Source organism: Leifsonia tongyongensis, from assembly GCF_010686705.1.
Taxonomy (GTDB): domain Bacteria; phylum Actinomycetota; class Actinomycetes; order Actinomycetales; family Microbacteriaceae; genus Diaminobutyricibacter; species Diaminobutyricibacter tongyongensis.
Window position 1 is genome coordinate 1 of the sequence record NZ_JAAGWY010000003.1, and the last position, 114,589, is coordinate 114,589.

General features: G+C 67.3%; 101 protein-coding genes, 3 tRNA genes, 1 other RNA gene and 1 riboswitch (1 of these 106 cut by a window edge). Of the genes, 68 read left to right on the forward strand and 37 right to left on the reverse strand.

Annotated elements, in window-relative coordinates; genetic code table 11:
• Window positions 1-127: 127 nt before the first annotated feature.
• Window positions 128-215 (reverse strand) — tRNA-Ser (locus tag G3T36_RS13485).
• 44 nt (window positions 216-259) lie between these two features.
• Entirely contained in the window at window positions 260-823 is a 564-nt protein-coding gene (locus tag G3T36_RS13490) for a hypothetical protein (RefSeq protein ID WP_163290351.1), read from the reverse strand.
• A gap of 66 nt (window positions 824-889) precedes the next feature.
• Between G3T36_RS13490 and ffs the strand changes: the two genes are divergently transcribed.
• The 22 genes from ffs to G3T36_RS13600 all read left to right on the forward strand — a co-directional run bounded on the left by ffs (window position 890) and on the right by G3T36_RS13600 (window position 27,983).
• Window positions 890-986: signal recognition particle sRNA small type (gene ffs / locus G3T36_RS13495), an RNA gene on the forward strand.
• A 51-nt stretch (window positions 987-1,037) separates the two neighbouring features.
• Window positions 1,038-3,146, forward strand: coding sequence for a phosphate acetyltransferase (pta, locus tag G3T36_RS13500; RefSeq protein WP_163290352.1), 2,109 nt, complete (start codon window positions 1,038-1,040; stop codon window positions 3,144-3,146).
• Complete coding sequence (locus tag G3T36_RS13505) at window positions 3,143-4,330, forward strand: acetate/propionate family kinase (protein ID WP_163290353.1); 1,188 nt, start codon at window positions 3,143-3,145, stop codon at window positions 4,328-4,330. Before pta ends, G3T36_RS13505 begins: the two co-directional genes overlap by 4 nt.
• Window positions 4,331-4,388: 58 nt before the next feature.
• Window positions 4,389-5,681 (forward strand): acyl-CoA thioesterase/BAAT N-terminal domain-containing protein, encoded by a 1,293-nt coding sequence (locus G3T36_RS13510; RefSeq protein ID WP_163290354.1) that lies wholly within the window; start codon window positions 4,389-4,391, stop codon window positions 5,679-5,681.
• The gene (locus G3T36_RS13515; RefSeq protein ID WP_163290355.1) at window positions 5,678-6,988 is read left to right on the forward strand and encodes an acyl-CoA thioesterase/BAAT N-terminal domain-containing protein; all 1,311 of its coding nucleotides are present in this window, start codon (window positions 5,678-5,680) and stop codon (window positions 6,986-6,988) included. Before G3T36_RS13510 ends, G3T36_RS13515 begins: the two co-directional genes overlap by 4 nt.
• On the forward strand, window positions 6,985-8,229 hold the full coding sequence (locus tag G3T36_RS13520; RefSeq protein WP_240148544.1) for an acyl-CoA thioesterase/bile acid-CoA:amino acid N-acyltransferase family protein: 1,245 nt from the start codon (window positions 6,985-6,987) through the stop codon (window positions 8,227-8,229). The genes G3T36_RS13515 and G3T36_RS13520 overlap by 4 nt, the downstream gene beginning before the upstream one ends.
• Window positions 8,230-8,316: 87 nt before the next feature.
• Window positions 8,317-10,701, forward strand: a complete 2,385-nt coding sequence (locus G3T36_RS13525) for a DNA polymerase III subunit gamma and tau (RefSeq protein WP_163290356.1) — start codon at window positions 8,317-8,319, stop codon at window positions 10,699-10,701.
• 3 nt (window positions 10,702-10,704) lie between these two features.
• Window positions 10,705-11,301 carry a recombination mediator RecR gene (recR, locus tag G3T36_RS13530; RefSeq protein WP_163290357.1) on the forward strand — a complete coding sequence of 199 codons (597 nt, stop codon included), beginning with the start codon at window positions 10,705-10,707 and terminating at the stop codon, window positions 11,299-11,301.
• A gap of 454 nt (window positions 11,302-11,755) precedes the next feature.
• Window positions 11,756-13,045, forward strand: a complete 1,290-nt coding sequence (locus tag G3T36_RS13535) for an aspartate kinase (protein WP_163290358.1) — start codon at window positions 11,756-11,758, stop codon at window positions 13,043-13,045.
• 70 nt (window positions 13,046-13,115) lie between these two features.
• Complete coding sequence (locus G3T36_RS13540; RefSeq protein ID WP_338031584.1) at window positions 13,116-14,189, forward strand: aspartate-semialdehyde dehydrogenase; 1,074 nt, start codon at window positions 13,116-13,118, stop codon at window positions 14,187-14,189.
• A 16-nt stretch (window positions 14,190-14,205) separates the two neighbouring features.
• Window positions 14,206-14,652, forward strand: coding sequence for a DUF1801 domain-containing protein (locus tag G3T36_RS13545; RefSeq protein ID WP_163290360.1), 447 nt, complete (start codon window positions 14,206-14,208; stop codon window positions 14,650-14,652).
• 42 nt (window positions 14,653-14,694) lie between these two features.
• Entirely contained in the window at window positions 14,695-16,170 is a 1,476-nt protein-coding gene (locus G3T36_RS13550; RefSeq protein ID WP_163290361.1) for a malate:quinone oxidoreductase, read from the forward strand.
• Window positions 16,171-16,317: 147 nt separating this feature from the next.
• On the forward strand, window positions 16,318-18,021 hold the full coding sequence (locus G3T36_RS13555) for an ABC-F family ATP-binding cassette domain-containing protein (RefSeq protein ID WP_240148545.1): 1,704 nt from the start codon (window positions 16,318-16,320) through the stop codon (window positions 18,019-18,021).
• Between the two features lie 31 nt (window positions 18,022-18,052).
• Window positions 18,053-19,111 carry an Rv2578c family radical SAM protein gene (locus tag G3T36_RS13560; protein ID WP_163290362.1) on the forward strand — a complete coding sequence of 353 codons (1,059 nt, stop codon included), beginning with the start codon at window positions 18,053-18,055 and terminating at the stop codon, window positions 19,109-19,111.
• A gap of 117 nt (window positions 19,112-19,228) precedes the next feature.
• Window positions 19,229-20,443: a sensor histidine kinase gene (locus tag G3T36_RS13565; RefSeq protein ID WP_163290709.1), complete on the forward strand. Its 1,215-nt coding sequence runs from the start codon at window positions 19,229-19,231 to the stop codon at window positions 20,441-20,443.
• On the forward strand, window positions 20,440-21,585 hold the full coding sequence (locus tag G3T36_RS13570) for a hypothetical protein (protein WP_163290363.1): 1,146 nt from the start codon (window positions 20,440-20,442) through the stop codon (window positions 21,583-21,585). Before G3T36_RS13565 ends, G3T36_RS13570 begins: the two co-directional genes overlap by 4 nt.
• Before the next feature lie 6 nt (window positions 21,586-21,591).
• Window positions 21,592-22,260, forward strand: coding sequence for a response regulator transcription factor (locus tag G3T36_RS13575; RefSeq protein WP_163290364.1), 669 nt, complete (start codon window positions 21,592-21,594; stop codon window positions 22,258-22,260).
• 31 nt (window positions 22,261-22,291) lie between these two features.
• Window positions 22,292-22,969, forward strand: coding sequence for a thymidine kinase (locus G3T36_RS13580; RefSeq protein WP_163290365.1), 678 nt, complete (start codon window positions 22,292-22,294; stop codon window positions 22,967-22,969).
• 16 nt (window positions 22,970-22,985) lie between these two features.
• Window positions 22,986-24,299: a UDP-glucose dehydrogenase family protein gene (locus G3T36_RS13585; protein WP_163290366.1), complete on the forward strand. Its 1,314-nt coding sequence runs from the start codon at window positions 22,986-22,988 to the stop codon at window positions 24,297-24,299.
• A gap of 97 nt (window positions 24,300-24,396) precedes the next feature.
• Window positions 24,397-26,184 (forward strand): DUF4012 domain-containing protein, encoded by a 1,788-nt coding sequence (locus G3T36_RS13590; protein WP_163290367.1) that lies wholly within the window; start codon window positions 24,397-24,399, stop codon window positions 26,182-26,184.
• Window positions 26,185-26,249: 65 nt separating this feature from the next.
• Complete coding sequence (locus G3T36_RS13595) at window positions 26,250-26,846, forward strand: hypothetical protein (protein WP_163290368.1); 597 nt, start codon at window positions 26,250-26,252, stop codon at window positions 26,844-26,846.
• Between the two features lie 78 nt (window positions 26,847-26,924).
• Window positions 26,925-27,983: an LLM class flavin-dependent oxidoreductase gene (locus G3T36_RS13600; protein WP_163290369.1), complete on the forward strand. Its 1,059-nt coding sequence runs from the start codon at window positions 26,925-26,927 to the stop codon at window positions 27,981-27,983.
• Window positions 27,984-28,040: 57 nt separating this feature from the next.
• Here the strand turns inward: G3T36_RS13600 and G3T36_RS13605 are convergent.
• The 3 genes from G3T36_RS13605 to G3T36_RS13615 form a co-directional block, all read right to left on the reverse strand.
• Window positions 28,041-28,114: transfer RNA gene (locus G3T36_RS13605), tRNA-Pro, on the reverse strand.
• 66 nt (window positions 28,115-28,180) lie between these two features.
• Entirely contained in the window at window positions 28,181-29,158 is a 978-nt protein-coding gene (locus tag G3T36_RS13610) for a metallophosphoesterase (protein ID WP_163290370.1), read from the reverse strand.
• Window positions 29,158-31,716 (reverse strand): transglycosylase domain-containing protein, encoded by a 2,559-nt coding sequence (locus tag G3T36_RS13615; RefSeq protein ID WP_163290371.1) that lies wholly within the window; start codon window positions 31,714-31,716, stop codon window positions 29,158-29,160. Before G3T36_RS13615 ends, G3T36_RS13610 begins: the two co-directional genes overlap by 1 nt.
• Window positions 31,717-31,784: 68 nt before the next feature.
• Here G3T36_RS13615 and sp36 point away from each other — a divergent pair, with 68 nt between their 5' ends.
• Window positions 31,785-31,958, forward strand: coding sequence for a Sp36 family protein (gene sp36, locus G3T36_RS13620; RefSeq protein ID WP_163290372.1), 174 nt, complete (start codon window positions 31,785-31,787; stop codon window positions 31,956-31,958).
• Entirely contained in the window at window positions 31,955-32,425 is a 471-nt protein-coding gene (locus tag G3T36_RS13625; RefSeq protein WP_163290373.1) for an Atu1372/SO_1960 family protein, read from the forward strand. Before sp36 ends, G3T36_RS13625 begins: the two co-directional genes overlap by 4 nt.
• Window positions 32,426-32,514: 89 nt before the next feature.
• Here G3T36_RS13625 and acs read toward each other — a convergent pair whose 3' ends face one another.
• Window positions 32,515-34,464: an acetate--CoA ligase gene (gene acs / locus G3T36_RS13630; RefSeq protein WP_163290374.1), complete on the reverse strand. Its 1,950-nt coding sequence runs from the start codon at window positions 34,462-34,464 to the stop codon at window positions 32,515-32,517.
• Between the two features lie 360 nt (window positions 34,465-34,824).
• Here acs and G3T36_RS13635 point away from each other — a divergent pair, with 360 nt between their 5' ends.
• From G3T36_RS13635 to G3T36_RS13685, 11 genes are all read left to right on the forward strand, one after another.
• A complete protein-coding gene (locus G3T36_RS13635; protein ID WP_163290375.1) occupies window positions 34,825-35,853 on the forward strand; it encodes a TadA family conjugal transfer-associated ATPase in 1,029 nt (342 codons plus the stop codon).
• The gene (locus tag G3T36_RS13640) at window positions 35,840-36,778 is read left to right on the forward strand and encodes a type II secretion system F family protein (RefSeq protein WP_163290376.1); all 939 of its coding nucleotides are present in this window, start codon (window positions 35,840-35,842) and stop codon (window positions 36,776-36,778) included. Before G3T36_RS13635 ends, G3T36_RS13640 begins: the two co-directional genes overlap by 14 nt.
• A 106-nt stretch (window positions 36,779-36,884) precedes the next feature.
• Window positions 36,885-37,073: a DUF4244 domain-containing protein gene (locus tag G3T36_RS13645; RefSeq protein ID WP_163290377.1), complete on the forward strand. Its 189-nt coding sequence runs from the start codon at window positions 36,885-36,887 to the stop codon at window positions 37,071-37,073.
• Complete coding sequence (locus G3T36_RS13650) at window positions 37,066-37,425, forward strand: TadE family type IV pilus minor pilin (protein WP_163290378.1); 360 nt, start codon at window positions 37,066-37,068, stop codon at window positions 37,423-37,425. Before G3T36_RS13645 ends, G3T36_RS13650 begins: the two co-directional genes overlap by 8 nt.
• Window position 37,426: 1 nt before the next feature.
• Window positions 37,427-38,008, forward strand: a complete 582-nt coding sequence (locus G3T36_RS19845) for an Rv3654c family TadE-like protein (RefSeq protein WP_338031585.1) — start codon at window positions 37,427-37,429, stop codon at window positions 38,006-38,008.
• A 224-nt stretch (window positions 38,009-38,232) separates the two neighbouring features.
• A complete protein-coding gene (gene topA, locus G3T36_RS13660; RefSeq protein WP_163290379.1) occupies window positions 38,233-41,037 on the forward strand; it encodes a type I DNA topoisomerase in 2,805 nt (934 codons plus the stop codon).
• Entirely contained in the window at window positions 41,034-41,666 is a 633-nt protein-coding gene (gene tmk, locus G3T36_RS13665; RefSeq protein ID WP_163290380.1) for a dTMP kinase, read from the forward strand. The genes topA and tmk overlap by 4 nt, the downstream gene beginning before the upstream one ends.
• A 52-nt stretch (window positions 41,667-41,718) precedes the next feature.
• Window positions 41,719-42,870 (forward strand): DNA polymerase III subunit delta', encoded by a 1,152-nt coding sequence (locus G3T36_RS13670; RefSeq protein ID WP_163290381.1) that lies wholly within the window; start codon window positions 41,719-41,721, stop codon window positions 42,868-42,870.
• Window positions 42,871-42,922: 52 nt separating this feature from the next.
• Window positions 42,923-44,443 (forward strand): alpha/beta hydrolase, encoded by a 1,521-nt coding sequence (locus G3T36_RS13675; protein ID WP_420811053.1) that lies wholly within the window; start codon window positions 42,923-42,925, stop codon window positions 44,441-44,443.
• Window positions 44,444-44,506: 63 nt separating this feature from the next.
• Window positions 44,507-45,187 carry a TetR family transcriptional regulator gene (locus tag G3T36_RS13680; protein ID WP_163290383.1) on the forward strand — a complete coding sequence of 227 codons (681 nt, stop codon included), beginning with the start codon at window positions 44,507-44,509 and terminating at the stop codon, window positions 45,185-45,187.
• A gap of 95 nt (window positions 45,188-45,282) precedes the next feature.
• A tRNA-Thr gene (locus tag G3T36_RS13685) sits at window positions 45,283-45,355 on the forward strand.
• Between the two features lie 49 nt (window positions 45,356-45,404).
• Here the strand turns inward: G3T36_RS13685 and G3T36_RS13690 are convergent.
• The 3 genes from G3T36_RS13690 to G3T36_RS13700 form a co-directional block, all read right to left on the reverse strand.
• A complete protein-coding gene (locus G3T36_RS13690) occupies window positions 45,405-47,003 on the reverse strand; it encodes a PQQ-binding-like beta-propeller repeat protein (protein WP_163290384.1) in 1,599 nt (532 codons plus the stop codon).
• Window positions 47,000-47,593: an RNA polymerase sigma factor gene (locus G3T36_RS13695; protein WP_163290385.1), complete on the reverse strand. Its 594-nt coding sequence runs from the start codon at window positions 47,591-47,593 to the stop codon at window positions 47,000-47,002. Before G3T36_RS13695 ends, G3T36_RS13690 begins: the two co-directional genes overlap by 4 nt.
• A 76-nt stretch (window positions 47,594-47,669) precedes the next feature.
• Window positions 47,670-48,380 (reverse strand): alpha/beta fold hydrolase, encoded by a 711-nt coding sequence (locus G3T36_RS13700; protein WP_163290386.1) that lies wholly within the window; start codon window positions 48,378-48,380, stop codon window positions 47,670-47,672.
• Between the two features lie 113 nt (window positions 48,381-48,493).
• Between G3T36_RS13700 and G3T36_RS13705 the strand changes: the two genes are divergently transcribed.
• The 9 genes from G3T36_RS13705 (at window position 48,494) to G3T36_RS13745 (ending at window position 57,708) form a co-directional block, all read left to right on the forward strand.
• Window positions 48,494-49,489: a Gfo/Idh/MocA family protein gene (locus G3T36_RS13705; RefSeq protein ID WP_163290387.1), complete on the forward strand. Its 996-nt coding sequence runs from the start codon at window positions 48,494-48,496 to the stop codon at window positions 49,487-49,489.
• A gap of 58 nt (window positions 49,490-49,547) precedes the next feature.
• Window positions 49,548-51,032 (forward strand): D-alanyl-D-alanine carboxypeptidase/D-alanyl-D-alanine-endopeptidase, encoded by a 1,485-nt coding sequence (locus G3T36_RS13710; protein WP_163290388.1) that lies wholly within the window; start codon window positions 49,548-49,550, stop codon window positions 51,030-51,032.
• A gap of 32 nt (window positions 51,033-51,064) precedes the next feature.
• The gene (locus G3T36_RS13715; RefSeq protein ID WP_163290389.1) at window positions 51,065-51,646 is read left to right on the forward strand and encodes an isochorismatase family protein; all 582 of its coding nucleotides are present in this window, start codon (window positions 51,065-51,067) and stop codon (window positions 51,644-51,646) included.
• 63 nt (window positions 51,647-51,709) lie between these two features.
• Window positions 51,710-53,920 carry an MMPL family transporter gene (locus tag G3T36_RS13720; protein ID WP_338031586.1) on the forward strand — a complete coding sequence of 737 codons (2,211 nt, stop codon included), beginning with the start codon at window positions 51,710-51,712 and terminating at the stop codon, window positions 53,918-53,920.
• 130 nt (window positions 53,921-54,050) lie between these two features.
• Window positions 54,051-55,082, forward strand: coding sequence for a thiamine pyrophosphate-dependent enzyme (locus tag G3T36_RS13725; protein ID WP_420811054.1), 1,032 nt, complete (start codon window positions 54,051-54,053; stop codon window positions 55,080-55,082).
• A 10-nt stretch (window positions 55,083-55,092) separates the two neighbouring features.
• Window positions 55,093-56,097: an alpha-ketoacid dehydrogenase subunit beta gene (locus G3T36_RS13730; RefSeq protein ID WP_163290711.1), complete on the forward strand. Its 1,005-nt coding sequence runs from the start codon at window positions 55,093-55,095 to the stop codon at window positions 56,095-56,097.
• Entirely contained in the window at window positions 56,090-56,413 is a 324-nt protein-coding gene (locus G3T36_RS13735; protein WP_163290390.1) for a biotin/lipoyl-containing protein, read from the forward strand. The genes G3T36_RS13730 and G3T36_RS13735 overlap by 8 nt, the downstream gene beginning before the upstream one ends.
• The gene (locus G3T36_RS13740; RefSeq protein WP_163290391.1) at window positions 56,413-57,180 is read left to right on the forward strand and encodes an alpha/beta fold hydrolase; all 768 of its coding nucleotides are present in this window, start codon (window positions 56,413-56,415) and stop codon (window positions 57,178-57,180) included. The genes G3T36_RS13735 and G3T36_RS13740 overlap by 1 nt, the downstream gene beginning before the upstream one ends.
• A gap of 63 nt (window positions 57,181-57,243) precedes the next feature.
• Window positions 57,244-57,708 carry an Lrp/AsnC family transcriptional regulator gene (locus G3T36_RS13745; protein ID WP_163290392.1) on the forward strand — a complete coding sequence of 155 codons (465 nt, stop codon included), beginning with the start codon at window positions 57,244-57,246 and terminating at the stop codon, window positions 57,706-57,708.
• 84 nt (window positions 57,709-57,792) lie between these two features.
• Here the strand turns inward: G3T36_RS13745 and hpaD are convergent, their stop codons facing one another.
• From hpaD to G3T36_RS13775, 6 genes are all read right to left on the reverse strand, one after another.
• The gene (gene hpaD, locus G3T36_RS13750; protein WP_163290393.1) at window positions 57,793-58,848 is read right to left on the reverse strand and encodes a 3,4-dihydroxyphenylacetate 2,3-dioxygenase; all 1,056 of its coding nucleotides are present in this window, start codon (window positions 58,846-58,848) and stop codon (window positions 57,793-57,795) included.
• A gap of 9 nt (window positions 58,849-58,857) precedes the next feature.
• Window positions 58,858-60,360, reverse strand: a complete 1,503-nt coding sequence (gene hpaE / locus G3T36_RS13755) for a 5-carboxymethyl-2-hydroxymuconate semialdehyde dehydrogenase (protein ID WP_163290394.1) — start codon at window positions 60,358-60,360, stop codon at window positions 58,858-58,860.
• On the reverse strand, window positions 60,357-61,307 hold the full coding sequence (gene dapA / locus G3T36_RS13760; RefSeq protein WP_163290395.1) for a 4-hydroxy-tetrahydrodipicolinate synthase: 951 nt from the start codon (window positions 61,305-61,307) through the stop codon (window positions 60,357-60,359). Before dapA ends, hpaE begins: the two co-directional genes overlap by 4 nt.
• The gene (locus G3T36_RS13765; RefSeq protein ID WP_163290396.1) at window positions 61,304-62,014 is read right to left on the reverse strand and encodes a GntR family transcriptional regulator; all 711 of its coding nucleotides are present in this window, start codon (window positions 62,012-62,014) and stop codon (window positions 61,304-61,306) included. Before G3T36_RS13765 ends, dapA begins: the two co-directional genes overlap by 4 nt.
• Window positions 62,011-63,510: a fumarylacetoacetate hydrolase family protein gene (locus tag G3T36_RS13770; RefSeq protein ID WP_163290397.1), complete on the reverse strand. Its 1,500-nt coding sequence runs from the start codon at window positions 63,508-63,510 to the stop codon at window positions 62,011-62,013. Before G3T36_RS13770 ends, G3T36_RS13765 begins: the two co-directional genes overlap by 4 nt.
• 113 nt (window positions 63,511-63,623) lie before the next feature.
• Window positions 63,624-64,325, reverse strand: a complete 702-nt coding sequence (locus tag G3T36_RS13775; protein ID WP_163290398.1) for an IclR family transcriptional regulator — start codon at window positions 64,323-64,325, stop codon at window positions 63,624-63,626.
• A gap of 87 nt (window positions 64,326-64,412) precedes the next feature.
• Between G3T36_RS13775 and G3T36_RS13780 the strand changes: the two genes are divergently transcribed.
• The 5 genes from G3T36_RS13780 to G3T36_RS13800 all read left to right on the forward strand — a co-directional run bounded on the left by G3T36_RS13780 (window position 64,413) and on the right by G3T36_RS13800 (window position 70,064).
• Window positions 64,413-64,967, forward strand: coding sequence for a flavin reductase family protein (locus G3T36_RS13780; protein WP_163290399.1), 555 nt, complete (start codon window positions 64,413-64,415; stop codon window positions 64,965-64,967).
• Window positions 64,968-65,009: 42 nt separating this feature from the next.
• Window positions 65,010-66,464: a 4-hydroxyphenylacetate 3-monooxygenase, oxygenase component gene (gene hpaB / locus G3T36_RS13785; protein WP_163290400.1), complete on the forward strand. Its 1,455-nt coding sequence runs from the start codon at window positions 65,010-65,012 to the stop codon at window positions 66,462-66,464.
• Window positions 66,465-66,566: 102 nt separating this feature from the next.
• Window positions 66,567-68,042 carry an NAD-dependent succinate-semialdehyde dehydrogenase gene (locus G3T36_RS13790; protein ID WP_163290401.1) on the forward strand — a complete coding sequence of 492 codons (1,476 nt, stop codon included), beginning with the start codon at window positions 66,567-66,569 and terminating at the stop codon, window positions 68,040-68,042.
• Window positions 68,043-68,088: 46 nt separating this feature from the next.
• Window positions 68,089-69,276, forward strand: coding sequence for a thiolase family protein (locus G3T36_RS13795; protein WP_163290402.1), 1,188 nt, complete (start codon window positions 68,089-68,091; stop codon window positions 69,274-69,276).
• A 26-nt stretch (window positions 69,277-69,302) separates the two neighbouring features.
• On the forward strand, window positions 69,303-70,064 hold the full coding sequence (locus tag G3T36_RS13800; RefSeq protein ID WP_163290403.1) for a 3-hydroxyacyl-CoA dehydrogenase: 762 nt from the start codon (window positions 69,303-69,305) through the stop codon (window positions 70,062-70,064).
• Between the two features lie 92 nt (window positions 70,065-70,156).
• Here G3T36_RS13800 and G3T36_RS13805 read toward each other — a convergent pair whose 3' ends face one another.
• Complete coding sequence (locus G3T36_RS13805; protein WP_163290404.1) at window positions 70,157-71,599, reverse strand: helix-turn-helix domain-containing protein; 1,443 nt, start codon at window positions 71,597-71,599, stop codon at window positions 70,157-70,159.
• 114 nt (window positions 71,600-71,713) lie between these two features.
• Here G3T36_RS13805 and G3T36_RS13810 point away from each other — a divergent pair, with 114 nt between their 5' ends.
• A complete protein-coding gene (locus G3T36_RS13810; RefSeq protein ID WP_163290405.1) occupies window positions 71,714-73,564 on the forward strand; it encodes a phosphoenolpyruvate carboxykinase (GTP) in 1,851 nt (616 codons plus the stop codon).
• 136 nt (window positions 73,565-73,700) lie between these two features.
• On the opposite strand, the gene G3T36_RS13815 is transcribed toward G3T36_RS13810, so the two are convergent.
• Complete coding sequence (locus G3T36_RS13815) at window positions 73,701-75,686, reverse strand: ABC transporter ATP-binding protein (RefSeq protein WP_163290406.1); 1,986 nt, start codon at window positions 75,684-75,686, stop codon at window positions 73,701-73,703.
• A 130-nt stretch (window positions 75,687-75,816) separates the two neighbouring features.
• Here G3T36_RS13815 and G3T36_RS13820 point away from each other — a divergent pair, with 130 nt between their 5' ends.
• From G3T36_RS13820 to G3T36_RS13835, 4 genes are read left to right on the forward strand one after another with little or no spacing between them, the layout of a single operon-like run.
• On the forward strand, window positions 75,817-76,488 hold the full coding sequence (locus G3T36_RS13820) for a GAP family protein (RefSeq protein ID WP_163290407.1): 672 nt from the start codon (window positions 75,817-75,819) through the stop codon (window positions 76,486-76,488).
• Window positions 76,489-76,544: 56 nt separating this feature from the next.
• Window positions 76,545-77,471: an ATP-binding cassette domain-containing protein gene (locus tag G3T36_RS13825; RefSeq protein WP_163290408.1), complete on the forward strand. Its 927-nt coding sequence runs from the start codon at window positions 76,545-76,547 to the stop codon at window positions 77,469-77,471.
• The gene (locus G3T36_RS13830) at window positions 77,468-78,313 is read left to right on the forward strand and encodes an ABC transporter permease (protein WP_163290409.1); all 846 of its coding nucleotides are present in this window, start codon (window positions 77,468-77,470) and stop codon (window positions 78,311-78,313) included. The genes G3T36_RS13825 and G3T36_RS13830 overlap by 4 nt, the downstream gene beginning before the upstream one ends.
• Window positions 78,314-78,360: 47 nt before the next feature.
• On the forward strand, window positions 78,361-79,140 hold the full coding sequence (locus G3T36_RS13835) for an ABC transporter permease (protein ID WP_163290713.1): 780 nt from the start codon (window positions 78,361-78,363) through the stop codon (window positions 79,138-79,140).
• A gap of 21 nt (window positions 79,141-79,161) precedes the next feature.
• Here G3T36_RS13835 and G3T36_RS13840 read toward each other — a convergent pair whose 3' ends face one another.
• The 8 genes from G3T36_RS13840 to G3T36_RS13875 form a co-directional block, all read right to left on the reverse strand.
• Window positions 79,162-79,449: a putative quinol monooxygenase gene (locus G3T36_RS13840; protein WP_163290410.1), complete on the reverse strand. Its 288-nt coding sequence runs from the start codon at window positions 79,447-79,449 to the stop codon at window positions 79,162-79,164.
• Entirely contained in the window at window positions 79,449-79,943 is a 495-nt protein-coding gene (locus tag G3T36_RS13845) for an SRPBCC domain-containing protein (RefSeq protein WP_163290411.1), read from the reverse strand. Before G3T36_RS13845 ends, G3T36_RS13840 begins: the two co-directional genes overlap by 1 nt.
• Window positions 79,940-80,311: an ArsR/SmtB family transcription factor gene (locus G3T36_RS13850; RefSeq protein ID WP_163290412.1), complete on the reverse strand. Its 372-nt coding sequence runs from the start codon at window positions 80,309-80,311 to the stop codon at window positions 79,940-79,942. Before G3T36_RS13850 ends, G3T36_RS13845 begins: the two co-directional genes overlap by 4 nt.
• Window positions 80,312-80,455: 144 nt before the next feature.
• Complete coding sequence (gene ribH / locus G3T36_RS13855; RefSeq protein ID WP_163290413.1) at window positions 80,456-80,935, reverse strand: 6,7-dimethyl-8-ribityllumazine synthase; 480 nt, start codon at window positions 80,933-80,935, stop codon at window positions 80,456-80,458.
• A complete protein-coding gene (gene ribA / locus G3T36_RS13860; protein WP_163290414.1) occupies window positions 80,932-82,218 on the reverse strand; it encodes a GTP cyclohydrolase II in 1,287 nt (428 codons plus the stop codon). Before ribA ends, ribH begins: the two co-directional genes overlap by 4 nt.
• Window positions 82,215-82,868, reverse strand: a complete 654-nt coding sequence (locus G3T36_RS13865) for a riboflavin synthase (protein WP_163290415.1) — start codon at window positions 82,866-82,868, stop codon at window positions 82,215-82,217. Before G3T36_RS13865 ends, ribA begins: the two co-directional genes overlap by 4 nt.
• A 2-nt stretch (window positions 82,869-82,870) precedes the next feature.
• Window positions 82,871-83,920, reverse strand: a complete 1,050-nt coding sequence (gene ribD, locus G3T36_RS13870) for a bifunctional diaminohydroxyphosphoribosylaminopyrimidine deaminase/5-amino-6-(5-phosphoribosylamino)uracil reductase RibD (protein ID WP_240148546.1) — start codon at window positions 83,918-83,920, stop codon at window positions 82,871-82,873.
• 89 nt (window positions 83,921-84,009) lie between these two features.
• Window positions 84,010-84,175: riboswitch (FMN riboswitch) on the reverse strand.
• 67 nt (window positions 84,176-84,242) lie between these two features.
• The gene (locus tag G3T36_RS13875) at window positions 84,243-85,223 is read right to left on the reverse strand and encodes a sugar-binding transcriptional regulator (protein ID WP_163290416.1); all 981 of its coding nucleotides are present in this window, start codon (window positions 85,221-85,223) and stop codon (window positions 84,243-84,245) included.
• 111 nt (window positions 85,224-85,334) lie between these two features.
• Between G3T36_RS13875 and G3T36_RS13880 the strand changes: the two genes are divergently transcribed.
• The 3 genes from G3T36_RS13880 to glpK all read left to right on the forward strand — a co-directional run bounded on the left by G3T36_RS13880 (window position 85,335) and on the right by glpK (window position 89,585).
• A complete protein-coding gene (locus G3T36_RS13880; RefSeq protein ID WP_163290417.1) occupies window positions 85,335-87,080 on the forward strand; it encodes an FAD-dependent oxidoreductase in 1,746 nt (581 codons plus the stop codon).
• Window positions 87,081-87,212: 132 nt separating this feature from the next.
• Complete coding sequence (locus G3T36_RS13885) at window positions 87,213-87,986, forward strand: aquaporin (RefSeq protein WP_163290418.1); 774 nt, start codon at window positions 87,213-87,215, stop codon at window positions 87,984-87,986.
• Window positions 87,987-88,070: 84 nt separating this feature from the next.
• On the forward strand, window positions 88,071-89,585 hold the full coding sequence (gene glpK, locus G3T36_RS13890; protein WP_163290419.1) for a glycerol kinase GlpK: 1,515 nt from the start codon (window positions 88,071-88,073) through the stop codon (window positions 89,583-89,585).
• A gap of 117 nt (window positions 89,586-89,702) precedes the next feature.
• Here glpK and G3T36_RS13895 read toward each other — a convergent pair whose 3' ends face one another.
• From G3T36_RS13895 to G3T36_RS13915, 5 genes are all read right to left on the reverse strand, one after another.
• Window positions 89,703-90,488 (reverse strand): HAD family hydrolase, encoded by a 786-nt coding sequence (locus G3T36_RS13895; RefSeq protein WP_163290420.1) that lies wholly within the window; start codon window positions 90,486-90,488, stop codon window positions 89,703-89,705.
• On the reverse strand, window positions 90,485-91,072 hold the full coding sequence (locus G3T36_RS13900) for a GNAT family N-acetyltransferase (protein ID WP_163290421.1): 588 nt from the start codon (window positions 91,070-91,072) through the stop codon (window positions 90,485-90,487). Before G3T36_RS13900 ends, G3T36_RS13895 begins: the two co-directional genes overlap by 4 nt.
• Window position 91,073: 1 nt before the next feature.
• Window positions 91,074-92,084: a tryptophan--tRNA ligase gene (gene trpS, locus G3T36_RS13905; RefSeq protein ID WP_163290422.1), complete on the reverse strand. Its 1,011-nt coding sequence runs from the start codon at window positions 92,082-92,084 to the stop codon at window positions 91,074-91,076.
• Between the two features lie 69 nt (window positions 92,085-92,153).
• Window positions 92,154-93,002 (reverse strand): exodeoxyribonuclease III, encoded by an 849-nt coding sequence (locus G3T36_RS13910; protein WP_163290423.1) that lies wholly within the window; start codon window positions 93,000-93,002, stop codon window positions 92,154-92,156.
• A 9-nt stretch (window positions 93,003-93,011) separates the two neighbouring features.
• Entirely contained in the window at window positions 93,012-94,253 is a 1,242-nt protein-coding gene (locus G3T36_RS13915; RefSeq protein ID WP_338031587.1) for a YihY/virulence factor BrkB family protein, read from the reverse strand.
• A gap of 118 nt (window positions 94,254-94,371) precedes the next feature.
• Here G3T36_RS13915 and ptsP point away from each other — a divergent pair, with 118 nt between their 5' ends.
• Window positions 94,372-96,021 (forward strand): phosphoenolpyruvate--protein phosphotransferase, encoded by a 1,650-nt coding sequence (gene ptsP, locus G3T36_RS13920; RefSeq protein WP_193571231.1) that lies wholly within the window; start codon window positions 94,372-94,374, stop codon window positions 96,019-96,021.
• 133 nt (window positions 96,022-96,154) lie between these two features.
• On the opposite strand, the gene G3T36_RS13925 is transcribed toward ptsP, so the two are convergent.
• The 6 genes from G3T36_RS13925 to G3T36_RS13950 form a co-directional block, all read right to left on the reverse strand.
• Complete coding sequence (locus tag G3T36_RS13925; protein ID WP_163290424.1) at window positions 96,155-96,916, reverse strand: succinate dehydrogenase iron-sulfur subunit; 762 nt, start codon at window positions 96,914-96,916, stop codon at window positions 96,155-96,157.
• The gene (sdhA, locus tag G3T36_RS13930; protein WP_163290425.1) at window positions 96,916-98,718 is read right to left on the reverse strand and encodes a succinate dehydrogenase flavoprotein subunit; all 1,803 of its coding nucleotides are present in this window, start codon (window positions 98,716-98,718) and stop codon (window positions 96,916-96,918) included. Before sdhA ends, G3T36_RS13925 begins: the two co-directional genes overlap by 1 nt.
• A 51-nt stretch (window positions 98,719-98,769) precedes the next feature.
• Entirely contained in the window at window positions 98,770-99,216 is a 447-nt protein-coding gene (locus G3T36_RS13935) for a succinate dehydrogenase hydrophobic membrane anchor subunit (protein ID WP_163290426.1), read from the reverse strand.
• Window positions 99,217-99,218: 2 nt separating this feature from the next.
• On the reverse strand, window positions 99,219-99,638 hold the full coding sequence (gene sdhC / locus G3T36_RS13940; protein WP_420811050.1) for a succinate dehydrogenase, cytochrome b556 subunit: 420 nt from the start codon (window positions 99,636-99,638) through the stop codon (window positions 99,219-99,221).
• Between the two features lie 148 nt (window positions 99,639-99,786).
• Window positions 99,787-100,926 carry a magnesium and cobalt transport protein CorA gene (locus G3T36_RS13945; protein ID WP_163290427.1) on the reverse strand — a complete coding sequence of 380 codons (1,140 nt, stop codon included), beginning with the start codon at window positions 100,924-100,926 and terminating at the stop codon, window positions 99,787-99,789.
• 69 nt (window positions 100,927-100,995) lie between these two features.
• Window positions 100,996-102,144: a glycosyltransferase family 4 protein gene (locus G3T36_RS13950; protein ID WP_163290428.1), complete on the reverse strand. Its 1,149-nt coding sequence runs from the start codon at window positions 102,142-102,144 to the stop codon at window positions 100,996-100,998.
• Between the two features lie 86 nt (window positions 102,145-102,230).
• Between G3T36_RS13950 and G3T36_RS13955 the strand changes: the two genes are divergently transcribed.
• The 7 genes from G3T36_RS13955 (at window position 102,231) to G3T36_RS13985 (ending at window position 110,637) form a co-directional block, all read left to right on the forward strand.
• Complete coding sequence (locus G3T36_RS13955; protein WP_163290429.1) at window positions 102,231-103,355, forward strand: mannose-1-phosphate guanylyltransferase; 1,125 nt, start codon at window positions 102,231-102,233, stop codon at window positions 103,353-103,355.
• A 171-nt stretch (window positions 103,356-103,526) separates the two neighbouring features.
• Window positions 103,527-104,609 (forward strand): BMP family lipoprotein, encoded by a 1,083-nt coding sequence (locus G3T36_RS13960; RefSeq protein WP_163290430.1) that lies wholly within the window; start codon window positions 103,527-103,529, stop codon window positions 104,607-104,609.
• Between the two features lie 206 nt (window positions 104,610-104,815).
• The gene (locus G3T36_RS13965; protein ID WP_163290431.1) at window positions 104,816-106,336 is read left to right on the forward strand and encodes an ABC transporter ATP-binding protein; all 1,521 of its coding nucleotides are present in this window, start codon (window positions 104,816-104,818) and stop codon (window positions 106,334-106,336) included.
• Window positions 106,333-107,598, forward strand: coding sequence for an ABC transporter permease (locus G3T36_RS13970; protein WP_163290432.1), 1,266 nt, complete (start codon window positions 106,333-106,335; stop codon window positions 107,596-107,598). Before G3T36_RS13965 ends, G3T36_RS13970 begins: the two co-directional genes overlap by 4 nt.
• Complete coding sequence (locus G3T36_RS13975) at window positions 107,595-108,881, forward strand: ABC transporter permease (RefSeq protein WP_163290433.1); 1,287 nt, start codon at window positions 107,595-107,597, stop codon at window positions 108,879-108,881. Before G3T36_RS13970 ends, G3T36_RS13975 begins: the two co-directional genes overlap by 4 nt.
• A gap of 8 nt (window positions 108,882-108,889) precedes the next feature.
• Window positions 108,890-109,297, forward strand: coding sequence for a cytidine deaminase (locus tag G3T36_RS13980; protein WP_163290434.1), 408 nt, complete (start codon window positions 108,890-108,892; stop codon window positions 109,295-109,297).
• Between the two features lie 23 nt (window positions 109,298-109,320).
• Entirely contained in the window at window positions 109,321-110,637 is a 1,317-nt protein-coding gene (locus G3T36_RS13985) for a thymidine phosphorylase (protein WP_163290435.1), read from the forward strand.
• A 55-nt stretch (window positions 110,638-110,692) separates the two neighbouring features.
• On the opposite strand, the gene G3T36_RS13990 is transcribed toward G3T36_RS13985, so the two are convergent.
• Complete coding sequence (locus G3T36_RS13990; RefSeq protein ID WP_163290436.1) at window positions 110,693-111,460, reverse strand: hypothetical protein; 768 nt, start codon at window positions 111,458-111,460, stop codon at window positions 110,693-110,695.
• 273 nt (window positions 111,461-111,733) lie between these two features.
• Between G3T36_RS13990 and G3T36_RS13995 the strand changes: the two genes are divergently transcribed.
• The 3 genes in view from G3T36_RS13995 to G3T36_RS14005 are tightly spaced (at most 45 nt apart) and all read left to right on the forward strand, a layout consistent with a single transcriptional unit that may run on beyond the window.
• Entirely contained in the window at window positions 111,734-112,921 is a 1,188-nt protein-coding gene (locus G3T36_RS13995; protein WP_163290437.1) for an adenosylhomocysteinase, read from the forward strand.
• Window positions 112,921-113,670 carry an IclR family transcriptional regulator gene (locus G3T36_RS14000; RefSeq protein WP_163290438.1) on the forward strand — a complete coding sequence of 250 codons (750 nt, stop codon included), beginning with the start codon at window positions 112,921-112,923 and terminating at the stop codon, window positions 113,668-113,670. Before G3T36_RS13995 ends, G3T36_RS14000 begins: the two co-directional genes overlap by 1 nt.
• 45 nt (window positions 113,671-113,715) lie before the next feature.
• Window positions 113,716-114,589, forward strand: the 5' portion of a protein-coding gene (locus G3T36_RS14005) for an adenosine deaminase (RefSeq protein WP_163290439.1). 245 nt of this gene lie beyond the right edge of the window; 874 of the gene's 1,119 nt are visible here — the first part of the coding sequence; its start codon is at window positions 113,716-113,718; the stop codon falls past the right edge of the window.

The following is a 114,589-nucleotide window of genomic DNA, read 5'->3' on the forward strand; positions in this document are numbered from 1 at the left end:
CCAACGACATCGACCCCACCCGCACCTACTGGCGCAACAACCAAAAAGCCCCCGGCCGATGGCCAGGGGCTTCCTAGATGAGACCTAAGTCGCGACTCAGGTGAGACCTATGTCCCGACTCATCACATGGCGGAGAATGGGGGATTCGAACCCCCGAGGGCTTGCACCCAACACGCTTTCCAAGCGTGCGCCATAGGCCACTAGGCGAATTCTCCTGGCTGGCGCATTCCCCGTATTCGAAGAACGGCCACGAAGCATCCTACCTGCTCAGACGGGTGCCTCGCGCCGCCTGCTCCCGCTGCAGTAACCAGAAGACCAGCGCGACGAGCCCGATCGCGACCATCGTGCCCAGCCAGGCGAACACGACGAGCAACCCCAGCCGGTCGGCGCGCTGCTCGGTCGGAATCAGTGACTGGGCGCCCATGACGACCTGATTTCCGCTCCTGACCTCGACAGTCGCGAACCGCAGGCCTGCCCTCGGCTGCCAGGTGACGTGATTCGATCCCTCGGATGCAGCTGCCGAGATGACGCCCGCCGGCGGCTCCGCGAGCCGGCCGTCCAGGTAGCCGTTGCCGGAGACCGGGTGCCCGCTCGCGTCGTACACCACGACGAACGGCGCGAGGCTCGCCGCGAGGTCGACGCGTGGAAGTCCGTCGACCGTCGAGCTGGAGCCCGTGGAAAGCTCACTTGCGACCTGCGTGGCCAGCTGGGCGCCCACCTGGTCGGCGGCCTGCCGGTCGAGCTGCTGGGCGACGACGTACACCGTTCCGAGCGCGGAGGTCGCGACGACCACACCGATGATCCAGGCTGCAAGGCGATCCATGCTGGGAAAACTACGCCTCCGGCGGTCGCGCGGCATCAGCCGCTCGGATGATTGGGTAAACTGGTCAACGGCTCCTCACGTGGCGCCATCCAGGCCAACTCCCCCAGGACGGAAACGTAGCAAGGGTAACCGGGCTCTGGCGGGTGCGTGAGGGGTCTTTTTCGTTTCTGTGGAGAACTCCCCAGCGCAGATCACCCGACGGTAGGTTGGAGAGGTGTCCCACTCCATCTACATCACCTCAGCTGAAGGACACACGGGCAAATCGACGGTCGCCCTCGGCGTCCTCGAGCTCCTCTCCCGCTCCGTCGGGCGGGTGGGAGTCTTCCGGCCGATAGCCCGCTCCACGGTCGAGAAGGACTACGTTCTCGAACTGCTTCTCGGGCGCGTGACCGCGCCGGTCGAGTACGAGGAGAGCATCGGGGTCACCTACGACGATGTGCACGCCGACCCGGACGCGGCACTGTCGACCATCGTCCAGCGCTTCCATGCCGTCGAAGCCCGGTGTGACGCGGTGGTGGTGCTGGGCTCCGACTTCACCGACGTGAGCAGCCCGACCGAACTCGGCTACAACGCGCGCATCGCGGCCAACCTCGGCGCTCCGGTGCTCCTCGTCCTCGGCGGCCGCATCGGCCAGGGTCTCGGCGAACGGCTCGGGCAGGCCGATCCGCGCCCGGCCGACGATCTTCGGCAGCTGGCCGAGATCGCACAGGCGGAACTGAAAGCAGAGCACGCGGCCCTCCTTGCCGTCATCGTGAACCGGGCGGATGCAGACCACGAACGCGAGATCACCGCGGCGGTTCGCGCGGCCGTTCCTGCGCAGACGATGGTCTGGGCGATCCCCGAAGACCCGTACCTCGTAGCCCCGAGCATGCGCTCCATCCTCGAAGCGATCGACGGCACACTTGTCTCGGGCGACGAAAAACTGCTCGCCCGCGAGGCGCTCGGAGTCGTCGTCGCCGGAATGTCGATGGTGAACGTCCTTCCGCGCCTGATCGAGGGTTCCGTCGTCGTCATTCCCGGCGACCGCGTCGAGACGCTCCTGGCGGTTCTCATGGCGAACGCCTCGGGTACCTTCCCGTCCGTCGCCGGAATCGTGCTGAACGGCGGGTTCGACCTTCCGGAACCGATCACGCGCCTCATCGATGGGCTCCGCTCGACGCTTCCGGTCGTCTCCACCGACCTGGGCACCTACGAGACGACGGTTCGCATCACGAGCGCGCGCGGTCGTCTGGCCGCCGATTCCCAGCGCAAATACGACACAGCTCTCGCGTTGTTCGAGCTGAGCGTCGATGGTCTCGAACTCCTGGAGCGACTCGATGTGAGCCGCTCGAACGTGGTCACACCGCTCATGTTCGAGTTCGACCTGCTCGAGCGTGCGCGAGCGGCGGACAAGCACATCGTCCTTCCCGAGGGTGACGACGACCGCATCCTCCGCGCAGCCGCGACCCTCCTGGCGCGCGGGGTCGCGAGGCTGACGATCCTCGGCGAGCCGTTCGAGGTGCGCTCGCGCGCGATCGGTCTCGGGCTCGACCTGTCCGGTGCCGACGTGCTCAGCCCGTTCGACGATGTGCTCCGCTTCCGGTTCGCCGAAGAGTACGCGCGGCTCCGGGCGCACAAGGGGATCACGATCGACCAGGCAGCCGACACCGTCACCGACGCGTCCTACTTCGGAACGATGATGGTGCACCTCGGTCTTGCCGACGGGATGGTCTCCGGCGCCGCCCACACGACGGCGCACACCATCAGGCCGGCCTTCGAGATCATCAAGACGCGTCCGGAGGTCTCGGTGGTGTCGAGTGTGTTCCTCATGGCGCTCGCCGACCGTGTTCTCGTCTACGGGGACTGCGCGGTCATCCCGGACCCGACCGCGGAACAGCTCGCGGACATCGCCATCTCCTCCTCCGAGACGGCGGCGCAGTTCGGTATCGAGCCACGGGTGGCCATGCTCTCGTACTCGACGGGCGAGTCCGGCACGGGGGCCGATGTCGACAAGGTCAGAGCGGCGACAGCGCTCGTCCGCGAACGCAACCCGCTCCTGCCCGTCGAGGGCCCGATCCAGTACGACGCGGCGGCGGATGCGGCGGTCGCGGCCTCCAAGATGCCCGGCTCCGAGGTGGCCGGCCGCGCGACGGTGTTCATCTTCCCCGACCTCAACACCGGCAACAACACCTACAAGGCGGTCCAGCGGAGCGCCGGGGCTGTAGCGATCGGCCCTGTCCTCCAGGGTCTCCGCAAGCCGATCAACGACCTCTCGCGCGGTGCGCTCGTCGACGACATCGTGAACACCGTGGCCATCACAGCTATTCAGGCGGAACTCGCATGAGCACCATCCTCGTCATCAACAGCGGGTCGTCGTCGTTCAAGTACCAGCTGATCGACATGGACACCGAGAACGCGATCGCGAGCGGCCTCGTCGAGCGGATCGGCGAATCCTCGGGACACACCACGCACCGTGGACCTTCGGGCACGAGCGAACGCACCCTGGAGATCCCGGACCACACGGCGGGATTCCGCGCCATGCTCGACGCCTTCGCACAGAGCGGCCCCAGCCTCGACGACGACCCGCCCATCGCGATCGGTCACCGTGTCGTGCACGGTGGCAAACGGTTCTTCGAACCCACCATCGTGACGCCGCTCGTCGAACTCAACATCGAAGACCTCTCCGACCTCGCGCCGCTGCACAACCCGGCGAACCTCGAAGGGATCCGCGCGGCCGAGAAGGCGTTCCCCGACGTTCCTCACGTCGCGGTCTTCGATACGGCGTTCCACCAGACGCTCGCCCCCGAGGCGTACACCTACGCGATCGACGCGGAGCTCGCCGAACGCCATCGCGTGAGGCGCTACGGCTTCCATGGGACGAGCCACAAGTACGTCTCCGAGGAGGCGGCACGATACCTCGGAAAGCCGCTCGCCGACCTGAAGCAGATCGTGCTCCACCTCGGCAACGGGGCGTCCGCCTGTGCAATCGACGGCGGACGATCGGTCGACACCTCGATGGGGATGACACCGCTGGAAGGGCTCGTCATGGGTTCGCGGTCGGGAGACATCGACCCGGCCGTGCTGATCCATCTCAGCCGCAGGGCCGGTCTCGACACCGACGGTCTCGACGAACTCCTCAACCGCCGCAGCGGCCTCGTAGGGCTGGCGGGTCGCGGTGACATGCGCGACGTGACGCGGGCCGCGGCCGGCGGTGACGCATCCGCCGAACGGGCGCTCGCGACCTACCTGCACCGGCTCAAGCACTACATCGGCGCCTACTTCGCCGTTCTCGGCGGCCTCGACGTCATCACCTTCACTGCCGGGGTGGGCGAGAACAGTGAAGTCGTCCGCGCCGGAGCGCTGGAAGGGCTGGGCGCGCTGGGCATCCGGCTCGATCCCGAACGGAATGCCGTACGCAGCCGCGATCCGCGGACGATCTCGGCCGACGACTCTGCGGTGACGGTGCTCGTGATCCCGACCGACGAGGAGCTCGAGATCGCGCGGCAGACGCAAGCCGCCATCGCCTGACCCGGCCGCACTTCCAGCGGCCTGCGCCTGCGCTCATACTGGGACCAGTGGTGTTCTGATGACGCGGCATGCACGAACAGCAGCAGTAGGACTGCTCCTCGCCGCCCTCGCGCTCGCAGGGTGTTCGGGGGAACCGCAACGCGCGCAGGTCGGTCCGCATTTCGTCACCGCGCCGCTCGTCTACCTCAGCACAGTGCTCTGGCCGCCGCCCCTCTCACTGGTCGGGCTGACGCCCGGGTCGCGCATCCAGCTCGAGGCCCGAGTCGACGCACCGGGCGGCCGCTGGGAATCGGATGCCACCTACACCGTGCCGAGCACCGGCATCATCGACCTCAATGCGGTTCGACCCCAGCTCGCACCGTTCGGGACACCCGACTCGGCGGGGCTCATCTGGTCGCTCCAGGGACCCGACCTCGCACCCGATGCCGCTGCGCGCTTGTGGACCGAGTCGACCGTCGGGGTGCACATCGCAGCCGTCGACGACGGTCGGGTGGTCGCATCCACCGTGCTCGAGCTCGCGGGGCTCGGGACGGTCATGACGCCGCTGGTCGTGCTGGCCGACGAGCTCGGTGGCACCCCGGCGAACCCGTCGACGGCTGAGGACGACTCGCCGGCGGGGCTGTTCTACGACCCGCGGGGCCCCTTCCACCCCCAGGCGCCCGCCGTGATCGTGTTCGACGACGACTCCACCGGGGCATCTGAACCCTACGTCGGGCCGCTGCTCGCACTCTTCGGGATCGGCGTGTTCGTGGTTCCGGTCGAGCGCGCCGCCGACCAGGTCCACGTCAGCTCGACCATCACTACTGGGAAGATCGGCGCGATCATCGGCTGGCTCCAGGGACGCTTCGACGTCGACCAGAAGCACATCTTCGTCTACGGTTCGTCGCAGTCGGAGCCGCTCGCACTCTGGACGGCCGCGCACTTCCGGTCCCACATCTACGGCGCGTTCGGGGCGGGCGGCGCCACCGCGCTCCTCTGCCGGTCGCCCGAGGGCGCCTCGACGATCTTCGATGCCTCGGGTCCGGTGCCGTGCGAACGCAACAGCCAGACCGTCTTCGACTCGAGCGTGGCCCCGCTGAGCGGCATCGCCGGCCCCGTGGTCCTCGCGTGCACCCGGTCGGACGAGGTCCTCCCGAGCGCCTGCGACTGGCAGGACGCCGCGATGCGGCTCCGCGGCAGGCACCCGGACGACGTGGACATCCGTGTTGACGGCGCGGCGCACGCGATCACCGTTCCGCCGGGTCTTCCGCTCGAACTGCCCCCGGCGCCGGCTGCACAGGCGACCGAACGGGCGAGGGTCGCGTTCTGGGAGGCTGTCGGCCGGACCCTCGTCAGGACGGCCAGATCGTGACCCGTCGACATGATCGACCACTGTACGCCACCGCGGCCGTCGCGTTCGCCGTCGTCTTCGCGACAACCGTTTCGGGATGCACGGCCGATGCCGGAACGCCGGGAACCCGCTTCGTCATCGGTCAGCTCAATGCGAGCGCCACCGACCCGGTCACCATGTCGATCGTCGGACTGCAGCCCGGACTCGACGTCACGGTGGAAGCGACGGTGACCGCGGCCGGGGAACAGTGGAGTTCGCGGGTGGTCTACCCGGTCTCGCCGAGCGGCTCGGTCGACCTCGCCGTGGCCCGACCATCGATGGCTCCTTATCCTGAGGCGGATGCGTCCGGTCTCCTCTGGTCACTCGAAGGACCGTCGCAGAGCCAGCCCCAGCTGGAACGCACCTGGGCCGACGGTGACCGCGATATCGTGCTCGCCGCAAGCGAGGGCGGCCACGTCGTTGCGACAGCCACGATCCATCGGCCGGGGCTCGCCGGATTCGCCACCGTCATGCCGGCTTTCGCCGGCGACGTCGTGCAGGGTGCGAAAGGCAAGCCGATGGGAGGCACGGCCTACGATCTCCGCCTCGGCACGTTCTACAGGCCGGTGACCCTGGTGGAGGGTCGCAAACCGGCGGTCATGCTGATCGACGGCGACGACGGGGGTGCATCCGCCCCGTTCATCGCAGGCCAGCTGGCCCGCGATGGTTTCCCGACCTTCGTGCTGCCCGCATTCGGGCCGGAAGGCCAGATCCCCGGATCGTCGGCCCTGTCGGTCGAAGCGTTCGACGCGGGCCTCGCCTGGCTGCGCGAACAGCCGAATATCGACCCCCAGCGCATCTTCACGTTCGGATCCTGGCGCGCGTCGGCTCTGGCACTCTGGCTCGCAGCGAATGAACCGCAGCGTGTCTACGGCACCATCGCCGTCTCCGGTGCAACAGCGCTCCTGTGCACCTCGGCCTCGGGCACCGCGATCATCACCCACGACGGTGTCGGTGTTCCGTGCGAAGACCCGAGCCGTACCATCGCCGACATGGCGCTCATCCGGCTGGATCGCATCCCCGGTCCTGTCCTGCTGGCCTGCGGCGAGTTCGACGAGGTGCTCGGAAATGCGTGTTCGTGGCTGGGCGCCGGGGTGAGCATCCGCGGGGCGCGTCCGGGTGACGAGTTCATCCGCGCGCCGGGCGCCGGGCATGCGATCGCCGTTCCGCCGATGCTCCCGGTCGGGCTCGCCGAACTGGATCCGGCGACAGCGCAGGCGACGGAACAGGCCCGTGTCGCCTTCTGGTCGGGAGTGGAGCTCATGCTGCAGGCGGCGAGCCGATCATGATGAGACGACTGCGGGCCGCGGTCGCGGCGGTCGCCCTGCTCGGGCTCTTCAGCGGGCTCGCGGCCTGTACGACGGGAGGTTCGTCCCCGCTCGGTGCGCATTTCATCGTCAGCAAGGATCCGAGCGCATCGTGGTGGCCGCTCGACATCTGGGTCGAGGGCCTTGTGCCCGGCCACCAGGTGACCGTCGCGGCGAGTGCGAACTCGAGCGGCCGATGGACGTCACGAGCGACCTACGGGATTCCGGCGGATGGAGTGGTCGACCTGGGGACCGCGATGCCTGAACTCGCGCCATTCAGCAAACCGGATGCAATGGGACTGTTCTGGTCGCTGGCGAGATCGGGTGCCGGCGCGGCCTCGACGAACAGCGAATGGGGTGACGGGACCGTGACGATCGACCTCACGGCCTCCGTAGATGGGCGCGTGGTCGCCCGCTACGCCGTTCATCGCATGGGTCTCGGGACCATCGTGGCTTCGCATGCTGTATTCGACAGCGGATTCCTGGGCGACTTCTTCTCGCCGACGGGCAACGCGATCGGGCTGCAACCCGCCGTTCTGGTTCTCGGCGGGGGCGACAACGGGATGCAGTCAGGAGTTCTGGCGGCGGCGCAGATCGCCGGTTTCGGCTTTCCGACGCTCGCGTTGTCCTCCTTCGGGTCGACCGGGGGAGTGCTGCAGTCGGGCACTCTGCACGCGGAGACTCTCGTCGCCGCGCTGGCGTGGCTTCGCCAGCAGCCGGGGGTCGACAAGGATCGCGTCTTCGTCTTCGGTGCCTCCCGCTCGGCGCCGCTCGCGCTGTGGGCCGCGGTGAATTATCCCTCGCTCGTGTTCGGTGCGTTCGCGCCCTCCGGGACGACCGGCGTCATCTGCACCTCGCCGGTGCCGGTTCCCGCGATCACCGTCGGAGGCGCCTGGGTGCCGTGCACGACGGGCACGAGTGTCGTGCGAGCCGCCGACGTGCTCCCGCTCCAGGAGATCCAGGGCCCCATTGTTCTCGCCTGCGCGGGCGAGGATGAGACCTTGCCGAACTCCTGCGACTGGATGACCGCCGGTGAACGGGCGCGGGGGAATCAGTTCGGGGACACGTTCCTCCGTGCATCCGGTTCGACCCATGCGCTCTACATCCCTCCGTACACGCCGCTGTACCTGCCCCCGTCGCCGACGGCGCAGGCGACCGAGAACGCGCGGGCAGCATTCTGGAGCGCCGTCGAGCGCACGCTGCACAGCGCGAGCCGCACGTGACGCGCAGCAGGTTCCGGATGCTCGGAGCGGGCTGCGCAAGCCTGTGGATGAGACTCTTCTGTCAGCGGCGCCAAGTAGCATAGGGGGGTGGTCACAGCCCTCTATCGCCGGTATCGGCCAGACACTTTCGCCGAGATGATCGGGCAGTCGCAGGTGACCGAGCCGCTCATGACCGCCCTCCGCACCAACCGGGTGAACCACGCGTACCTGTTCAGTGGCCCTCGCGGGTGCGGCAAGACGACGTCGGCGCGAATCCTGGCCCGCTGCCTGAACTGCGCGGAAGGCCCGACCGATACACCGTGCGGGGTGTGCGCGAGCTGCGTCGAACTCAGCCGCGACGGCGGCGGCTCGCTCGATGTCGTCGAGATCGATGCGGCCAGCCACAACGGTGTCGACGACGCGCGCGACATCCGTGAGCGCGCCATCTTCGCTCCGGCGCGCGACCGCTACAAGATCTTCATCCTGGACGAGGCGCACATGGTCACGCCCCAGGGGTTCAACGCGCTTCTCAAGATCGTCGAAGAACCGCCGGAGCACGTGAAATTCATCTTCGCGACGACCGAGCCCGAGAAGGTCATCGGCACCATCCGGTCGCGGACGCATCACTACCCGTTCCGGCTCGTTCCGCCCGCGCAGATGCTCGACTACGTGCAGAAGCTCTGCGACGCCGAGGGAGTGACCGTTGCGCCAGGGGTTCTGCCGCTCGTCGTCCGTGCCGGCGGCGGTTCACCGCGCGACACCCTGTCGCTGCTCGACCAGCTGATGGCCGGCTCAGAAGGCGCCACCGTCGAATACGAGCGTGCGGTGGCCCTGCTCGGGTACACCCACGCAGCGCTTCTCGACGATGTGGTCGATGCCATCGGCGTTCGCGACGCAGCAGGGGCGTTCGCCGCGGTCGATCGCGTGATCCAGACCGGCCAGGATCCTCGACGGTTCGTCGAAGACCTCCTCGAGCGCCTGCGCGACCTGATCGTCGTCGCCGCCACGAGCGCTGAGGGTGCCGCCGCCGTTCTCCGGGGAGTGCCGCAGGACGAGCTCGATCACATGGGCGTCCAGGCCACGAAATTCGGGGCCGCCGAGCTGTCGCGCTCCGCCGACATCGTCAATGCCGCCCTGACCGAGATGACCGGTGCGACGTCGCCGCGCCTGCACCTCGAACTGATGATCGCGCGCATCCTCGTCCCCTCCAGCGATGCGTCCGAGCGCGGTGCTCTCGCGCGGGTCGAGCGACTGGAGCGGCGTATCGGCGTCAGCGATGCGGTCGACGTACCCTCAGGGGCGGCGCCTTCGCCTGACGGTGCTGCTGCGATCCGGCAGGCTGCGCCGGCGCGGCCTGCTGCGGCGACACCTGCCGTGGCGACGTCTGTCGCGGGTGGGTCTCGCGGCCAGGAGCCTGCTGCTCCTTCTGTTTCTGCTGCGGCAGCGGCGCCCGCCGGTGCCCAGGCCGCCGCGGTTGCTCCGGTCGGCCCGGTCACGACCCAGCAGGTCAAGGACGCCTGGCCGCAGATCCTCGACGCCGTGCAGACCGCGAAACGCAGCGCGTGGATGGTCGTGTTCACGGCACAGGTGCGCTCCCTGAACGACGACGTGCTCTCGCTCTCCTTCCCGAGCGACAACGATGTGGCCAGTTTTCGCCAGCAGGGCGCGGGGCAGGGTGTCAGCGAGTATCTCCGCCAGGCGATCGTGGACATCCTCGGCATCCGCGTGAAGTTCATCGCGCGCGCTGACGGAGCGCCTGCGCCGGAGCCTGCGGCACCTGAGCCTGCGTCCGCGCCCGCTCCTGCTCCTGCTCCTGCTCCTGCTCCTGCTCCTGCTCCTGCTCCTGCTCCTGCTCCTGCTCCTGCTCCTGCCGCGAGTGTTCCGCCCGCTCCTGCTCCTCCCGCTGATGCTTTGGCCGCTTCCTCCGGGCCCGATTCCGCAACTCAAGCGGCTCAAAAGCCTGTATCGCAGAAGGCTGCGCCGCAGAAGCCTGTAGCGCAGAAGGCTGCGCCGCAGAAGCCTGTAGCGCAGGAGTCCGCGCCGCAGAAGTCTGTAGCGGAGAGGTCCGCGCCGCAGAATTCTGCGCCGCAGAAGCCTGCTGCGCAGAAGCCGCCGGTGCAGGCGTCCGCAGCCCTGACCACGAGCTGGGCGACCGTGGCGATTCCCGGCTCCGGGCCGGTCGCCGTCGCCGATGCATCACCGGTCGGCGTCGCCGTCGTCCCCGACGACGTGCCGTTCGACGATGTCGCACCGCCCGAGACAGAGCCGCCGTTCGAGCCGCCCGTGCCCGATGAGCCCGGGCAGGCGGCCGACGTCGCCCAGCCCACTCAGAGCCGGTCGGAGACCCTCGTCGAACGCTCTTCGACGGTCTCGCCTGGCCGGCCGGCGCCGAAATTCCAGGAACCGCAGCGCTACGGCGAATCCGTCGTTCGTGAGATCCTCGGCGCGAGCTTCATCGAAGAGCAGCCGGTACAGCCCGGCGGGGCGAGGTAGCACGTGTACGAAGGCATCGTCCAGGAACTGATCGACGAGCTCGGCCGCCTTCCCGGCATCGGGCCCAAGTCGGCACAGCGCATCGCGTTCCACATTCTGCAGACGGAGACCTTCGACGTCACCCGCCTCGCCGAAGTCTTGCTTGAGGTGCGCGACAAGGTGCGGTTCTGCGAGATCTGCGGCAACGTCTCCGAACAGGAGACCTGTTCGATCTGCCGTGACCCCCGACGCAACCCCGCGCTGATCTGCGTCGTCGAAGAGGCCAAAGACGTCGTGGCCATCGAACGCACCCGCGAATTCCGGGGTCTGTACCATGTGCTCGGCGGCGCGATCAGTCCGATCGACGGCGTCGGCCCTGACGACCTCCGTATCCGCCAGCTCATGCAGCGCCTCGCCGACACCACTGTGCAAGAGGTGATCATCGCCACCGATCCGAACCTCGAGGGCGAAGCGACGGCGACCTACCTCACCAGGTTGCTGAGCGCGCTCGAGATCCGTGTCACGCGTCTTGCATCCGGACTGCCTGTCGGCGGCGACCTCGAATACGCCGACGAGGTGACTCTCGGCCGCGCGTTCGAGGGGCGCCGCGTCGTCTCCTGACGAATTCTGCCGCTACCCATCGGTACAGGCGTGTGCTTGCAGGAATTCAGGAACTCCTGTGACAGCAGTGACGGGAGTGCACCTTTTCGGCCCCGATTCGCCCCATTGGTGCGCATCCGTCACACGGATTCCTGAATTCCTGGCCCACCCACCGGCGCGGGACCCGCGCACGGCGTTCACAAAACAGGAGTTCCTGTGACAGGAGTGGCGGAAGCGCAGCCGATCGGCCCGGATTCGCCACAGTGGTGCGCATCCGTCACATGAACTCCTGTTTTATGAACGCGGAGGCCTTACGAACGCGGAGGTCTTATGAACGCGGAGGTCTTACGAACGCGGAGGCGGGGCGCCTGCCGCTCCGCCGGCCGGCGCACGTCATATTCCTGAGGCGTCAATCGGTGGCCGATAGAATGGATGCTCCGGCGATGATCGCCCCATCCCACCCCCAGGAGTGTTCGTGGCCCTAATCGTGCAGAAGTACGGCGGATCGTCCGTCGCCGACGCCGAGAGCATCAAACGCGTGGCGAAGCGGATCGTCGAAACCCGTAAGGGCGGAAACGAGGTCGTCGTCGCCGTGTCGGCGATGGGCGACACCACCGACGAACTGCTCGACCTGGCGCACGACGTCACCCCGATCCCCGCACCGCGCGAGCTCGACATGCTGCTCACGGCCGGCGAGCGCATCTCGATGGCACTTCTCGCCATGGCCATCCGCAGCATGGGCTACGACGCACGCTCTTTCACGGGCAGCCAGGCCGGGATGATCACGGATGCTCAGCACGGCGCCGCCCGCATCGTCGACGTGACCCCGGGGCGCATCCGCGACGCCCTCGATGAGGGTGCGATCGCGATTGTCGCGGGCTTCCAGGGTTTCAACCGCGACACCAAGGACATCACCACCCTGGGTCGGGGCGGCTCCGACACCACCGCTGTGGCACTGGCCGCCGCCCTCAACGCCGAGATCTGCGAGATCTACACCGATGTCGACGGCGTATTCACCGCCGACCCCCGCGTCGTGCCGATGGCACGCAAGATCGACCGCATCACCAGCGAGGAGATGCTCGAACTGGCGGCTGCGGGGGCGAAGGTGCTCTACATCCGCGCGGTCGAGTACGCACGACGGCACGGCGTGACCCTTCACGTCCGGTCCTCGTTCAACAACAACGAAGGCACGCTCGTCCTACATGAGAATGCGGCCCGTGCCGCGAAGCAGGAAGACGGAAGCACTGTGGAAGAACCCATCATCGCCGGGGTCGCGACCGACCTGAGCGAAGCGAAGATCACTGTCGTCGGAGTGCCCGACGTTCCTGGCAAGGCAGCCCAGATCTTCAAGATCGTCGCCAAGACCGACGCGAACGTCGACATGATCGTGCAGAACGTCTCGGCGGCTTCGACCGGCCTCACCGACATCTCGTTCACTCTCCCGAAGTCGGAGGGCCAGCGTGTGCTGACCGCTCTCAAGGCGGAGCAGGGCGACGTCGGTTTCCAGAACCTCCAGTACGACGACCAGATCGGCAAGCTGGCGCTCGTCGGTGCCGGGATGCGCACCAATTCGGGCGTCTCGGCGAAACTGTTCGAGGCCCTCTACGAGGCGGGAATCAACATCGAGATGATTTCGACGAGCGAGATCCGGATCTCCGTCGTCACCCGAGCCGACAGTGTGAACGAGGCTGCGCGCGTGGTCCACCGTGCGTTCGGGCTCGATGGCGACGCCACGGCGATCGTCTATGCGGGCACGGGACGCTGAAGTAACGGGAATCATTCCTCTCAGCTCGAAGTTCTACCCTGACAACCCAGCAACCCGCGAAGGATCGATCGTGAGCGAATCCAGAGAATTCACCGTAGCCGTCGTCGGCGCAACCGGCCAGGTCGGCAGCGTGATGCGCCGTCTGCTCGAGGAGCGCGCGTTCCCAATCAAGCGCATCCGGTTCTTCGCGTCGGCACGGAGCGCGGGAACGACCCTTCCCTTCAAGGGCGAAGACGTCGTCGTCGAAGACGCCGCGACGGCCGACCCGAGCGGGATCGACATCGCACTGTTCTCAGCGGGTGCAACGGGGTCGAAGGCGCAGGCGCCGCGCTTCGCCGAAGCGGGTGCGATCGTCATCGACAACTCGAGCGGCTGGCGCATGGACCCCGAGGTGCCCCTCGTGGTCAGCGAAGTGAACCCCGAAGCCATCGCGGATGCGCACAAGGGCATCATCGCGAACCCGAACTGCACCACCATGGCCGCCATGCCCGTCTTGAAGGTGCTCCATGACGAGGCGGGTCTCGAGCGCCTCATCGTGAGCACGTACCAGGCCGTCTCCGGTTCGGGCCTTGCCGGTGCTGAGGAGCTCGCCGGGCAGATCCGCGCCGCGGTGCAGGACGAGAACCTTCTGCAACTGGTGCACGACGGTTCGGCCGTCGACCTCCCGGCACCCGTGAAGTACGTTCGTCCGATCGCGTTCGACGTCATCCCGCTGGCGGGTTCGATCGTCGACGACGGCCTCAACGAGACCGACGAAGAGAAGAAGCTCCGCAATGAGAGCCGCAAGATCCTGGGCCTGCCGGAGTTGCTGGTGAGCGGAACCTGCGTGCGGGTGCCGGTGTTCACCGGCCACTCCCTCTCGATCAATGCCGAGTTCTCGCGCCCACTGTCACCGGAGCGCGCGACCGAGCTTCTCACCTCCGCTCCCGGCGTGGTCGTGACCGACGTGCCGACGCCGCTGGAGGCCGCCGGCAAGGACCCGAGCTTCGTCGGACGCATCCGGCAGGATGAGGGCGTGCCCGGAGGCCGCGGCATTGCACTCTTCATCAGCAACGACAACCTCCGCAAGGGCGCAGCGCTGAACGCCGTGCAGATCGCCGAGCTGGTGGCCGCGCGCCTGGCGACGGAGTCCGTCCCCGCGTAGGCGCGCTCGAACCCTCATGGAAAGCGCAGCCGTGCCGCAGGAGGTCGAGGCCTACTTCGACGCCCTCGACAGCGACAGGCGCGCCGTCGTGCTGCCGGTCTTCGAGACGGTCCGTGCGGCGATGCCTGATGGTTACCGCCTGGGGATGCAGTGGCGGATGCCCGGATGGGTGGTGCCGCTTGAACGGTTTCCGGACACGTACAACAAGCAGCCACTCGCGTACGTCAGTCTTGCGGCACAGAAGAACTACAACTCGCTGTACCTCATGGCCATCTACAGCGACACCGAGGAGGATCGCCGGTTTCGTGCCGCCTGGGCCGACGGCGGGCGAAAGCTCGACATGGGCAAGAGCTGCCTCAGGTTCAGGACGCTGTCCGACGTCGATCTCGATGTGGTCGCCCAGACGGTCGCCGCGTTCCCGGTCGAACGGTTCCTGGCGATCTACGAGCGCATCCGGGGCTGACCGCCGTCCCGGGCCCCAGGAATGCCCCATTACACTTGACGGGTGAGTAATTCCCCCATCGACGTCGTCCTCATCGGTGGCGGCATCATGAGCGCAACGCTGGGCGCCCTCATCCAGCGTGTGCAGCCCGACTGGTCCATCCGCATCTACGAGAGTCTGGGCGAGGTCGCCCAGGAGAGTTCGAACCCGTGGAACAACGCCGGTACCGGTCACGCGGCCCTGTGCGAGCTGAACTACATGCCGGAGGCGCCGGACGGCAGCGTCGATGCGTCGAAGGCGATCAGCATCAACGAGCAGTTCCAGCTGAGCCGCCAGTTCTGGGCGAGCCTGGTGAAGGCGGGCGACCTGCCGGATCCGCGCGGGTTCATCAACTCCACTCCTCATATGACCTTCGTACGCGGGCGTGACAACGTTCGGTACCTGCGCCGCCGATATGAGGCGCTCAAAGACCAGCCGCTGTTCGCCGGCATGGAGTACTCCGAAGACCCGGCGGTGATCGCCGAGTGGACCCCGCTCCTCATGAAGAAGCGCTCGCAGAAGCAGCGCGTCGCCGCGACCCGCGTACCCGCCGGCACCGATGTCGATTTCGGCGCACTGACTCGTGCGCTCACCGAGAACCTCATGGCCCGCGGAGCCCAGGTCGCGCTGAATCACCGCGTTCGCAGCATCCGCCGCACGAAGGACGGCCTCTGGAAGCTTCGCGTACGCCACGAAGTCGGCAACACCCCGCATGAGGTCACGGCAAGATTCGTGTTCGTCGGGGCGGGCGGTGGCGCTCTGCACCTGCTGCAGAAGTCGGGCATCCCCGAGATCAAGGGCTTCGGCGGTTTCCCGATCAGCGGCCAGTTCCTTCGGACAAGCGACCCGAAGATCGTGGCCCAGCACCAGGCGAAGGTCTACGGCAAGGCCGCCGTCGGCGCGCCGCCCATGTCGGTGCCGCACCTCGACACCCGTGTCGTCGACGGAGAGGCCTCGCTCCTCTTCGGACCGTATGCGGGCTTCAGCCCGAAGTTCCTGAAGACAGGCTCGTGGTGGGACCTCCCCGGCTCGATTCGCCCGTCGAACATCGGCCCGATGCTTGCGGTTGCGCGGGACAACTTCGATCTCATGAAGTATTTGATCAGCGAAGTGCTGGCCAGCCGTGAGAAGAAGGTCAAGGCCCTCAAGGAGTTCATGCCCACTGCTCGCAGTGAGGATTGGGAGCTGATCACCGCGGGCCAGCGCGTCCAGGTGATGAAGAAGGACGAGAAGAAGGGCGGCGTGCTGCAGTTCGGCACGGAGGTGATCGCCGCCGAAGACGGCTCGATCGCCGGCCTGCTCGGCGCATCGCCGGGCGCGTCCACGGCTGTTCCGATCATGCTGGATGTGCTCGAGCGCTGCTTCCCGGAGCGCTACCCGGCCTGGCTGCCGACACTGAAGAAGCTCATCCCGACGATCGGGACGACGCTGAACGACAAGCCGGCCGAAGCTGCGAAAGTCAGTGCCGCAACGGCGCAGACCCTCGAACTCGCTGCGTAACCGCACTGGACAGGCGCATCCGAAGGATGTTAGCCTCGTCCCCGCTATGAAGTAGAAACCTTCTTTCGTCCCGCGCCTGAGGCAGCCGTTGCGCACGCCCGGCGGGAACCGCCTCCGTACGCGGAGTGTTTCGAGAGAAGGTCTGCCTTGGCATTCCCCAACGTCTTCCACGATGATTTCGCGCCGGTGACCGGCGCAGTTCCGGTTGCGGCGCAGTCGACGACCGTCTACCTGAAGGCCGATGGCCTGTCCCGCACGTACGGAGACCACCGCGTGCTCACCGACGTCTCGCTCACCGTGTCCACAGGTCAGCGACTCGGCCTGATCGGTGAGAACGGTGTCGGCAAGTCGACGCTGCTGCGTCTTCTCGCCGGGATGGAGGCGGCGGATGCGGGATCCATCACGCGCCCGCTTCGCACCGGCATCCTCTGGCAGGAGGTACGCTTCGCACCGTCGCAGACGCTCGACGACCTGCTCGAGTCGGCACTGAGCGAGGTGCGGGCGATCGAGCGGGAACTCGAGGCTGCGGCGAACGCTCTGGCTGACGGGGATGAGGGTCGCTACGAGCGGGCCCTCGAGGCGGCTGAACTCGCCGGCATCTGGACGATCGATTCCCGTCGAGACGAACTCCTGGACGGCCTCGGGGTCGGCGGGATCCCTCTGACCCGGCGGCTCTCCGAGGTCTCCGGCGGTCAGCGCAGCAGGTTCGCGCTGGCGGCGCTCCTGCTGGAGGGACCGGATGCGCTCCTCCTCGACGAGCCGACGAACCACCTCGACGACGACGCCTGCGCCTTCCTCGAGCGCCAGCTGAAGAACTGGAGCGGTCCCGTGGTCTTCGCGAGCCACGACCGGGCGTTTCTCGACGCGGTGGCGACGAACCTCCTCGACCTGGACCCCGCACGGGACACGCGTGTCACGTTCGGCGGCAACTATTCGGACTACCTCGTCGCCAAAGCCGAGGAGCGGGCGCGCTGGGAGCGCCGGTTCGCCCAGGAGCAGGACGAGCTGAAGGCGCTGAAGTACGCCGTCGACGTCACGGCCCGAAGCATCGCCTTCTCGGGTCGCCCTCGGGATAACGACAAATTCGCCAAGCACTTCAAGGGCGGTGCCCTCGACAAGCAGATCAGCCGTCGGATCAGGAATGCATCCGGCCGACTGGACGAGCTCGACCGGACCCAGGTGCGCAAGCCGCCTGCGGTGCTCAGCTTCACGGGGATCCCCTCGGGCTCTCATGCCCTGGGCGATGCGGAAGGCGTGCTGCTGCACGTGGCGGATGCGCGGATCGGCGACCGTCTCGACGTCGCGTCGTTCCGTGTCGAGCCGCAGTCGCGCATCCTGATCACCGGGTGCAACGGAGCGGGCAAGTCGACTCTGCTCGGTGCGCTCGCCGGGTCGGTGGCCCTCGACGCGGGCTTCGTGAGCCGGCGGAAGGGGCTCCGGGTGGGGATGCTCGAACAGGACGTCCGGTTCGGTGACCCGAACGCGTCGCCGCGCCGGCTGTTCCGTGACAGCGTGGGCGAGAAGCGCGCCGAGTCGACCCCGCTGGTCAGCCTCGGGCTGATCGCGCCGCGCGACATCGACCGCCCGGTCGGTGCGCTGTCGATCGGTCAGCAGCGGAGGCTCGCGCTCGCCCTGATCCTGGCGAAACCGCCCCATGTGTTCCTGCTGGACGAGCCGACGAACCATCTGTCACTCAGCCTTGCGACGGAACTCGAGGATGCGCTCGGCGCGTATCCGGGTGCGGTCGTCGTCGCGAGCCACGACCGATGGCTTCGCTCGAACTGGGACGGTGAGCGTGTCGAGATGACCGATGGCCGGGTCGTAGCGCGCGACACACCGGGGGAGGGTTGACGGAGATTCGAACATATGTTCGAATTGTCCCATGCGGTGGAGCGGACAGGAACTGGCTGTGGAGGAGCCTTCGGCGCTGCCCGGGCTTGCGCGGCTGAACAACCTGGTCCGCTCGGTGAAGACGCCGGAGTTCGCGGGCATCACGTTCCACGAGGTGCTCGCGAAGTCGGCGCTCAACAAGGTTCCGGGCGCCAGCGCCATGCCGTTCGGGTGGACGATCAACCCGTATCGTGGATGTTCGCATGCATGCTCCTACTGTTTCGCGCGGCCGACGCACACCTACCTCGATCTCGACGCGGGCAAGGATTTCGACAGCGAGATCATCGTGAAGATCAATGTCGCAGACGTCGTGCGCAAAGAGCTGGCGAAGCCGAGCTGGGGGCATCATCCGGTCGCGCTCGGTACGAACACCGATCCGTACCAGAGGGCCGAGGGCCGCTACGCGCTCATGCCGGGGATCATCGGAGCGCTGACCGACTCGGGAACCCCGTTCAGCATCCTGACGAAGGGAACCCTGCTCCGACGCGATCTCGACCTCATCGTCGCCGCGTCCGAGCACGTGCCCGTCGACCTCGCGATGTCGATCGCCGTGTACGACGACGAACTTCAGCAGTCGGTCGAACCGGGCACTCCGACGACGAAGGCTCGCCTTGCGGCGGTGACCGCCATTCGTGAGCACGGCCTCGACTGCGCGGTCTTCCTCATGCCGATCCTCCCGTACCTCACCGACACCCGCGCGCATCTCGACGAGGCGCTGCGGCAGGCGAAGGCAGCAGGCGCGACATCCGTGCTCTACTCCGCCCTTCATCTGAAGCCGGGCGTGAAGGAGTGGTTCTATCTCTGGCTCGAGCAGGCGCATCCCGAACTCCTGCCCAGCTACCGCAAGCTCTATGCAGGCGGAACCTACGCGCCCAAGGGCTACCGGCAGTGGCTCGCCGCCAAGATCACACCGATGATCCGTGCCCACGGTCTCGAGCGGGGCCACGAAGACCCGCTCACCGGCGGGGTCCGCTCGACCGCGCTCGGCAGGAGCGAACTCGCACCCGACGCCGCGCTCACGGCACTCGAAACCCAGCCGACCCTGTTCTGAAACTCGAGGCGACCCCTACAACTGGGGTACAAATATTTCCCAGTGGGGTACACGCGGCGGTCATCCGGTGAAATAATCCGAAGAGTCTGTGCTTCGAGCCTGTTTGGGGGGGTGCCCATGTCGCTGGGGCTGCCGATCCACCTCGCCCGCGCAGCGAACAGCCGCGCACTCGCGGCAGCCGCCCAGGCAGCCGCGTTCGTCTGCCTGGTGTCGGCGTCCATCAACCTCCTCATCGCCGGGCTGGGCTCGGCCAGAGGTCTCACCTGGTACGCGCCGCTCGTGCTCGTACCGATGGCAGCCCTCCTCGTGCTCCTCAGCAGGCGGCGAACGACCATCCTCACCATCGCGTACCTCGTCGTCGGCGCCGCATCCACCTACCTGTACGCGGTCGCCGTGCTCACCTACACTCCGAGCTACCACAACACCAACCTCTTCGTGATCGCGCTCCCCATCGTCGCTATGACCCTCGTCGGCGGCACCGGGACCGGCGCCCTCGCCGGCATCCTCTGGGCCACCCTGGGCTTCGCGCTGGCCGAGGCCGCCGTCTACCTGGCCGCGATCACCGCCGGCCGGGCCTTCCACACCGACGCCATCTCGCTCGGCGCCTATCTCCTGATCGTCGGGGTGCTGGCCTACGACGGGCTGACGCGGGGTGTCCGCAGCCGCCCGCAGTCGGCCATCCACCGCGCGATCCGCGACAACCGCGAAGCCGAAGTGCGGCGGGAGGTCGCCGTGGAATCCGCGGCGGAACTCCACGACACCGTGCTCAGCGAGCTCGTGACCATCGCGAACTCGATCCCGGGACCGCTGCGGCCGCAGCTTCGGCGACGCATCGAATCCGATCTGCGCCAGCTCGGCCAGGACCCGACCGCGGGAGTGTTCGAGCGCCGCATCGCCTCGCTCGACGGGGCGGAAGCCTGGTACGAGAGCGACCTGCGTGAAGCGATCGAGCTCGCCCGCGATGAGGGCCTCTCCGTCGAGGTCTCCGGCGAAAGGGAAGCGCTCGGGCTGCTCAGCAACGAACGTCGCAAGGCTGTCGGGCTCGCGGTGAGGCAGTGCCTCGTCAACGTCCTGAGACATTCCGGCAGTGCGACCGCCGAAATCGCCATCTCCGCCTCCGAGTCGAGCGTCTCGGTCCTCGTCGTCGACTCCGGTCGTGGCTTCACGGCATCGGCCGCTGCCGCGGATCGGCTCGGCCTGCGCAACTCCGTGCATGATCGAATCGAGCGGGTCGGCGGATCGGTCACGATCTGGTCAAGTCCCGACGTCGGAACCACCGTCATGATGCTCGTGCCTGCCTCGCACGCGGATGCAGAGGGCATGGCGTCATGACGGACGGCGAAAGGACGCTCCAGCGCCTCGACCCGATCGGAGCCATGTCCGCCTGGCCGCTGGGTCCCGTAACAGCCGTCGTCGTCATGGCGTACGCGGTGTACTCGACACTCACCCACCTCGGCCAACTCACGAACCCGGCGCTCGCCTGGCTCGCGCTCGCCGTCATCGGTGCGGCGGTCGTCTACTTCGCAGTCCGGTCGCGTCCGAGCGTCGCGCCCTTCGGCAGACGCGCGCTGATCGTAGTGGTCGGGCTCTCGACGATCGCGAGTACGCTGTTCACCCTCTCCGTCTGGGGCCGGAACCGGATCCTCCAGGATGACTGGGGTCAGATCGCCGTCGCCCTCATCTTCATCACCCTGCCGCTCTACCGCCCGATCACAGAAGTGGTGACCGCAGCCGTGTTCGCTGCCCTCGTGGTCGGCATCGAGGCGGGGCTGGAGGGGCCGTCCCTGTCGATCGCCAACAACCCGCTCGTCTATTTCATCGTCGCAGCGACGCCTGTCATCGCTCTGGCGCTCGCGGGGAGCGCCTACGCGTGGGTGATGACCGCTGACACGCTCCGCTGGAACGAAGCGGCCCGCGAGTCGCAGGTGCGTCTCGACCCCGAACTGCGGGAAGGAGCGGCTCGGATCATCCACCAGGAGCAGGTGACCCTCCTGAACAGCGGAACGGTGCCGTTCTTCGCCGACCTTCTTGCGCGGGACGAACTATCGGCTGACGACATCGACCGTGCCCGCACCATCGCGGCGTCGGTTCGACGCGCCGCCGTCCACGACATCGATCGCGGCTGGCTCGAAGAGAGCGTCGTCCGGTCGGTCGGGCACCAGGCTCCGGATGCGGTCAATGACCCCGACAGGCTGGCGAATGCTATGAGCGAAGAGCACCGGGGGATCGTGGGTGGGACGATCGCTTCGGCGGCGCGCGCCCGCGGGTTCGACCCCGCGTCGCTCTCTATCGAACTCGCGGCCGTCGGTGGCCGCGCCCATGCCATCATGAGCGCTCGGATCGACAGCCCACGGCGAGAGCTTCGCACCTCCTTCATGCCCTTCCTGGCGGCGCTGCGCGCTGTCTCCTCCGACGCCACGCTGGACGTCCAGGATGGTTCTGTGACGCTACAGTTCTCCTATGGCGAGTCCTGAAGTACGATGAGCAATCCCGCACCCAGCATGAAGTCGGGGCCGATCCGGCTCGCCCTTCTCGACGATCACGAACTGCTGCTCGACAGCCTCGCCAGCTGGATCACGGCGAACGCGCCCGAATTCGAGCTCGTGCTGCGCGTCAGCACCTGGCTCGACCTGGTGCACAGCAGCGCATTTCCGACCGATCTCGTGATGATGGACCTGCAGTTGCGCGAGAGCGTCTCGATCGGCGCCAGGGTGCGCACCTGCCGCGCGGCCGGAGCGAAAGTGATCGTACTGACGGCGATCGACACGCAGGCGGACCGCGACAGTGCCATCGCGGCGGGCGCAGCCGCCTACCTCAACAAGTCGCAGCCGATGACCGAAGTGATGGCCGTGGCGCGAACGGTCATGGGCCTCGATGGCACCACATCCCCCCAACCGGCTTGGCGGCCGCTCCCGACCGGAGCGAAGCAGGTCGCCCGCCCCCATCTGAGCGAGGGGGAGCGGCTCGCGCTCTCCCTGTACGCCGACGGCCGCACCACCGGGCAGGTCGCGCGCGAAATGGGTGTGCAGTACGAGACCGCCAAGACCTACCTGAGGCGTGTGCGCGAGAAGTACGGAAAGGTCGGGCGACCGACGAGTTCGCGAGCGGATCTCATCCGGCGCGCCGCGGAGGACGGCTACCTCACCTGAGACCGGGTGCGCCACCCCGTAGGATCGACTCGTGGCAAAACTGTATTTCCGATACGGCGCGATGAACAGCGGTAAGAGCACTGCGATGTTGCAGGCGGCGTACAACTATGAGGAGCGCGGCCATCGGGTCCTCCTGGCCAAGCCCGCGATCGACACCAAGGGCGACATGGGTATCCTGTCGCGGCTCGGTGTCACGCGTGAGGTCGACTTCCTGATCGCACCCGAGACCGACGCATACGGGCGTTTCCAGCAGCACCGGGAGCGCACGATCAAGCGGTACGGTCGCGATGTCAGCTGCCTCCTGGTCGACGAAGCGCAATTCCTCACCGAAGCACAGGTCGACGACCTGCTCCGGATCGCCCTGCTCGAAGACATTCCCGTATTGGCATACGGTATTCGCACGGACTTCCAGACGGTCGCCTTCCCCGGCAGCCGACGGCTCCTCGAGATCGCGCACAGCCTCGAAGAGCTGAAGACGATCTGTCGCTGCGGCCGCAAGGCGATCTTCAACGCGCGCAAGATCGACGGCATCTTCGTGTTCGACGGCGACCAGGTGGCGATCGACGGCGCATCGGTGAGCTACGAGTCGCTGTGCGGCGCGTGCTACCTGCAGGAGAGCCAGGGTGTTCTCAACAACGGCAGGCGCCGCTGGCCCGTCGACGCGGGGAGTGCCGCCTACACCGCCGAGCCCGACCCGGACTTCACCTGATACGAGGACCAACACAATGAAGATTTCCGTGATCGGATGCGGATACCTGGGCGCGGTCCACGCAGCGGCGATGGCCGAGCTGGGCCACGAGGTGGTCGGAATCGACGTGGACACCGCGAAGATCGAGAGCCTGTCAGCGGGCATCCCCCCGTTCTTCGAACCCGGCCTGCCTGAGATTCTGGCGACGGCCATGGCGAGCGGACGGCTGAGGTTCAGCACCGACATCGCCGACGCCGCCGGCGCGACGGTGCATTTCGTGGCCGTCGGCACACCGCAGCAGTACGGTGGCAACGCCGCCGATCTCCGTTTCGTCGACGCCGCGTTCGAGGCGTTGGCACCCCATCTCACGCCAGGCGACGTCGTCGTGGGAAAGAGCACGGTACCCGTCGGCACGGCAGCGAGGCTGAGCGAAACGCTTGCTTCGACGGCTCCGGGCGCGATTCTCGCCTGGAACCCGGAATTCCTCCGGGAGGGCTTCGCCGTTGCAGACACGATCAAGCCGGACCGCCTGGTCTACGGCGTGCCCGACGGTGAACCGGGCGCCAGGGCGACGAGCGCTCTCGACCGGGTCTACGCATCCGCCATCGAAGGCGGCACCCCGCTCGTCGTGACCGACTACGCAACTGCGGAGCTCGTCAAGGTGTCGGCGAACGCCTTTCTGGCGACGAAGATCTCGTTCATCAATGCCATGGCGGAGATCGCCGAGGTGACGGGGGCGGATGTCACGGCTCTGGCGGATGCGATCGGATACGACTCGCGCATCGGCCGACGCTTTCTCAACGCCGGCGTGGGGTTCGGCGGCGGGTGTCTTCCCAAGGACATCAGGGCGTTCATCGCGCGCGCCGAGGAGCTCGGCCGCGGGGAGTCCGTCGTGTTCCTCAAGGAGGTCGATCAGATCAACCTGCGGCGGAGGCAGCGCGTCATCGACCTGCTGGTGGAGCTGCTCGGCGGCCAGGTGAACGGCAAGCGGATCGCCGTCCTGGGGCTCGCGTTCAAGCCGCACTCCGATGACGTGCGCGATTCTCCCGCGCTCGATGTCGCCGTTCAGCTGCGTGGGCTCGGCGCGAAGGTCATCGCGACCGATCCGCATGCGATCGCCAACGCACGCCGCACACATCCGCAACTCACGTACGCGGACGACGCGAACACGGCACTTCACGATGCGGATGCTGTGGTGCTCGTCACCGAGTGGCCGGAGTACAAGGCCCTCGACCCTGTCCAGACGGCGGGGCGGGTGCGTGGCCAGATCATCGTCGACGGACGCAACAGTCTCGACGCCGCAGCATGGCGGTCTGCAGGATGGACGTACCGGAGCCTCGGGCGGCGCTGACCGCGCGACTTCGGCCGGGGCGCCGGCGTTGGCAAGCCCCCCGCTTGGGGGTGGCTGAGGCTCCCTGCAAAAGCTGAGGAATTGTTAGATTTACGGGATGGAGCCCGCCCCGAAGATCCCTACTCGACGCCGCGCGATCTCGCTCGTCGTCGCGGGCCTCGTCCTGGTCATCGCGGGAGTGGTCGGATGGATCGGGATACGCGGGCTCCTCGCCAAACAGGAACTGCACGAGATCACCCCGCTCGCCAGTGAGATCGAGAGTTCCGTCGCGTCGGGTCATTTTGCCGCGGCACGCTCGGCGGCGAACGAGCTCAGCGCCCATGCTCACCAGGCCGCAAGCCTCACCGACGACCCGGTGTGGCGTGCTGCCGAGGTCCTGCCGGTGGCGGGCCCGAATCTGACCGCCGCGCGCGAGCTGGCGGCAGCGGCGAGGGCGATCTCCGACAGGATCGTGTCCCCGCTCGTCGCCGTCTCGGAGTCCGTCGACATCGAGACGTTCAAGCCGTCGGATGGCACCTTGGCGTTGGGGCCCCTGGTGGCGGCGACGCCGACGGTCGAGCGGGTGCAGCATGCATACGACGACGTGCAGCGCTCGGTCGCAGCCATTTCGACGAAGGGAACGCTCGGCGTCGTCTCCCACGCAGTCGAGAGAGTCAGGGACGCCGTCGATCGCGTCGGCCCCACGCTCACCGCGCTGGCGAACAGCGTGCGCATCGTGCCCGGGATGCTCGGAGCCGACGGACCGCGGAACATCCTGCTGCTCGCGCAGAACCCCGCCGAGCTGCGGGCGACAGGGGGTCTCGTCGGGTCGCTCATCCTCATCCATGCGGACAAGGGCGCGGTCAGCCTCGTCTCCCACGCGTCCACCGCCGACTTTCCTGCGCTCGTGCAACCCGTCATGGCGCTTCCGACCGCGACGGAGGGACTGTACGGGACGGTCGTCGGTCGCTACGTACAGGACGTCGGTGCGACACCGTACTTTCCCGTGAGTGCCCAGCTGGCATCGAAGATGTGGACGAACAGGTTCGGCGGACGGATCGACGGGGTGATCGCCATCGATCCGGTGACCATCGGTTACCTGCTGGAGGCGACGGGTCCGGTTACCATCGCGGACGGCCGCCGGCTGGAGGCGGGCAATGCCGTTCCCCTGCTCCTGAGCGATGTCTACCATGACTATCCGGATCCGGCCGCGCAGGACGCGGTCTTCGCATCGGCTGCTTCGGCAGTGTTCGCGAAGGTCGTGTCGGGCGCCGCGGATGCGACGGCCCTGGTCAGTGCGCTGTCACGTGCCGGCGGCGAGCGGCGCCTGCTGATCTGGAGTGGTCATCCTGCCGAGCAGTCGGTGCTCGCTTCGACCACCCTCGCGGGAGGCCTCCCCGCCTCGACGAGCAGGATGGCCGGGATCGGGGTCTATTTCAATGACGCGACCGGCGGCAAGATGGACTACTACCTGAAGTCGACGGTGTCTGTCGCATCTGGCGTCTGTCGCGCCGATGGCACCCCGGCGTCGCGGGTGACCATCAGCCTGACGAGCATGGCGCCGGCTGACGCCGGGGAATCGCTTCCCGCGTACGTGACGGGCAACGGCATCTTCGGCGTCATGCCTGGAATGATCCGCACTCGTGTGGTCGTCTACGGCGCCGAGGGCGGATTGCTGGTTGGAGCGAGCGGAGGCGGCGCACGAGGCAATCCGAGCCTGGCGGCAACGGATGCGGGACGACCCGTGAGTGTGTCGACGGTCGATCTTCGGCCTGGCGTCACGAAGACGGTGATCGTCGACCTCCTCAACGTGAAGCAGAAGGTTGCGGATGCGCGTCTCACCGTTACCCCCACTCTGGGTGGCATCGTGGCTCCGAATGTTGCCCTGACGTGTACGGCTCCGTAAACTGAGGATTCATCATGTCGGGCTGCCCCGACGTGTCTGCACCTGATCGTCCGGAGGCGCCGCCCATGTCCAGGAAGCTGCTCGCCACACTGCTCCTCGTCGTCGCCGGCACGTTCGCGGCGCCGCTGGCGGCCAACGCCACCGGCGACGACGATTACACCAGCGCGGGCGGCTGCAGTCTCAGCCCGACAACGGTTCAAGGCGGAGAATCCGCCACCCTCACCTGCGTGCCGGGTACCTTCGACGACTCCGAGAGCGTCAGCTACGTCGTATCCGGGCAGAACGGTGCAGATGCACATCTCGCGTCGTTCCGCACCTCCCTGAGTACGGCGAGCGTGGTGAAGACGTCGGCGTCCGATGGAGGCGCTCTGCTCCTCGTCACCGTTCCGCGGGATGCGAGCGGCGCCTACGAGATCACCGGCACAGGCCAGACCAGCCACCGTGCGACGACAGCCACCGTTACAGTGATCCCGGCCGACGACCCGGCCGGCTCGAGTTCGACCACCACGACGACATCGTCCGGTTCGGGCAGCGGTCTGGCCGACACCGGTTCGGTCATCAGCACGTCGCTCTTCGCAGCCGGGCTTGTGCTTGTACTCGGCGGGATCATCGTCGTCGTGATCGTCACAGCTCGCCGTCGACGGGAATCCACGCAACGGTAAGGTGCGTCCGACGCGCAGCAGTCCGGGGCCACGCGAGGTGAGCCCGGGAATCACGGCGTGTGATCCGTGGTTGCCATCATGGTGACCTCTGCTCCCCACGCATCCGACCCGCTCGCATCCGTTCCCCTCAACGTCCTCGACCTCGCAAGCCGCCCGTACGGCGCAAGCAACGCGGATGCCGTCCACGGCTCCATCCGACTCGCCCAGGAGGCTGAGCGGCTCGGGTACACGCGTTTCTGGGTCGCAGAGCATCACGGGATGCCCGCGATCGCATCCAGCGCACCTGCGGTCCTGATCGCGGGCATCGCCGCGGCGACGGAACGCATCCGCGTCGGAAGCGGGGGAGTGATGCTCCCGAACCATGCGCCACTCGTCGTGGCCGAACAGTTCGGCACGCTGCGGGCCCTCTACGGCGACCGCATCGACCTCGGTATCGGTCGCGCCCCAGGCACGGACGGCGCAACCGCCATGGCGCTCCGGCGCAGCGCAGAAGGCCTCGGCGTCGAAGACTTTCCGCAGCAGCTCCTCGACCTCTTCGGGTTCTTCTACGGAGGCCTCGCCGACTCCAATCCCCTGCACACGATCACCGCCGTCCCCGGGCTCGGCGACGCGCCGCAGATCTGGCTCCTCGGGTCGAGCGGATACAGCGCACAGGTGGCCGCGGCACTCGGGCTGCCCTTCGCGTTCGCGCACCATTTCGCGGGCGAGAACACCGAGGCCGCGCTCGAGCTCTACCGGTCCCGCTTCACCCCGAGCGACATCCTCGACAAGCCGCACAGCATGATCGCGGTGAACGTGATCTCGGACGACGATCCCGAGGTCGTGCGGGCCCAATCGCTGCCGGGCCAGTTGTCGTTCCTGAGGATGAGGCAGGGCGCAAAACCGCAGCCCGTCAGCATCGAGGAAGCGCTCGCGCACGAGTTCACGCCGATCGAAGAAGAGTTCATCGCCGCGAGGATCGCCCGGCAGGCCGTCGGGACGCCCGACGAGGTCGAGGCGCGGCTTACTTCGCTGCTCCACTCCACAGGGGCCGACGAGCTGATGATCGCATCCGGAGCGGCGACAGTGGATGCGCGCATCCGCTCGCTTCAGATCGTCGCTGAGCGGCTGGGCGCCCCGGCGGCCGCTGAGAACTAACACAGCGACCCGTTAAACGACTGTTGCCGGAGCGATGAGCTCCGGCAACAGCATGGGTCGGGGTGGCGGGATTCGAACCCACGACCTCTTCGTCCCGAACGAAGCGCGCTACCAAGCTGCGCCACACCCCGAGTGGCCCGAAGGCCTCAACTAGGATACACGCTGCGGAGCGGGGTCGTTGACCAGTCAGCCGGCGCTCAGCGTGCGGGGACGAGCGTCAGCAGGGTTGCCTCGGGCGGGCAGGCGAACCGGACCGGCGCGTAGATCGAGGTGCCGAGACCGGCCGAGACGTTGAGGTAGGCGGAGCGGAAGGCGTGCCGCCAGATGCTCAAACCCTTCGCCTGACGCCGCGGGATGTCGCAGTTGGTGACGAGAGCGCCGAAGCCGGGAAGGCAGACCTGGCCGCCATGGGTGTGGCCGGCGAAGATCAGTGACGCGCCATAGGTGACGAACGTATCGAGCACGCGCTGGTATGGAGCGTGGGCGACACCGATCGTCAGCGTGGGGCGTTCCTTGCGCGGGGCGTCCTCCGGCCACGTCGCATCCTCGGCGTACGGGTCGTTCTCGCGCAACTCTTCCAGCGCACCCGGGATGAGCTCGAGCCGGTCGAAATGGCGATGGGGGTCGTTCACGCCGAAGAACTCGATGTGGGTGCCCTGAAGGTCGATGGAGCCCGCGGCGTTGTTGAGATCGAGCCAGCCGAGGTCGTCGAAGTAGGCGGTGAGGGCGGCATTGTCGAGAAGTGCTGCAGTCGATGCGACCTTCGACGGACCGGAGAAGTATTTGAGCGGATTCTTGGCCTGCGGCCCGTAATAGTCGTTGGAGCCGTGCACGAAGACGCCGGGGATGCCACGGAATCGCTCGAAGGCGTACTCGACACCCGACAGCCCATCGACATGCCCGAGGTTGTCCCCGGTATCGACGATGAGGTCGAGATCGAGGTCGGCGAGCGACCTGACCCACTCCTGCTTGTCCTTCTGCCAGGGGGCCATGTGCAGGTCGGACAGGTGAAGCACCCGGATCGGGCGAGCACCCGCCGGCAGGACGGGCACGCTGACCCTCCGCAGGGTGAACCTCTTGCGCTCGACCAGGGTTCCCCAGGCGAACGCGGCCGCGGACGCAGCGCCCGCCACCGCGATTGCGGTGGCGGCGCTGCGTCCCGGTGAGCGAGACACTATGGTTTCGGCGCTCCGGTCGGCGGTGCAGTCGGCTGCTGCTGGACCGTCAGGGTGACCTTCGAGCCCGGCTTCACTCCGGTTCCCGCAGCGGGATCCATGGATTTGACGATGTCGTCGGGGTTACCCCCGCCCTTCACCTGCACGGAGAAGCCGCTGAGGGCCGCCTGGGCGTCCGAGACCTTCTTGCCGACGACGTTCGGCAGGGCGACGAGCGATCCGTTGCTGGTGTACACCGTGATCACCGTGCCCTTGCTGACGCTCGCGCCGGCGCCTGGGTCGGTGCTGTCGACCGTTCCGGCCGGCTTGACGGAGTCTCGGGGACCGCCGTCCGCATACGTCAGGCCGAGCCCCTCGATGATCGACTTCGCTTCGACCGGGCTGCGGCCGCTGAGGTCGGGCACCTGTACCTGCACACCCTGCAGGAGCTTCTGGTCGGGCGTCGGGAACGGGTCTCCACCGAACTTGGCGACGGACGCGCCCATGATGGCGCGCATCACAGCCGTTCGCGCGAGAGCGGGGGTCGTGCCGTGGGTCGGATAGATGCTGCGCATCGAGACGTGGCCGTCGATGTTGCCGACCCAATAGGCGCCGGCCATCTTGGTGGTCGACGCGACGAGCCAGATCTGCTCGTTGTTCTCGGTCGTACCGGTCTTGGCGAGCATGTCGACGTTGGTCGGGTTCATACCGGCAGCGGTACCGTTCTGCACGACCTTCGTCAGCGCGTACGCCATGGTGGCCGCCACCTGCGGATCGACCGCCTGAGTGCACTTCGACTTCGGGGCCGGAACGTCCTTGCCCGAGCCGTCGACGATCTTGTCGATCGCGATCGGGGTGCAGACAACGCCCTTGTTGGCGATCCCAGCGAAGGCGGTCGCCATCGTCAGCGGCGCGATCTCGTTGATGCCGAGCACGGAGCTCGGGAGGCTCTTGAGCGTTGCTCCGTCTGCACGGTGCACGTCGAACGCCTCAGCGTCATGGCGGATGTCGCAGAGATCGAGCTGGTGGGCCATCGCGATGTACGCCGTGTTGACCGATTCGGTCGTCGCGGTCTGGGCACTCATGATGCCGCCCTCGCCGGCGGAGTCGTTCGTCGGGTGGTATGAGCCGCCCGCCGGGCCGTCACAGCTGTTCTTGAACGTCGACGCGTCGTAGGTCCGCGGGTTCGCGTTGACGGTCTCGTTCAGCGAGTGACCGGCCTGGAGCCAGGCTGCCAGCGTGAAGACCTTGTACGTCGATCCCGTCTGGAAGCCGCTCGAGCCGCCGTACGCCTGATCGGTGTTGTAGTTGATCGACGTGTAATTGGCGCCGGACTTCAGCACCTCGGGATCCTGGCTGTAGTCCTTGTTCTGCGCCATGTACAGCACGCGACCGGTGCCGGGCTGCACGCCCGTGGCGGCAGCACCGAGGTTGGCCCGGTCGTACGTCTTCGGGACGTAGTCGCGGATGGAGCCTTCTGCTGCACCCTGCATGTCGAGGTCGAGGCTCGTGTAGATCTTGTAGCCGCCCCGGTAGAAGTTCGAGGTGCGGATCTCCGGGGTCGCACCGAAGGCCGGGTCGTTCAGCGCGATCTTCTGCACGTAGTCGCAGAAGTAGGCCGAACCGCCCGCCGTCTGGCAGCCGCGGACTGAGGGGGTGATCTTCGGGGTGATCTTCGTCTTCAGCGCCTCTTCGTACTGCGCTTTGGTGAGTTTCTTGTACTCGAACATCTTGCCGAGGATGTAGTCGCGGCGTTCCTTGTTCGCCGCGTACCCGTTCGCGGCCCCGTTGGTCTTGCTCGTCGGGTCGTCGAGCTTGAGCGCGGTCGGCTGGTTGACGATGGCGACCAGGCTGGCGGCCTGAGACGGGGTCAGGGCCTTGGAGGTGACGCCGTAGTAGTAGCGGGCGGCGGCTTCGATTCCGTAGACGCTTCCACCGAATCCGGCGATGTTGAGGTACCCGTCGAGGATCTGGTCCTTCGTGTACTTCTTCTCGAGACCGATCGCGTATTTCATCTCCTTGAGCTTCCGGTCCGGTGTGACGCCCGTGGAGTTCTCCACGCAAGCGTCGTACGCCTTCTGGTCCGCATCCGTCTTGACCGGTTTCGCCTCGCACTTCTGCAGCAGGACGTTCTTCACGTACTGCTGGGTGATCGACGAACCGCCCTGGGTGTCCTTCTTGAGCGCAGTGAAGAGCGCGCCACGGATGGTGCCCTGGATGTCGACGCCGCCGTGCGAGTAGAAACGCGGGTCTTCGCCGGCGATCGCTGCATCCTTTGCGGACTGGGAGATCTGGTCGAACTTGACCGGAAGCCGGTTCTGGGCGTAGAAGGTGGCGAGCGGAACGTTGGTTCCGTTGCCCGCCTTCGCGTAGATTGTGGTCGGCTGGGCGAGCTCTCCGACGGAGAGATACTCCGGGAGACCCTCGAAAACACCGATGCTGTCGTTTGCGGCCATGCCGGTCACCGCGATGGCGGGGGTGACGGCGGCAGTGACGAGGAGGCCCGCGACGACACTCATGCCGACGAACGCGCCAAGCGCAGGGAGCGCACCTCTAGCCGGGGAATTTTTGGCAGACATAGAATCAAGCGTAGGTCAGAAACCTGACAAACCCCCTGAACGGCCGAGCCGAACACACGAGGAGAACCATGCCCCGCTGGGAATACGCGACGATCCCGCTGATCATCCACAACACTGCGGCCATCCTCAATACCTGGGGTTCCGAGGGCTGGGAGCTGGTCCAGGTCATCTCCGGCCCGGAAGGCGGCCTCGTCGCCTACCTCAAGCGGCCCGTGCTCCAGACGGCAGGAGGCGACCAGTGACGACGATCGACGAACGGCTCGCCGAGCTCGGGATCGAGCTCCCGGAGATCGTTCCTCCTGTAGCCGCGTACATCCCCGCGGTGGTGGAGGGGTCGCTGGTCTTCACGTCCGGCCAGCTCCCGATGGTGTCGGGGGCGCTCCCCGCGACCGGCAAGGTCGGTGACGGCCACGGGCTCGTCCCGGCGAGCGACGCGAAGGACTACGCCCGGATCTGCGCGCTCAACGCCCTGGCGGCGGCCAAAGGCGTGATCGGATCGCTCGACCGCGTCACGCGAATCGTCAAGGTCGTCGGGTTCGTCGCATCCGACCCGTCGTTCACCGGCCAGCCGGGTGTCATCAACGGCGCGTCCGAAGTGCTGGGAGAGATCTTCGGTGACGCGGGCGTCCACGCACGCTCAGCGGTCGGCGTCGCGGTCCTGCCCCTGGACGCGCCCGTCGAGGTCGAACTGGTCCTCGCGTTCGACTGACCCGCGCGTTCGACTGACCGCGTCGAGTCGTCACCAACTACCGTCATTTCCGCTCCGGAAAGGGAGTTGGTGACGACTCGACCCCGGGACTACTTCAGCTTGCCCTGGATGATCGTCATCACGGTCGTGTCCGCGAGCGTCGTCGTGTCACCGATCTCGCGACCTTCTGCCACATCGCGGAGGAGGCGCCGCATGATCTTGCCGGAGCGGGTCTTGGGCAGCTCGTTCACGACGAAGATCTGGCGGGGTCGTGCGATCGCCCCGATCTGCTCAGCGACGTGCGCGCGGAGCACAGCGGCGACATCCTCGGAATCCGCCACCTCCTGCTGGCTCTGCTTGATGATGACGAACGCGACCACGGCCTGACCGGTCGTCTCGTCGCTGGCGCCGACGACGGCCGCCTCGGCGGTGAGCGGATGCGCGACCAGCGCCGACTCGATCTCCGCGGTCGACAGGCGATGACCGGAGACGTTCATGACGTCGTCGACCCGACCGAGGAGCCAGATGTCGCCGTCTTCGTCCAGGCGTGCACCGTCGCCGGCGAAGTACTTGTCGCCGAACTTCTCCCAGTAGGTCTCCTTGAAGCGCTCCGGGTCGCCCCAGATGCCGCGCAGCATGCTGGGCCAGGGTTCGGTGACGACGAGAAGGCCTCCGTTGCCGTGCCCCACGTGTTCGCCGGCGTCGTCGAGCACATCGATCACGATGCCGGGGAGCGGGGTCTGCGCACTGCCGGGCTTCGTCGCGGTCACGCCAGGAAGGGCCGAGATCATGATGGCGCCGGTCTCGGTCTGCCACCAGGTGTCGACGATGGGTGTCGACCCGCCGCCGATGACCTCGCGGTACCACATCCAGGCTTCAGGGTTGATCGGCTCTCCGACCGAGCCGAGCACGCGCAGGCTGCTGAGGTCGAAGCCCTGCGGGATCTGCCGGCCCAGCTTCATGAACGAGCGGATGGCCGTGGGGGCGGTGTAGAAGAGCGACACCTTGTACTTCTCGATGATCTCCCACCAGCGACCCTGGTGCGGTGTGTCCGGGGTGCCCTCGTACAGCACCTGGGTGGCGCCGTTCGCGAGCGGTCCGTAGACGACGTAGCTGTGTCCCGTGACCCAGCCGACGTCGGCCGTGCACCAGTACACATCGGTCTCGGGGTGCAGGTCGAAGACGTTCCGGTGGGTGAACGCGGTCTGGGTGAGGTAGCCGCCGGAGGTGTGGAGGATGCCCTTGGGCTTCCCCGTGGTCCCGCTCGTGTAGAGGATGAAGAGGGGCTGCTCGGCGCCGAACGGCTTCGCCACATGGTCGGCGTCGACCTGGGCGAGCTCGTCATGCCACCACAGGTCTCGGCCCTCGGTCCACTCGACGTCGTTGCCCCCGCGCTTGACGACCAGGACGTTCTCGACCGTCGAGTCGCCGGCCGCAAGGGCGGCATCCACAGCGGGTTTGAGCGGGAAGACCTTCCCCTTGCGCCAGCCGCCGTCCGCTGTGATCACGAGCTTGGCGCTCGCGTCGTCGATGCGCGACCGGAGGCTCTCCGAGCTGAAGCCGCCGAAGACGACCGAGTGGACGGCTCCGATGCGGGCCACCGCGAGCATCGCGATGACGGCTTCAGGGATCATCGGAAGGTAGATCGCGACGCGGTCGCCGGCGTGGATGCCGAGGCTCGTGAGCAGATTGGCCGCCCGCTTGACCTCCGCCGTCAGTTCGGCGTACGTGATCGAGCGGCTGTCGCCCGGCTCGCCTTCCCAGTGGATGGCGACACGGTCTCCGTTACCGGCCAGAACGTGCCGGTCGAGGCAGTTGTACGCCACGTTGAGTTCGCCATCGTCGAACCAGGATGCGAACGGCGCGTTCGACCAGTCGAGAGTCTTGGTGAACGGCTTGTCCCAGTGAAGGAGTTCGCGGGACTGGTCGGCCCAGAAGCCGAGACGATCCGCCTTGGCGCGCTCGTACAGGTCGGCGCCGGCCACGGCCTGGGCGGCGAACTCGGCTGTGGGGGGAAAGCGTCGTTCCTCGTGCAGCAGGTTATCGATTGTGTTGCTCATGGGGAGTCGTTTCGCTCCTTTGCGATGCTGGTTTCGGCAGGGGTCGTGGCGCGACTTCTACGACATTACCGCTTGCCGGGCGTCCCAGATCGGGAGACTTGCGCAACCAGTTAATAGGCGTACACTAATACCCGGCCGAATGTATATTCTGGCGTGCGGCGCGAACGATTCCCCCCAATCACGCGTCGCTGTGGCGGCACCTGTTCCCCCCAATAGGTGCCGCCCCCCTTTGTTTAACGGTCGGGTTTCATTCGACGCCCCCTTCGCAGTGATTCCCTCACAGCGGCTCCTTCGGCTCGCCTTTCCACAGGCCGGGGCCCGTGCGATCGGTGTCATGGCCGATCGCCGTAGCCTCGCGGCATGGGATCGCTCAGCACTGGAACCCCGTCCGCCGTACCGTTCGTGCCGCACGCCCCGGACGTCGGGCTGCCTGCGGAGGCAGGGCCGATCGATTGGACGCCGTTCGGGCCCCTCGCCCCACACCTGGCGCGCGGCGGAGTCACCGACCTCTTCGTGAACGGTGCCGAGCTCTGGTCGGACGGCGATGACGGGGTGCAGCGACTCGGTGGATGGCCGGCCGACGAGCGTGCCACGCGTGACCTTGCCGTGCGACTCATCGGGCTCGGCGGTCGCCACATCGACGAGGCGACCCCGTGCGTCGACGTGCGACTGGCCGGAGGGATCCGGGTCCATGCCGTCCTCCCGCCGATTTCGACGACGGGCACGCTCCTCTCCATCCGTGTGCCGCGCCATGAGCGATTCACGATCGACGGACTCGTCGCATCCGGATCCGTCACGACGGCCCAGGCGGCGATCCTGCGGAGCGCGGTGACACAGCGACTGAACCTCTTGGTGACAGGAGCCGCGGGAGCAGGAAAGACCACGCTGCTCGCCGCCTTGCTGTCGGAGTCCTCACCGGACGAGCGGGTCGTCCTCATCGAGGATGTCGCCGAGCTCCGCATCGACCACCCTCACGTCGTTGGTCTGCAGGCCCGCCAGTCCAACCTCGAGGGCGCCGGAAGCGTCGGGCTCCCTCAACTGGTCCGGGAGGCGTTGCGTATGCGCCCCGATCGGCTCGTGCTCGGTGAATGTCGCGGCGCCGAGGTCCGGGACCTGCTGAGTGCTCTGAACACCGGACACGACGGCGGCGCAGGGACGCTGCATGCCAACTCGCTCGTCGACGTGCCGGCGCGACTCGAGGCGGTCGGTGCGCTGGCCGGTATGTCCGACCGATCGATCGCCCGCCAGGCGGTGAGCGCGATCGGCCTCGTGGTACATGTCGCCCGCGTCGGCGGCACCCGCCGCGTCTCGGGCTTCGGCCGGTTCCGCGCGGACGATCGCTCGCGGCTCACGCTCGACGTGCTCAGGATGCCGGATGCGAGTCGATAAGCGGGCCGGCTCGGTCGCGTTCGACCGTCTCGCCACCATCGCGGACACCGTCGCCACCTTGCTGGAGGCGGGGATCGCGCCGACCGCCGCGTGGACCTACATCGCAGAAGCGGCTGACGATCCACTTGCGGAAAGAGTCGGAAAAGCGATCGAGCGCGGCGGCACCGTGGCCGGCGCGCTCATGGACGGCCGGGACCGGCCCGCTCCCCGCGTCCAGGAAGCGCGGGCCACCCTTGCCGCCTCGTGGTGGGTCGCCGTCGAGTCGGGCGCACCCCTCGCCTCATGCCTTCGGGCGTGCGCGGAGTCCTTTCGCGGGCAGGGCGACACGGAGCGCGACATCGCCGTCGCCCTCGCCGGGCCGGTCCTCACAGCGAAGATGGTCTCCGTCCTTCCGCTGGTCGGGCTGTTCTTCGGCGCAGTGCTGGGCTTCGACACCTTCGGAACGCTCACGGGTAACCCGATCGGATGGGGGCTCCTGGCAGGTGGCGGGCTGCTGATGGTCCTGGGGGCCGCGTGGAATGTGCGGCTGACACGTAGCGCAGCATCCGCGGGTTCATCCTCGCCGGTCGGATTGGAACTCCTCGCCGTCGCTCTGATCGGGGGCGCGGCGCTGCCGGTTGCGCGCGGGATCGTCGCGGATGCGGTCCGCCGATTCCTGCCCGGGGACGCCGCCGACGCCGGCGGTGACGTGATCGAACACGTCCTGGAGCTGTCAGTCCGTGCCGGCGTTCCAGCAGCAGGTCTTCTGCGGAGCGAAGCAGACCGCCGCCGACGGGTGCAGCGCAGTGCCGGCCAGGCTGCTGCCGCGTCGCTGGCGGTCCGGCTGATGCTGCCGCTCGGCCTCTGCGTACTCCCGTCCTTCATGCTCCTCGGAGTGGCGCCTCTGGTTCTGGTCATCGTGTCCTCCACATTCGCCACTCTCTGAGCGCCGTCCACAGATCGCGCCGGAGGCCTTCGCCTCTGCGGCCGGTCGCGAAGGATGGATGACAGGGACGCGGGTGCGTCAGCGAACCGAAAGGAGAGGATGCGACATGAAGGGCATCTGGTCGAGAGTTGTAACGGGCATCTCAGACGAGAGGGGGTCGGCGACGGCCGAGTACGCCGTCGCCACGATGGCCGCTGTCGGATTCGCAGGACTTCTCGTGGTGATCCTGCGTGGTGACGAGGTTCGGCAGGTTCTCACCGACCTGGTGCGGCGGGCGCTCTCCATCGATGTGTGAGGCCGCACCGCAGTTGCGCTCGGAGGAGGGCAGTGTCACGGCCGAGATCGCCGCGGTGATCCCTGCAATCGTCCTCGTGATCGCGCTGTGCCTCGGTGCCCTCCAGGCTGTCACCCATCAGCTGCACGTCACTGATGCCGCCGCAGCGGCGGCGAGGGGGCTCGGGCGTGGTGACGACGTCGCGACGGTGCTCGGCCGAGCACGCGCCGAGATCGGTGACGTCTCGGTCTCTACCGAGCCCGAGGGAGAGTTCGTGTGTGCACGTCTGCGTTCCCCATGCCCGGCGGGGCCGTTCGGCGCACTCGGGCTGACCGTCGTCGCGCGTTCGTGCGCGCTCGCGGGAGGTCTGTGACGTGGGGGATGGGGAGAGGGGCTCGATCTCGGTCATCGCAGTGGGAATCATTGCCGGTGTTCTCGCACTGACCGGGAGCATCGCGGGGATCACGACCGCATTCGTCGCGAAGCAGCGCGTCGCGGGCGCTGCCGACGCTGCGGCCGTCGCCGCCGCCGACGCCGCGTCCGGAGCGGTGTCCGGCTACCCCTGCGAACGCGCGGCCGAGACGGCAACACTCAACGGAGCCTCGCTCATCGAGTGCATCGTCGACGGGCCCATCGCATCCGTTCGTGTCTCAGCGCAGTTCCTCGCCTTCGAGGTTCGCGCGAGAGCACGGGCCGGGCCGCAGGAGAGCGCCGTCTGGCAGTCAGTCGAAGACGGCCTCCAGGTAGCGATACTCGACGGCGCTCGGCCGGCTGTCGAGCGCGTCGTCGGACGCGAATTCGACTCCGCCACCTCGCGTGTAGAGGTAGCGCTTGCCGCCGGATTCCGCTCTGATCTCGATCCGGGGGCGGGGGTCGCCGGACTCCAGGAACTCGGCGGTGATGGTCTTGCCTTCGAGCGGACCATCGGTCAATTTCGCGGTGTACGTCCCCATTGATGTAGTACCCATGCAGGCCATTTTCCTCGACCTCAGCGTTACCGCAAGGGCTGCGCTGCAGGCGAACGGCCGAGAAACGATTAGGTGTAAGAGCAGTGGAGGTGTGTATGGTGTGCCTTGATGGGCGGCGCTGCTCACAATCACAGCTGACCAGTGGCGCCGGGGGAACGCATCCACCTGGATCCAGCTGTTTCTTCACAGGATGCGTATATAAGAGGAGTCAGGTGCCAGACACGAAGAAGCTGGTCATCGTCGAGTCACCGACAAAGGTGAAGTCGATCGCCCAGTACTTGGGAGACGGATACGAGGTCATGGCCTCGGTGGGCCACATCCGTGACCTCATCGAGCCCAAGAACCTCCCGCCGGAGCTGAAGAAAGGCTCGCTCGGCAAATTCTCCGTCGACGTCGAGAACGACTTCGAACCGTACTACGTCGTGTCCGACCAGAAGAAGAAGACCGTCGCCGACCTGAAGCGCGCCCTCAAAGACGCTGACGAACTCCTCCTCGCAACAGATGAAGACCGCGAGGGCGAGGCCATCGCGTGGCACCTGATCGAAGTCCTCAAGCCCAAGGTGCCTGTCCGCCGAATGGTCTTCCATGAGATCACCCGCGAAGCGATCGAGCAAGCTCGCGACAACACCCGGGAGATCGATTCTGCTCTTGTCGACGCGCAGGAGACGCGCCGCATCCTCGACCGTCTGTACGGATACGAGGTCTCGCCGGTGCTCTGGCGCAAGGTCGGACCCGGCCTGTCCGCGGGCCGTGTGCAGTCTGCAGCCACTCGACTGGTCGTCGACCGCGAGCGGGAGCGTCTCGCCTTCGTTGCAGCGGGATACTGGGACCTCACTGCGCAGCTCTCGCCGGTAGAGCAGGCTGACGGCAACGCCGGCTCGTTCGAGGCGCGGCTGGTGCGGCTCTCGGGCGAACGCATCGCCACGGGACGGGACTTCGACGACCGCGGCCAGCTGAAGAGCAGTGCCCGCACCCTTGATGAAGCGGCTGCCTCATCGCTTGCCCAGGCGATCGCCTTGCCGAGCACGACCGTCGTCGTCAGCAAGGTGGAGTCCAAGCCCTATTCACGGCGTCCCGCTGCACCGTTCACGACGTCGACCCTCCAGCAGGAGGCCGCCCGCAAGCTGCGGTTCTCCGCTCGCCAGACCATGAGCGTCGCCCAGTCGCTTTATGAGAACGGCTACATCACTTATATGCGCACCGACTCGCCATCGCTTTCGAAGCAGGCGACCGACGCGGCGCGCAAACAGGCGGCGGCACTCTATGGCGCCGCGACGGTGCCCGACAAGCCGCGCACGTATTCGGGCAAGAACAAGAGCGCTCAGGAGGCCCATGAGGCCATCCGGCCTTCGGGCGAGACGTTCCGCACGCCGGCCGAGCTCGCATCCGCTCTCCGCGGCAACGACATGCGGCTCTACGACCTCATCTGGAAGCGCACCGTCGCATCGCAGATGGCCGACGCGAAAGGCCAGACCGCATCGGTCACCATCGAAGCGTCCGTGACCGAAGGGGACAATGCGGGGGCTGTCGCCGAACTCTCGGCCAGCGGCACCGTGATCACCTTCCGTGGCTTCCTCCAGGCGTATGAAGAAGGACGCGACGAGGAACGGAACGGGTCGAGCGAACCGGCCGAGGCCAAGCTTCCCCCGCTCGAAGCGGGTCAGAAGCTCGACGTCGTCGATGTCGAGGCCAAGGGACACGAGACGACGCCGCCGCCGCGTTACACCGAGGCGAGTCTCGTCAAGACGCTCGAAGAGCTGGGTGTCGGGCGTCCGTCGACCTACGCCTCGATCATCTCCACCATCGTCGATCGCGGATACGTCACTCCTCGCGGGCAGGCTCTCGTTCCGAGCTGGGTGGCGTTCTCGGTGGTCCGGCTGCTCGAAGAGTATTTCGGCGATCTCGTCGAATACGACTTCACTGCCGAGATGGAAGACGACCTCGACCGCATCGCCGGGGGAGAGGCAGCGCGCAACGACTGGCTCAACAGTTTCTACTTCGGCAGCGAGAAGCACAAGGGACTCCGCCAGGTCATCGACAACCTCGGTGACATCGACGCCCGCACGATCAACTCGATCCGCATCGACGACGAGATCACGTTGCGCATCGGCAAATACGGGCCTTACCTCGAAATCATCGACCCCGGTGCACCCGAGGGCGCGACGCCCCGACGGGTGAACATCCCGCAAGATCTCGCACCGGACGAGCTCACCCCCGCCAAAGCGCTCGAACTCATCGACGCACCGGTCCAGACCGATCGTGTGCTGGGCATCAACCCGGCGAACGGCAAACAGGTCGTCGCGAAAGACGGCCGGTTCGGCCCGTACGTGACCGAGCTGGAGCCGGAGGCGCCCGGCGCGATCAGCGTCGACGAGGTGACGGTCGATCCCGAGACCGGAGAACTCATCGAGAGCCCGGCGCCCGCATCAGCCAAGAAGAAGCCCGCGGCGAAGAAGGCTGCGGCAGCCAAACCGCGTACCGCTTCGCTCTTCAAATCGATGGACCTCGCGACGGTCGACATGGACACGGCCCTCCAGCTGCTCGATCTCCCGCGGGTCGTGGGAGCGGATCCGGTGACAGGTGACGAGATCCAGGCGCAGAACGGCCGCTATGGGCCCTACCTGAAGAAGGGCGCCGACACGCGCTCGCTGACGTCGGAAGACGAGATCTTCACGATCGACCTTCCCGGCGCCCTCGAACTCTTCGCGCAGCCCAAGTACGGCGCTCGACGTGCGTCGAGCGCACTCAAGGAATTCGACGCGGACCCGGTGAGCGGCAAGCCCATCAAGGTCAAGGATGGGCGCTTCGGGCCGTACGTGACAGACGGCGTCACCAATGCGACCATCCCCAAGAACGAGATGGTCGAGGAGGTCGACTTCGAACGTGCCGTCCAGCTGCTCGCCGACAAGCGCGCAAAGGGACCGGCGAAGAAGCCGGCAGCAAAGAAGGCCGCACCGGCCAAGAAGGCTCCGGCGAAGAAGACCACGACCACGCGCAAGGCTACGACGACCACGTGAGCGAGCGGAACGACCAGGGCCTCTTCATCACGCTCGAAGGCGGTGACGGGTCGGGCAAGTCGACGCAGGCAGAGCTACTTGCGAGCTGGCTCCGCGAACGTGGCCGGACGGTGGTCAGAACGCGCGAGCCCGGCGGCACCGAGGTCGGGGTGGAGATCCGCGAAATCGTGCTGCACCATCGCGGCGACATCGCCCCGCGCGCCGAAGCCCTTCTCTACGCCGCCGACCGCGCACACCACATCGCGACGTTCGTGCGCCCGGCGCTGAAGCGCGGCGAGGTCGTGATCCAGGACCGCTACCTCGATTCGTCCGTCGCCTACCAGGGTGTCGGGCGGGTGCTCGACCCAGCGGAGATCCGTGAGCTGTCGTTGTGGGCCGCCGAAGGCCTTCTCCCCGACCTCACGATCCTGCTCGATCTCGACGAGACGGTGGCACGCACGAGACTGGACAATGCCCGGACGCGCTACGACCGCCTCGAGGCCGAGAAGGCAGAATTCCACGCACGCGTACGCGCGGCGTACCTCGGCCTCGCGGCGGACGAGCCGGATCGGTTCCTCGTCCTCGACGCATCACAGCCGGTCGACGAGATCTTCGCAGCGATCCGCCGACGCATCGCGACCCTGCTCTGACACCGCCTGTGGACAAGACGACGGCGTCGGCGGCAGACGATAGCCTGTGAGCATGGCAGTGTGGGACGACCTGACAGGTCAGGCTGAAGCCATTGCCATCTTCGAGGCAGCGGCGAACGCGCGAGACGGCGGCGCGATGACGCATTCGTGGCTCATCACCGGGCCGCCGGGGTCGGGCCGCTCGAACCTTGCATTCGCATTCGCGACGGCCCTTCTCAGCCCGGGCACCCCAGACGGCGACCTTGCGACCCGGCGCCAGGTCGAAGCGCGAACGCACCCCGACCTCGCCGTCCTCAGCACCGACCGCGTCATCATCTCGATCGAAGAGGTCAGGAGCCTTGTCGCGAGCTCGCAGTTCTCGCCGTCGGCGAGCCACTACCGCGTGATGATCATCGAAGATGCCGACCGCATGAGTGAGCGCACCTCGAACGTCCTCCTCAAAGCGCTCGAGGAGCCGCCCGAACGCACCGTCTGGATCCTGTGCGCGCCCAGCGATGCCGACCTCCTGCCGACCATCCGGTCTCGCGTTCGCACCGTGCGTCTCCGCGTGCCGAGCACGACCGACGTAGCCGAGCTGATCCAGCGACGCGACGGAGTCGACGAGGCACTAGCGGAACGAGCCGCACGTGAAGCCCAGAGCCACATCGGGATGGCGCACCGCCTGGCGACCAACGCGGAAGCCCGCCGGCGACGTGAGGAGACCATCGAGATCGCCCTCGGCATCCGGTCGGTCTCCGACGTGATCCTGGCGGCGGCGCGCCTGCTCGAGATCGCCGGCGCCGATGCGAAGGCGATCACCGAAGAGCGTGACGCCGAAGAGCGCGAACACACCCTGCGGTCACTCGGCATCGAGCCGGGAGGCACGATCCCTCCCGCCCTCCGAGGCCAGCTCAGGCAGCTCGAAGACGATCAGAAACGGCGGGCCACACGCAGCCTCCGAGACGGCATCGATCGCATCCTCGTCGATCTGCTGTCGCTCTATCGTGACGTGATGATGCTGCAACTGGGCAGCACGAGCGAACTCGTCAACCGTGAACGGCGCGGCGAGCTCGAGCTTCTCAGCACCCATTCGACTCCGGCCGATACCCTCGCAGCAATGGATTCGATCGCCACCGCGCGCGAACGCATCGACGGCAACGTCGCGCCCGCGCTTGCGCTCGAGGCGATGCTCGCCTCCATCCTGCGCGGCTCCGCGCGATCGTGAACAAGGAGAAGGTGTGACAACAGGCAAGACGGCACGGCACGGGCGACGAGTCGTGACACGGTGGTCGCTGCTCGCCGCGGTCACGGTCGTGGCGCTCACCCTGAGCGGATGCGTCGGGCTGTTCCTGCCCTCCCAGTCACGCGCGACGTCCACCCCCGTCGCCGAGAACGTCGCGGTCGACCTCCAGCCCTTCTACCGCCAGACCCTCTCCTGGACCAACTGCTCGAACGGCATGCAGTGCACGACGGCGCGAGCCCCGCTGGACTGGAACAACCCGTCGGCCGGCGAGATCAAACTGGCGCTCATCCGCCACCTCGCGACGGGAACGCGGCTCGGATCCCTGCTGATCAACCCCGGTGGCCCCGGGGCTTCCGGGTACGACTTCATACGGGACTCGGTCGATTACGCCGCCGACAAGAAGCTTCAGGCGTCATACGACATCGTGGGGTTCGATCCACGCGGTGTCGGGCGGTCGTCCGCTGTCACCTGCTACTCGCCGGCCCAGATGGACGCGTACCTCTACGACATCACACCCGGCGTGCGTGGCTCGGACGAGTGGATCGCCAACAACGTCAAGACAGCCAAAGACTTCGGGCAGGCATGCGGCGCGAAGACCGGTGCGCTTCTCGACCACGTGGACACGCTCAGTGCCGCGCACGACCTCGACCTGCTGAGGGCGACCCTCGGTGACAAGAAGCTCAACTATCTCGGCTACTCCTACGGCACGTACCTGGGAACCGTCTACGCCGAGCTGTACCCGCAGAAGACGGGGCGGCTCGTCCTCGACGGTGCGCTCGACCCTGCTTCGAGCAACTTCGACGTCACCGAGGTCCAGGCCAAGGGATTCGAGAGCGCCCTCCGGGCCTACCTCACGGACTGCCTGGCGCATGCGCACTGCCCGTTCTCGGGCACCGTCGCCGAGGGCATGGCCACGATCACCGATCTCCTCGCGGCTGTCGAGGCGAGTCCGATCCGCAATTCCGACGGACGGGAACTCGGAGCCAACACCCTCGTGACCGCGATCATCTTTCCGCTCTACGACAGGGCGAGCTGGAGCTACCTGAGCAAGATGTTCGACGCCGTGATGAAAGGCTCCGCTGCGTTCGCCTTCCAGCTCGCCGACGCCTACAACAGCCGGAACGACGACGGCACGTACGCCGACAACTCGACCGAGGCCTTCACGGCCGTCAACTGCCTCGACTACACCTTCGACGCCGATCCGTCGGTCATGCGGCAACAGGCTGCGGCGCTTTCGAAGGCGGCGCCGGTCATCGGGCCCTACCTTTCTTACGGCGACATCGGCTGCGCGAACTGGCCGTACACGTCGACGCTCAAGCGCGGTCCGATTGCGGCAGCGGGTTCGGCGCCGATCATCGTCGTCGGGACGACGAACGATCCGGCGACCCCGTACGTGTGGGCGCAGAACCTTGCCCACGAACTCGAAAACGGACACCTGGTCACCTACAAGGGCGAGGGACACACCGCCTACAACAAGTCGAACTCGTGCGTGAACAACGCGGTCGACGACTACTTCGTCAACGGCACCGTGCCGAGCGAAGACCCGAAATGCTGAATTGCCGCTACGGATATCGTCGTTTGAGTGGTGCAAGTTTGCACAGAACGCAATAATTGGGCAATGAGCGTCATCGAGGAAGAACTGGGCCTGCGCGAGCGTAAGCGACTGGCCACCCGTCGTGCGATTCAACTTGCGGCGGTAGAGCTCGCGAGCGAGCGAGGGTTCGACAAGGTCACGATCGACGAGATCAGCCACCTGGCGAACGTCTCACCGCGAACCTTCTTCAACTATTTCCCGTCGAAAGAGTCGGCGATCATCGGGGAACTGCCCGAAATGCCGGACGCGCGAACCGTCGACGAGTTCGTCGCGGCCGGCCCGGGAGAGTCCATTCTCGATGGCATCCGCAAGCTGCTGGTCGCAGCGATCGACACCGGCGACCTCGACACGGGCGGCCCCGCGAATGACGCCGGGGAAATGCGAACCGCTCACGACCTGCACAAGCTGCGCCGTGCCCTTCTCAAAGACAATCCCGAACTGTTCGCGCAGCGGATGGCGAGCATGCACCAGTTCGAGGATGCGCTCAGTGCTGTCGTGCAGCTGCGGCTCGCGCACGACGACCCGGAACTCCTCGAAGACCCCGAGACGTTGCACCAGCGCGCCCGACTGGTCACCTATGTCGCATTCGCCGGGATGCGTCACGCCTGGTCCTGCTGGGCCGACCACGGCGGCGTCGAGCCCCTCGCCGACCGCCTGCGCAGCTCCTTCGAACAGCTCCAGACCCTCAGCAGCGTCGTTCGCTGACCGCCTGGCCGGGTCGTCGAAGGCGGTGTGCGAACCGGCCGCCGGCATCAGGTAAGCTATCTAGCTGTGCGTCGCGCTCGAAGAGCGAGGCCCACGCCGCCCTAGCTCAGTCGGCAGAGCATCTCACTCGTAATGAGAAGGTCAAGGGTTCGATTCCCTTGGGCGGCTCCGAAAAATCCCCCTCGACCGGGCCAATGATTCCAGACGCCGGGCACGTTCAACCGATCGATTCGACGTGGTCACCGACGGTGCGCACGAGGTAGCCGCCCGCGAACAGCCACTGCTCACCCTGCGCCCGGGGTAGCGACCACAGAACACGGCCCGTCGCACTGTCATAGGCCGTACCCGTGTCCGACGCCAGCGCCCCGACATACGTGTTCGTCAGCCCGAAAAGGTCCCAGTCGTTGAACGGTACGCCGACGCCGGCAAGCGCCTTGCCGGTCTTCGCGTCGAACGAACATGCAGTGTCCTGTTGATAACGCACGCTCAATGCATTTCGGGCAGGGTCGACCATGACGCTCGGAATGCCCATGAAGTCCTTCGCCCCACACCCGCTGGTCGATGCAGTCCATGCGACCTGCCCGGTGAGCTGGTCGAGCACTGTGATGGATGTGCGGTCGACGATCGCCAGCTGACTGGTTGACGCCCGGCCGCCGAAGATCCCGGGCTGGGCTCCGGGCATCCCTACTCCGACTGCAAAGGCCCCGGGCGTTGCGGGTCGGGACCAGACCCGTGCGCCGGAGCCGTCGACGGCAACGTACGACACGGAACCGTCCGCAGCCTGCTGGTCCCAGAGCGTGATGAAGGACATCGTCGCGTGGAGTTCCGAACTCCCGGGGGATTTCGTGAGCGCACCGTTTTCGAGGTCGACGGAGCCGCGCTGGTACGGCCGGCCGGCCGGGGATGCGAAGTACACCGGCAGCGCCGAAGCGTGCTGCGTACCATCCGCGATCTGGAGGTAGTCGGTGTCGACAGCGGTCTTCCACACAGGGTGGTCTGGATCCAGCGGATCGATGGCAGTGATGGCTGCGCCCACCGAACCCGACGGCTCGGATGGCATGACGATGTCTCCAGATGTGCCGGGCACCGTCACTGCGCCGGAGTATGCACCGGGGCTGAACATCGAGATGGTTTCGCCCGTCGTCAGGTCGATCAGGTCGTGCGGCGCCGACTGGTCGGTCCCATAGTCGAGCAGGGCGCGTCCGGACGTGCCGAGAACGAGGAACTCAGGAAGGTTCGGTGAGCCCATCGACGAGGTGAAAGCCCAGACCCGGCTCCAGATCTTCTCCCCGCGCGCAGTATCGACGAGGGTGAGGCCGATCTTCTCGTCGCGATGCTCGGCGCAGGTCCCGCCTTCGTACTCTTTGGGGCGGGTGCCGGTCAGGAACACGGTGAGACCGTCAGCCAGGTCGTACGCGAGCGGGCGCATCCGGCATCCGTCCTCGATGCCGGGAAGGTCGAGCGACCAGCGGGTCTGGGCGGGGAGCGAGCTGACATCGTGGGGATACACCACAGCCGACTGGACCTGCACGCGCGGCACGCTCGCAGTCTGCGTCGGCGTGGGCGTGGGCGTCTCCGTCGGTGCAACCGTCGGGGTCGTGGTTTGCACCGGTGCCGGCGAACTGTCGCCGAAGTGGATCACGCCCGTCAGCGCGAGGGCCGCCGTGCCGCCGGCGAGAACGAGGGCGATCCCGGCCAGGATCGAGGTGAGCATGATCTGCAACCGGCGCTGGCGTTGGGGCTCGTGCTCGATCGTCTCGATCAACAGCTGCCGGACGGCGGCGCTGCGATTGGGGGAGAACTCCGTGGTGCTCATCGTGCACCTCCTTCGAGGATCGTCGTATCGTCGGCGAGCGGGGCGGCGAGTTCGGACAACCGCTTCCGTGCGCGGGAGAGCCGCGACTTGACCGTGCCCTCGGGAACGCCGAGCGCCTCCGCCGCCTGTGCTGCCGTGAGCTCCTCGAGGATGCAGAGGGAGATCACGTCCTGGTCACGCTTGGAGAGGCGTGCGAATGCCTCGCGCATCCGCCGTTCGCGTCCCGTTGCATCGATGGCTTCATCCACGCCGGGGGCATGGTCGTCCTGGGAAGCGGCAGGCGGCAGCTTCGCCAGTGCCGACCGGTAGCGCCGGAGGCTGCGCGTGTGGTTGCGCACCGTATAGGTCGTCGTGACCAGCAGCCAGCCGATGACGGACCCCTCGACGAGGCGAACGGATGCGCGCTTGCGCCACGCCTCCAGGAACACGACTGCGGTGACATCCTCGGCGTCGTGGGGTTCGCGAACCAGTCTCAGCGCGTGGCCGAAGACGCGGTCGCGGTGGCGGTCGTACAGCGACGCGAACGCTTGGGCGTCCCCATCCCGTGCCGAAGACCAGGCCGCGGCCTCGTCGAACCCATGCGTGCTCATACCTTCTAATGTCCGATCCGGCACGGACCGTTCCATTTCCGTGGCGAGAGGGACAGTAGCAGTTGCGCAGCGCGTTTCAGGCGGTCTGAGTGCATGACACAGCGGTGAGGATGGCCGCCGCGAGCTCCGCCGGTCTCGTGAACTGAGGCCAGTGACCGGTCGGCAGGTCCACGAGCTCGAGATCGTGCAGGTGAGACAGCTCCCTCACGAACGGAGCTCCTCCCTCCATCCATTCGCGAAGCTGCTGCGACGTGAACTCACACGCGACGACCGTTGACGGCACGTCGTAGCGCCGCTCGTCGTGAAGCTCCTGCTTGTCGACCATCACGCGGTACGGCTCCGGGATCGCTCGTGCACGGAAGGCCTCGCGCACCTCATCGGTGAGGTCGACGAGGTCCTCAGGCTCGAAGGCGTCCCACGCCGGCAGTGGCACACTGTCACCGACTGCGGGGTACTCGTCGGTGATGAAGCCGCCTTCTCCGAGGGGCACGCTGTCGACATAGATCGATCGTGCGATGCGGTCGGGACGTGCATCCGCCGCCGCATGGATCATGGCGCCCGCGCCGGAATGGCCGACGAGGACGACGGGGACCCCCGCGGCGTCGATCGCGCCGATCACCGCGTCGATGTGATCGCGCAGGCCGATCCCGGAACGGTCCGCGTCGACCGCTTCGAGGCCGGGAAGCGTGAGCGCCTGTGCGTCGTGACCGGCCTCGATGAGTGTCGGCGTTACAGCGGACCAGGAGGATGCATCGAGCCAGAATCCGGGAACCAGGATGATCTTCATGCCCGTGACCATACTCGCCGCCTCCGACGGCGGGACACTGCCTCGCGCCATCACGCCTGGTCGCGCTAGCATCGCAACGGCGCCGGCTCCCGCCGGCCCGGAAGGAGGCCCGCATGTCAGCAGTCGCCGAAGAGCCGATCCGCTGGGGCATCCTCGCCACGGGCTGGATCGCCCAGATGTTCACCAAAGACCTCGTGCTGACGGGGCGCGATGTGCGCGCAGTGGGATCGCGGTCCCTCGAGAACGCGCAGGCGTTCGCGGCCGAGTTCGGCATCCCGACGGCCCACGGCAGCTACGAAGAGCTGGCCAACGATCCCGAGGTCGACATCGTCTACGTGTCGACGCCGCATACCTTCCACGCTGAGAACGCCATCATGATGCTGAACGCGGGCAAGCATGTGCTCGTCGAGAAGCCGTTCACGCTGAACGGGGCGGAGGCGCGCGCGGTCGTCGATCTCGCGGCGTCGAAGGGCCTGCTGGTGCTCGAAGCGATGTGGACGCGGTTCCTTCCGCACGTTGCGCGCATCCGCGAGATCATCGAGGGAGGCACCCTCGGCGAACTCCGTCAGTTCAACGCGGATCACCGGCAGAAGGCGCCGACCGACCCCGGCCACCGGATGAACGCCCTCGAACTCGGGGGAGGCGCGCTCCTCGATCTCGGCATCTACCCGATCTCGTTCGCTGCGCACCTCTTCGGCACCCCCGAATCGGTGCAGGCCGCAGCGCGGTTCCAGGCCGGGGGCGCGGACTCGCAGGTCGCCACGATCTTCCACTACGCCGACGGCCAGCTCGCCACCACGATTTCGGCGCTCGACACCCTCGGCCCCAATGTGGCCACGATCGTCGGAACCGACGCGCGCATCGACATCGACGCCGTCTGGTACACGCCGACGACCTTCCGCGTCGTCAACAGCGCTGGTGATGTCGTCGAATCGTTCGACGAGTTCGTGGAGGGACGCGGGATGCAGTTCCAGGCGTTCGAGGCCGAGCGGCTCATCCGCGCGGGAGAGATCGCCAGCCCCCTCCTGTCGCCCGAGGAGTCGGTGTCGATCATGGAGACGATGGATGAGATCCGTCGCCAGATCGGTCTGGTCTACCCCGGCGAATAGCGTGGGATCGGGGAAAATGCTGGCAAGAGCATTCAGGAGCGGCAGGTAACATACACGGATGCGTGAATCGGAGACGACAGATCCAGCGGGCCGGCAGCCCGCAGCTTCGCCGTTCGCCGGCGTCCTGACGGCAGTGCGCAAGCACCCCGTCGCGTGGATCACAGCCGGAGCCGCCGCAGCGTTCCTCGTGCTCGGGTCGGGTGCCGTCGCGCTCGGCGCGACGGTGGGCACTCCCGCTTCCGCTTCCGCCGCCACGCTGCCGAGCTCGAGTGCCACCGCTACGCCGACGCCGACGCGAGCCACCCCGCCACCCCCGCGCCCTGTCCCCGCTGCCGCTCCCGCTGCGGCCAGGCTCCGCACGTGCTCGGTGAACGGACTCGCTCAGGACGGGCGCCTCGGCAACCTGGAAGCCCAGGTCGTCAACGCGAAGACCGGTGAGGTCCTGTTCGACCGCAACGGCGCCAAGCCCGGCCCCACGGCAAGCGTGCTGAAGACGCTGACTTCCGCGGCCGCACTCAAGGTTCTCGGCCCGGACTATCGCGTCTCGACCACTGTCGTGAAGGGCAGCGCTCCCGGCCAGATCGTCATCGTCGGTGGCGGCGACGTCACGTTGTCGCGCCTCCCCGACGGGCAGGCCTCGTTCTACACCGGCGCACCCAAGATCCAGGATCTCGCGAACCAGGCGAAGCAGGCGATGGGAGGCCAGCCGATCACGTCGATCGTCGTGGATACGTCGCTCTTCGGTGCACCAGTCTGGCAGCCGAGTTGGGACGAGCATGAGGAGCGTGTCGTCGAAGGCTCCACCTCGTACATCACGGCACTCCAGGTCGACGGTGACCGCAATGACCCGACGGCCATCGAATCGCCGCGGAGCACCGACCCGATCGGTCGCGCCGTGCAGTACTTCCAGCAGTACCTCGGCACCAATGTCCCGGTCACGCAGGGCAAGGCGCCGGCCGGCGCACAGCAGATCGCGGCCGTCCAGTCCCAGCCGGTCACGGCGCTGATCGACCAGGCGATGAAGGTCTCCGACAACACGATCATGGAGGAGCTCGCACGGCTCGTCGCGATCAAGACCGGAGCGGGCAACACGTTCGAGGCCGAGAACGCGGGCGTCATCGCGGGCCTCAAGCCCTACGGCATCGACACGACGGGCATCCACATCGCCGACGGGTCAGGCCTGAGCGGCGACAACGCTGTTCCGCCGTCGTACCTCACCCGCCTCTTCGTCAAGGTGCTGAACCGCGACAGCGGTCTCGGCATCGTGTACGACGGCCTGCCCGTCGCGGGCCAGTCGGGGACCCTCGGCCCGGGGTACTCCCGGTTCACGGGAGCCAACGCAGCGGCGCGGGGTGCGGTGCACGCGAAGACCGGCTGGATCAACAACGGCTACACCCTGTCGGGCATCGTGAGCGCGGCCGACGGCACACCGCTCACGTTCGCGGTGTTCGCTCTCGGACCGGTGAGCGACAATGCGAAGCAGGCCATCGATACGCTGGTCACAGGGTTCTACCATTGCGGGGACAACCTCACGAACAACTAGGGCCGGCTGCTGCCGGCCGAAGGGAGGCGCTCATGAGCAAGGCCCTGTTCATCATCGACGTGCAGAACGACTTCACCGAGGGCGGGGCTCTGGGTGTGGCGGGCGGAGCAGCTGTCGCGGCCGCCATCACGCGGTTCCTGGAAGCGCACGCCGGCGACTACACGACGATCTTCGCCTCACGCGACTGGCATGACGCCGACAGCGACAACGGCGGACATTTCGCGACGGATGCGCCCCCCGACTTCGTCCGCACCTGGCCGGTGCACTGCGTGGCCGGCACGACCGGCGCCGACTACCACCCCGCGCTTGCGACGAACAAAGTGACGTTCCACATCCGCAAAGGGCAGGGCGTCCCGGCATATTCGATCTTCGAGGGTCGCACCGAAGCGGGCTCGACGGTCCACAACCTTCTCGATGAGCACGGGATCACCGATATCGACATCACCGGGATCGCCACGGACTACTGTGTGCGCGCATCCGCCAAGGATGCGCTCGAGCACGGCCAGCGCGTACGGATCTTCACCGATCTCGTCGCGGGCGTCGCGCCGGAGTCGAGTGCCGCAGCGCTGGCGGAGCTCGCCCACCTCGGTGCCCGGCTCGAGGAATCCGCGTAGTCCCTCTCAACCTTTTGTTTGCTAAGTTAGTTGCTAACTTAGCTAGCTAAATAGGAGGACGGCGTGAAGCGGCGAGACGACTGGATCCCGGCGCGCTGGCTGCGCATCCTGCTGCCGACCGCGATCATCCTGGTCTGGTTCACTGCGGCGAGTTTCGGCGGCCCGACGTTCGGCAAGCTCTCGTCCGTCTCCAGCAACGACCAGGCGTCCTTCCTGCCCGCGAGCGCAGAGTCCACTGAAGTGCGGGACTTGCAGAAGAAGTTCACCGACTCCACCTCCATCCCGGCGATCGTGGTCATCGAATCCTCAGCCCCGATCCCGGCCGGTGAGCAGGCGGCCTTCGTGGCTCTGGGCCAGAAGCTGGGCGCAGTGGCGGGGGTGCAGCAGCCAACCGGAACAGCCGCGACCACAGTCGCTGGCCCGATCCCCTCGAAGGACGGGCGCGCGGTCGAGTTCATCGTGCCGGTCGAGGACGCGAACGGGGTCAAGACCGTCGTCGCCGATCTGCGCAGCGTCGTCGACGGCAATCTGCCTGCGGATGCACAGGGCTGGGTCACGGGGCCGGCCGGTCTCACCGCCGACCTGGTCAACGCGTTCGGAGGAATCGACGGAATCCTCCTGCTGGTCGCGGTCGGAGCGGTCTTCGTCATCCTGCTTCTCGTCTATCGCTCCGTCGTGCTCCCATTCCTGGTGCTGCTGACGTCGATCTTCGCGCTGACCGCAGCAATCCTCCTCGTCTACGCCTTCGCGAGCTGGGGCTGGATCACGCTGAGCGGCCAGAGCCAGGGCATCCTCTCCATCCTCGTGATCGGCGCGGCGACCGACTATGCGCTGCTCCTGGTCGCGCGTTTCCGTGAGGCGCTCGGTGAGGTCGAGTCGCGCTGGGCTGCCATCGCGCGGGCGTGGCGCGCTTCGCTCGAGCCGATCGTCGCATCGGGGGCCACGGTGATCATCGCGCTGCTGTGCCTGCTCTTCTCGGACCTCAACTCGAACCGGAGCCTCGGACCTATCGCAGCAATCGGGATCGTCTTCGCGCTGCTTTCCGCACTCACCCTCCTTCCGATGCTTCTCGTCCTGTTCGGCCGTGCGGCGTTCTGGCCGTTCCGGCCGCGTTTGATCGGCGAATCGCAACACTCGCCGGAGCACGCCGAACTCGACAGCGTTCGCGGACTCGAGGGAATCGGCGGACTCTGGCGAAGAGTCGGGATGTTGATCTCGAGCCGTCCGCGCCTCACCTGGATCATGGCACTCGTTCTTCTCGGCGTCTGCATCGCGGGGCTCCCGCAACTCAAGGCAAATGGAGTCTCGCAGACCGACGTGATCCTCAGCCAGTCGGACGCGGTCGACGGCGAGAAAGTGCTTGGGCGACACTTCGACGCCGGGTCGGGCAGTCCGGTGGTGGTCGTAGCGGATGCGGCGAGAGCCGACGCGACGCTCGCCGCGGTCGAACGCACCCCCGGCATCAACGCGGCGTCACTTTACGTCGGCAACGTCAACCCCACGAGCGCGGAGGCCAGGCACTCTCTGCCGCCTGTCGTCAAGGACGGGCGGGTGCTGATCAACGCGACTCTCGCGTCGCAGGCCGATTCGGGTGCGGCCGAACAGGTGGTGCGCGACCTGCGCCATACGCTGCCGGCCACCGACCCCCGGGTGCTCGTCGGAGGGGTGACCGCGATCGCCCTCGACACGAACGACACCGCGCAGAGCGACCTCATGAAGATCATTCCGATCGTGCTCGCCGTGATCCTGCTGATCCTGATGCTGCTGCTCCGGTCGATCCTGGCGCCGGTGCTGCTGATCGCGAGCGTCGTCGTGTCGTATGCCGCTGCCCTCGGGGTGTCGGCGTTCGTCTTCAACGACGTCTTCCGGTTTCCCGGTGCCGACGCGGCGGTCCCGCTCTTCGGGTTCGTCTTCCTCGTCGCGCTCGGGGTGGACTACAACATCTTCCTCATGACGCGCGTGCGCGAGGAGTCCCTGCGAATCGGCACTCGGCCGGGCATCCTTCGCGGCCTCGGCGTGACGGGAAGCGTGATCACGTCGGCCGGCGTGGTGCTCGCGGCCACGTTCGCCGCCCTCGCGGTCATCCCGATCCTGTTCCTCGTGCAGATCGCATTCATCGTCGCCTTCGGGGTGCTCCTCGACACGGTCATCGTGCGCTCGTTGCTCGTGCCGGCGCTGTCCTACGACATCGGGGCGCCGATCTGGTGGCCGTCGCGGCTGTGGCGCGGACAGCCACGCACCCTGCGCAGCGAAAGCGGCGCGCGGACCCGCTGAATGTACAGGGTGACCAGCAGCGGCTGTGCTTGTTGCCCACTCAGGTCACGCGTGGAAAAGTGGCCTCGCGGGCCGCGGAAGCTGCGCCCGCAGCCTGTGGCGCCCCGAGACGAAACGAGACCCGATGGCGATGACCGAGCGGATGAACCACCCCGAAGATGTGGACGACGCCACTGTGGACGCTGGGCTGCTCAGCCGTCTGTACGAGACGATGGTCGCCGTACGCCTGCTCGACCTCGACGCCGTCGCCATGCAGCGCCAGGGCATCATCCCGGGCTATGCGCCGATGCGCGGCCAGGAGGCGGCGCAGGTCGGCAGCGCCGCGGCTCTCGACCGCAGCGTCGACTTCGCGTTCCCCACCTATCGTGAGCTCGGCGTCGCGATCGAGCTCGGCATCGACCCGGTCTCCTACCTCGCATCCCACCAGGGTGCGTGGCACGGCGGTCTCTGGAATCCTGCCGAGACCCACCTCGCACCGCTCAACGCCGTCGTTGGCGGACCCGTGACCCATGCGGTCGGCTGGGCGATGGGTGCGCGGCTCGACCACACCGACGGCGTCGCCATCACCTATTTCGGCGACGGCGCCAGCTCGCAGGGCGACGTGCACGAGGCGATGAACTTCGCCGGGGTCTACCGTCTGCCGGTCGTCTTCTTCTGCCAGAACAACGGATGGGCGATCTCGGTGCCGACCGAAGCCCAGGTCGCCGGCGGGTCGGTCGCCGCTCGCGCTGAAGGCTACGGCCTGGTCGGCAACCGGGTCGACGGCAACGACGTGGTCGCCGTGTACCGGGCGACCGAGGCGGCGATCCTTCGCGCCCGCTCCGGCGGCGGCGCGACCGTGATCGAGGCGATGACCTACCGGGCCGGCCCGCACTCGACCTCTGACGATCCGGGACGCTACCGCACGCTCGACGAAGAGCAGGAGTGGCTGGCGCGCGACCCGCTCACCCTCGCGGAAGCCCGGCTGCGCGAACTCGGGTACGTCGACGCCTACTTCACGGGCGTCGAGGCGCAGGCGCGCGACCTCGCAGCGGAGGTGCGCAACGGGGTTGCGGCACTGGATGCGCGACCGGGCGAGGAGATGTTCGATTTCGTGTTCCAGGCGCCCACCGCATCCCTTCTCGAACAGAAGCGCAGCTGGCAGGAGGCCTCCCGTGGCTGAGCCGACGACGATGCAGACGACGACGATTCAGACGACGACGATGCAGCGGGCCCTCAACCGCGCGCTCGACGACGCCCTCGCCGCCGACGACCGTACGCTCGTGTTCGGCCAGGACGTCGGGGCGCTCGGCGGCGTGTTCCGCGTCACCGACGGGCTGCACGCCAAATACGGGGATGAGCGCGTGTTCGACACCCCGCTCGCCGAGTCCGGGATCATGGGGATGGCAGTCGGTCTCGCGATGGCCGGCTGGCGGCCGGTTCCCGAGATCCAGTTCGACGGATTCTCGTACCCGGCGATCGACCAGCTCGTGAACCAGGTCGGCCGTATGAACTATCGAAGCCGTGGCACCCTGCCGATGCCGATCACGCTTCGCCTGCCCAGCTTCGGCGGCATCCGTGCGCCCGAGCACCACGGCGAGAGCCTCGAAGCGCTGTTCGCGCACGTGCCCGGCCTCAAGGTCGTCTCGCCGTCGAATCCGTCGGAGGCTTACGCCCTGCTTCGCCAGGCGATCGACGACCCGGATCCCGTGATCTTCATGGAGCCCAAGTCGCGCTACTGGCACAAGGCCGGTTTCGATGAGGCGGTGGCCTCCGAACGGCTTCCGGTCGGAACCTCGCGGATCGTTCGACCCGGCCGCCACGTGACCCTGATCGCCTGGGGCGCAATGGTCGCCCGCTGCATGCAGGCGGCCGAACTCGGCGCGGAGGACGGCGTGGAGATCGAGGTCGTCGACCTGCGCTGGCTGAAGCCGATCGACGCCGTCGGCGTGGCCGAGTCGGTGGCGCGCACGAAGCGCGCGGTCGTCGTGCATGAAGCTCCGCTCACCGCAGGCCTCGGGGCCGAAGTGAGCGCCCTCCTCATGGAGCGCTGCTTCGCCGACCTCCGCGCACCCGTCGGCCGGGTCACCGGCTACGACGTCCCCTACCCGTCCCCGGTGCTCGAAGACGAGTACCTGCCGAGCATCGACCGCATCCTCGAAGCGGTCCAGCGAACCCTGGAGTACCGCCGTGGCTGAGATCACATTCGCCCTTCCCGACCTGGGTGAGGGGCTGCAGGAGGCGACCGTGCTCGAGTGGCTCGTCGCCGAAGGTGACTACGTCGAGCGGAACGCGCCACTCGTCGAGGTGGAGACGACCAAGTCGGCGGTCGAGCTGCCGTCACCCCAGTCGGGAACGGTCGCACGCTTCCACGTCGCGGAGGGCGACGCGCTCGATGTCGGCGAAGCGCTGATCACGTTCGAGGTCGCCGACGACGCCGCCGGGATCGTGGGGACGGTTCCCGAAGACGTGGCGCCCACGCGGCGCGTGCGGCTCCAGCTGCCGGAGGACTGATGTCACGGGTGTCCTTCGCCCAGACTCCGGACGGACAGCGGATCGCCTACGAGCGCACCGCAGGTGAGCATCCGGTGCTGCTCGTCCACGGTTTCGCGACCACCGGCGCCCTCACCTGGGAGGCCACCGGCTGGGTCCGGGCGCTCGCCGAAGCCGGCCGGGGAGCGATCGTCGTCGACCTTCGCGGCCACGGGCGGAGTTCCGGCCCGCACGACCCGGACGCCTACTCGCCGGCGATCTTCGCACGCGATCTCGTCGCGGTGCTCGATGCGGAAGGCCTGGAGGCCGTCGATGTCGTCGGCTACTCGATGGGCAGCTATGTGTCCCTCGCACTCGCACAGGGGTACCGGGATCGCATTCGGCGGCAGGTCGTCGGCGGGATCGGCACGACCGAGCAGTTCGCGCGGTGGGGCGTGGATGCGGTCCGCACCGCACTCCTGCAGCCCTCCGATCCCGAGGCCGACCTCTCCGACTCTCCGATCGCACCGCTGCTGACGTCGCTGCGCCAGGCGCCAGGGCTGGACCGCGAAGCGCTCGCCGCCTGTGTCGAAGGCATGGCTGCGCATCCGCTCGACCTGTCGTCGCCCGTGCCGACGATGCTGGTCGTCGGCGAGGCCGACCCGGTGACCGAGGGTCGTGAGGAGGCCGCCAGGATGCTCGACGCCGAACTGGTCGTGATCCCGCGGCGCAATCACGTCACCACGCTGAGCGCTCGCGCCTTCAAGCAGGCCGCACTGCCGTTTCTGGACGCCGCAAGCAGTTCGTAGGGTCTTTCGCGCATCCGCCCTACACTGTGCATGACCGTTCGGTGTGACCGCGGAAGGAGCGACATGGTCGACGCGCTCGATTCGGAGCTGATAGCGCTGCTCACCGACGAGCCGAGACTCGGCGTCTTCGAGGCGTCGCGACGGCTCGGCGTGGCGCGAGGCACGGTGCAGGCCCGGCTCGACCGGCTCCAGCGCGACGGAGTCATCCGCGACTTCGCGCCGACGATCGACACGACAGCGCTGGGCTACCCCGTGACGGCCTTCGTGACAGCGGAGATCACGCAGGGGAGCGGAGACCGTTCCGTCGTCGAGCACCTCGACAGCATTCCGGAGGTGCTCGAAGTACACACGATCACAGGCCAGGGCGACCTGATGATCCGGGTCGTGGCGAGGTCGAACGCCGACCTCCAGCGCGTCATCGACGGCATCGTGAGCGATCCGAACATCACGCGGACCTCGACGGTCATCGTGCTGGAGACGAAGATCACGCACCGCGCGGTCCCGCTGGTGCGCGCATCCCTCGACTGACGCCTGCCGCACTCATTCGCGCCCACCGCACTAGTACAACGACGTGCGCTGGAACGTAACGCGTGCGGTGAGAGCCGCGCCCGCTCAGACCTGCGTGCCGAGCTTGAACCCGGTCTCGGCATCGTCGCGGCGCGTGTACGAGAAGCCGTCGGCCCCGATCGTCACATCGGACTCGGCCGCCTCGGTGCGCTCGGTAAGCGCCATCGGATGCGCATCCAGGTCGAGCACCGTCGACGCGTTCGCGTACCAGCTGGGCACGACCGGGTTGCCCCACCAGTCGCGTCGCTGGTTGTCGTGGACGTCCCAGGTCACGACCGGGTTGTCCGGGTCGCCGGTGTAATAGTCGTGCGTGTAGATCTCGATCCTGTGACCGTCGGGGTCGAGCAGGTAGAGGTAGAACGCATTCGAAACCCCGTGGCGCCCCGGCCCCCGCTCGATGCGGTCGGACTCCCGCAGCGTGCCGAGGTGATCGCAGATGTGCAGGATCTGGCTGCGCTCGTGGGTGGCGAAAGCGATGTGGTGGAGGCGCGGACCCGCACCACCCGTGAGCGCGATGTCGTGCACGGTCGCCTTGCGGAACATCCACGCCGCGTACACCACTCCGTCGTCGTCCTGGATGTCCTCGGAGACCCGGAAACCCAGTCGCGCATAGTAGTCGCGGGCGGCCGGCACATCGGGCGTGACGATGTTGAAGTGGTCGAGCCGGGAGATCGCGCCGGCACCCTGCACGTCGTAGCGCCGCGTCATCCGCTCGACGTGCTCGGCGTCGTAGAAGAACTCGATCGGGAAACCGAGCGGGTCGGCCACACGGACGGCCGCGCCGATCCCACGCGTCGCCCCGGGTGCACGGCGCTCGACGCGCACCCCGAGTTCCTCGTAGTAGTCCGCGGCCGTTTCGACGTCGGCCGCTGACCGCACGCGATAGGCCAGTGCCGCAAGCGCCGGGACGGGGCCGCGACGCAGTACCAGCGAGTGGTGCAGGTACTCCTCGAAGGCGCGCAGATAGATGGCGTCATCGTCTTCGAAGGTGACCACGAGCCCGAGCACACCTACGTAGAAGGCGCGGGAAGCCGCAAGGTCGCTCACGATGAGCTCGGCATACGCGGATCGGATGATGTCGGGTGGCGGGGTGGTGTTCACGGGTCTCCTTCAGTGGATGCCGAACCGCGGCGTGTGCACCGGCCCGAGCGTGATGTGAACGGCCTGCTGGTTCGTGTAGAAGTCGATCGACCGGTAGCCGCCTTCGTGGCCGAGTCCACTCGCCTTGACGCCGCCGAACGGGGTGCGCAGGTCGCGCACGTTGTGGGAGTTCAGCCACACCATTCCCGCGTCGATGTTCTGGGCGAACGTGTGGGCGCGCACCAGGTCGGTGGTCCAGAGGTAGGCCGCGAGCCCGTAGCGCACACCGTTGGCGAGTTCCAGGGCTTCCTCGTCGGTGTCGAAGGGTGTGACCGTCACGACGGGGCCGAAGATCTCCTCCTGGAAGATCCGCGCGTTGGGAGCGACGTCGGCGAAGACCGTCGGCGACACGTAGTTGCCGTCGGGCAGGTTCTCCGGGCGCCCTCCGCCCGCCAGTAGCCGGCCTTCGTTCCGGCCGATCTCGATGTAGGCCATCACCTTGGCGAAATGCTCTGGATGAACCAGCGCACCGACTTCGGTGGCGGGATCGTGGGGCGCCCCCACGACGATGTTCGAGGCCCTGGCGGCGTAGCGTGCGCAGAAGTCGTCGTAGATCGATCGTTCGACGAGGATGCGGCTGCCGGCCGTGCAGCGTTCCCCGTTGAGCGAGAACACCCCGAAGAGCGTCGAGTCGATGGCGGCTTCGAGGTCCGCGTCGGCGAACACGATCGCAGGTGACTTGCCGCCGAGCTCCATCGAGAGCCCCTTGAGGTTCGGTGCGGCGTTCGCGAAGATCAGCTGGCCGGTGCTGCTCTCACCGGTGAACGAGATGAGCGGGACATCGGGATGCCGCACCAATGCGTCTCCGGCCTCCTCGCCGAGCCCATTGACGAGGTTGAACACGCCGTCGGGGAGGCCGGCCTCCCGGAAGATGTCCGCCCACAGGCTCGCCGACAGGGGCGTGAACTCAGCGGGTTTGAGCACGACCGTGCATCCGGATGCGAGCGCCGGCGCGAGTTTCCAGCTCTCCAGCATGAACGGCGTGTTCCAGGGCGTGATCAGGCCTGCGACACCGACCGGTTTGCGATTCACATAGTTGAGCTGTGAGCCGGGGACCTTGTAGGCGTCGTCGGTCTGCGCGACGATCAGGTCGGCGAAGAAGCGGAAGTTCTCGGCGGCCCGCTGGGCCTGCCCGAGCGCCTGCCTGATGGGAAGACCCGTGTCGAACGTCTCGAGTTCGGCGAGGCGGGAATCCTGCGCTTCAACCGCATCCGCCACCCTGACGAGCACGCGTGCGCGTTCGCGTGGACGCAGACGCGGCCACGGCCCGTCGGTGAACGCGCGCGTGGCTGCCGTCACGGCGAGATCGATGTCTTCTGCGCGGCCGGCGGCCGCCGTCGCATAGATCTCGTTCGTGACCGGGTCGAGCACGTCGAAGGTCGCTCCGGACAGGCTGTCGACGAAGTTCCCGTCGATGAAATGGCGGATGTGGGTGGGAAGGCCGGTGGGTACGCGATCCTCGGACTCGCTCATCGGTGCGCTCCTTTCGCGGTGAAGCCGTCGACCGGGCTGAGGTAGGCGCTGCCCTCGTCGAGCAGGGTTCGCACGCGCTCCTCGCCGGATGCGGTGAGCGGAATGAGCGGGGGGCGTACGAACGCCGACCCGATCAGCCCGCGCTGTTCGAGCACCCACTTGCCCGGAGCGGGATTGGTCTCGACGAACAGCAGGTCGACGAGTGGATGCAGGCCGTAGTGGAGCTCCCGGGCCCGTTCGAGGTCGCCGGACTCCCACGCCTCGAACATCTCGGCCACGGCGACGGGTGCGATGTTGGCGACCGCGCTGACGAAACCGGCTCCTCCCAGCGCCATCAGCGGGAGGCTCAGCAGTTCGATGCCCGACCACACCACGAGGTCGGGGCCGCACGCGTGGAGGACGCGGGAGAAGTGCTCGAAGTCCTTCGTCGTCTCCTTGATCCCGACGAAGTTCTCGACGTCGCGGTAGAGGCGGGCGACCGTCTCGGGGGCGATGTCCACGGCTGTGCGGCTGGGAACGTTGTAGGCGAGGATCGGCAGGTCGGGAAACTCCTGTGCCACAGTCCGGTACCACGCATAGAGGGCGTCCTGGGTCGGCCGGGCGTAGTACGGGGTGATGATGAGGACGGCGTCCGCCCCTGCCTCGCGGGCCGCCGCCGTGAGTTCCAGCGTCTCGTCGAGCTTGGCCGAACCGGTGCCCGGCACGAACGGCACGCGGTCGCCGATCGCCGCGGCGACCGTGCGGATGGCCGTGGCCCGCTCCTGGATGGTCTGTGCACTCGGCTCGCCGGTCGATCCGCCCAGGGAGATGCCGTGTGACCCGCACGCGAGCTGCCAGTGCACGAGGTTGGCGAGGCCGGCGTGGTCGATCGCTCCGTCGGCCGTGAACGGTGTCATGAGTGGGGCGATCGAGCCGCGGATACGTGCCGGATCGGTGCGGAATTTCATGGGGTGACCTCCTCGGTCAGCCTGCGCTGCGCGATGAACGCGTCGAGGGTCGCCAGGCGATGGTTGCGGGCGGCCAGTTCGAGGACGATGGCGTCGGCGCCCGATTCGATCAGGTCGAGGATCGTGGAGTGTTCGACGACCGACTCGCGCGCTCGGCCGGGGACGAAGCTGAACGTCGATTCGCGCAGGACCGCGAGCCGGCCCCAGCCGCGATGGACCAGGTCGAGGATGTGCGCGTTGGGGCACGACTCGAACAGGGCGGAGTGGAAGTCGAGGTTCAGCTTCGTGAAACTGGCCGGATCGAAGTGCTCCAGGGTCGCCGCCAGCTGCTCGTTGATGGCACGGGCGCGCTTGACGGAGCCGGCGGGCAGCGTCGGGGCCGAGAGCGCCGTCGCGTAGCCTTCGACAAGCGCCAGCGTCTGCATGGTGACGACGTACTCGGTGGCGTCCAGCATGGCGACCTGGGCGCCCACGTTGCGTTCGAACGTGACGAGACCTTCGGCTTCGAGCATCCGCACCGCTTCGCGCACCGGAACGGCGCTCACGCCCAGTTCGCGGGCGATCTGGTCGAGGACCAGCCGGTAGCCTGCGGTGTACCGGCCGTCGGCGATGCGCTCGCGGATCCACCGGTAGGCGAGCTGGGACTTGCCCGTCGCGCCGGGCCGCGCCGGGTTCGTGGCGGTGGTGCCGATGCCGGGCTCGCTCATCCGTTCGCCTCGCCTTCGAGCCAGGCGACATACCGCGCCCGCCATTCGGCGTTCATCGGATAGAGGCCGTCGACGCTTTCGCCCGCCGCGACCTGCTGCGCGATGAAGGACTCCTGCCGCTCCTGCTCGATCGCGTCGTCGACGACCGACTCGACGAGGCCGGGCGGAATGACCAGCAGGCCGTCGGCGTCGCCGACGATCACGTCGCCCGGCTGCACGGCTGCGCCGCCGCAGGCGATCGTGAGGTCGGTGTCCCATGGGACGTGACGTCGGCCGAGGACGGCGGGGTGGGGGGCGGCGTAGTACGTGGGGATGTCGAGGGCGGCCACCGCGTCGAGGTCGCGGAGTCCGCCATCCGTCACCAGCCCGGCCGCGCCGCGCACTTGTGCGCGGAGGGCGAGGATGTCGCCGAGCGTGCCGCTGCCGTGCTCGCCGCGCGCTTCGATCACGAGAACATCGCCCGGGTCCAGGGTGTCGAACGCGCGCTTCTGGGCGTTGTAGCCGCCGCCATGGGTTTCGAAGAGGTCCGCCCTGGCGGGGATGAAGCGGAGCGTACGCGCCCGGCCGATGAGCCGCGTGTCGGGGCGGGTGGGCCTGAGACCGTCGATCGAGACGTCGTCGAGCCCGCGCTTCCGCAGTTGTGAGCTGAGCGTGGCCGTGCTCACCGATGCGATCCTGGCGCGGAGCTCGGGCGTGAGCACGAAACCGGGTTCCTGTTCGGGCTCCGGTTCGGTCGCCGGGAGTCCTGCCGCCTCACGCGAGCCCCAGGCTTCTTCGCGCTGCTGGTCGTCGGCCAGGGGGAGGGCGCCGAACGGTGCGAAGGGCATCGTGCCCTCGACGACCGGCGTGACGAGCCGGCCCGTGCTGTGGCCATCGGTGCTGTGACCATCGATGGTGTCCACCTCGACTTCGACGGTGTCGCCCGGACGGACGACGGATGCTCCGGCCGGTGTTCCCGTGAGGATCACGTCTCCCGGCTCCAGTGTGATGAGCTGGGAGAGATCGGCGACGAGACGGGAGAACGGGAACAGCAGGGTCGCGGTCGTGTCCTCCTGGACGAGTTCGCCGTTGACCCAGGTGCGGATGCGCAGGCCGGCCGGGTCGACCTCGGTTGCGGGGAGGATCGCGGGCCCAAGGGGGGTGAAGCCGTCGGCGCCTTTGGAGCGGACGTTGGAGCCTTTGTCGGCGTAGCGCAGGTCGTAGACACCGAAATCGTTCGCTGCCGTGACGCCGGAGACGGCCGGCCAGGCGTCGGCGAGGGAGGCGTGCCGCGTGCGGCGGCCGATGATGAGCGCCACCTCGCCCTCGAAGGCGAGGAGTTCGCAGCCGAGAGGCCGCTCGATGGCGCTGCCCGACATGGCGACGCTCGACGAGGGCTTGAGGAAGTACGACGGCTGGGCGGGGGTCCGGCCGCGTTGTGCGGCCCGGGACGGGTAGTTGAGGTGGACTGCAATCACCTTGCCAGGGGAGAGGTGCACAGCTCGCAGCTCAGTCATCGTGCGGTCTCCTCCCGGCAGCCCTGCCGAACATATCGCAAATCATATACGATCCACGCTCGAGTCTCAATGCTCAAGTCTCAATGGGCGAGTCTCAATGGGCGAGGTCGACCTCAGCTGAGCTCGCGCGCCACGGTGTCGGCGGCGAGCCGCAGGCGGGCGCCGAGAACGTCGACGTCGCGTCCGTTGGCGACGTACACGACAGCGACGGCCGCGGGCGGCTGGCCCGGTACGGTGAGCGGCACCGCCACGGATGCGAGACCCGGGATGACCTCGTCATGGCTCGTCGCGAAACCCCGCTCACGCGCCAGGGCGGCTTCTGCGCGCGGGTGCTCCGAATCGAGCGCGCGCCACTGCGCCTCGGTGAGGTTCGCCTGGATCGCGATGCCTGGCGCCCCCGAGGCGAGCGGATGACGTGTGCCCGGCCGCTGCGCCACCGCTGCGTGGGCGTGCGTCGGCTCCACGCTCACCAGGGTGACGACGTCGTGCCGGTCGAGCACGGTCAGGAACGCGGTCATGCCGAGTTCGTTCGCGACCGCTGTGAGGGCGGGCAGGGCCGCCGACTGCAGGTCGTGCGCGACCGAGCGGGCGAGGGCGGCCATCCGCGGACCGAGCTGCACGGCTCCGGCCGGGTCGCGCACGACCAGGCCGTGGTCTTCGAGGGTGCGGAGAATGCGGTAGGCGATCGAACGGTGCACCCCGAGGGCGGTCGAGAGCGCCGCGATCGTCATCGGCCCGTCGGACTCGGCGAGGATCTCGAGCACGCGGATGCCGCGCGACAGCGTCTGCGAGTGCGGCTGGGGTTGTGCATCCATGCCACTCAGCCTAGTGTTCTTTATAAGAATTGGTCGTTCTAATATCGAACGATCCGACGGCAGTGCAGCCGGATGGAGGACCGAACGATGATCGCCGCAGCGCCCCAAGGGGGCGCCTTCGGGCCGGAGTCGAAGCTCTACCGGCCGCCACAGCACTTCTTCCGGGGAAGTCTCGGAAGGTTCGCGACCGGAGTCGCCGTCGTCACGTTCGACGCGGCGTCCACCGCAGAGGGAACGAGCGCGCGCCACGGCATCACCGTGAACTCGTTCACGTCCGTCTCGATGGAGCCCCCGCTCGTGCTCGTCAGCATCGCACGCAGCACCCGGGCGCACGACGAACTCGCCGGCCGGCCGTTCACCGTCAACGTGCTCGGCGCGGAGCAGGAGAAGCTCGCCACACACTTCGCCGGGCGCCCGAGCGACGAACCCGTCTGGGTCGAAGGTGGCCTCGCCCCCCGGCTCGCCGGAGTGCTCTCGTACTTCGAATGCACTCCGTGGGCCGCCTACGACGGCGGCGACCACACCCTGTACCTCGGTCAAGTCGAGAACTTCGACTACCGCACCGGCGACGCGCTCGGGTTCGTCAACGGCCGTTTCACGGCCATCCCCGAATACCTGCTCGGCGTCGAAGACCTGCTCTAGCGCATCCGCAACCGTCCACCCACCAACGAAGGAACCGATCACATGGGAATCCGCACCGGCCAGCAGTACCTCGACAAGCTCAACGCGATGCGACCGCACGTCACGATCGACGGCGAGGTGGTGAGCGAGAACGTCGCCGAGCATCCGGCGTTCCGCAACGTCGCGCGCACCTACGCGAAACTCTTCGACATGCAGCACGACCCGGCGCACCAGGACGCCCTGACCTATCTCTCTCCGACGACCGGCGACCGGGTGGGCGCCTCGTTCCTCGTGCCGAAGACGCTCGCCGACCTCGAACACCGCCGTGCCGCCACCCAGACCTGGGCGGAATACACCAACGGCTTCCTCGGCCGCACCGGCGACTACATGAACAGCGCCCTCACCGCGCTCTCCGCTGCCGAGAAGTGGTTCGCGCAAGCCGACCCGAAGTACGGCGAGAACATCCGCAACTACTATGAGTACGCGCGCGAGAACGACCTGCTGGCCACCCACACGCTGATCCCGCCGCAGGTGAACCGTTCGGTCTCGGGGAGCGAGCAGATGGGCGGGCAGCTGTCCGCGCGCATCGTCGAGGAGCGGCCCGACGGCATCGTCATCCACGGTGCGCGCATGCTCGCCACGATCGCTCCGATCGCCGACGAGCTTCTCGTGTTCCCGTCGACGGTGCTCCGCGGTACGCCCGAGGACGCCCCGTACTCGTACGCGTTCGCGATCCAGAACGACGCGCCCGGCCTGCGCTACCTGTGCCGCACCTCGCTGCACAACGGGGGCAGCGTCTTCGACGAGCCGCTCGCGGCCCGCTTCGAGGAGATGGATGCGGTCGCGATCTTCGACAACGTCTTCGTGCCCAACGAGCGCATCTTCATGCTCGGCCACCCCGAACTGTGCAACAACTTCTACGCCGAGACGGGCGCCGCCGCGCTGATGACCCACCAGGTCGTCACGCGCACCATCGCGAAGAGCGAGTTCTTCCTCGGCCTCGCCAGCGAGATCGCGGCCTCGATCGGAATCGACGGTTTCCAGCACATCCAGGAACAGCTGGCCGAGCTGGTCGTCGACGTCGAGATCGGCAAAGCGCTGATGCGCGCTGCGGAAGTGGATGCGGCGACCAACGAATGGGGGATGCTCCAGCCCAAGTGGAGCACGCTCAACGCCGCCCGCAACTGGTACCCGAAGACGGCCCAGCGCTTCCCGCAGATCATCCGCACATTCTGTGCAAGCGGGTTGATGGCCCTCCCCGGCGAGGCGGACATCGCAAGCGACGCTCTCGAGGACATCGAGCTGTACCTGCAGGGCAAGACGCTGACGGGGCCTGAGCGGGTGAAGCTGTTCAAGCTCGCCTACGACGCGTCGATCTCCGGTTTCTCCAGCCGCCAGGCGCTCTACGAGTACTTCTTCTTCGGCGATCCCGTCCGCATGGCCGGCGCCCTGGTCAACAGCTACGACCGCGAGCCCGCCCGCGCCCGCGTTCGCGACTTCCTCGCCCGCACCGACTGACCCACCCAGCTCGCTCACGCATCCATTCGCCGACTTTTCCTGTGCTCGGCGGAAGTGAGCGTGATTATGCTCGGAGATGGTCGAGACGAAGGAGCCGAAACGATGAGCGAAGCGCGCGAGCACGAACTGCTGGCGAAAGTGCCGAACCAGCTGTACATCGGGGGCGAGTGGGTCGACGGGACCTCGGGTCGCGTCATTCACGTCGGCGATCCGGCGACGGATGCGACGATCAAGACGATCGCCGACGCGTCGGTCGAGGACGGAAAGCGGGCACTCGACGCTGCGGTCGACGCGGCGGATGCGTGGGCCGCCACCGCCCCGCGCGCACGGGGTGAGATCCTCCGTCGCGCCTTCGACCTTCTGCAGGAGCGCCGTGACGAGTTCGCCCTGCTGATGACGCTCGAAATGGGCAAGCCGCTCGCGGAGGCGAACGGCGAGGTCACCTACGGCGGAGAGTTCCTGCGCTGGTTCAGCGAGGAAGCGGTCCGCATCACCGGGCGCTACGGAACGAACCCGGAAGGGACCGGGCGGATGATCGTGTCGCAGCATCCCGTCGGGCCGTGCTTCCTGATCACCCCGTGGAACTTCCCGCTGGCAATGGCGACCCGCAAGGTCGCGCCGGCGCTCGCCGCAGGCTGCACCGTCGTGATCAAGCCGGCCGAGCTCACGCCGCTCACCACGCTGTACTTCGCGAAACTGCTCGAAGACGCGGGCCTTCCGGGCGGCGTCCTCAACGTGATCACCACCTCGACCTCCGGTACCGTCTCGGCCCCGATCATCGCCGACCCCCGCCTGCGCAAGCTGAGTTTCACCGGTTCGACCGAGGTCGGTCGCAGGCTCATCGAGCAGTCCGCGAAGAACGTGCTCCGCACGTCGATGGAATTGGGCGGCAACGCGCCGTTCGTGGTGTTCGATGACGCCGACCTGGACAAGGCGGTCGACGGCGCGATGCTGGCCAAGTTCCGCAACATCGGCGAGGCGTGCACGGCGGCCAACCGGTTCATCGTGCAGGACACCGTCGCGGACGAGTTCGCGCGCCGGGTGACGGAGCGCGTGAACCGGTTCCGTGTGGGCCGCGGCACAGAGGACGGCGTCACGATCGGCCCCCTGATCAACGAGGATGCGGTGGCCAAGGCGCTTGCGCTCGTCACCGACGCTGTCTCCCGCGGCGCTCGTGTCCTCACCGGGGGCGACGAGATCGACGGGGACGGCAACTTCTTCGAACCGACCGTGATCACCGACGTGGCCGCCGGGAGCGACATCCTGCGCGAGGAGATCTTCGGACCCGTGCTCTCGATCGTGCGGTTCACCGACGAGGCCGAGGCGGTGCGCATCGCGAACGATACCGAGTTCGGCCTCGTGAGCTACGTGTTCACCAAAGACCTCGCCCGCGGGCAGCGAATGATCGAGGCGCTCCAGACGGGCATGATGGGCCTCAACGTCGGCGTCGTCTCGAATGCCGCCGCGCCGTTCGGCGGCGTGAAGCAGTCGGGACTGGGCCGCGAAGGCGGTTTCGAGGGCATCCACGAGTACCTCTACACGAAGTACACGCTGACCCCCGACCCGGCGACCGCGTGAATCCCCGCCGCCGATTCGGACCTCTCCTGCGGAGTATCGTGCAAGCATGAGCACCACCGATGCGGTCATCGTCGACGTCATCCGCACTCCGTCTGGGCGGGGCAAGCCGGGTGGGGCCCTGTCGGACATCCATCCCGCCGACCTGCTGGCCGGAGTGCTCAGCGAGCTCGTGCGGCGCAACGACCTCGACCCCACGCTCGTCGACGATGTGATCGGCGGATGCGTCACCCAGGTCGGCGAGCAGTCGACGAACATCACACGGACCGCCGTGCTGAGCGCGGGCTTTCCCGACTCGGTGCCGGCCGTCACCGTCGACCGGCAGTGCGGATCCAGCCAGCAGGCGGCCGCGTTCGCCGCGCAGGGCGTGCTCGCCGGGGCGTACGACGTGGTCATCGCGTGCGGCGTCGAATCGATGAGCCGCGTGCCGATGCTGTCGAACCAGGCCGGGCGATCGACCGGGGGTGCGCTTCTCGCGAGCCGCTACCCGGACGGCCTGGTCGCGCAGGGCGTGTCGGCCGAGCTGATCGCCACCCGCTGGGGGTTCAGCAGGGAGGAGCTCGACGTGTTCTCGGCGCGGTCGCACGCGCGGGCGGCGGAGGCGGCGGCATCCGGAGCGTTCGACTCCGAACTCGTGCCCGTCGGCACACCGGACAGCGGAGGCGTCACGGCCGACGAGACGATCCGCCCGTCGACGTCGCTGGAAGGGCTCGCAGGGCTCGCGCCCTCCTTCCGCACCGACGAGCTCGCGGCGCGGTTTCCCGAGATCGACTGGAAGATCACGCCAGGCAACTCTTCGCCCCTGACCGACGGTGCATCTGCCGCTCTGATCATGAGCGCGGCGATGGCCGACCGGCTCGGGCTGCGCCCGCGGGCGCGTTTCCACTCGTTCGGGGTCGCCGGAAGCGACCCGCTGCTCATGCTCACGGGGATCGTCCCTGCGACGGAGAAGGTGCTCGCACGCACCGGCCTGGCGGTCGACGACATCGACGCCTACGAGGTGAACGAGGCATTCGCGCCGATACCCCTGCTCTGGCAGCGCGAGTTCGAAGCCGACCCCGCACGTCTCAACCCGCGCGGCGGGGCGATCGCGCTCGGCCACGCACTCGGATCCTCGGGCACCCGCCTGCTCGCCACGCTGGTGAACCAGCTCGAGGCGACCCGCGGTCGTTTCGGACTGCAGACGATGTGCGAGGGCGGCGGCACCGCCAACGCCACCATCATCGAGCGCCTGTAGCGTTCGCCGACACGAAGGGACCGCCCATGCAGATCGAGGGATGCTCGGCAATCGTCACCGGAGGCGCATCCGGGCTCGGCCACGCAACCGCCCAGGCGCTCACGGCGGGCGGAGCCTCCGTGGTCATCCTCGACCTGCCGTCGTCGGAAGGGGAGAAGGCGGCGGTCGCACTCGGCCCCACCGCTCGGTTCGTGCCGGGGGATGTCACCGACGAGCAGCAGGTGCAGGCGGCCGTGGATGAGGCGGCGGGAATGGCGCCGCTGCGTATCCTCGTCAACTGTGCGGGCATCGCGACCCCCGGCAAAGTGATCGGGCGGGATGGCGTGCTTCCGCTCGCCCACTTCGAGCGGGTGGTGCGGGTGAACCTCGTCGGCACGTTCAACGTGATCCGGCTCGCGGCCGCGGCGATGGTGAAGACCGAGCCGGTGGGGGAGGAGCGCGGTGTGATCGTCAACACCGCGTCCGTCGCGGCGTTCGACGGCCAGATCGGGCAGCCGGCCTATTCGGCGTCCAAGGGCGGCGTTGCTGCGATGACGCTTCCGATCGCGCGTGAACTGGCGCGAGACCTCGTGCGGGTGATGACGATCGCGCCGGGGATCTTCGAGACCCCCATGATGGCGGGGCTGCCGCAAGCGGCACAGGATTCGCTCGCGGCGCAGGTGCCGCATCCGTCGCGTCTCGGCAGGCCGGCAGAGTACGCCGCCCTTGTGCGGCACATCGTCGAGAACCCCATGCTGAACGGCGAGGTCGTCCGGCTCGACGGCGCCATCCGGATGCAGCCGAAGTAAGGCCGAGAATCGCCGTTCCAGCCGAGGTGAACCGGCAGAACGACGACACTCGGCACCGACGGTGATTCTCGGCGCCAGAGACAGCGGTCCCGCTACTCGGCGGAGTGCGTCTCGAGGAAGGCGTAGACCTCGTTGTCGTCGACGCCGGGGAAGCTGCCCGAGGGCAGCGGCGACAGGATGTGCGCGTGCAGCCTCGCACTCGGCCAGGCTTTGCCCGACCAGCGCTCCTCGAGCTCGTGCGCGGGCCGTTTGCAGCACGACTCGTCGGGGCAGCGCGACACGGCGCGGACCGTCGTCTCGCGCCCGCGGAACCATTTCGCCTCCGCGAACGGCACGCCCACACTGATCGAGAACCCGCCCGCCGAGGTGGTCCCCGTCTGTGTCGCGCACCAGTACGTCCCGGCCGGCGTGTCCGTGTACTGGTAGAGCTCGGTCGTGCGGTTGGTGTGCGTGAAGGCGCTTCTGGCGCTCCACTGCCGGCACACGAGCTGCCCCTCTATCGCTCCGGTCACATCGGTCGGCAGGGGGAGGCCGTCGTTCTCGTAGCCCTTGTAGAGCGCCCCGTCGTCGCCGACCCGCAGGAAGTGCAGCGTCATGTCGAGGTGGCTGGTGGCCAGGTTGGTGAGCCGCAGGGCGGCCGCCTCATGGGTGACGCCGAAGGCGTCGCGGAAGTCTTCGACGGCGAGGTCTTTGTCGCGTTTGCGTTCCTGGAGGAACCCGACGGCCGCATCGCGCGGCATCAGGCAGCAGGCCGCGAAGTAGTTGATCTCGAGTCGCTGTCGCAGGAAGTCGGCGTAGCTTTCGGGCGGTTCGTGCCGCAGCAGGCGGTGCGCCATCGCCTGGAGCGCCATCGATCGCAGGCCGTGGCCACCCGGGATGGACGCCGGCGGGAGGTAGATGCGTCCGTTCGCGAGGTCGGTCACCGAACGCGCCGAGTGCGGCAGGTCGTTGACGTAGATGAGGCGGAGTCCCAGCTGCTCCGCCATCACGCTCACTTCGCGGTGGGTGAGGGCGCCTCGAGTGTGCCCGGCAGCGCGGACGCGGTCTTCGGCCAGTTCTTCGATCTCGGGGATGTAGTTGTTCTGGGCGCGCATCCGCTCACGCAGTTCCGTGTTCGCACGCCGCGCCTCTTCCGGTGTCGCGATCGCCTGGTTGGCGCGCTTCGCGAGCTCGCGGTGCAGGCCGACGATCGCCTCGAGCGTCTCGGTCGGAGTCCCCTTCGTCGGCTTGATGGGGGGCAGCCCGAGTGATGCGTACAGCGAACCGCGTTGTGCCCTGGCGAGTTCGATCTCGAGCGCAGCGCGCGAATTCGGCGGCTCGCTGCTGAGGAGGTCCGAGAGCTCGACGTCGAGAGCGGATGCGATCGCCTGGAGCAGCGACAGCCGCGGCTCGCGTTTGCCGTTCTCGATCAGGGAGAGCTGGCTGCCCGCGACGCCGGCGGCCTCGCCGAGGTCGTCGAGGGTCAGTCCGCGCTGGGTCCGGTAGTGGCGGATGCGGTGGCCGAGTGTCGTGATGTCGGCGCTGACAGTGTCCATCTCTTCACATTATCGAAAGAATTGCGATTCTTGCGAGAAGATTTCCGGATCAGAAGGTCGTTTTCTCACTCAGACTGGCATCACCGGAGGAATTTTTCAGTGAAAGGACCCACGATGACGATCACCGAGCTCCCCAGGACCCACGAAGACCTCGGCGGAGATCCCACCCCCGCGACCACCGACCGGGCGCTTCGCGACTGGGTCGACGGCATTGCGCGCCTCACCCGGCCCGACAAGATCGTCTGGTGCGACGGCACCATGCGCGAGGCCGACCAGCTGACGAAGCAGCTGGTCGCCGAGGGCAAGCTCATCCGGCTGAACCCGGAGTGGCGCCCCAACAGCTTCCTCGCCCGCACCGACGCAGGCGACGTGGCCCGCGTCGAAGATCGCACCTTCATCTGTTCGACCGAACCCGACGACGCTGGCCCGACCAACAACTGGCGCGACCCGGCAGAGATGCGCTCCGAACTCGAGGGTGTCTTCGCGGGCAGCATGCGGGGCCGCACGATGTACGTCGTCCCGTTCTCGATGGGGCCGCTCGGGGGCCCGATCTCGCAGCTCGGGGTCGAGATCACCGATTCGCCGTACGTCGTGGTCAGCATGGGCATCATGACGCGCACCGGCCGCCCGGTGCTCGACCTGATCGAGGCGGGGACCCCGTGGGTGGCCACCGTGCACAGCGTCGGGGCGCCCCTCATCGACGACGACGGCGTGCAGCACGACGACGTGGTGTGGCCGTGCAACGAGACCAAGTACATCGTGCAGTTCCCCGACACCCGCGAGATCTGGTCGTACGGCTCCGGCTACGGCGGCAACGCCCTGCTCGCCAAGAAGTGCTTCGCGCTGCGGATCGCCTCGGTGATGGCCCGCGATGAGGGCTGGCTGGCCGAGCACATGCTCATCATCAAGGTCACCTCACCCGAAGGGCGCGCGTACCACCTCGCCGCTGCCTTCCCGTCGGCCTGCGGCAAGACGAATCTCGCCATGCTGCGCCCGACGATCCCCGGCTGGAAGGTCGAGACCATCGGCGACGACATCGCCTGGCTGCGCCGCGACCGCGACGGCCGCCTGCGTGCAATCAACCCCGAGGCCGGCTTCTTCGGGGTCGCGCCGGGCACAGGTATCACGACGAACGCGACCGCGGTCGACACGCTCTGGGGCAACACGATCTTCACCAATGTCGCGCTTCGCGACGACGGCGACGTCTGGTGGGAGGGGCTCACTCCGGAGCCGCCGCAGCACCTCATCGACTGGGAGGGCAACGACTGGACACCCGGGTCCGGGCGCCCTGCCGCGCATCCGAATTCACGCTTCACAGTGTCGGCAGCCCAGTGCCCGTCGATCGCCGACGACTGGGATGCCCTCGACGGCGTTCCCATCGATGCGATCCTCTTCGGTGGGCGCCGCGCGACCAACGTTCCCCTCGTCGCACAGGCGCGGGACTGGCGTCACGGCGTGTTCATGGGTGCGACGATCTCGTCCGAGAAGACGGCGGCGGCCGAGGGGACGGTCGGCGAACTGCGTCGGGATCCGTTCGCCATGCTGCCGTTCTGCGGCTACAACATGGCCGACTACTGGGCGCACTGGCTGCACGTCGGCGACCGTCTCGGCGCGGACGCCCCGCAGATCTTCCAGGTGAACTGGTTCCGCAAGGGCGCCGACGGCGAGTTCCTGTGGCCGGGATTCGGTGAGAACTCGAGAGTGATCGAGTGGATCATCCGTCGCATCGAAGGTAAGGCTGCCGCGGTGGACACCCCGATCGGACGGCTTCCTGTCCCGTCGCAGCTCGATCTCGACGGCCTCGACATCAGCGACGACGCACTCGAGGCGCTGTTCGAGGTGGACTCGCGGTCGTGGCTCGACGAGTGCGACCTGACCGAAGAGTACTTCGAGCAGTTCGGCGCACGCGTACCGGCCGCCCTCCGCGCCGAGCTCGCCTCGCTCCGCTACCACCTCCGCGCCTGACCGCGGGCCGAGCAGCCGCGACCCGCTCAGCGTTCCGCGGCTGCGCCTTCGTCGAGCACAGGGTTCTTCCCGAAAAGACACGCTCTTAGCGAGAACAACCCTGTGCTCGACGGCAGTGCGCGTGCAGCGGGCGGCGCTAAACGAGCAGCTGGTGCTTGGCGAGGTCGCGGTACAGGGGGGTCGTCACGACCAGCTCCGAATGGGTTCCGGTGCCGATGACCTGTCCGTGGTCGATGACGACGATCTGGTCGGAGTCGACGACCGTCGACAGCCGGTGGGCGATGACGATCAGGGTGCGGTCCTCGGCGACGGCGTCGATCGCCTCGCGCATGAGCTGCTCGTTGCGGCCGTCGAGGCTCGACGTCGACTCGTCGAGCAACAGCACCGGAGGCGCGGCCAGCAGCGCGCGGGCGATGGCGAGCCGCTGGCGTTCGCCACCGGACAGCATGATCCCGTCCTCCCCGACCGGCGCTGAGAGCCCGAGTTCGTTGCGCTCGAGCACCTCGGTGAGGTTCACGGCGTGGAGCACGTCGATGCATTCGGCGTCGGTCGCGTCGGGTGCCCCGAGCGTCAGGTTGTCGCGCAGCGAGCCCGCGAGCACCGGCGCGTCCTGTTCGACATAGCCGATCTGCGACCGGAGCGTCGTGCGGTCGAGGGTGCGCACATCCAGGCCTCCGAAGTGCACGACGCCATCGGTGGGGTCGTAGAAGCGCTCGATCAGGGCGAGGATGGTCGACTTGCCCGCTCCGGACGGCCCGACGAGCGCGGTGCGCTTTCCACGCGGCGCCTCGAAGCTCACCCCGCGAAGCACCCCGCCCGGCGGCAGGATCTCATCGACTTCGCGCGCGTCCAGGGGGAGGCCCGCAGCCGCTTCCGCCTCGGCGACGATGTCGACACCGCCCAGCGCCTCGACCGCATCCCGCCGGGTCTCGTCGCGCCTCGAGCGCGCGGCATCCGCATCCTGCTCCCGTTCCTCCCGCTCGCTCGGTGCGATCGCTGTGTCCGGGTAGGCGAAGTGCACGTCGACGAAGGCGATGGCCGGCGCATCCGGTGCCATCGTCGCGTTCGCCGCGCCCACCGTGACGGCGAGTGGTGCCAGCTCGCGGTCGAACTGGTCCTCGGCCGGCAGGTCGACGATCTCCTGGATGCGCCCCAGCGCGCCGAGCGCGGCGTTGACGGCCGTGACGGCGCCGAACGCCTGGCCGAGCGGCAGGATCATCATGAACAGGAACAGGATGAACGTCACCAGGTTCGCGACGGTGATCGCGCCGCTCGCGACACGGAAGCCGCCGACGCCGAGCACGACGAGGAACGACACCTGCATCGCGATGCCCGCGACCGGGACGACGAGGGCCGAGATCTTCGCGACCTGGATCCCCATCTTCCACGCGCCGACCGCATCCGCGTCGATGGCCGCGATCTCACGATCGGTCGCGTTCGCGGCCCGGATGGTGCGCACCGAGCTGATCGCGCGCTCCACCGCTGCGGCGAGGTCGCCGACCTTGGTCTGCGCCCGCTGGCTGGCGACCCGGATGCGCCCCGAAAGCCCCACCACGACGATGATCGACACGGCGATCACCAGCACGGTCAGCCCGAGGAGCACCGGGTCGATGATCGCCATCGCCACCAGCGCACCCAGGAAGGTCAGCGCCCCGCCGATCGCTTCGACGAGACCCTGGGTCAGCACGGCCCGCAGCAGCGTCGTGTCGGAACCCACGCGGGAGACGAGGTCGCCGGTACGTCGCGTGTCGAACTCGCTGATCGGGAGCCGGAGCATCCGCCCCACGAGCCTCCGGCGCGACGAGAGCACGACGCCTTCACCGGTCCGCTGGAGGAGGTAGTGCTGGTAGCCGGAGATCAGCCCGGAGACGATCACGAGGATGACGAGCAGCCAGACGAGCGGACCGAGAGGCTTCTGCGACTGGACGCTCGAGATCACCTGGCCGACGAGGAGAGGCTGTGCGAGGCTCGCGGCGGCCCCGAGGATGCTCAGCACCACGACGACCGAGAGGACGCCTTTGTGCTCGAACAGGTAGGGAAGCAGCTGGCTGAACCGCGCGCGCGGTCCCTCGTCTTTCGCGGGACGCCCGAAACGGCGGCGCTGGGTTGGTGCGTTGGTCATGGTTCTTCTTCGGTCTGGTTCGGGTCGGATGCGCGACAGAGGCGCTACCTTCGACCGTACTTCGTGCTGGCCGGTCGCCGTAACCAGCGTGTAGGTTCGCAGGAGAGAGCCAGCTGATTGGGGCGCGTCCATGAATGGTGTCATCGGCGAAATCCTTCCGAGCGCGGTCGGGATCGCGATCAGTCCGATCCCGATCATCGCCGCCATCCTCATGCTCCTGTCCCCGCGCGCGAAGGGGACGAGCGTCGGCTTCCTGCTCGGCTGGGTCGCCGGAATCGTCGTCGCCCTGGTCGTGTTCACCCTGCTCTCGTCGATCATCCCGGCCAGCGATCCGTCCGCAGCGAAGCCGATCGCCGGGTGGATCAAGATCGTCCTCGGCGTTCTGCTGCTCCTGCTGGCGGTGCAGGAATGGCGCAAGCGACCGCACGTCGGCCAGGAGCCTCCGCTGCCCGGTTGGATGAAGGGGATCGACTCGATGAACGCCGGGCAGGGGTTCGGGCTCGGTTTCCTGCTTTCCGCGGTCAACCCCAAGAACCTCCTGCTGGCGGTGGCCGGCGGCCTCGCCATCGGATCGGCGACGCTCGCGATCGGCCAGACGGTGATCGTGTGCGCGATCTTCGTCGTGATCGCCGCGAGCACGGTGCTCGTGCCGGTGATCGCCTATCTGATCGCCTCGAAGCAGATGGCCGCGCCCCTCGAACGGCTGCGCGTCTGGCTCGTCCAGCACAACGCAGCCATCATGGCGACAGTGCTGCTCGTCATCGGCGTCGTCCTCATCGGCAAGGGCATCGCGAACTTCTGAGAGTATTTCCGGTCGGCCGCCGCCGTTGTCTGCGGTCTGGTCTATCGTTTTGGATTGTGCCAACGCCCGTCATCACCGCAGCCAACCTCGTCAAGAAGTACAAGGGCTTTCCCGCCGTCGACGGGATCAGTTTCGAGGTCGCACCGGGGGAGTCTTTCGGGCTCCTCGGCCCCAACGGCGCCGGCAAGTCCACGACGATGCGGATGGTCGGTGCCGTCTCGTCGCGCACCGAGGGCGAGCTGAGCATCCTGGGCCTCGACCCCGACAAGTACGGTCCGGAGATCCGCTCACAGCTGGGTGTCGTGCCGCAGACCGACAATCTCGACATGGAACTGCGGGTGCGCGAGAACCTCATCGTCTACGGGCGCTATTTCGGTCTCCCGACCGCGCGGGTGAAGGCGCGAGCCGACGAACTCCTCGCGTTCGCCCAGCTCGAAGACAAGGCGAAATCCAAGGTCGACGACCTCTCGGGCGGCATGAAGCGGCGTCTCACCATCGCGCGTGCACTCATCAACGACCCCCGAATTCTGCTTCTCGACGAACCGACGACCGGTCTCGACCCGCAGGCGCGCCATATCCTCTGGGACCGCCTGTTCCGGCTCAAGGAGCAGGGCACGACACTGGTGCTCACGACGCACTACATGGATGAGGCCGAGCAGCTCTGCGACCGCCTGGTCGTCGTCGACAAGGGTCGCATCATGGCCGAAGGTTCGCCGGCGGCGCTCATCCGGCAGTATTCGTCGCGCGAGGTGCTCGAGGTCCGCTTCGGGTCGGAGAAGAACATCGAGATCGCCGAGCAGCTCGGCGGAGTGGGCGAGCGCATCGAGGTGCTTCCCGACCGCATCCTGGTCTACAGTTCCGACGGCGAAGCCGAGCTCGTCAGGATCACCGAGCGCGGGCTGCACCCGCTCACCAGCCTCGTGCGGCGGTCGAGCCTCGAAGACGTCTTCCTTCGCCTCACCGGCCGGAGCCTGATCGAATGACCGAGACGCTCACTTCTGTCAGCGACGAAGACCGTGCCCGGCTCGCCGCGGGCCGCCCACGCCGTTTCGGCGGGTGGTACGTGGCCGAGCACCGCTTCCGCGTTATGCGGTCCTACCTGCAGACCGTTCTCGTCACGGGCATCGGCAATCCGTTCCTGTACCTGTTCGCGATCGGAGTCGGCCTCGGCAGCCTCGTCAGCAACAACCTCGGGCCGCAGGCCGTCGACGGGGTCAGCTACCTCGAGTTCGTCGCGCCCGCCCTCCTGTGCACGGCTGCCGTCACCGTCGCCAGCGAAGAATTCACCTACCCGATCATGCTCGGCTTCAAATGGAACCCGACCTTCTACGGCATGAACGCCGCGCCGATCGCTCCCGGGCAGATCATCGACGGCGTCGTGATCTCCGTGACCGCGCGCCTGCTCGCCACCTCGGTGCTCTACTTCGTGTTCATGCTGCTGTTCGGTGCGGTTCCCTCGCCGATCGGCTTCCTTGCCGTGTTCGTTGCGGTGCTCACGGGGCTCGCATTCGGCGCGCCCGTGATGACGTACGTCTCGACACTCGAGCAGGACACCGGGCAGATCGCGATGCTGATGCGCTTCGTCCTCCTGCCGATGACGCTGTTCTCTGGCACCTTCTTCCCGCTCAGCGCCATGCCCCCGTTCCTCCGGTGGATCGGCTGGCTGTCGCCGCTCTGGCACGGCACCGAGCTCGCCCGGGTGTTCTCCTACGGTGCTGCCGAGCCGATCTGGCTCACGGTGCTCCACGTGCTCTATCTCGCGGCGCTGTTCGTCGTGGGCTGGCTGTGGACCCGGCGCCTCGCCGCACGGAGGTTGAACAAGTGACCTCGACCGATTCGGACTTCATCGCCACCGTGCCGCACCTGCGGCCGATGCGCTCGCTGTACGCCGGCAACGCATCGTCGGTCATGCAGCGCGGCTGGTTCGCGACGCGGAGCACCAACTGGCTGGTCGTCGTGAGCGGCTTCTTCGAGCCGATCTTCTACCTGCTCTCGCTGGGCATCGGTCTCGGCGCGATGGTGGGCAACGTGACGACGTCGAGCGGCCAGCCCATTCCCTACGCGGCCTTCATCGCACCGGCCCTCCTGGCGACGGCCGCCATGAACGGCGCGGTGTACGACTCCACCTGGAACGTCTTCTTCAAGATGCACTTCGCCAAGCTCTACGAAGGGATGCTCTCCACGTCGCTCGGTCCACTCGACGTCGCGCTGGGCGAGATCCTGCTGGCGCTGTTGCGCGGGGCGCTGTACGCGGTCGGGTTCATGCTGGTGATGCAGGTACTCGGGCTCAACCTCTCGTGGTGGGCGATCCTGGCGCTGCCCGCAGTGCTGCTGATCGCGTTCGGCTTCGCCAGCTTCGGGATGGGCATCACCAGTTACATGAAGACCTTCCAGCAGATGGACTGGATCAACTTCGTCATGCTGCCGATGTTCCTGCTGTCGGCCACGTTCTACCCGATCACGGTCTATCCGGACTGGATCCAGGTCATCATCAGGGCCATGCCGCTGTGGCAGGGCGTCGACCTGGTGCGCGGCCTGACGACCGGCGACGTTCACCTGGGGATGCTTCTCCACGTCCTCTACTTCGTCGTGATGATCGCTATCGGCCTGGTCATCACGACGCGACGGCTGCGCGCTCTGTTCCTCGACTGAGCTGCCCTGCCGGAGCCTGGACTAGGGCCTCCCCGACTCGAGGTAGATCGTTTCGGGCGGGGACGCCCACCACACGTCGAACGGGTCACCGGCGACGGCAGCGAAGATCGTGCCCGCTGCCGCCTCGAACGCCGCGCGTGATTCCCAGATCGCGATTCCGACCAGCCGGTCGCCGTCGATCTCCGCCCAGTCGTCGATCCGGATCAGGCCGGCAGAACCACGCGCGGCCGCGTCCACGCGCTGCATGGATGCCCGCAGCGCTTCACGATGTTCCGGATGCGGATGGTGGATGGCGAGGTGGGTGAACATCAGGCGTCGGCATTGACGGCGCGGGCCGCATCCGCATACCAGCCGAGAAGTTCGTTCCAGCCCTCCTCGTAGCCCCGGTCGTAGCCGTCGGCGCCGTGTCCGACGCGATCCCAGCCGGAATGCACGACGGTCACGAGTGTGCCGTCGTCGACCGGCTCGAACCGGATGTCGACCTGCGTCGACGTGCCGTCCTCCCAGCCGTCCTCGCGCCAGGTGTATGCCAGATGCTTGCCGGGGACCCAGTCGGTTATGCGCCCGATCTCGAGGGCGTCGTCTCCGGCTTCGTCGTACACCTCCCGGAGCGCGCCGCCGAGGCCCGGTTCGAATTCGAGGCGGAGGCCCCGCGCCGAGTCGTTCCAATAGTGGGTGCCGCGCCGCCACCACGTGCCGATCTGCTCGGTGAATACGCGGAAGGCCGTGTTCTCGTCGGCGCGGACGATGATGGATGCCAGGGCGACGGCACTCGCGTCGCTCGTGGCCTGTTCTTCGCTCATCTTGATTTCCCTTCGTGCCTGCTGCCCGCATCCGCCTGCGCATCCGCCTGCCGGGCCACTTCGGCCGCGTAGGCTTCGAGCTGGTCGCGCCAGAACGCCTGCACCTGGTCGAGCCAGGCGCCCAGGTCGCCGAACGGTTCGCGACGGAGTCGGTACAGCTTCACCCGGGCGTCGTCGTCGACCCGGGTCTCCTCGATGAGGCCGGCTTTGCGCAGGACGCGCAGGTGCCGGCTGATGGTCGGCGCGGCGACGGGAAACGCGTCGGCCACGGCCCCGGCGCGCATCGGCTCCTTCACGAGGAGTTCGACGATGCGCCGACGGGTCGGGTCGGCGAGCGCATCCCACGCCGCATCCAATTGTGTAGCCATGGAGACAATATATAGCTGATTCGCTAATAAAAGAAGACCCGACCGTACCTCCCCACAGGAAAGCCCGCCAGTACGGTACGTCACCCCCGCGTCGAGCGGGCGGGCATGCACCGAACTGGCGGGCTTACGGCCGATGACCGGTGGCTAGCGCGCGGCGAGCCCCCGCAACACGACAGCGGTCGCCAGCGCAGCGTGCGCGGCCTCCGCCCCTTTGTCCTCCTTCGAGCCGGGCAGCCCGGCGCGGTCGAGTCCCTGCTGCTCGTCGTCGAGGGTGAGCACGCCGAAGCCGACCGGCCTGCCGGTGTCGAGGGCAACGCGGGTGAGCCCGTCCGTCGCCGCAGCGCTCACGTACTCGAAGTGGGGTGTGCCGCCACGGATGATCACGCCGAGGGCGACCACCGCATCCGCGCCGTTCTCCAGCGCAGCCTTGCTCGCGACCGGCAGCTCGAAGCTGCCGGGGACACGCACGATCGAGTACGTCGCACCGGACCCCGTGAGCACTCGCTCGGCCCCGGCGATGAGGCCATCGGTGATCTCTTCGTGCCAGGTTCCGGCCACGACCACGACGGTCAGTCCCGTCCCGTCGATCGGCTCCAGGGCGTCCGGTGCCCCCGCTCCGCTCATCGTGCTGTCCCTTCCGCCGACGTCTGCAGGGTGTCTGCGAGCTGGCTGTCCGTGATCGAGTGACCCATCCGGTCGCGCTTGGTCTCGAGGTAGCTCTCGTTGAAGGCTCCGACACCGACGACGAGCGGCACGCGCTCGGTGACCTCGATGCCGCGCTCTTCGAGCTGGCGCACCTTCTCGGGGTTGTTGGTCAGCAGGCGGACCGACTCGATGCCGAGGTCCTGCAGGATGGCCGTCGCCGCACCGTAGTCGCGGGCGTCGATCGGCAGGCCCAGTGCGAGGTTCGCATCGAGGGTGTCGAGGCCGTCCTCCTGGAGACGGTAGGCGCGCAGCTTGTTGATGAGTCCGATCCCACGGCCTTCGTGGCCACGCAGGTAGACGACCACCCCGCCCTCGCGCTGGATGACCTCCAGGGCCGCATCCAGCTGGGGCCCGCACTCGCATTTCAATGAGCCGAACGCTTCGCCGGTCAGGCACTCGGAGTGCACCCGGACGAGCGTGCCCGTGCTGGAGGGGCGACCCGCGACGATGGCGACATGGTCGGCGCCGGTCATCCGGTCGCGGTACGCACGCATGGTGAACGGTCCGTGCTCGGTCGGCACGGTCGTCTCCACCTCGAAGATCACGCGCGACGACTCCGGGATCGGCGTGACCGACGCCAGCTGCTGGTCGCAGTGGAATTCCTGCAGGTACGCGATCAGTGCCTCGATGGTGATCACGAGCACGCCATCGCGCTCGCCGAGCTCGATGAGCCCGGGAAGGCGCATCATCTCGCCGTCGTCCGCGACGATCTCGGCGATCGCCGCGACCGGGGTGAGCCCAGCCAGCTTGAGCAGGTCGACCGCCGCCTCGGTGTGGCCGTCACGTTCGCGCACGCCGCCGTCGACGGCACGGAGCGGCAGGATGTGGCCGGGGCGGTGCAGGCTTTCGGGCGTCGACTCGATGTCGGAGAGCACGCGCAGCGTGTGTGCGCGGTCGGCGGCGCTGATGCCGGTGCTGAGCCTGTCGGCGGCGTCGACGCTGACCGTGTAGTTCGTGCCGCGTGCATCCTCGTTGTTGGCCACCATGACCGGGAGGTCGAGACGGTCGGCGATCTCGTTCGTCATCGGAGCGCAGATGAACCCGGACGAGTTGCGCACCGTCCAGGCGATCCACTCCTGGCTGGCGAGCTCGGCGGCGATGATCACGTCGCCCTCGTTCTCGCGGCTCTCATTGTCCGCGACGATGATCGGCCTGCCGGCACGCAGCTCGGTGAGGGCCTGGGGGATGGTGGCGAGACTCATGCTTCGCTCCTCGTACTGGTGGTTTCGGTCACGAGCGCGGGCGCAGCGTAGCCGAGGCTCAGCATGCGCTCCACATGCCGGGCCAGGATGTCGGTTTCGATGTTGACGCGATCGCCCACGACGCGGTCGCCGAGGGTGGTCGCCTGAAGGGTCTCGGGGATGAGCGACACGTCGAACCAGCCGTCGGTGAGGCCGCCGCCTACTGCACTCACGGTGAGGGAGACGCCGTCGATCGCTATCGAGCCTTTGCGAACGACGAGTGGCGCATGCTCGGCATCGAGGCTGAGCCGGACCACCCGCCACGCACTCCCGTCGGTGATCGAGAGCACGGTCGCCGTGCCGTCGATGTGCCCCTGCACGATGTGGCCGCCGAGGCGGTCCCCGACCTGTGCCGCGCGTTCGAGATTCACGCGTCGCCCGGGTTCGACCCGGTCCAGCGTGCTCATCGCGAGCGTCTCGGCCATCACGTCGGCGGTGAAGGATTCGTCGGTCTGGTCGATCACCGTCAGGCAGACGCCGCTCACCGAGATCGAGTCGCCGTGTCGCGCGCCGGTCACGGCGAGTGGCCCGCGGACGGTGACGCGTGCCGCGTCGTCCGCCCAGTCGACGGCGGTGATCTCGCCGAGTTCTTCGATGATGCCGGTGAACATGCCTAGACTCCTTCTTTCACGGTGGATGCTGGGGCGCGCCGGGGCCGTGCCGTGACGAGCAGGTCGGCTCCGAGTTGCTCGACGGAGACGATGTCGAGTCGTCGCTGCTCGCCGATCGTGGCAACGCCGATGTCGCCGAGCGCGAGCTTGTCGCCGCCGATCAGCGACGGAGCGAGATAGATGAGGTATTCGTCGACGAGGCCGGCCGCGACGAACGCACTCACCAGGGTGGGCCCTCCTTCGACGTACGCCCGGCGAAAGCCGCGCGCGCGCAGGTCGCGGAGCACGTCGGCGACGTCGTGCGTCGCGATCAGGATGGGCCGGCGGGGGTGGCGGAACACTGCGGCGTCGGAGGGGATGCTGCGGGTTCCCACGATCACCGGGGTCGGCTGGGCCGCGAGCAGCTCTCCGCCGTCCCCGCGCGCCGTGAGGCTCGGATCGTCGGCCAGCACGGTGCCGGTGCCCACGAGAATGGCGTCGGAGCCTTCTCGCTGCTCATGCACGCGCTGGCGGGCCGCCGTTCCGGTGATCCACTGGCTGGTGCCGTCCGCAGCGGCGATCCGCCCGTCCAGGCTGCTGGCCCATTTGACGGTCACGTGCGGCCGGCCGAGGCGCGCGGCCGTCAGCCAGTCGTCGAGGAAGTCGTCGACGGCGTCGGCGAGCACACCCGAGATCACGTCGACGCCCGCGGCCCGCAGCCGCGCTGCGCCACCGCCGGATGCGTGGCCGGGGTCGCTGACGGCGTAGACGACGCGCGCAACACCGGCTTCGATGAGGGCGACCGAACACGGACCGGTGTGGCCGGTGTGGTTGCAGGGTTCGAGGGTGACGACGGCGGTGGTGCCCCGGGCTCCGCCGTGGGGCAGCTTGCTGAGCGCGTCGACTTCGGCGTGCGCAGTCCCGACACCACGGTGCCAGCCCTCTGCGACGACCGAGCCGTCCGCGGCGATGATCACGCAGCCGACACGGGGATTGATGCCGGTGGCGGGCCCGTTGTGTGCGAGCTCGAGCGCGCGCGACATCGCTGCTTCGTAGCCGCCTGGCTCGGGCATCCGGATCCCATCTCTCGTTTCGAGACGCTCCGGGGTGGTGGTGACGTCGGCCGCCACCGTCACAGATGGATCGCTCGCGCGCTCCACTGCTCGTGCTGCCTCCCATCCGGACTGAGGCTCCGGGCGATCTCTCGCACGCAACCATTACCGTCGGTGCCGGAATTCCACCGGCTCAGCAGGCCGACGCTTTTCGTCGTCGTCCCGCTCGCGGACTATCACCGCCGGTTCGGACTCTCACCGACCCCGGAGCACGTTACTGCTTCTGAGTGTAGATCAACGCGTGGAGCCGCCGACTATTCCCGCCCTGAGACGGAATAGCGCCTCAGGTTCCCGCCGCGGCGACGAGCGCCCGGGCCGTGCCCTCGTCGACGATCAGGTCGGTGATCAGCTCGGCCGCAAGGGCCCCGCGGAGGCTGTGCACCTTGGAGGGCCCGGAGACGACGCACACCCGCCGCGGGGCCCGTTTGATCAGGTCGATGTCCGGACCGCTTGCGCGCTCGTTCAGGGGGATGCCGTGGTGGCTGCCGTCCTCGCGGAAGAAGACGGTGGCCACGTCCCCGACCACGCCGGATTCGTTGAGCGCCGCATAATCGCTCGCCTCGAGGTAGCCGCCGGCGTAGACGTGCGAGCGGACCTCCGAGAAGGGGGAGCCGAGGCCGAAGATCGCCACCTCCATCCGGCTCTGGATGTCGAGGATGCGCCGGGTGCTCCGCTCGCGCCACATGGCCTGCTTCGTCAGAGGGTCGTCGAAGAGCGCCGGCACCGGAAACTCCTGGATCGTACCGGCGAAGGCGTCGCCGAAGCGGCGCAGGATCTCGCTGGCGTACAGCACGCCGGTGGTGTTCGTGTTGCCGGCGCCGTTGAGCTGGACGAATTCGAGGTTGTGGAGATCCTTCGGAATGAGATGGCGGCTGAGGGCGCTGATGGTGGAGCCCCAGGCGATTCCGACGGTCATGTTGGAGTCGATGAAGCGGTCGAGAATTCGTGCAGCGGAGATGGCTACGCGCTCCAGCCGGTCGACATCGCTGATGTTCACCGGCACGGGAACGATGTGGGTGGCGATGCCGTACCGATCGTGGATGATCTGCTGGGTCCGGGAGGCGCCCTCGTTCGGTGTGGCGATCTGGATGGTGACGAGACCGGATGCGCGCGCATAGCTGAGGAGCCGGGAGACACTGGACCGCGACGTGTGCATCTCACGGGCGATCGCCTCCATGGTGAGATCCTGCATGTAGTACAGGTGCCCGGCTTTGAGGGCATCCCTGACCCTCTCCGGCAGGTTGTCCGTCGCGGGTTGAGCCATCTGAACCTCCTTGCACGTATGTGCATTGCGCTTGAACAATCTTGTCGGCTTTCTCAGACTATAGCTGCGCGCCGCCCAGCGCGCGACGTCAGGAGACACGGGTAGGAAACAGTGACAACGCAGTCAGAGACGGCAGGCGAACTCAGGAGCGACGTCGAGAGCATCCGCGAACGGCCGACGGCCCAGGTGCTCATCATCGGCGGGGGGATCAACGGTCTCGGAACGTTCCGCGACCTGGCACTTCAAGGCGTCGATGTCGTCCTCGTGGAACGCAACGACTACGCATCCGGCGCCTCCGCGGCGTCCAGCCACATGATCCACGGGGGCATCCGCTATCTCGAGAACGGCGAATTCCGTCTCGTGCGCGAGTCGGTCACCGAGCGCAACGGGTTGCTGAAGATCGCACCGCACTACGTGAAGCCGCTCAAGACGACCATCCCGATCTTCTCGACCTTCTCGGGGATCCTGGCCGCCCCCCTGCGCTTCCTCACACACAAACAGGGCAGCACCAAAGAGCGCGGCGCCTTCCTGATCAAGACCGGCCTGACGCTCTACGACTCCTTCTCGCGCGACGGGGGGTCGGTGCCGCGGCACCAGTTCGTCGGACGCACCCGGTCGCTCGCCGCCCAGCCGGAGCTCAACCCCGGCATCAAATACACGGCGACCTACTTCGATGCGTCCGTGCACGATCCTGAGCGGCTCGCCCTCGACGTGCTGAACGACGGCAGGGCGACCGGCCCGCGCGCTCGTTCAGCCAACTATGTGGAGGCGATCGGAACACGCGACGGCGGGGTTCTCGTACGCGACCGGGTGTCGGGAACGGAGTTCGTGGTCACGGCCGAGGTGGTCGTCAACACCTCGGGCCCCTGGACGGACCTCACGAACGCCGCACTCGGCCGTCCCACCGAATACATGGGGGGCACCAAGGGCTCGCACATCGTGCTCGACAACCCGGCCCTGCTCGATGCGTGCAAAGGCCGTGAGATGTTCTTCGAGAACGACGACGGCCGCATCGTGCTCATCTATCCCTTGAAGGGCAAGGTGATGGTCGGCACCACCGACCTCGAGGCCGACATGGCGGTCCCGGCCGTGTGCACCGATGACGAGATCGAGTACTTCATCGAACTGGTCGCGCACGTTTTCCCAGACATCGCGGTCGAACGCTCACAGATCGTCTACACGTTCTCGGGGGTGCGCCCGCTGCCGCACCACGACGACACACAGCCGGGATTCGTCTCTCGCGACTACCGGATCGTGCCCGGCACGCTGCCCGGCCTCGACGGCACGAGCGTCCTCAGCCTGGTCGGCGGCAAATGGACCACGTTCCGCGCATTGAGCGAACACCTCGCCGGCGACGTCCTCACCGTACTCGGCGTGGACCGGACCGTCTGGACCGCGGGGCTCGCGATCGGCGGCGGGGTCGGCTATCCGGCCACCGAGAGCGCACGACGCGACTGGATCGCGCGGTACGGAGCGGACGTGGGCACGGAACGGGCCGGAATCCTGCTCACGCGGTACGGGACGTCGGCGAAAACGCTCATCGAAGCACTCGCCGGGTTCGACGACGCGCCCCTCGCATCCGCCCCGTCCTACACCCGAGGCGAGATCGACCATCTCGTGCGCACCGAGCATGTGGTGCACCTCTCCGACGTGTTCCTGCGTCGCACGAGTCTCGCCTTCACGGGGTCGGTAAATCGTGCCGTGGTCAGCGAAATCAGCGAAATCGTGGCGGATGCGCTCGGATGGTCGCATTCCAAGCGGGTGGAGGAGGAAGATGCGTTTATAGCGGAACTATCAACTGCACACGGGGTCTACCTCGGGACCGGCGACGGGAGCGAGGTTCGGGCCCTCCGATAATGCACGAACGTGCATTGCCCGGTCCTTGTCGTAGAGGGCTCGACGCGAATAGCGTTCCAGTTGCCCACCTTCGATCTGGGCTGAACAAGGCGCACCGAGGGTGCGATTCAACTGAAAAACTGGAAGGTCAATGTGGACAATCTCGGCATAGATTTCTTGTCGGAGGTCGCGGGCACTGCGATGCTCGTCCTCCTCGGCACCTCAGTGGTCGCCAACGTCGCCCTCATCAAGACGAAGGGATACAACGGCGGCTTCCTGATGGTGACCATCGGGTGGGGCCTCGCGGTGTTCTCCGGTGTCGTCGTTGCATACAACTCCGGCGCTCACCTGAACCCTGCTGTGACCCTGGGACTCGTCGCGAACGGTGCGAAGACATTCGGATCCGCTGCGCTGCACACGCTGGTGCCCGTCAATATAGGAACGATCCTGACGTACATCGCAGGCCAGTTCCTCGGTGCGATCATCGGAGCCGTCATCACCTGGCTCGCCTACAAGCAGCACTTCGACGAGGAGCCGGAACCCGCCAACAAGCTCGGCGTGTTCTCCACGGGCCCTGCCATCCGCAGCTACGGGTGGAACCTGGTCACCGAGATCATCGGCACCTTCGTCCTGGTGTTCGTCGTGATCGCATTCGGCCACCAGTCGCCCGGTGTCGGGCTCTCCGCGCTCGGCGCGCTGCCCGTCGCCCTGCTGGTCATCGCGATCGGTGCCTCCCTCGGTGGCCCGACCGGATACGCCATCAACCCGGCCCGTGACCTCGGTCCGCGCATCGCCCACTTCTTCCTGCCCATCCGGGGCAAGGGATCGAGCGACTGGGCGTACTCGTGGGTTCCCGTGGTCGGGCCGGTCATCGGGGGTGTCCTCGCCGGCCTGCTGGCGATGTGGATCCTGCCGATCATCAAATAGAAGTCACCTGGAAGGGCGTCGCTCCGGTTCCGGTAGCCGGAGCCGGAGCGTGCCCGCCACACCTCACCACCAAAGGAGTTACCTATGAGCGACTACGTTGTCGCCATCGACCAGGGGACCACCAGTTCTCGGGCGATCATCTTCGACAAGTCGGGCTCGATCGTATCGACCGGGCAGTTGGAGCACGAGCAGATCTTCCCGCAGGCCGGCTGGGTCGAACACAATCCTGTCGAGATCTGGAACAACGTTCGCGAGGTCATCGGCCAGGCGCTTTCCAAGGCCGACCTCACGCGCCACGACATCGCAGCGGTCGGGATCACCAACCAGCGCGAGACAGCCGTCGTGTGGGACAAGAACACCGGCGAACCGGTCTACAACGCCATCGTCTGGCAGGACACCCGCACCCAGCCCATCGTCGACCGCCTAGCGGCCGATGGAGGAGTGGAGCGCTTCAAGCAGATCGTCGGGCTTCCGCTCGCGACCTACTTCTCCGGCACGAAGATCATGTGGATCCTCGAGAACGTCGAAGGCGCCCGCGAACGCGCCGAGGCCGGCGACCTGCTGTTCGGAAACACGGATGCCTGGGTTCTGTGGAACCTGACCGGTGGACCGGACGGCGGCGTCCACGCCACCGATGTCACGAACGCGTCGCGCACGATGTTCATGGACCTCGAGACGCTGACCTGGCGCGACGACATCCTCGACATCTTCGGAGTTCCGAAGTCGATGATGCCCGCGATCAAGGCATCCTCGGAGGTCTACGGAACGGTCGAGGCCTCGAGCCTTCTTCGCGAGGTGCCTGTCGCGGGCATCCTGGGCGACCAGCAGGCGGCGACCTTCGGCCAGGCGGCGTTCGACCCCGGCGAGTCGAAGAACACCTACGGCACCGGCAATTTCCTCATCTTCAACACGGGTGAGGAGATCGTCCACTCCAAGAACGGCCTGCTGACGACGCTCGGCTACAAGCTGGGTGACGACAAGCCGCACTACGCTCTCGAGGGCTCCATCGCTGTCACCGGTTCGCTCGTGCAGTGGCTGCGCGACAATCTGGGCCTCATCTCCAGTGCGCCCGAGATCGAAGAGCTGGCGAAGACGGTCGAGGACAACGGCGGCGCCTACTTCGTGCCGGCGTTCTCCGGCTTGTTCGCGCCGTACTGGCGATCGGATGCACGTGGAGCGCTCGTCGGCCTCACCCGCTATGTCAACAAGGGGCACATCGCTCGCGCCGCGCTGGAGGCAACGGCCTTCCAGACGCGCGAAGTACTCGATGCGGTCAACGCCGACTCCGGCGTCGACCTGACGGAGCTGAAGGTGGACGGCGGCATGATCGCCAACAACACCCTCATGCAGTTCCAGGCGGACATCCTGGGTGTGCCGGTCGTGCGGCCGGTCGTCGCCGAGACCACCGCACTGGGCGCCGCGTACGCGGCCGGCCTTGCGGTGGGCTTCTGGGAGAACCTGGACGACCTGCGCAAGAACTGGCAGGAGGACAGCCGCTGGACCCCGAAGATGGACGCCGCAGAACGCGATCGTCAGCTGCGCCTGTGGAAGAAGGCCGTCACGAAGACCTTCGACTGGGTCGACGACGACGTCCGCTGACGCGGCCGTCGCCGTCGCCCTGGGGCAGTGCTTGTTGGTGCGCCGCCGCCGCTGCGGCGCACCGACGACGTGAAGTAACTGTCGAGCGAGAATCGCCGTTCGCGCCGAGAAGACCCGTTATTCGGGCGACTCTCGGCGGGGGCGGCGATTCTCGCTCACGGGGATCGGCGCCAGGACGGCCGGCAGGTCGGCGAGGGAGCGGATCTCGACGACAGCGGATGCGCGCGCCTCGGCCGCGTCGGACGGATCGGGCGCGACCGCCGTGCGGTTCAGCCAGATTCCTGTGAGGCCCGCCCGGGCGGCCCCAATTGCGTCGGTGCGCAGACGATCGCCGACATAGGCGGCGTCGGCGGGTTCGACGCCGAACACGTCGCAGGCGTGAACGAAGATGGCGGCGTCAGGCTTGACCGCGCCGACATCCCCGGATGCGACGATCCGGTCGATACGTGCATCCAGCCCCACCGCGGTCACCTTCCGCGTCTGGTACGCGAGGTCACCGTTCGTGATCAGCCCGAAACGAATGCCGGGGATCCGTTGCTCGAGCTCGTCGAGGCACGGAAGCGTGTCGTCGTGCAGCGCCCAATTCTCCACGTAGCGCTCGAAGTACGTCGCGAACCAGACACTCGCAGCGTCGTCGTCGAGTGCGACCCCGTGCCGGGCCGCGAAGTCCCGGGCCCTGGCACGGCGTTGGCCCTCGAAATCGAGCCGGCCGGCGAGGTAGTCGTGGTAGTGGGATTCCTCGAGATCGTGCCAGAAAGCGACGGTCGTCGCTGCATCGAGCTCACCGTAGGGCGCACCCAGACGTGCTACGTGCGCCTGGATGCCGTTCGCGACGGCCGCGCGATGGGCGAACAGCGTGTCGTCGAGGTCGAAGAGCACGACCTTCGGCGGGAGCCGCGTCATGCGAAGGTCTCGCTGGGCCAGCCGGGAGCGGGGGCGCGGGGATCGTCGCGCAGGAGTGCCGCAGACCAGTCGTCGAGCCGCTCGCCGCGCCGCACGCCACCGAGGCGCCGGGTGCCTTCGAACCGGAACCCGGCCCCTCGGGCGACGGCCGCCGACGGAAGGTTGCCGGTGAATGCATGCCACTCGATACGCCGCAGCCCGAGGCCGCCCTGCGCCGCCGGCGCGAACGCGTGATCGCAGACAAGTTCGACGGCGGCGGTCATGAGGCCGCGACCTCTCGATGGAGCAGCGAGCCAGTAACCGATTTCGGCCGCGCCTTCGGCGATACCGTTGAGCCCGATCATTCCCCGGAGTTCGTCGGCAGGTTCACGCCTGATCGCCCAGGTCGCCATGGACCCCGTCACCCAGCCGGCCGGTACGACGTCAAGGATGAAGTGGAGCGCGTCCGTCCGTTCGTAGGGGCTCGGCACCGTCGTCCAGCGCTGAACGTCGGGATCGCGGCAGTACTCGGTCACCAGCTCGACATCGGACTCATCGGGCATGGACAGCGTCACCCGATCGCCCGACAACGTCACGCCCTTCATATCAGCGAACCGGGCGCAGCAATCCGACGCGGTCGTACGCCTTCGCCAGTGTCACTTCGGCCACCTCGCTGGCACGGCCGGCGTTGACGGCCAGGATGCGGTCGAGTTCCGCCGGATCGTCGAGGAGCGCGAGAGTGCGCTCGCGGATAGGCCCGAACGTCGACACGACGACTTCTGCGAGGCCTTTCTTGAAGTCGCCGTAGCCACGGCCCGCGTACTCGTCTTCCAGCGAATCGACGCTGCGATCGGCCAGCACCGAATAGATCGTGAGGAGGTTGGAGATGCCGGGCTTGTTCTCGCGATCGAACGCGACGACCCCGTCGGTGTCCGTCACCGCGCGCATGATCTTCTTCGCGTTCACCGACGGCTCGTCGAGCATCCAGATCACGCCGGCGTGTGATTCGGCCGACTTGGACATCTTCGCGGTGGGGTTCTGGAGGTCGTAGATCTTCGCCGTCTCTTTCAGGATCATCGCCTCGGGGATGACGAAGGTGTCGCCGAACCGGCTGTTGAACCGGGCAGCGAGGTCCCGCGTCAGCTCGACGTGCTGGCGCTGGTCGTCGCCGACCGGGACGATCTCGGCATCGTAGAGCAGGATGTCGGCCGCCATGAGTACGGGGTAGGCGAAAAGGCCGACCGACGTCGCATCCGTTCCCTGCTTGGCCGACTTGTCTTTGAACTGGGTCATCCGGGCGGCCTCGCCGAATCCGGTGATCGTGTTGAGTACCCAGGCGAGCTCGGCATGGGCCGGGACGTGCGACTGGACGTAGAGCGTCGACTGGGAGGGATCGATGCCCGCGGCGATGTATTGCGCTGCGGTCCGTCTCGTCTGCTCACGCAGGGCGTGCGGATCCTGTGGAACCGTGATGGCGTGAAGGTCGACGACCGAGAAGAACGCGTCGTGGTCGCGCTGCAGTTCCTTCCACTGGAGCAGTGCTCCGATGTAGTTGCCGATCTGCAGCGAATCGGCGGACGGCTGCATACCCGAGTAGAGGCGGGGGAGTTGTGTCATGTGAACCTCGAGGAGCGAGGATCCGCGAGTGACTTTTGCCGGCGGATCGATGTGGAAGGGGGACGAGTGTCAGAGCGCGTAATCGACGACGACCGGGGTGTGATCGGACCATCGCTCGTCGTAGGACGCCGCTCGGTCGACCGAGCAGTCGACGACGGTCGCCGCGAGAGCGGGCGTGGCCAGCTGGTAGTCGATGCGCCAGCCGGAGTCGTTGTCGAAAGCCTGACCGCGCCACGTCCACCAGGTGTACGGGCCATCGATCTCGCCGGCGCATTTGCGGCCGACGTCGACCCAGCCCAGGCCCCCGCCCGCGTTGTAGTCGTCTTCGCCCTCAGCCCCCACGATGCGGTCGAAGTAGGCGCGTTCCTCGGGCAGGAACCCTGCACGCTTCACGTTGCCCTTCCAATTGCGGATGTCGAGGGTGCGATGGCCGACGTTGAGATCGCCCATGACGACGGCATAGTCGCTGTGCCGCTGGAGCTCGGGCAGGCGCTGAAGCATCGCGTCGAGGAATCGGAACTTCTCGTCCTGCTTCGGGGATCCGGCTTCGCCCGAGTGGACGTAGGCGCTCACGACCGTGACGATCTTGCCGTCGACCTCGTAGTCGGCTTCGAGCCACCGCCCTGCGCTGTCGAAGTCGTCAGGCCCGAGAACGACGCGGTGGATGTTCGCCTTCGAGCGGCTCGCGATGGCGACGCCTGCGCGGCCCTTGGCCGTCGCGGGGTCGTGGAGGATGTCCCACTCGGGCCCGAGAAGCTGCTGGACGTCTTCGGTCGTCGCGCGCACTTCCTGGATGGCGAGGATGTCGACATCCCTGCTGTCCAGCCATGCGCCCATGCCTTTGCGGTAGGCGGCCCGGATGCCGTTCGTGTTGATCGTGGCGATGCGCAGGGGTCTGGCAGGTCGGGACGAAGGCATGCAGCCAGTTTAGTGAGAACCTCCGACGCCGCCTTCGTCGAGTGCGTCGTTGAGCACGTTCTGGGCGCGCTCCACCCTGCGCTGCGCAGCGAGCCGCTGCCACCAGCGCGCGCGGGCCAGGTCGTCCTTCGCATCGTCGAGCTCAGCGCGGGCGACGATGACGCGGGCCTGGTGCTCCTGGGCCGCCTCCTCGGCTGCGCGCTGCTCCGGAGTGACGATGCGTGGCGAAATGCCCTTGTCGAACATCCCGATCGCGATCCAGGACCCCGACAACAGCATCACCCGCGAGGTCAGGTTGAACCAGATCAGCAGACCGACGAAGACCGCGAACGTGGCGAGCAGCGGGTTCTTGTTGGCCGTGCCGAGGAGCAGCCCTCCGAGAAAGCTCAGGGCGGAGAGCGTGGCGGCGCCGAGCAGCGAACCGAAGAACAGGTTGCGCCAGGGGATCGCCACGCGCGACAGCACGCGGAACATCGTGCCGAGCACGACGATGTTCAGCAGCAGCGAGATCAGGATGCCCGAGAACTGGGTGAGCGCGTTCGACCAGAACGAATCCTGGTCGAGGCCGAGAACCCTCAGCACGAACGCGGCCGCCTCGGTGCTGACGATCATCAGCACGCCCGAGAGGATCAGTACGAAGCCGAACGCGACGGCCAGGCCGAGGTCCCGGATCTTCTGGAGGACGTAGTTCGTCGTATCCCTCGACAGGCCGAAGATCGCGCGTACGGCCTGCCGCGTGTAGAAGAGCCAGCTGATCGCCGTCCACAGGAGGCTGATCGCGGCGATGACGCCCGTCCAGCCGAAGGTGGTGGTGGTCGTCGTCAGGTCCTGGGGCTTGATCACGCCATCCGGGCCGATGAGCCCGGGAATCGCATTGTTGATGATCTCGGCGATCGCATGCAGAAGCTGTTCGTTGCCGACGAGCCAGATCCCCGCAAGCGAGAAGCCGAGCCAGATGGCCGCGAAGATCGCGAACAGTGCCTGGAAGCCCATCCCGGCCGCGCGCAGGTTTCCGTCGCTGTGCGAGAAGTTGATGTACACCCGGTAGGGCTTGAAGGCTTTGACCCACCGGGTCATGCGGGAGACCTGGGCCGCGGGCTTCTCGAGCCGTGCCTTCACCGGCTCTGAGACGTTCTCGAAGGTCTCCTTGACGTGCTCTTCGCTCGCGTGAAGACGCTCCCTGACTTCGTCGGCCCGCGAGCGGGCGCGTTGGGGCGCAGGCGGGATGCTCGCCGTCTTCTTCTCGCTCACGGCGCCAGCCTAGCGAGCGAGCACGCGGGCAGATACGGATCATGGTCGTCCCGTCGGATGCGCCATGGCGGACGCCAGTCGGGGCGGCCTAGGCTGGCTTCGATGGGAGGCCGAAATCATGGAGGTCACAGGCATCGGGGTGGGTCGGGGAATCGCGGTCGGCCCGGTGCTCAGAATGCCTGAGCCGCTCCCCGAACCCGCGGACATCGCATCCGAGAACGAGCCGCTGGTGGAACTGGAGCGGGCATCCGCAGCGCTGAACGAGACGACGGAAGACCTGAACGTGCTGGGCGCACGGGCCGGCGGGGATGCGAAGGACGTCCTCGAAGCGCAGGCGCTCATGGCACAGGATCCCGCTGTGCTCGAGGACATCGAGGAACGGATCGGCAGCGGAAAGACGGCCGAGCGAGCTGTCTTCGAGGCGTTCCGCGCCTACCAGTACGTGCTCGAATCGATGGGCGGCTACCTGGCCGGACGTGGTGCCGACCTCAAAGATGTGGCGCAGCGCGTGGTCGCGCACCTTCAGCGTGTTCCGCTGCCGGGTGTCCCCGTTTCGGACACGCCCTTCGTGCTCGTCGCAGGGGATCTCGCCCCGGCCGACACCGCCCTGCTCGACCTCGACAAGGTGCTGGCCCTCGTCACCCGTGACGGCGGCCCCACCTCGCACACGGCGATCCTCGCGCGGGCGAAAGGAATCGTGGCCGTCGTCGGCGCGATCGGGGCCGACGACCTCACCGACGGTATGACCGTCATCGTCGACGCTTCGACGGGCAACATCGTCGTGAATCCGAGTGCGGCCGCGATCGCACAGGTCGAGGAGCGCCGGTCGGCCCACGCCGCCAGCGCACCGCTCACGCCCGGTGCGCTCGCGGACGGCACTCCGGTGTCGCTCCTCGCTAATCTCGGATCCCCCGGCGAGGCCCAGGCAGCCGTCGCACTCGGTGCTGAGGGCGTCGGGCTGTTCCGAACCGAGTTCCTGTTCCTCGACGCGGCGCAGGCGCCCAGTGTCGAGGAGCAGCGGGTGCAGTACCTCGCGCTCCTCGACGCCTTTCCCGGCAAGAAGGTGACCGTGAGGGTGCTCGACGCCGGTGCCGACAAGCCGCTCGCGTTCCTCGGGGAGACCCACGAGGAGAATCCTGCCCTCGGGCGCCGGGGGATCCGGGCGCTCCGTGATGCGGAACCCGTGCTACGGGATCAATTGCAGGCGCTCGCCGAGGCGTCCGCGCAGTCCGAGGCCGACCTGTGGGTGATGGCGCCGATGGTCGCCGACGCGGGGGAGACCGAGTACTTCGTGTCGCTCGCCCGCGAGTTCGGCCTGAAGACGGTCGGCATCACAGCGGAGGTGCCCGCCGCGGCGATCCTCGCAGACCAGATCGCCGAACGCACGGACTTCGTCAGCATCGGAACGAACGATCTCACGCAATACACGATGGCGGCCGACCGCCTGCTCGGCTCCGTGGCGTCATACCAGGATCCGTGGCATCCCGCCGTCCTCCGCATGATCAAGTCGATCGGACAAGCGGGAAGGGCGCTCGGCAAGCCGGTCGGGGTCTGCGGCGAATCGGCGGCTGATCCGCTGCTCGCGGTCGTGCTCGTGGGGCTCGGTGCGACCGACCTGTCGATGACGGCGGCAGCGCTGGCGGATGTGCGTGCCGAACTGCTTCGCCACACGCTCGCCGAGGCCCAGGACCTCGCCGCTCGAGCAGTGGCAGCGACCAGCGCCGCCGACGCGCGCGCCGTCGTCTCCGCGGCCATCAGCGGCTCGTAGCCGCCGCTTTCGCGTCGGTCATACGGCGACCGCACTCGTTACTTTCCAGCGCACCTGGTTGTACGAGTGCGCTCGGAAACAACTCGTGCGGCTAGGGGTAGGAAAGCGTTAGAAACGGTCCACTGGACCGTTTCTAACGCTTTCCCCGCATGATCGCCTGCTTGACCTCTGCGATGGCCTGGGTGACCTGGATGCCGCGCGGGCACGCATCCGTGCAGTTGAACGTCGTGCGGCAGCGCCACACACCCTCTTTGTCGTTGAGGATGTCGAGCCGCACCTGCGAAGCGTCGTCGCGCGAGTCGAAGATGAACCGGTGGGCGTTGACGATCGCCGCCGGGCCGAAGTACTGCCCGTCCGTCCAGAAGACGGGGCACGACGAGGTGCACGCCGCGCACAGGATGCACTTGGTCGTGTCGTCGAAGCGGGCGCGATCGGTGACCGACTGGATGCGCTCCTTGCCCTCAGGCGGAGTCGAACTGGCGATGAGGAACGGCTGGACCTCGCGGTACGACGCGAAGAACGGCTCCATGTCGACGATGAGATCCTTCTCGAGCGGAAGTCCCTTGATGGCCTCGACATAGATCGGCTTCGAGATGTCGAGGTCTTTGATCAGGGTCTTGCAGGCGAGTCGGTTGCGTCCGTTGATCCGCATCGCGTCCGAGCCGCAGATGCCGTGCGCGCAGGAGCGGCGGAAGGTCAGCGAGCCGTCCTGCTCCCACTTGATCTTGTGCAGAGCGTCGAGGATGCGGTCCGTCGGGTACATCTCGACGTCGAAATCCTGCCAGCGCGGCTCGGTGTCGACGTCGGGGTCGAACCGGCGGATGATCAGGGTGACGGTGAACGACTGGATGGGAGCCTCGGGCGCGGGCGGGGTCTCGAGTACGGCGGTCGACATCAGTACTTCCTCTCCATCGGCTGGTAACGCGTGACGACGACCGGTTTCCAGTCGAGCCGGATGTGGTCGGCGGCGTCGGACGAGTGGGGATCGCCTGACAGGTACGCCATCGTGTGCTTCATGTAGTTCTCGTCGTCGCGCTTGGGGAAGTCGTCGCGCATATGGCCCCCGCGGCTCTCTTCGCGGTTGCGCGCCGAGTAGACGACGACCTCGGCGAGGTCGAGGAGGAAGCCGAGCTCGACGGCTTCGAGCAGGTCGGTGTTGTACCGCTTGCCTTTGTCCTGCACGGCGATGTTGCGGTAGCGCTCGCGCAGGCGGTGGATGGTCCCCGTCACCTTATCGAGCGACTCGTCGGTGCGGAACACCTGGGCGTTCTTGTCCATCTCGTCTTGCAGCTCCTTGCGGATGGCCGCGATCCGCTCGGTGCCGGTGCCGGAGCGCAGCCCCTCGATCAGCTCGCGAACCGCGCGCGCCGGGTCTTCGGGCAGCGGGACAGCCGTCGCGGTCTTGACGTACTCGACAGCGTTGTTGCCGGCGCGCTTGCCGAACACGTTGATGTCGAGCAGCGAGTTGGTGCCCAGGCGGTTGGAGCCGTGCACGGAGACGCAGGCGCACTCGCCGGCGGCGTACAGCCCTGGCACGACGGTGGTGTTGTCGCGCAGTACCTCGGCGTTGTTGTTCGTCGGGATGCCACCCATCGCATAGTGCGCCGTCGGCATCACGGGAACCGGCTCGACCACCGGGTCGACGCCGAGGTAGGTACGGGCGAACTCGGTGATGTCGGGCAGCTTCGTCTCGAGCACTTCGGCGCCGAGGTGGGTGCAGTCGAGAAGCACGTAGTCCTTGTGCGGGCCGGCTCCTCGGCCTTCGGCGACCTCCTGGACCATGCAGCGGGCGACGATGTCGCGCGGCGCGAGGTCTTTGATGGTCGGCGCGTAGCGCTCCATGAAGCGCTCGCCGCTCGCATTGCGGAGGATCGCGCCCTCACCGCGGGCGCCTTCGGTGAGCAGGATGCCGAGGCCGGCGAGGCCGGTCGGGTGGAACTGGAAGAACTCCATGTCCTCGAGCGGGAGGCCCTTGCGCCAGATGATGCCGACGCCGTCACCGGTGAGGGTGTGCGCGTTGGACGTCGTCTTGTAGATCTTGCCGAAGCCGCCGGTCGCGAAGATGATCGCCTTCGAGTGGAAGACGTGCAGTTCACCGGATGCGAGCTCGTAGGCGACGACGCCCGCAGGCTGCTGAACGCCATCGACCTCGTTCATGATGACGTCGAGCACGTAGAACTCGTTGAAGAAATTGATGCCGAGCCTGACGCAGTTCTGGAACAGTGTCTGCAGGATCATGTGGCCGGTGCGGTCGGCCGCGTAGCAGGCGCGTCGCACCGGAGCCTTGCCGTGGTCGCGCGTGTGGCCGCCGAATCGCCGCTGGTCGATCTTGCCTTCCGGCGTGCGGTTGAACGGCAGGCCCATGTTCTCGAGGTCGATGACCGCGTCGATGGCTTCCTTGGCCAGGATCTCGGCCGCATCCTGGTCGACCAGGTAGTCGCCGCCCTTGACGGTATCGAAGGTGTGCCACTCCCAGCTGTCCTCTTCGACGTTCGCGAGGGCCGCAGCCATACCGCCCTGTGCCGCACCGGTGTGCGACCGAGTGGGGTAGAGCTTCGAGATCACTGCCGTGCGTGCGCCAGGACCCGCCTCGATCGCCGCGCGCATTCCCGCGCCTCCTGCGCCGACGATGACGATGTCGAACTCGTGGTAGTGGACGCCGTCGATGACGGTCGATTCGGTCGTTTCAGTTGTCACTGCTTTTCCGTATGTCGGTGGGCTGGGTGGCTGACGTCAGGCCTGGCCGGTTTACTTCACCGGGCAGAACGAGGCGACGAGGTCGGCGGGGGCGCCGGCCGGGCACGGGTCGAAGGTGAAGATCACGAGGGTTCCGAGGACGACCAGGACGACGACCGCTGCGAGGATCGCCCACTTCAGGATGCGGTTGACGACGCGGTTGTACGCGTAGTCGTTGACGAGGGTGCGCATCCCGTTCCCGCCGTGGATGAGCGCCAGCCACAGCATCAGGAGATCCCAGACCTGCCAGAACGGGGTGGCGTACTTGCCGCCGATGAACGCGAAGTCGATCTGCTTCACGCCCTGGCCGAGCACGACGTTGATCAGCAGGTGGCCGAAGATCAGGATGATCAGCACGAGGCCGGAGGCCCGCATGTAGATCCAGCCCCATTTCTCCCAGTTGACACCGCCCTTGCGTGCCGGGCGGGCAGGAGTGCGGGGCGCGTCGATGGTCGTCATGATCAGTTGCCCCCCTCGGAGAAGATGTGCATGAGCTGAACCGGCACGAAGCCGGCCATCAGCACGACCCAGATCACGATGACGATCCAGAACATGAGCTTCTGGTACTTGACGCCCTTGCTCCAGAAGTCGATGAGGATGATCCGCAGGCCGTTGAAGGCGTGGAACACGATGGCCCCGACGAGCGCGATCTCGCCGAGCCCCATGATCGGGTTCTTATAGGTGCCGATCACTGCGTTGTAGGCCTGTGGGCTCACACGGATGAGCGACGTGTCGAGAACGTGGACCAGGAGGAAGAAGAAGATCGCGACTCCGGTGATGCGGTGGAGCACCCACGACCACATGCCCTCGCGGCCTCTGTACAGCGTGCCCCCGGGCCGAGTCTTCTTCGGCTGCAGGGTTCCTGCCGCTTGATTCGACACGAACAACCCTCCCTGGTTGTGATCACGGTTGTCCGCGTGGAGAACCGGAAGAAGCGCAGAACGCGCGCCATCAGTCTATGACGGCTTCACGGTGCCACGCTGCTTAGGCCGCCCTAACTGTCTCGATGTCAAGACAGTTGGGCAGCCGTCACATCCAGTTGCGCTTCTTGAAGATCCAGTACAGGCTCACGCTCAGCGTGACCATCGCCAGGATGGCGAGCGGATAGCCGAGCGGCCAGTGCAGCTCGGGCATGTTGTCGAAGTTCATCCCGTAGACGCCGGCGATGAGCGTCGGAGCGAACAGGATGGCCGCCCACGACGAGACCTTCTTGACCTCTTCGCCTTGCCGGTGGCTGGAATGGGCCAGCCGGGTCATCTCCTCGTTCTGGCGCTCGGCGACCAGCGTGGAATTGACCGTCAGGATGTCGCGGAGCAGCTGCCTGAACCCGTCCACGCGCTCATTGACCTGGATGAGGTGGTCGGCGACGTCGCGCAGCCCGCGCTCCAATTCCTGGGTCACCCCGTATTTGATCGAGCCGTGCTCGAGGGCGATCATCACGGTGGTCAGCGGATGCGTCGCCCTCTGGAAGTCGATGACCTCGCGCGACAGCTCGTAGATGCGCCGGGACACCAGGGCGTCACCGCCGAACACCTGCGTCTCGATCTCGTCGATGTCGTTGGCGAGACCCGCGACGACCGGGCCGTAGCCGTCGACGACGGCGTCGATGATCGCGTACAGGATGGCCTGGGTGCCGAGGGCGAGCAGTTCGGGCTCGCTCTCCATGCGGTGTCGCACATGCGACAGGTCGGGCGATTCGCTGTGCCTGACCGTGATCACGAAGTTGGGACCGACGAAGACGTGCAGTTCGCCGAAGTCGACCTCCTCAGGGACGTCGAGGTAGCTGGCGGCCTTGAGGACGACGAAGAGCACATCGTCGTACCGCTCGAGCTTGGGTCGCTGGTGGGCGATGATGGCGTCTTCGACGGCCAGCTCGTGAAGCCCGAACTCGTCGGCGAGCGAGAGGAGCTCCTGCTCGGTCGGCCGGTAGAGGCCGATCCACGCGACCCCGCCCGGGGTGGCGTCCAGAGCGTGGTAGGTCTCGGCCAGGCTCATCGGCGATGCAACGCGCTTCCCTTCGGAATAGATGGCGCTGTCGACCATGCTCCGGCGCCGCTGCGCGGTCTCAGGCGTCGCATCCGTGACCGTATTCGACGGAGGGTCCACCCGTCGCGCTCGCTGCACGAAGGACGGCATCGGGATGCCGCGTCGCGTCGTGTTGTGGGCCATGGGTCACCTCCGTGTGCTCGCTTGGGCACCCCAACTGTAGACCCACCCGCTGGAGCTTGACCCGATTGCTCATACCAGGGTGTTCAAGGGATCCCCGACGGAAAGTACGCGGTCCACGATGACCCGCTCGTAGTGTCCGACCAGTTCCTCGCACACCGACTCCCACGTACGACCGAGAACGGCCCGCCTGCCTGCTTCGCCCATGCGGCGGCGAAGGGGTGCATCCGCCGCCAGTGCCGCCACGGATGCGCGCAGGTCGTGGTCGTCGGCGGGTGAGAAGAGGTACCCGTCGATGCCGGGCTCGACGAGGTCGATCGGTCCGCCGGCCCGCGGCGCGACCACAGGGAGGCCGCTCGCGTGGGCTTCCTGCACGGTCTGGCCGAAGGTCTCCTCGGTGCCCGTGTGCACGAAGATGTCGAAGCTCGCGTAGGCCGCCGCCAGATCAGCTCCGCCGAGACGGCCGAGCATGGTCACGGGCATCCCGCGGAGTTCCTTCTCAACGACGGGCACGTACGGTCCGTCGCCGACGATCGCGAGATGGATGCCGGGGATGCCGCGCAGGCTCCGCAGCCGCTCGACCTGCTTCTCGGCGGCGATCCTCCCGACGTACCCGATGACCACCTCGCCGTCGGGCGAGAGGAGTTCGCGCAGCGCCCGGGTCGCCTGCGTGAACCGGTTGTTCGGGTGATAGCGCACGAGGTCGACACCGCGGCCCCAGCGGGCCAGCCGCGGAATGCCGGCGGCCTCCAGGTCGGCTTGCGACGCCGAGGACGGGACGAGGGTGAGGTCGGCGCCCTCGTGAACCCAGCGCACGAACCGCCAGGCGATGGACGAGGCCAGCCCGACACCGTGCCGCATCGTGTAGCCGGCCACGTCGGTCTGGAAGACGGCGACGGATGCGACACCGAGCCGGTTCGCAGCGGCGATGCCCTGCGCGCCGAGGAGGAACGGAGAGGCGGCATGCAGCACATCCGGTGCGAAGCGGGTCAGGATGCGCTGGACGAGTGGGTTCGGAAGCCCCACGGGGAACTGGCGGTAGGCGAGTGCGGGCACGGTGTGAACGGCGTAACCCGCATATTCGGAGGGTGCGCCGGCGTCCGGGCAGATCACGATCGCTTCGTGCCCGGTTGCCGCCAGATGGTCGAGCACCTTGCACACACTGTTGGTCACACCGTTGACGGTGGGCAGGAAGCTCTCGGTGACGACCGCGACGCGCATGCTGCGACGCTAACCACGCGGCATTGCGCCCCTATGAATAGGGAGTGAACCGCGGGGACCGGGCAGGTGGACAGTATCCTGACGGAATGGCAACCAGAAACACCCCGCTGGATCGGTTCTACAGCGTCATCCCGGCCGGCGGAATCGGTTCACGCCTGTGGCCGCTGTCGCGGGCCGACGCCCCGAAGTTCCTGCACGACCTCACCGGTTCGGGCCAGACCCTCCTGCGCGACACCTGGGATCGGCTCGTTCCGGTGTCGGGCGAGCAGCGGATCATGGTGGTCACCGGTCGTGCACACCGTGCGGCCGTCGAGGCTCAGCTGCCCGCGCTCGCCGACCACAACGTGGTGCTGGAGAGCGAGCCACGGGATTCGACGGCCGCGATCGGGCTCGCCGCGGCCATCCTCGAGCGGCGTGAGCCCGGCGTGATCATCGGGTCGTTCGCCGCCGACCACGTCATCACGAACCAGGCGCTCTTCCTTCAGGCTGTGACCCAGGCCGTCGCTGTCGCCGACGCCGGCTACATCGCACTCGTCGGCATCCAGCCCACGGAGCCGGCGATCGGCTTCGGGTACATCCACTGCGGGGGAGCGGTCGAGATCGACGGCGCTCCGAGCGCTATGGCCGTCGACTCGTTCAAGGAGAAACCCGATCTCGCCACCGCACAGTCCTATTTGTCGACGGGCGGCTACCTCTGGAACGCGAGCATGTTCATCAGCAGGGCCGACCGCCTCCTCGAAGAGATCGGGCGCTCCGAGCCGGAGCTGCTCGCCGGCCTGCTCGAGCTCGCGGCGGCGTGGGACGACCCTGCGACGCGCGGTCCGGCCGTCGACCGCATCTGGCCGGGACTCAAGAAGATCGCGATCGACTACTCGGTCGCCGAGCCGGCCGCGGCTGCCGGCCGCCTGGCCGTGGTCCCCGGGTACTTCGACTGGGACGACATCGGGGACTTCGCCTCGTTGGCGAAGCTCAATTCGGGCGGCCGCAAGTCCGACCTCGCGATTCTCGGCGAGAACGCGCGTGTGCTCTCCGACTCGTCGAGCGGAATCGTGGTGAGCCAGTCCAAGCGCGTGATCAGCCTCATCGGCGTGAAGGACATCGTCGTCGTCGATACCCCGGATGCGCTGCTGGTGACGACGAGCGAGCACGCCCAGCGGGTGAAGGCCGTGGTCGACGCGCTCAAGCTTTCCGGATCGAGCGACGTCCTCTGATTCCGCCCCACAACGGGGTGCAGCCGATGCTCACATGAGCACTGCGGGGCATGGCAAGTATTTGTAACGCTTACGTCAAGAACCTGTTTTCGATTCTTTGAGGATTCGTAACATTCGGTAACGTGAAACATGACGGCCGCACCCGCAGGCCGGAATTTCTTGGAGGACATCTTGACAATCACAGCCCGAAAGGCCGGCCTCGCCGGTCTTGCGGCGATCGGCGCGCTCGCGCTGCTCGCCGGGTGCGCGTCCGCGCCATCGACCAGCAGCACCACCGCAGCGAAGAGCAACTTCCTTCCCTGCATGGTCTCGGACGCAGGCGGCTTCGACGACCACTCGTTCAACCAGTCCAGCTACGAGGGTCTGACCAGTGCAGCCAAGGACCTCGGCATCGACTACAAGAAGGCCGAGTCGAAGAACGCGAACGACTACGCTCCGAACATCCAGAGCATGGTCGACCAGAACTGCAGCCTGATCATCTCGGTCGGCTTCAACCTGAAGGACGCGACCGAGAAGGCTGCCAAGGCCAACCCGGACATCAACTTCGCCACGGTCGACGACAACGAGATCAACCTGCCCAACGTGCGACCGATCATCTTCGACACCGCTCAGGCTGCCTTCCTCGGCGGCTACGCGGCTGCGAGCTACTCGAAGACCGGCAAGGTCGGCACCTTCGGTGGCATGCAGTTCCCGACCGTCACCATCTTCATGGACGGTTTCGCGGACGGCGTGAAGTACTTCAACCAGCAGAAGGGCAAGAACGTCCAGGTCGTCGGTTGGAACGTCGACTCGCAGAAGGGCTCCTTCACCGGTGGCTTCGACGCGAACGACACGGCCAAGCAGACCGCGCAGGGCATCCTCGACCAGGGTGTCGACGTGATCATGCCGGTCGGTGGGCCGATCTACCAGAGCGCAGCGCAGGCCATCCGCGACTCCGGCAAGAGCATCGCCCTCATGGGCGTCGACACCGACGTGTTCGTCTCCGACCCGAGCGTGAAGGACCTGCTCCTCACGTCGGTCATGAAGGGCCTGAACAGCGCGACCGCAGCCGTCGTCAAGGACGCAGCGGGTGGCAAGTTCACCAACACGCCGTACGTCGGCACGCTGAAGAACAACGGCGTCGGCCTGGCACCGTTCCACAACTTCGAGTCGAAGGTCGACCCCGCCCTCCAGGGTGAGCTCGACAAGATCAAGGCCGGCATCATCGACGGCTCGATCAAGGTCACCTCGCCTTCGTCGCCGAAGCAGCCGTAGTACCAAGCAGTCCCGGTCGGGGAGGTCAGCATGCGCTGGCCTCCCCGTTCCGTTTCCCGCGTCCGTGCTGGGCGGGTCGCCCAGCCGTCGTGCTCAATTGAGCGCACACTGACATATGTGCAATGGGTAGTGTGAAGACGCGCACTGCGGCGTCTGGTCGCCGTGCGATTCGCTCACCCGGGCGAGCAGAGAAGGAACCCACCCGTATGAAGCTCGAACTTCGCGGCATCACGAAACGATTCGGTGCCCTGGTCGCAAACGACCACATCGATCTCACCGTAGAACCCGGCGAGATCCATTGCCTCCTCGGTGAGAACGGTGCAGGCAAGTCCACCCTCATGAATGTGCTCTATGGCCTCTACCAGGCCGAGGAGGGCGAGATCCTGCTCGACGATGTCGTCCAGCACTTCAACGGCCCCGGCGACGCGATGAAAGCCGGGATCGGCATGGTGCACCAGCACTTCATGCTCATCCCCGTGTTCACCGTGGCCGAGAACGTGATGCTCGGCCACGAAGAGACGAAGTTCGGCGGCAGGCTCGATCTCCCGGCAGCGCGCAAGCGCGTTCGCGAGATCTCCGCGCGATTCGGTTTCCACGTCGATCCGGACGCGATCGTCGAAGACCTCCCGGTCGGCGTCCAGCAGCGCGTCGAGATCATCAAGGCGCTGTCCCGCGACGCGAAGGTGCTGGTGTTCGATGAGCCGACAGCCGTTCTGACCCCGCAGGAGACCGACGAGCTGATGGTGATCATGCGTCAGCTGAAGGAGCAGGGAACGGGCATCGTCTTCATCACCCACAAGCTGCGCGAGGTCCGCGAGGTCGCGGACCGGATCACGGTCATCCGTCTCGGCAAGGTGGTCGGGGAAGTCGCCCCGACGGCGACCAATACGGAGATGGCATCGATGATGGTGGGCCGTCCTGTCGAGCTCACCGTGAAGAAGGAGCCGGCAACGCCCGGCGGGCCCGCACTGGTCGTCGACGATCTCTCGGTCATCGACCCGCTCGGTCAGCTGGTCGTCAACCGGGTCAGCTTCGAGGTCCGGGCCGGCGAGATCCTCGCCATCGCGGGCGTGCAGGGAAACGGCCAGACCGAACTCACCGAAGCCCTTCTGGGCCTCCAGCCGCGTGTCACCGGCACGATCGCGCTCGACGGCAAGCCGCTCACCGGACTCAGCGTGCGACGCGTCATCGACAGCGGCGTCGGATTCATCCCGGAGGACCGCAACGAGGACGGCCTCGTCGGCGAGTTCACCATCGCCGAGAACCTGATGCTCGACCGATCGACCGGCGCCCCGTTCGTCAAGGCAGGCAACCTGCAGCTCGGCTACCTGAACGAATTCGCGGAAGAGAAAGTGCGCGAATTCGACGTGCGTTCGCAGGGCATCGAGACCAAGGTCGGAGCGCTCTCCGGCGGCAACGCCCAGAAGGTGGTCCTCGCCCGCGAACTCAGCCGCGAGCTGCGCCTGTTCGTGGCGGCCCAGCCCACCCGTGGACTCGATGTCGGGTCGATCGAGTTCGTGCACAAGCGCATCGTCGCCACGCGCGACGCCGGGCTGCCGGTGATCGTGGTCTCGACCGAGCTCGATGAGGTCGAGGCGCTCGCCGACCGGATCGCCGTGATGTATCGCGGGGGAATCGTCGGAATCGTCCCTGGAGGGACATCGCGTGAGGTGCTCGGCCTGATGATGGCTGGCGAGCATCCGGCCGGAGCGGAGGTGGCAGCATGAGCCAGATCGACACCGCACCGAAGCCCGACACGGCGCCGCCGGCCACCGAGCCGCCGTCGCGGTGGCAGATCGCGCTTCGCGACATCATGGGCGGCAGCGTGATCATCTCGATCCTCGCCGTCGTCATCGCCCTCGTCATCGGCGCCATCCTCATCGCCCTGACCGATCCGGGCGTGCAGAAGGCGTCGGCGTACTTCTTCTCCCGGCCGGCCGACACCTTCAACGCGATCTGGACCTCGGTCTCGAGCGCCTACCTCTCGCTCTTCCAGGGCTCGATCTACAACTTCGGGCGACCGACGTTCGCAGCGGGCATCCGACCCCTGACGGAGTCGCTGACCTTCGCGACCCCGCTCATCGCCGGCGGTCTCGGAGTCGGGCTCGCGTTCCGGGTCGGGATGTTCAACATCGGTGGCCGCGGACAGATCCTGATCGCGGCGGGCGTCGCGGGCTGGGTCGGCTGGTCCTTCAACCTGCCACCCGTCATCCACCTGATCGTCGCCATCCTCGCGGGCCTCGCCGGCGGAGCGCTGTGGGGTGGTATCGCGGGTCTGCTGAAGGCGAGAACGGGCGCCCACGAAGTGATCGTGACGATCATGCTCAACTACGTGGCGTTCTACCTGATCTCGTACTTCCTTCGCACGCCCGGCCTGTTCCAGGCGCCGGGGTCGAACAACCCGAAGTCGCCGCCGATCCACCCGAACGCGATCCTCCCACCGATGTTCGGCGACCAGTACAACCTCACGTGGGCGTTCGTCATCGTCATCGGCCTCACCGTGCTGGTCTGGTGGATCCTCAACCGGTCGTCCCTCGGTTTCCGCTTCCGAGCAGTGGGCGAGAACCCGAACGCTGCGCGTGTGGCCGGTATCGACGTGAAGAACATCTACTTCGTGGCCATGCTCATGTCGGGCGCCCTCGTCGGCTTCGCCGGTATCAACCAGGCACTCGCCACCTTCCCGCAGGGCATCACCGCCGACCTCGACGCGAGCATCGGCTTCGACGCGATCACGGTCGCGCTGCTCGGACGTTCCCGCCCCTGGGGCATCTTCATCGCCGGACTGCTGTTCGGGGCACTCAAGGCGGGGTCGTTCACGATGCAGGCCGCCAACAACATCCCGATCGACATCGTGCTCGTCGTCCAGTCCCTCATCGTGCTGTTCATCGCAGCGCCGCCGCTCGTTCGTGCGATCTTCCGGCTGCCGACGCCGGGCACAGAGCCCAAGAGGCAACGACCCATCGTGACGAAGGAGGTGGCGGCGAAATGAGCGCAGCAACCACGACCGCTCCCATGGATGCCGGCCCCATCGTCCTCGAGAAGACGCAGATCAAGAGCTGGAAGGCTCCGATCGCTCTCGGCGTCTTCGCCGTCATCAGCGTCATCCTCTTCATCGGGTTGCCCCGAGAGGGCACCAGCAGCTTCCGGTTCACCGAGCCCGGAGACGCGATCAAGCTTTCGGTGCTCACGGTTCCGACCCACGCCACCGGCGTCATCGTGGCGATCATCTGCGTACTGCTCGCCGCGACCAGCTGGTACCTCGTCTGGCGGGTCGGCAAGTCGCCGCTCTGGCTCGCGATCGTCTTCGTGGCCGTCTTCATGTTCGGCTTCCTCACTTGGGCCGCAGCCGGCCACACCGTCCCGTTCACCGGGCTCCTCCTCGGCAGCGTGAGCCTCTCCGTCCCGCTCGTCTTCGGCGCGCTCGGAGGCGTCATCTCCGAGCGCGGCGGCGTGGTCAACGTGGCGATCGAAGGTCAGCTCCTCGCCGGCGCCTTCGCGGCTGCGGTCATCGCCTCGGCGACCCGCAACGTCTTCGCCGGGCTCATCGGAGCGATGGTCGCCGGGGTGCTGGTCTCGTTCATCCTGGGTGCGTTCGCCATCAAGTACCTCGTCGACCAGGTGATCGTCGGTGTCGTCCTCAACGTCCTCGTCACCGGTCTCACCAGCTTCCTGTTCTCGCAGGTGCTCTCGGCGAATCCGACGGTGCTCAACGCTCCGCCGCGACTCGGGCGCTTCCCGATTCCGCTGCTCAGCGACATTCCCATCATCGGTCCGGTGCTGTTCAACCAGTCGCTGATCGTCTACTTGATGTACATCGCGATCTTCGCGGTGTGGTTCGGCCTCTTCCACACACGCTGGGGCCTGCGTCTCCGCTCGGTCGGAGAGCACCCGCGCGCAGCGGACACGGTCGGCATCAACGTGACCGGAACCCGGTTCTGGAACGTGTCGCTCGCGGGCGCCGTCGCCGGTCTGGGAGGCGCGTACTTCACGCTGGTGTCGGCGCCGGGCTTCGGCAAAGAGATGACGGCGGGCGCGGGCTTCATCGCCCTGGCCGCAGTGATCTTCGGGCGCTGGGATCCTATCCGTGCCACACTGGCGGCCCTCCTGTTCGGTTTCGCGTCGTACCTGCAGACCACACTCGGCATCATCGGATCGCCCGTACCGAGCGAGTTCATGCTGATGCTCCCGTACCTCGTGACGATCTTCGCCGTCGCAGGCCTGGTCGGTGTCTCCCGCGCGCCGGCCGCCGACGGCAAGCCGTACATCAAGTAGGCGAGCGCATGACCGACGAGACGATCGACTGGGATGCGCTGCGCGAGGCCGCGCGCTCCGCCATGACTCACGCATACGCGCCGTACTCCGAATTCCCGGTCGGCGCCGCCGCCCTCGTCGACGACGGCCGCATCGTTTCCGGGTGCAACGTGGAGAACGCCAGCTACGGCGTGACACTCTGCGCCGAATGCGGGCTCGTCTCTGCGCTGCACCTCAGCGGCGGCGGACACCTGGTCGCCTTCACCTGTGTGGACGGGCACGGCAACATCCTGATGCCGTGCGGCCGGTGCAGGCAGCTGCTCTACGAGCACTCGGCGCACGGGATGCTGCTCGAGACTGTCTCGGGCATCCGCACGATCGAGGAGGTGCTGCCCGATGCGTTCGGGCCGCGCACCCTGACCGACTACAAACGCTGACCGACGACAAAGGACAGAACCAGATGAGCGACACCGCCACCAGCGGCGGGGTCGAGGCGTTCGACGCCGTCGACCTGATCCACACGAAACGCGACAAAGGCGAACTGTCGACCGCTCAGATCGACTGGCTGATCGACGCGTACACGCGCGGCTACGTCGCCGATGAGCAGATGTCGGCGATGACCATGGCGATCTTCCTCAACGGCATGACGCGGCGCGAGATCCGCGACATGACCATGGCGATGATCGCCAGCGGCGAGCGGATGAGCTTCGAAGGCCTCGGCAAGCCGACCACCGACAAGCACTCCACGGGCGGGGTCGGCGACAAGATCACCCTTCCGCTGATGCCCCTCGTCGCGGTCTTCGATGTCGCGGTACCGCAGCTGTCGGGGCGCGGGCTCGGCCACACCGGTGGCACCCTCGACAAGCTGGAGAGCATCCCGGGCTGGCGCGCCAATCTCACCAACCAGGAGATGTTCGACCAGCTGCGGGACGTCGGCGGTGTGATCTGCGCCGCCGGAAGCGGCCTCGCGCCGGCCGACGGCAAGCTGTATGCGCTTCGCGACATCACCGGGACGGTCGAGGCGATCCCGCTGATCGCTTCGTCGATCATGAGCAAGAAGATCGCCGAAGGCACGGGCGCGTTGGTGCTCGATGTGAAGTTCGGATCCGGTGCGTTCCTCAAGGACATCGAACGGTCGCGCGAACTCGCACGCACGATGGTCGACCTCGGGCGCGATGCCGGTGTCGCCACGTCGGCTCTGCTCACGAACATGAACGTGCCTTTGGGCCTCGCGATCGGCAACGCCAACGAGGTTCGCGAATCCGTCGAGGTCCTTGCCGGTGGCGGGCCGGCGGACATCGTGGAACTCACGGTGGCCCTCGCGCGGGAGATGCTCGCCCTCGCCGGCAAGACCGATGTCGACGTCGAGGCCGCCCTGACGGACGGCCGTGCCATGGACAAATGGCGCGAGGTGATCCGCGCCCAGGGCGGCGATCCGGATGCGGCCCTCCCGGTCGCGAAGGAGACGCACACGGTCGTCGCCGACCGCGACGGAGTGCTCGTCGAGCAGCAGGCGCTGCCGTTCGGCATCGGCGCGTGGCGACTCGGCGCCGGACGCGCCCGCAAGCAGGACCCGGTGCAGCACGCGGCGGGGATCGACCTGCACGCCAAGCCGGGCGACACGGTGCGGGCGGGCCAGCCGCTCTTCACGCTCTCGGCCAACGAGCCCGCGCGCTTCGAGCGCGCCCTCGAAGCTGTGCAGGGCGCCTGGCGGATCGGCGACCCCGGCGAGCCCGTGCTCGACGGCGGCCCCCTCATCGCCGACCGCATCTCCTAGCGATTAGGTGCCACGAATTCCGCTTCCCCGAGCCTTGAAGCGTAACTCGTGGAACCTAATCCGAATCGGGCCAGCCGCGCGAGCGCAGTGCTTCTCGTGTTCGCGCAGACGCTTCTCGAAGATGCATTTGCTTGTTCACGCGGATCGTGATCCAGCCGGCCGCGATCAGATCGTTGTGTCTGACCACGTCTCGCGAGTACTGATAGTCGTCGAGGCGATGCTGTTCGCCGTCGTATTCGACAAGCACTCGGAAACCGGTGTACACAAGATCGCCTATCGCGATCCGATGACCCGTACTGTCGAAAATAGGGATGTTCAACTCCGGCTCGGGAAGTCCGGCCCGCATGAGCTCAAGTCGTAAGGCGGTCTCCATGGGTGAAGCGACATTCGGCCGGATGAGGTTGAACGCATCCGCGAGCCTCTTGGACCCATGTCCCTGTCCGAACGCGATTACAGCTTCCTCGATTTCCGACGAAGTTGCGAGGGGACGCGACATTCCAGCTAGTCGATCTCCCGCCGCGATCAATTCGTCGAGCGAGAGAATGCTCGCCAACTGGCACCAGGCGTAGGCCGGGAGTGCGAGTGGGAGCTGGGCGATACGGCCCACCTTGACGCGAGACCTTTCCGCGCGGTGGCCGACGACACCCGCCCTCCGCGGTGCTCGAGTCGGTGCGAACGACGAAACGTGGATGGTCGTATCCTGTTCCAACCGGCGGGGGAGCGGAAGCCCGTGGAGTCGAGCCGCTGTGACGTGGCTGAAGAAGTGGTCTGGCTTGAGCACGAGGGCCAGCGCCGAGCAACGCTGCAGCAGCGTGCGGTCCATTCCTGCTGGAACTCGAATTCCATGAAACGGCCTTGCCAGGTCTTCTGCATACGTGCGACGGAGTCCGACGCCGTGATCTCGCGCGTCAGCGATGGTGAATGGCCCGCCAGCGAGGGTGTCGGGAAGCGGTGCGACCTTGCGGGGCATCATCGATTGTCCAACGGGAGAGAGCGACGGCCGCCCGACGGAGTTTGACCTGTGGAAACATCACCGGCGGCTCCGATGTGTGGATACCTATATAAAACTAACTTCCATATATGAAACAATCGGAAGATGAGCACCACTGACCACAACCTGGCCGCCAAAGGCCGCGCCCGCATCGACTGGATTCGCTCCCGCATGCCCCTCCTCGCGCAGGCCCGTGAGCAGTTCGCGGTGAGCCGGCCGTTCGCCGGGCATCGCATCGGGATGTCCCTCCACCTCGAACCCAAGACCGCCGTCCTCCTCGAGACCCTCGCCGCGGGCGGCGCTGAGATTATCGCGACTGGCAACTTCGGCTCCACACAGGACGACACGGTCGCAGCGCTTCGCGAGGCCGGTATGACCGTGTTCGGAACGCGCGCCGACACCCTCGAGCAGCACGGCGCCAACGTGGCGGCCGTGCTCGACAGCGCTCCGCGCATCCTTCTCGACAACGGCGCCGATCTGGCGGCGGGAATCGTCGAGCGCGGCGCCCAGGCGTCGATAATCGGCGGCACGGAGGAGACGACCTCGGGTGCCGACCGTCTCCGCGGCGAGCTAGCCGGAGCCGTCCCGTTCCCGGTCGTCGTGATCAACGACAGCCGTCTGAAAGCGATCGGCGAGAACCGTCACGCGGTCGGCCAGTCGATCGTCGAGAGCTTCATGCGCATCACCAACCTGATGGTTCCGGGGCGCCACGTCGTCGTCGTCGGCTACGGCTGGTGCGGCCGCGGCATCGCCCAGTACTTCCGTTCGCTGGGTGCACAGGTCGGGGTCGTGGAACGGGATGTCATGAAGGCGTTCGAGGCTGCTCTCGACGGGTTCCGGGTCGGGTCGCTCGCCGAGCTCGCCGGGTGGGCGGATGTCCTCATCACCGCCACGGGGCGCGAGGGCGTGGTGGGGTCCGAGACCTTCGATCTCCTCCGCGACGACGCCGTCCTCGGCAACTCCGGGCACTTCCCGTGGGAGATCGACGTCGCAGCGTTACGGGCCGGCGCCGTATCCATCGACCAGGTCGACGACGGAATCGAGCGGATCCACCGTGCGAATGGACGCCGCGTCGTGCTCCTGGCGGGGGGACGGATGTTCAACCTCGCCGGCCGCGAGCCGAAGGGCAACTCGCTCGAATCGATGGATCTGGGCTTCCTGCTGCAGGCGCTCTCGCTGGAGCGGGTGGCGACGGATGCGGCGCGCCTCGTTCCCGGCGCACAGCCCGTACCCGACGACATCGAGCGCCTGATCGCAGCACGGTTCCTCGAAGCTCTGGGAGCATCGCGCTGATGCCGAGCTATGCGGTGCCCGCCCTCGACAAGGGGCTCGACATCCTCGAGCTGCTTGCCGACAGCAACGACGGTCTCAGCCAGGCGCAGATCGCGACCGAGACGGGCCGCTCGGTGGGCGAGATCTTCCGCGTGCTCCAGACGCTGGAGCGGCGCGGCTACCTGGTCCGTGATCCCGCCTCGGGGCTGTACTCCGTTTCGCTGATGATGTTCGAGCTGGCCCACCGCAATCCGCCGTTGCGCGGGCTGGTGCAGGCAGCGCTGGGGCCGATGCGTCGACTGTCGACGTCATCCGGGCAGACCTGCAATCTGTCCGTTCTCGACGCCCGCCGGGTGCTCGTCATCGCCCAGGTGGAGAGCCCGGGCCCGTTCGGTTTCCAGGTCCGGGTCGGCGCCGAGTTCCCCGTCGAGAGCACGGCTACCGGAGCCGTGCTGCTCGCATCGGCCGGGACCGAGCTGAAGCGCGCCTACCTCGGCGACCTCTCGTCACGCGACCCCGAGGCGGCTGCCCGCCTCTCCGATGAGCTGGCGGAGGTCGCTGCGCGGGGGTACGCCCGTGAATCCGGGCGTCGGCTGGTCGGCATCGTGGACATCGTGTTCCCGATCGTGGGGACGGGCGGCTTTCCCGCCGTAGCGCTGACCGTCCCGTGCGCCGCGACGACCGATCCGGAAGTCGACGTCGACGAGGTCGTCGAACTGGCCAGGGACACAGCGGCAGAGATCTCTGAGGCCATCCGTCCACATCCGTGACAAGGCGGCTGCATCCGACCGCGCGGCCCCGATAGATTTGTCGTCATGAACACTGTGCCTGAGGAATTCCTGCTCGCCGGCGGTACGAGCATCACCGCGCTTCCGAAGGTCTCGCTGCACGACCATCTCGACGGCGGCCTGCGCCCCTCCACCATCATCGAACTCGGCGACGCGATCGGCCTCGACCTTCCCGCCGACGATGCGGTCACGCTCGGCCAGTGGTTCGCCGAACGCAGCAATTCCGGTTCGCTTGTCGAATACCTCAAGACGTTCGACCTCACCACGGCGGTCATGCAGACGAGGGAAGGCCTGGTACGGGTCGCGCGCGAGTTCGTACAGGATCTCGGCGCCGACGGCGTGGTCTACGGCGAGATCCGGTGGGCGCCGGAGCAGCACCTCAGTCGTGGCCTGACGCTCGACCAGGCCGTCGAAGCCGTGCAGGAAGGCATCGAGGAGGGCATCGACGACGTCAACCAGAACGGCAGCGGCATCCGTGTCGGCCAGCTCATTTCGGCGATGCGCCACACCAACCGGGCGTTCGAGATCGCCGAGCTCGCGGTCCGCCACCGCGACCGCGGCGCTGTGGGCTTCGACATCGCCGGCCCGGAAGCCGGTTTTCCGCCGTCGAATCACCGTCGGGCGTTCGACTATCTCGCCGAGCACTACTTCCCGGCGACGGTGCACGCCGGCGAAGCCGACGGGCTGGAGAGTATCCGCAGCGCGATCATCGACGGGCGGGCCCTCCGCCTCGGCCACGGCGTGCGCCTGGCCGAAGACATCGTGATCGAACGCCAGGACGACGAGAACACCTACGTCTCGCTCGGACCCCTCGCGCAGTGGGTCAAAGACCGTGAGATCGCACTGGAGACGAGCCCGTCGTCGAACCTGCAGACCGGCGCGATCGCAGCGTGGGGCGACG

What these genes read in the sequence shown, in the direction of transcription:
- G3T36_RS13925 (WP_163290424.1), bottom strand. Translation starts at nt 96,916, where the DNA reads ATGTCGACCGCCGTACTCGAGACCCCGCCCGCGCCCGAGGCTCCCATC.
- G3T36_RS13640 (WP_163290376.1), top strand. Translation starts at nt 35,840, where the DNA reads ATGCGAGTCGATAAGCGGGCCGGCTCGGTCGCGTTCGACCGTCTCGCC.
- G3T36_RS13950 (WP_163290428.1), bottom strand. Translation starts at nt 102,144, where the DNA reads ATGCGCGTCGCGGTCGTCACCGAGAGCTTCCTGCCCACCGTCAACGGT.
- G3T36_RS13650 (WP_163290378.1), top strand. Translation starts at nt 37,066, where the DNA reads ATGTGTGAGGCCGCACCGCAGTTGCGCTCGGAGGAGGGCAGTGTCACG.
- G3T36_RS13510 (WP_163290354.1), top strand. Translation starts at nt 4,389, where the DNA reads ATGACGCGGCATGCACGAACAGCAGCAGTAGGACTGCTCCTCGCCGCC.
- hpaB (WP_163290400.1), top strand. Translation starts at nt 65,010, where the DNA reads ATGGGAATCCGCACCGGCCAGCAGTACCTCGACAAGCTCAACGCGATG.
- G3T36_RS13970 (WP_163290432.1), top strand. Translation starts at nt 106,333, where the DNA reads ATGAGCCAGATCGACACCGCACCGAAGCCCGACACGGCGCCGCCGGCC.
- G3T36_RS13695 (WP_163290385.1), bottom strand. Translation starts at nt 47,593, where the DNA reads ATGAGCACGCATGGGTTCGACGAGGCCGCGGCCTGGTCTTCGGCACGG.
- hpaE (WP_163290394.1), bottom strand. Translation starts at nt 60,360, where the DNA reads ATGAGCGAGTCCGAGGATCGCGTACCCACCGGCCTTCCCACCCACATC.
- G3T36_RS13505 (WP_163290353.1), top strand. Translation starts at nt 3,143, where the DNA reads ATGAGCACCATCCTCGTCATCAACAGCGGGTCGTCGTCGTTCAAGTAC.
- G3T36_RS13600 (WP_163290369.1), top strand. Translation starts at nt 26,925, where the DNA reads ATGGTGACCTCTGCTCCCCACGCATCCGACCCGCTCGCATCCGTTCCC.
- ptsP (WP_193571231.1), top strand. Translation starts at nt 94,372, where the DNA reads ATGGAGGTCACAGGCATCGGGGTGGGTCGGGGAATCGCGGTCGGCCCG.
- G3T36_RS13780 (WP_163290399.1), top strand. Translation starts at nt 64,413, where the DNA reads ATGATCGCCGCAGCGCCCCAAGGGGGCGCCTTCGGGCCGGAGTCGAAG.
- G3T36_RS13955 (WP_163290429.1), top strand. Translation starts at nt 102,231, where the DNA reads ATGGCAACCAGAAACACCCCGCTGGATCGGTTCTACAGCGTCATCCCG.
- G3T36_RS13865 (WP_163290415.1), bottom strand. Translation starts at nt 82,868, where the DNA reads ATGTTCACCGGCATCATCGAAGAACTCGGCGAGATCACCGCCGTCGAC.
- G3T36_RS13745 (WP_163290392.1), top strand. Translation starts at nt 57,244, where the DNA reads ATGGTCGACGCGCTCGATTCGGAGCTGATAGCGCTGCTCACCGACGAG.
- G3T36_RS13975 (WP_163290433.1), top strand. Translation starts at nt 107,595, where the DNA reads ATGAGCGCAGCAACCACGACCGCTCCCATGGATGCCGGCCCCATCGTC.
- G3T36_RS13645 (WP_163290377.1), top strand. Translation starts at nt 36,885, where the DNA reads ATGAAGGGCATCTGGTCGAGAGTTGTAACGGGCATCTCAGACGAGAGG.
- G3T36_RS13995 (WP_163290437.1), top strand. Translation starts at nt 111,734, where the DNA reads ATGAGCACCACTGACCACAACCTGGCCGCCAAAGGCCGCGCCCGCATC.
- G3T36_RS13730 (WP_163290711.1), top strand. Translation starts at nt 55,093, where the DNA reads ATGCAGACGACGACGATTCAGACGACGACGATGCAGCGGGCCCTCAAC.
- G3T36_RS13980 (WP_163290434.1), top strand. Translation starts at nt 108,890, where the DNA reads ATGACCGACGAGACGATCGACTGGGATGCGCTGCGCGAGGCCGCGCGC.
- G3T36_RS13775 (WP_163290398.1), bottom strand. Translation starts at nt 64,325, where the DNA reads ATGGATGCACAACCCCAGCCGCACTCGCAGACGCTGTCGCGCGGCATC.
- G3T36_RS13770 (WP_163290397.1), bottom strand. Translation starts at nt 63,510, where the DNA reads ATGACTGAGCTGCGAGCTGTGCACCTCTCCCCTGGCAAGGTGATTGCA.
- G3T36_RS13820 (WP_163290407.1), top strand. Translation starts at nt 75,817, where the DNA reads ATGAATGGTGTCATCGGCGAAATCCTTCCGAGCGCGGTCGGGATCGCG.
- G3T36_RS13900 (WP_163290421.1), bottom strand. Translation starts at nt 91,072, where the DNA reads ATGAAGGGCGTGACGTTGTCGGGCGATCGGGTGACGCTGTCCATGCCC.
- G3T36_RS13635 (WP_163290375.1), top strand. Translation starts at nt 34,825, where the DNA reads ATGGGATCGCTCAGCACTGGAACCCCGTCCGCCGTACCGTTCGTGCCG.
- G3T36_RS13850 (WP_163290412.1), bottom strand. Translation starts at nt 80,311, where the DNA reads ATGGCTACACAATTGGATGCGGCGTGGGATGCGCTCGCCGACCCGACC.
- ribD (WP_240148546.1), bottom strand. Translation starts at nt 83,920, where the DNA reads ATGCCCGAGCCAGGCGGCTACGAAGCAGCGATGTCGCGCGCGCTCGAG.
- G3T36_RS13520 (WP_240148544.1), top strand. Translation starts at nt 6,985, where the DNA reads ATGATGAGACGACTGCGGGCCGCGGTCGCGGCGGTCGCCCTGCTCGGG.
- G3T36_RS13595 (WP_163290368.1), top strand. Translation starts at nt 26,250, where the DNA reads ATGTCCAGGAAGCTGCTCGCCACACTGCTCCTCGTCGTCGCCGGCACG.
- G3T36_RS13815 (WP_163290406.1), bottom strand. Translation starts at nt 75,686, where the DNA reads ATGACCAACGCACCAACCCAGCGCCGCCGTTTCGGGCGTCCCGCGAAA.
- trpS (WP_163290422.1), bottom strand. Translation starts at nt 92,084, where the DNA reads ATGACACAACTCCCCCGCCTCTACTCGGGTATGCAGCCGTCCGCCGAT.
- G3T36_RS13710 (WP_163290388.1), top strand. Translation starts at nt 49,548, where the DNA reads ATGCGTGAATCGGAGACGACAGATCCAGCGGGCCGGCAGCCCGCAGCT.
- G3T36_RS13845 (WP_163290411.1), bottom strand. Translation starts at nt 79,943, where the DNA reads ATGAGCGAAGAACAGGCCACGAGCGACGCGAGTGCCGTCGCCCTGGCA.
- G3T36_RS13875 (WP_163290416.1), bottom strand. Translation starts at nt 85,223, where the DNA reads ATGGCTCAACCCGCGACGGACAACCTGCCGGAGAGGGTCAGGGATGCC.
- G3T36_RS13910 (WP_163290423.1), bottom strand. Translation starts at nt 93,002, where the DNA reads ATGCCTTCGTCCCGACCTGCCAGACCCCTGCGCATCGCCACGATCAAC.
- G3T36_RS13700 (WP_163290386.1), bottom strand. Translation starts at nt 48,380, where the DNA reads ATGAAGATCATCCTGGTTCCCGGATTCTGGCTCGATGCATCCTCCTGG.
- ribH (WP_163290413.1), bottom strand. Translation starts at nt 80,935, where the DNA reads ATGAGCGGAGCGGGGGCACCGGACGCCCTGGAGCCGATCGACGGGACG.
- G3T36_RS13965 (WP_163290431.1), top strand. Translation starts at nt 104,816, where the DNA reads ATGAAGCTCGAACTTCGCGGCATCACGAAACGATTCGGTGCCCTGGTC.
- G3T36_RS13690 (WP_163290384.1), bottom strand. Translation starts at nt 47,003, where the DNA reads ATGAGCACCACGGAGTTCTCCCCCAATCGCAGCGCCGCCGTCCGGCAG.
- G3T36_RS13985 (WP_163290435.1), top strand. Translation starts at nt 109,321, where the DNA reads ATGAGCGACACCGCCACCAGCGGCGGGGTCGAGGCGTTCGACGCCGTC.
- G3T36_RS13810 (WP_163290405.1), top strand. Translation starts at nt 71,714, where the DNA reads ATGACGATCACCGAGCTCCCCAGGACCCACGAAGACCTCGGCGGAGAT.
- G3T36_RS13585 (WP_163290366.1), top strand. Translation starts at nt 22,986, where the DNA reads ATGAAGATTTCCGTGATCGGATGCGGATACCTGGGCGCGGTCCACGCA.
- G3T36_RS13895 (WP_163290420.1), bottom strand. Translation starts at nt 90,488, where the DNA reads ATGACGCGGCTCCCGCCGAAGGTCGTGCTCTTCGACCTCGACGACACG.
- G3T36_RS13590 (WP_163290367.1), top strand. Translation starts at nt 24,397, where the DNA reads ATGGAGCCCGCCCCGAAGATCCCTACTCGACGCCGCGCGATCTCGCTC.
- G3T36_RS13725 (WP_420811054.1), top strand. Translation starts at nt 54,051, where the DNA reads ATGACCGAGCGGATGAACCACCCCGAAGATGTGGACGACGCCACTGTG.
- glpK (WP_163290419.1), top strand. Translation starts at nt 88,071, where the DNA reads ATGAGCGACTACGTTGTCGCCATCGACCAGGGGACCACCAGTTCTCGG.
- G3T36_RS13490 (WP_163290351.1), bottom strand. Translation starts at nt 823, where the DNA reads ATGGATCGCCTTGCAGCCTGGATCATCGGTGTGGTCGTCGCGACCTCC.
- G3T36_RS13715 (WP_163290389.1), top strand. Translation starts at nt 51,065, where the DNA reads ATGAGCAAGGCCCTGTTCATCATCGACGTGCAGAACGACTTCACCGAG.
- G3T36_RS13575 (WP_163290364.1), top strand. Translation starts at nt 21,592, where the DNA reads ATGAGCAATCCCGCACCCAGCATGAAGTCGGGGCCGATCCGGCTCGCC.
- dapA (WP_163290395.1), bottom strand. Translation starts at nt 61,307, where the DNA reads ATGAAATTCCGCACCGATCCGGCACGTATCCGCGGCTCGATCGCCCCA.
- G3T36_RS13800 (WP_163290403.1), top strand. Translation starts at nt 69,303, where the DNA reads ATGCAGATCGAGGGATGCTCGGCAATCGTCACCGGAGGCGCATCCGGG.
- G3T36_RS13835 (WP_163290713.1), top strand. Translation starts at nt 78,361, where the DNA reads ATGCGCTCGCTGTACGCCGGCAACGCATCGTCGGTCATGCAGCGCGGC.
- G3T36_RS13765 (WP_163290396.1), bottom strand. Translation starts at nt 62,014, where the DNA reads ATGAGCGAGCCCGGCATCGGCACCACCGCCACGAACCCGGCGCGGCCC.
- G3T36_RS13945 (WP_163290427.1), bottom strand. Translation starts at nt 100,926, where the DNA reads ATGGCCCACAACACGACGCGACGCGGCATCCCGATGCCGTCCTTCGTG.
- G3T36_RS13560 (WP_163290362.1), top strand. Translation starts at nt 18,053, where the DNA reads ATGCGGTGGAGCGGACAGGAACTGGCTGTGGAGGAGCCTTCGGCGCTG.
- G3T36_RS13805 (WP_163290404.1), bottom strand. Translation starts at nt 71,599, where the DNA reads ATGGACACTGTCAGCGCCGACATCACGACACTCGGCCACCGCATCCGC.
- G3T36_RS13670 (WP_163290381.1), top strand. Translation starts at nt 41,719, where the DNA reads ATGGCAGTGTGGGACGACCTGACAGGTCAGGCTGAAGCCATTGCCATC.
- G3T36_RS13740 (WP_163290391.1), top strand. Translation starts at nt 56,413, where the DNA reads ATGTCACGGGTGTCCTTCGCCCAGACTCCGGACGGACAGCGGATCGCC.
- G3T36_RS13545 (WP_163290360.1), top strand. Translation starts at nt 14,206, where the DNA reads ATGGAAAGCGCAGCCGTGCCGCAGGAGGTCGAGGCCTACTTCGACGCC.
- G3T36_RS13830 (WP_163290409.1), top strand. Translation starts at nt 77,468, where the DNA reads ATGACCGAGACGCTCACTTCTGTCAGCGACGAAGACCGTGCCCGGCTC.
- G3T36_RS13790 (WP_163290401.1), top strand. Translation starts at nt 66,567, where the DNA reads ATGAGCGAAGCGCGCGAGCACGAACTGCTGGCGAAAGTGCCGAACCAG.
- G3T36_RS13990 (WP_163290436.1), bottom strand. Translation starts at nt 111,460, where the DNA reads ATGGACCGCACGCTGCTGCAGCGTTGCTCGGCGCTGGCCCTCGTGCTC.
- G3T36_RS13615 (WP_163290371.1), bottom strand. Translation starts at nt 31,716, where the DNA reads ATGTCTGCCAAAAATTCCCCGGCTAGAGGTGCGCTCCCTGCGCTTGGC.
- acs (WP_163290374.1), bottom strand. Translation starts at nt 34,464, where the DNA reads ATGAGCAACACAATCGATAACCTGCTGCACGAGGAACGACGCTTTCCC.
- G3T36_RS13935 (WP_163290426.1), bottom strand. Translation starts at nt 99,216, where the DNA reads ATGACGACCATCGACGCGCCCCGCACTCCTGCCCGCCCGGCACGCAAG.
- sp36 (WP_163290372.1), top strand. Translation starts at nt 31,785, where the DNA reads ATGCCCCGCTGGGAATACGCGACGATCCCGCTGATCATCCACAACACT.
- G3T36_RS13570 (WP_163290363.1), top strand. Translation starts at nt 20,440, where the DNA reads ATGACGGACGGCGAAAGGACGCTCCAGCGCCTCGACCCGATCGGAGCC.
- G3T36_RS13840 (WP_163290410.1), bottom strand. Translation starts at nt 79,449, where the DNA reads ATGTTCACCCACCTCGCCATCCACCATCCGCATCCGGAACATCGTGAA.
- G3T36_RS13705 (WP_163290387.1), top strand. Translation starts at nt 48,494, where the DNA reads ATGTCAGCAGTCGCCGAAGAGCCGATCCGCTGGGGCATCCTCGCCACG.
- ribA (WP_163290414.1), bottom strand. Translation starts at nt 82,218, where the DNA reads ATGAGTCTCGCCACCATCCCCCAGGCCCTCACCGAGCTGCGTGCCGGC.
- G3T36_RS13680 (WP_163290383.1), top strand. Translation starts at nt 44,507, where the DNA reads ATGAGCGTCATCGAGGAAGAACTGGGCCTGCGCGAGCGTAAGCGACTG.
- G3T36_RS14000 (WP_163290438.1), top strand. Translation starts at nt 112,921, where the DNA reads ATGCCGAGCTATGCGGTGCCCGCCCTCGACAAGGGGCTCGACATCCTC.
- G3T36_RS13795 (WP_163290402.1), top strand. Translation starts at nt 68,089, where the DNA reads ATGAGCACCACCGATGCGGTCATCGTCGACGTCATCCGCACTCCGTCT.
- G3T36_RS13565 (WP_163290709.1), top strand. Translation starts at nt 19,229, where the DNA reads ATGTCGCTGGGGCTGCCGATCCACCTCGCCCGCGCAGCGAACAGCCGC.